General features: G+C 54.7%; 90 protein-coding genes, 1 other RNA gene and 3 pseudogenes. 31 read left to right on the top strand and 63 right to left on the bottom strand.

From position 1 onward, the window contains the following. From C8P63_RS12095 to C8P63_RS12075, 5 genes are all read right to left on the bottom strand, one after another. Nucleotides 1–230 (bottom strand): MerR family transcriptional regulator (locus C8P63_RS12095; RefSeq protein ID WP_245920869.1); only part of this gene is annotated, 230 nt, incomplete at its 3' end. A 203-nt stretch (nucleotides 231–433) separates the two neighbouring features. Beyond that, the gene (locus C8P63_RS12090) at nucleotides 434–1669 is read right to left on the bottom strand and encodes a glycerophosphodiester phosphodiesterase family protein (protein WP_108024524.1); all 1236 of its coding nucleotides are present in this window, start codon (nucleotides 1667–1669) and stop codon (nucleotides 434–436) included. A gap of 427 nt (nucleotides 1670–2096) precedes the next feature. Then, nucleotides 2097–3596, bottom strand: coding sequence for a sodium:solute symporter family protein (locus tag C8P63_RS12085; protein WP_108024522.1), 1500 nt, complete (start codon nucleotides 3594–3596; stop codon nucleotides 2097–2099). After that, the gene (locus tag C8P63_RS12080) at nucleotides 3593–3853 is read right to left on the bottom strand and encodes a hypothetical protein (protein WP_108024520.1); all 261 of its coding nucleotides are present in this window, start codon (nucleotides 3851–3853) and stop codon (nucleotides 3593–3595) included. The genes C8P63_RS12085 and C8P63_RS12080 overlap by 4 nt, the downstream gene beginning before the upstream one ends. Nucleotides 3854–3912: 59 nt before the next feature. Beyond that, nucleotides 3913–5124 (bottom strand): CaiB/BaiF CoA transferase family protein, encoded by a 1212-nt coding sequence (locus tag C8P63_RS12075; RefSeq protein WP_108024518.1) that lies wholly within the window; start codon nucleotides 5122–5124, stop codon nucleotides 3913–3915. Between the two features lie 172 nt (nucleotides 5125–5296). On the opposite strand from C8P63_RS12075, the gene C8P63_RS12070 reads away from it, so the two are divergent. Beyond that, nucleotides 5297–5968, top strand: coding sequence for a GntR family transcriptional regulator (locus tag C8P63_RS12070; RefSeq protein ID WP_108024516.1), 672 nt, complete (start codon nucleotides 5297–5299; stop codon nucleotides 5966–5968). Then, entirely contained in the window at nucleotides 5961–6860 is a 900-nt protein-coding gene (locus C8P63_RS12065; protein WP_108024514.1) for a hydroxymethylglutaryl-CoA lyase, read from the top strand. Before C8P63_RS12070 ends, C8P63_RS12065 begins: the two co-directional genes overlap by 8 nt. A 149-nt stretch (nucleotides 6861–7009) precedes the next feature. On the opposite strand, the gene C8P63_RS12060 is transcribed toward C8P63_RS12065, so the two are convergent. From C8P63_RS12060 to C8P63_RS12020, 9 genes and pseudogenes are all read right to left on the bottom strand, one after another. Then, the gene (locus C8P63_RS12060) at nucleotides 7010–7408 is read right to left on the bottom strand and encodes a carbohydrate kinase family protein (RefSeq protein WP_108024512.1); all 399 of its coding nucleotides are present in this window, start codon (nucleotides 7406–7408) and stop codon (nucleotides 7010–7012) included. Beyond that, entirely contained in the window at nucleotides 7401–8051 is a 651-nt protein-coding gene (locus C8P63_RS12055) for a bifunctional 2-keto-4-hydroxyglutarate aldolase/2-keto-3-deoxy-6-phosphogluconate aldolase (RefSeq protein WP_108024510.1), read from the bottom strand. The genes C8P63_RS12060 and C8P63_RS12055 overlap by 8 nt, the downstream gene beginning before the upstream one ends. Nucleotides 8052–8068: 17 nt before the next feature. Next, a pseudogene (locus C8P63_RS12050) lies at nucleotides 8069–8365 on the bottom strand (SDR family NAD(P)-dependent oxidoreductase); the annotation flags it as partial. Between the two features lie 28 nt (nucleotides 8366–8393). Then, nucleotides 8394–9125 (bottom strand): SIS domain-containing protein, encoded by a 732-nt coding sequence (locus tag C8P63_RS12045; RefSeq protein ID WP_108024508.1) that lies wholly within the window; start codon nucleotides 9123–9125, stop codon nucleotides 8394–8396. 58 nt (nucleotides 9126–9183) lie between these two features. After that, on the bottom strand, nucleotides 9184–9924 hold the full coding sequence (locus C8P63_RS12040; protein ID WP_108024506.1) for a creatininase family protein: 741 nt from the start codon (nucleotides 9922–9924) through the stop codon (nucleotides 9184–9186). A gap of 14 nt (nucleotides 9925–9938) precedes the next feature. Then, nucleotides 9939–10931, bottom strand: a complete 993-nt coding sequence (locus C8P63_RS12035; RefSeq protein ID WP_108024504.1) for a phosphotriesterase family protein — start codon at nucleotides 10929–10931, stop codon at nucleotides 9939–9941. 36 nt (nucleotides 10932–10967) lie between these two features. Continuing rightward, nucleotides 10968–11951 (bottom strand): annotated as a pseudogene (locus tag C8P63_RS12030) (PTS ascorbate transporter subunit IIC); the annotation flags it as partial. Between the two features lie 23 nt (nucleotides 11952–11974). Beyond that, entirely contained in the window at nucleotides 11975–12241 is a 267-nt protein-coding gene (locus tag C8P63_RS12025) for a PTS sugar transporter subunit IIB (RefSeq protein ID WP_108024500.1), read from the bottom strand. Beyond that, entirely contained in the window at nucleotides 12238–12681 is a 444-nt protein-coding gene (locus tag C8P63_RS12020) for a PTS sugar transporter subunit IIA (protein WP_108024498.1), read from the bottom strand. Before C8P63_RS12020 ends, C8P63_RS12025 begins: the two co-directional genes overlap by 4 nt. Before the next feature lie 123 nt (nucleotides 12682–12804). Between C8P63_RS12020 and nagA the strand changes: the two genes are divergently transcribed. Genes nagA through C8P63_RS12005 form a run of 3 tightly spaced genes read left to right on the top strand, consistent with a single transcriptional unit; the run spans nucleotide 12805 to nucleotide 15450 of the window. Continuing rightward, on the top strand, nucleotides 12805–13977 hold the full coding sequence (gene nagA / locus C8P63_RS12015; RefSeq protein WP_108024496.1) for an N-acetylglucosamine-6-phosphate deacetylase: 1173 nt from the start codon (nucleotides 12805–12807) through the stop codon (nucleotides 13975–13977). Between the two features lie 2 nt (nucleotides 13978–13979). After that, on the top strand, nucleotides 13980–14735 hold the full coding sequence (nagB, locus tag C8P63_RS12010) for a glucosamine-6-phosphate deaminase (RefSeq protein WP_108024494.1): 756 nt from the start codon (nucleotides 13980–13982) through the stop codon (nucleotides 14733–14735). After that, nucleotides 14725–15450: a GntR family transcriptional regulator gene (locus C8P63_RS12005; RefSeq protein ID WP_108024492.1), complete on the top strand. Its 726-nt coding sequence runs from the start codon at nucleotides 14725–14727 to the stop codon at nucleotides 15448–15450. Before nagB ends, C8P63_RS12005 begins: the two co-directional genes overlap by 11 nt. A gap of 656 nt (nucleotides 15451–16106) precedes the next feature. Here C8P63_RS12005 and C8P63_RS11995 read toward each other — a convergent pair. The 9 genes from C8P63_RS11995 to C8P63_RS11955 form a co-directional block, all read right to left on the bottom strand. Beyond that, nucleotides 16107–17375: a Gfo/Idh/MocA family oxidoreductase gene (locus C8P63_RS11995; RefSeq protein WP_108024488.1), complete on the bottom strand. Its 1269-nt coding sequence runs from the start codon at nucleotides 17373–17375 to the stop codon at nucleotides 16107–16109. Continuing rightward, nucleotides 17338–17874: an ROK family protein gene (locus C8P63_RS19805; protein ID WP_108024486.1), complete on the bottom strand. Its 537-nt coding sequence runs from the start codon at nucleotides 17872–17874 to the stop codon at nucleotides 17338–17340. The genes C8P63_RS11995 and C8P63_RS19805 overlap by 38 nt, the downstream gene beginning before the upstream one ends. Next, entirely contained in the window at nucleotides 17871–18275 is a 405-nt protein-coding gene (locus C8P63_RS19800; protein ID WP_108024484.1) for an ROK family protein, read from the bottom strand. The genes C8P63_RS19805 and C8P63_RS19800 overlap by 4 nt, the downstream gene beginning before the upstream one ends. A gap of 18 nt (nucleotides 18276–18293) precedes the next feature. Next, the gene (locus tag C8P63_RS19150; protein WP_245920864.1) at nucleotides 18294–18587 is read right to left on the bottom strand and encodes an ABC transporter permease family protein; all 294 of its coding nucleotides are present in this window, start codon (nucleotides 18585–18587) and stop codon (nucleotides 18294–18296) included. Then, nucleotides 18584–19108 (bottom strand): carbohydrate ABC transporter permease, encoded by a 525-nt coding sequence (locus C8P63_RS19145; RefSeq protein WP_170109628.1) that lies wholly within the window; start codon nucleotides 19106–19108, stop codon nucleotides 18584–18586. Before C8P63_RS19145 ends, C8P63_RS19150 begins: the two co-directional genes overlap by 4 nt. A 16-nt stretch (nucleotides 19109–19124) precedes the next feature. Then, a complete protein-coding gene (locus C8P63_RS11975; RefSeq protein WP_170109627.1) occupies nucleotides 19125–20024 on the bottom strand; it encodes a carbohydrate ABC transporter permease in 900 nt (299 codons plus the stop codon). Nucleotides 20025–20073: 49 nt separating this feature from the next. After that, nucleotides 20074–20874: an ABC transporter substrate-binding protein gene (locus C8P63_RS11970; protein WP_108024478.1), complete on the bottom strand. Its 801-nt coding sequence runs from the start codon at nucleotides 20872–20874 to the stop codon at nucleotides 20074–20076. A 52-nt stretch (nucleotides 20875–20926) separates the two neighbouring features. After that, nucleotides 20927–22126, bottom strand: coding sequence for an ROK family transcriptional regulator (locus C8P63_RS11965; protein WP_108024476.1), 1200 nt, complete (start codon nucleotides 22124–22126; stop codon nucleotides 20927–20929). Between the two features lie 635 nt (nucleotides 22127–22761). Then, the gene (locus tag C8P63_RS11955) at nucleotides 22762–23592 is read right to left on the bottom strand and encodes a hypothetical protein (protein WP_108024475.1); all 831 of its coding nucleotides are present in this window, start codon (nucleotides 23590–23592) and stop codon (nucleotides 22762–22764) included. 383 nt (nucleotides 23593–23975) lie between these two features. Here C8P63_RS11955 and C8P63_RS11950 point away from each other — a divergent pair, with 383 nt between their 5' ends. The 3 genes from C8P63_RS11950 to C8P63_RS11940 are packed head-to-tail and all read left to right on the top strand — an operon-like array spanning nucleotide 23976 to nucleotide 25285. Further along, nucleotides 23976–24185: a hypothetical protein gene (locus tag C8P63_RS11950; RefSeq protein WP_108024473.1), complete on the top strand. Its 210-nt coding sequence runs from the start codon at nucleotides 23976–23978 to the stop codon at nucleotides 24183–24185. Beyond that, entirely contained in the window at nucleotides 24182–24388 is a 207-nt protein-coding gene (locus C8P63_RS11945) for a DUF1657 domain-containing protein (RefSeq protein WP_108024471.1), read from the top strand. Before C8P63_RS11950 ends, C8P63_RS11945 begins: the two co-directional genes overlap by 4 nt. 39 nt (nucleotides 24389–24427) lie before the next feature. Beyond that, entirely contained in the window at nucleotides 24428–25285 is an 858-nt protein-coding gene (locus tag C8P63_RS11940; protein ID WP_108024469.1) for a DUF421 domain-containing protein, read from the top strand. Between the two features lie 141 nt (nucleotides 25286–25426). Here C8P63_RS11940 and C8P63_RS11935 read toward each other — a convergent pair whose 3' ends face one another. Both C8P63_RS11935 and C8P63_RS11930 read right to left on the bottom strand, forming a co-directional pair. Continuing rightward, complete coding sequence (locus tag C8P63_RS11935; protein WP_108024467.1) at nucleotides 25427–25969, bottom strand: DUF6612 family protein; 543 nt, start codon at nucleotides 25967–25969, stop codon at nucleotides 25427–25429. A 2-nt stretch (nucleotides 25970–25971) separates the two neighbouring features. Then, nucleotides 25972–26205: a hypothetical protein gene (locus C8P63_RS11930; RefSeq protein ID WP_108024465.1), complete on the bottom strand. Its 234-nt coding sequence runs from the start codon at nucleotides 26203–26205 to the stop codon at nucleotides 25972–25974. Between the two features lie 82 nt (nucleotides 26206–26287). Between C8P63_RS11930 and C8P63_RS11925 the strand changes: the two genes are divergently transcribed. From C8P63_RS11925 to C8P63_RS11910, 4 genes are all read left to right on the top strand, one after another. Further along, complete coding sequence (locus tag C8P63_RS11925; protein ID WP_108024463.1) at nucleotides 26288–27481, top strand: aminotransferase class I/II-fold pyridoxal phosphate-dependent enzyme; 1194 nt, start codon at nucleotides 26288–26290, stop codon at nucleotides 27479–27481. A 264-nt stretch (nucleotides 27482–27745) separates the two neighbouring features. Further along, nucleotides 27746–28078: a hypothetical protein gene (locus C8P63_RS11920; RefSeq protein WP_108024461.1), complete on the top strand. Its 333-nt coding sequence runs from the start codon at nucleotides 27746–27748 to the stop codon at nucleotides 28076–28078. A 242-nt stretch (nucleotides 28079–28320) separates the two neighbouring features. After that, nucleotides 28321–29148: an alpha/beta fold hydrolase gene (locus C8P63_RS11915; protein ID WP_170109626.1), complete on the top strand. Its 828-nt coding sequence runs from the start codon at nucleotides 28321–28323 to the stop codon at nucleotides 29146–29148. Nucleotides 29149–29333: 185 nt separating this feature from the next. After that, a complete protein-coding gene (locus tag C8P63_RS11910; RefSeq protein WP_108024457.1) occupies nucleotides 29334–30785 on the top strand; it encodes a UDP-N-acetylmuramoyl-L-alanyl-D-glutamate--2,6-diaminopimelate ligase in 1452 nt (483 codons plus the stop codon). Nucleotides 30786–31292: 507 nt separating this feature from the next. Here C8P63_RS11910 and C8P63_RS11905 read toward each other — a convergent pair. From C8P63_RS11905 to C8P63_RS11845, 13 genes are all read right to left on the bottom strand, one after another. Next, a complete protein-coding gene (locus C8P63_RS11905) occupies nucleotides 31293–32243 on the bottom strand; it encodes a S66 peptidase family protein (RefSeq protein WP_108024455.1) in 951 nt (316 codons plus the stop codon). A 307-nt stretch (nucleotides 32244–32550) separates the two neighbouring features. Next, on the bottom strand, nucleotides 32551–32736 hold the full coding sequence (locus C8P63_RS11900) for a hypothetical protein (protein ID WP_108024453.1): 186 nt from the start codon (nucleotides 32734–32736) through the stop codon (nucleotides 32551–32553). A 132-nt stretch (nucleotides 32737–32868) separates the two neighbouring features. Continuing rightward, nucleotides 32869–34656: a CocE/NonD family hydrolase gene (locus C8P63_RS11895; protein ID WP_108024451.1), complete on the bottom strand. Its 1788-nt coding sequence runs from the start codon at nucleotides 34654–34656 to the stop codon at nucleotides 32869–32871. Between the two features lie 158 nt (nucleotides 34657–34814). After that, nucleotides 34815–35651, bottom strand: a complete 837-nt coding sequence (gene ehuA / locus C8P63_RS11890) for an ectoine/hydroxyectoine ABC transporter ATP-binding protein EhuA (RefSeq protein WP_108024449.1) — start codon at nucleotides 35649–35651, stop codon at nucleotides 34815–34817. A 19-nt stretch (nucleotides 35652–35670) separates the two neighbouring features. Next, nucleotides 35671–36336 (bottom strand): ectoine/hydroxyectoine ABC transporter permease subunit EhuD, encoded by a 666-nt coding sequence (gene ehuD, locus C8P63_RS11885; RefSeq protein ID WP_108024447.1) that lies wholly within the window; start codon nucleotides 36334–36336, stop codon nucleotides 35671–35673. A gap of 3 nt (nucleotides 36337–36339) precedes the next feature. Beyond that, nucleotides 36340–37074 (bottom strand): ectoine/hydroxyectoine ABC transporter permease subunit EhuC, encoded by a 735-nt coding sequence (gene ehuC / locus C8P63_RS11880; protein ID WP_108024445.1) that lies wholly within the window; start codon nucleotides 37072–37074, stop codon nucleotides 36340–36342. Nucleotides 37075–37083: 9 nt separating this feature from the next. After that, nucleotides 37084–37962 carry an ectoine/hydroxyectoine ABC transporter substrate-binding protein EhuB gene (gene ehuB / locus C8P63_RS11875; protein ID WP_245920862.1) on the bottom strand — a complete coding sequence of 293 codons (879 nt, stop codon included), beginning with the start codon at nucleotides 37960–37962 and terminating at the stop codon, nucleotides 37084–37086. Between the two features lie 25 nt (nucleotides 37963–37987). Beyond that, nucleotides 37988–39424, bottom strand: coding sequence for an aldehyde dehydrogenase family protein (locus tag C8P63_RS11870; RefSeq protein WP_108024443.1), 1437 nt, complete (start codon nucleotides 39422–39424; stop codon nucleotides 37988–37990). 251 nt (nucleotides 39425–39675) lie between these two features. Beyond that, nucleotides 39676–40716: a homoserine dehydrogenase gene (locus C8P63_RS11865; RefSeq protein ID WP_108024441.1), complete on the bottom strand. Its 1041-nt coding sequence runs from the start codon at nucleotides 40714–40716 to the stop codon at nucleotides 39676–39678. A gap of 6 nt (nucleotides 40717–40722) precedes the next feature. Further along, entirely contained in the window at nucleotides 40723–41931 is a 1209-nt protein-coding gene (locus C8P63_RS11860) for a M20 metallopeptidase family protein (RefSeq protein WP_108024439.1), read from the bottom strand. A gap of 65 nt (nucleotides 41932–41996) precedes the next feature. Beyond that, a complete protein-coding gene (locus C8P63_RS11855; RefSeq protein WP_108024437.1) occupies nucleotides 41997–43217 on the bottom strand; it encodes a cystathionine gamma-synthase family protein in 1221 nt (406 codons plus the stop codon). Nucleotides 43218–43242: 25 nt separating this feature from the next. Beyond that, complete coding sequence (locus tag C8P63_RS11850) at nucleotides 43243–44220, bottom strand: cyclodeaminase (RefSeq protein WP_108024435.1); 978 nt, start codon at nucleotides 44218–44220, stop codon at nucleotides 43243–43245. Nucleotides 44221–44223: 3 nt separating this feature from the next. Beyond that, the gene (locus tag C8P63_RS11845; protein ID WP_108024533.1) at nucleotides 44224–45435 is read right to left on the bottom strand and encodes a M24 family metallopeptidase; all 1212 of its coding nucleotides are present in this window, start codon (nucleotides 45433–45435) and stop codon (nucleotides 44224–44226) included. Nucleotides 45436–45625: 190 nt separating this feature from the next. On the opposite strand from C8P63_RS11845, the gene C8P63_RS11840 reads away from it, so the two are divergent. The 6 genes from C8P63_RS11840 to thpD all read left to right on the top strand — a co-directional run bounded on the left by C8P63_RS11840 (nucleotide 45626) and on the right by thpD (nucleotide 52229). Continuing rightward, nucleotides 45626–46630: a threonine/serine dehydratase gene (locus tag C8P63_RS11840; protein ID WP_108024433.1), complete on the top strand. Its 1005-nt coding sequence runs from the start codon at nucleotides 45626–45628 to the stop codon at nucleotides 46628–46630. Nucleotides 46631–46642: 12 nt separating this feature from the next. Further along, nucleotides 46643–48310 (top strand): PucR family transcriptional regulator, encoded by a 1668-nt coding sequence (locus tag C8P63_RS11835; protein ID WP_108024431.1) that lies wholly within the window; start codon nucleotides 46643–46645, stop codon nucleotides 48308–48310. 663 nt (nucleotides 48311–48973) lie between these two features. Further along, nucleotides 48974–49486 carry a diaminobutyrate acetyltransferase gene (gene ectA, locus C8P63_RS11830; protein WP_108024530.1) on the top strand — a complete coding sequence of 171 codons (513 nt, stop codon included), beginning with the start codon at nucleotides 48974–48976 and terminating at the stop codon, nucleotides 49484–49486. 31 nt (nucleotides 49487–49517) lie between these two features. Next, nucleotides 49518–50759 carry a diaminobutyrate--2-oxoglutarate transaminase gene (gene ectB / locus C8P63_RS11825; RefSeq protein WP_108024528.1) on the top strand — a complete coding sequence of 414 codons (1242 nt, stop codon included), beginning with the start codon at nucleotides 49518–49520 and terminating at the stop codon, nucleotides 50757–50759. A 64-nt stretch (nucleotides 50760–50823) separates the two neighbouring features. After that, nucleotides 50824–51207 carry an ectoine synthase gene (locus C8P63_RS11820; RefSeq protein WP_108024429.1) on the top strand — a complete coding sequence of 128 codons (384 nt, stop codon included), beginning with the start codon at nucleotides 50824–50826 and terminating at the stop codon, nucleotides 51205–51207. Between the two features lie 122 nt (nucleotides 51208–51329). Further along, entirely contained in the window at nucleotides 51330–52229 is a 900-nt protein-coding gene (gene thpD / locus C8P63_RS11815) for an ectoine hydroxylase (RefSeq protein ID WP_108024426.1), read from the top strand. 283 nt (nucleotides 52230–52512) lie between these two features. On the opposite strand, the gene C8P63_RS11810 is transcribed toward thpD, so the two are convergent. After that, entirely contained in the window at nucleotides 52513–54309 is a 1797-nt protein-coding gene (locus C8P63_RS11810) for a peptidoglycan D,D-transpeptidase FtsI family protein (RefSeq protein WP_108024424.1), read from the bottom strand. 159 nt (nucleotides 54310–54468) lie between these two features. On the opposite strand from C8P63_RS11810, the gene C8P63_RS11805 reads away from it, so the two are divergent. Beyond that, a complete protein-coding gene (locus C8P63_RS11805) occupies nucleotides 54469–55044 on the top strand; it encodes a YitT family protein (protein WP_108024422.1) in 576 nt (191 codons plus the stop codon). Nucleotides 55045–55253: 209 nt separating this feature from the next. On the opposite strand, the gene tatA is transcribed toward C8P63_RS11805, so the two are convergent. Both tatA and C8P63_RS11795 read right to left on the bottom strand, forming a co-directional pair. Further along, entirely contained in the window at nucleotides 55254–55520 is a 267-nt protein-coding gene (gene tatA / locus C8P63_RS11800) for a twin-arginine translocase TatA/TatE family subunit (RefSeq protein ID WP_108024420.1), read from the bottom strand. Then, complete coding sequence (locus tag C8P63_RS11795; RefSeq protein ID WP_108024526.1) at nucleotides 55520–57118, bottom strand: PhoX family protein; 1599 nt, start codon at nucleotides 57116–57118, stop codon at nucleotides 55520–55522. The genes tatA and C8P63_RS11795 overlap by 1 nt, the downstream gene beginning before the upstream one ends. Nucleotides 57119–57356: 238 nt before the next feature. On the opposite strand from C8P63_RS11795, the gene C8P63_RS11790 reads away from it, so the two are divergent. The 4 genes from C8P63_RS11790 to C8P63_RS11775 all read left to right on the top strand — a co-directional run bounded on the left by C8P63_RS11790 (nucleotide 57357) and on the right by C8P63_RS11775 (nucleotide 61227). Further along, a complete protein-coding gene (locus tag C8P63_RS11790; RefSeq protein WP_108024418.1) occupies nucleotides 57357–58151 on the top strand; it encodes a pyridoxamine 5'-phosphate oxidase family protein in 795 nt (264 codons plus the stop codon). Between the two features lie 75 nt (nucleotides 58152–58226). Beyond that, nucleotides 58227–58931, top strand: a complete 705-nt coding sequence (locus tag C8P63_RS11785; RefSeq protein ID WP_108024416.1) for a flavodoxin family protein — start codon at nucleotides 58227–58229, stop codon at nucleotides 58929–58931. A gap of 471 nt (nucleotides 58932–59402) precedes the next feature. After that, nucleotides 59403–60305 (top strand): ABC transporter permease subunit, encoded by a 903-nt coding sequence (locus tag C8P63_RS11780; RefSeq protein ID WP_170109625.1) that lies wholly within the window; start codon nucleotides 59403–59405, stop codon nucleotides 60303–60305. Continuing rightward, nucleotides 60298–61227, top strand: a complete 930-nt coding sequence (locus C8P63_RS11775; RefSeq protein WP_108024412.1) for an ABC transporter permease — start codon at nucleotides 60298–60300, stop codon at nucleotides 61225–61227. Before C8P63_RS11780 ends, C8P63_RS11775 begins: the two co-directional genes overlap by 8 nt. Before the next feature lie 163 nt (nucleotides 61228–61390). On the opposite strand, the gene mltG (C8P63_RS11770) is transcribed toward C8P63_RS11775, so the two are convergent. The 12 genes from mltG (C8P63_RS11770) to recD2 all read right to left on the bottom strand — a co-directional run bounded on the left by mltG (C8P63_RS11770) (nucleotide 61391) and on the right by recD2 (nucleotide 72610). Further along, a complete protein-coding gene (mltG, locus tag C8P63_RS11770; protein ID WP_108024410.1) occupies nucleotides 61391–62434 on the bottom strand; it encodes an endolytic transglycosylase MltG in 1044 nt (347 codons plus the stop codon). A gap of 138 nt (nucleotides 62435–62572) precedes the next feature. Then, on the bottom strand, nucleotides 62573–63616 hold the full coding sequence (mltG, locus tag C8P63_RS11765; RefSeq protein ID WP_108024408.1) for an endolytic transglycosylase MltG: 1044 nt from the start codon (nucleotides 63614–63616) through the stop codon (nucleotides 62573–62575). An 89-nt stretch (nucleotides 63617–63705) separates the two neighbouring features. Further along, nucleotides 63706–64011, bottom strand: a complete 306-nt coding sequence (locus C8P63_RS11760; protein ID WP_170109624.1) for a DUF1292 domain-containing protein — start codon at nucleotides 64009–64011, stop codon at nucleotides 63706–63708. A 2-nt stretch (nucleotides 64012–64013) separates the two neighbouring features. Then, nucleotides 64014–64334 carry a DUF1292 domain-containing protein gene (locus C8P63_RS11755; RefSeq protein WP_108024404.1) on the bottom strand — a complete coding sequence of 107 codons (321 nt, stop codon included), beginning with the start codon at nucleotides 64332–64334 and terminating at the stop codon, nucleotides 64014–64016. Continuing rightward, the gene (ruvX, locus tag C8P63_RS11750) at nucleotides 64327–64752 is read right to left on the bottom strand and encodes a Holliday junction resolvase RuvX (protein WP_108024402.1); all 426 of its coding nucleotides are present in this window, start codon (nucleotides 64750–64752) and stop codon (nucleotides 64327–64329) included. The genes C8P63_RS11755 and ruvX overlap by 8 nt, the downstream gene beginning before the upstream one ends. Before the next feature lie 40 nt (nucleotides 64753–64792). Next, on the bottom strand, nucleotides 64793–65047 hold the full coding sequence (locus C8P63_RS11745; protein ID WP_108024399.1) for an IreB family regulatory phosphoprotein: 255 nt from the start codon (nucleotides 65045–65047) through the stop codon (nucleotides 64793–64795). 108 nt (nucleotides 65048–65155) lie between these two features. Then, the gene (gene alaS, locus C8P63_RS11740; protein ID WP_108024397.1) at nucleotides 65156–67780 is read right to left on the bottom strand and encodes an alanine--tRNA ligase; all 2625 of its coding nucleotides are present in this window, start codon (nucleotides 67778–67780) and stop codon (nucleotides 65156–65158) included. A gap of 332 nt (nucleotides 67781–68112) precedes the next feature. Further along, complete coding sequence (locus C8P63_RS11735; RefSeq protein WP_108024395.1) at nucleotides 68113–69183, bottom strand: AI-2E family transporter; 1071 nt, start codon at nucleotides 69181–69183, stop codon at nucleotides 68113–68115. A gap of 174 nt (nucleotides 69184–69357) precedes the next feature. Then, complete coding sequence (locus C8P63_RS11730) at nucleotides 69358–69555, bottom strand: hypothetical protein (protein ID WP_108024393.1); 198 nt, start codon at nucleotides 69553–69555, stop codon at nucleotides 69358–69360. An 18-nt stretch (nucleotides 69556–69573) separates the two neighbouring features. Further along, nucleotides 69574–69771, bottom strand: coding sequence for a hypothetical protein (locus C8P63_RS11725; protein ID WP_108024391.1), 198 nt, complete (start codon nucleotides 69769–69771; stop codon nucleotides 69574–69576). Between the two features lie 18 nt (nucleotides 69772–69789). Continuing rightward, nucleotides 69790–70287 carry a PRC-barrel domain-containing protein gene (locus C8P63_RS11720; protein ID WP_108024389.1) on the bottom strand — a complete coding sequence of 166 codons (498 nt, stop codon included), beginning with the start codon at nucleotides 70285–70287 and terminating at the stop codon, nucleotides 69790–69792. A gap of 64 nt (nucleotides 70288–70351) precedes the next feature. Then, entirely contained in the window at nucleotides 70352–72610 is a 2259-nt protein-coding gene (recD2, locus tag C8P63_RS11715; protein ID WP_108024387.1) for an SF1B family DNA helicase RecD2, read from the bottom strand. Nucleotides 72611–72775: 165 nt separating this feature from the next. On the opposite strand from recD2, the gene C8P63_RS11710 reads away from it, so the two are divergent. The 4 genes and pseudogenes from C8P63_RS11710 (at nucleotide 72776) to C8P63_RS20060 (ending at nucleotide 74440) form a co-directional block, all read left to right on the top strand. Continuing rightward, nucleotides 72776–73372 (top strand): ArsR/SmtB family transcription factor, encoded by a 597-nt coding sequence (locus tag C8P63_RS11710; protein WP_108024384.1) that lies wholly within the window; start codon nucleotides 72776–72778, stop codon nucleotides 73370–73372. Then, nucleotides 73365–73589, top strand: coding sequence for a hypothetical protein (locus tag C8P63_RS11705; protein ID WP_108024382.1), 225 nt, complete (start codon nucleotides 73365–73367; stop codon nucleotides 73587–73589). The genes C8P63_RS11710 and C8P63_RS11705 overlap by 8 nt, the downstream gene beginning before the upstream one ends. A gap of 145 nt (nucleotides 73590–73734) precedes the next feature. Next, nucleotides 73735–74167: pseudogene (locus C8P63_RS11700) on the top strand (ATP-dependent Clp protease proteolytic subunit). A 21-nt stretch (nucleotides 74168–74188) separates the two neighbouring features. Next, entirely contained in the window at nucleotides 74189–74440 is a 252-nt protein-coding gene (locus C8P63_RS20060; protein WP_211308279.1) for a hypothetical protein, read from the top strand. 70 nt (nucleotides 74441–74510) lie between these two features. On the opposite strand, the gene C8P63_RS11690 is transcribed toward C8P63_RS20060, so the two are convergent. The 3 genes from C8P63_RS11690 to C8P63_RS11680 are packed head-to-tail and all read right to left on the bottom strand — an operon-like array spanning nucleotide 74511 to nucleotide 76757. Beyond that, entirely contained in the window at nucleotides 74511–75653 is a 1143-nt protein-coding gene (locus tag C8P63_RS11690; protein WP_108024380.1) for a cysteine desulfurase family protein, read from the bottom strand. A gap of 17 nt (nucleotides 75654–75670) precedes the next feature. Beyond that, nucleotides 75671–76090 carry a cysteine metabolism transcriptional regulator CymR gene (cymR, locus tag C8P63_RS11685; RefSeq protein WP_108024378.1) on the bottom strand — a complete coding sequence of 140 codons (420 nt, stop codon included), beginning with the start codon at nucleotides 76088–76090 and terminating at the stop codon, nucleotides 75671–75673. Next, nucleotides 76020–76757 (bottom strand): YczE/YyaS/YitT family protein, encoded by a 738-nt coding sequence (locus tag C8P63_RS11680; protein WP_108024376.1) that lies wholly within the window; start codon nucleotides 76755–76757, stop codon nucleotides 76020–76022. The genes cymR and C8P63_RS11680 overlap by 71 nt, the downstream gene beginning before the upstream one ends. 871 nt (nucleotides 76758–77628) lie before the next feature. Between C8P63_RS11680 and chrA the strand changes: the two genes are divergently transcribed. The 3 genes from chrA (at nucleotide 77629) to C8P63_RS11660 (ending at nucleotide 80761) form a co-directional block, all read left to right on the top strand. Next, a complete protein-coding gene (gene chrA / locus C8P63_RS11670) occupies nucleotides 77629–78846 on the top strand; it encodes a chromate efflux transporter (protein ID WP_108024372.1) in 1218 nt (405 codons plus the stop codon). A gap of 113 nt (nucleotides 78847–78959) precedes the next feature. After that, nucleotides 78960–79436, top strand: coding sequence for a hypothetical protein (locus C8P63_RS19570; protein ID WP_245920858.1), 477 nt, complete (start codon nucleotides 78960–78962; stop codon nucleotides 79434–79436). Continuing rightward, the gene (locus tag C8P63_RS11660; RefSeq protein ID WP_108024368.1) at nucleotides 79433–80761 is read left to right on the top strand and encodes an AAA family ATPase; all 1329 of its coding nucleotides are present in this window, start codon (nucleotides 79433–79435) and stop codon (nucleotides 80759–80761) included. Before C8P63_RS19570 ends, C8P63_RS11660 begins: the two co-directional genes overlap by 4 nt. A gap of 119 nt (nucleotides 80762–80880) precedes the next feature. On the opposite strand, the gene C8P63_RS11655 is transcribed toward C8P63_RS11660, so the two are convergent. From C8P63_RS11655 to hisS, 4 genes are all read right to left on the bottom strand, one after another. Further along, the gene (locus C8P63_RS11655; protein WP_170109623.1) at nucleotides 80881–81471 is read right to left on the bottom strand and encodes a 5' nucleotidase, NT5C type; all 591 of its coding nucleotides are present in this window, start codon (nucleotides 81469–81471) and stop codon (nucleotides 80881–80883) included. A gap of 212 nt (nucleotides 81472–81683) precedes the next feature. Beyond that, nucleotides 81684–81861: non-coding RNA, 6S RNA (gene ssrS, locus C8P63_RS11650), on the bottom strand. Nucleotides 81862–81939: 78 nt separating this feature from the next. Then, a complete protein-coding gene (gene aspS / locus C8P63_RS11645) occupies nucleotides 81940–83718 on the bottom strand; it encodes an aspartate--tRNA ligase (RefSeq protein ID WP_108024364.1) in 1779 nt (592 codons plus the stop codon). A 20-nt stretch (nucleotides 83719–83738) separates the two neighbouring features. After that, entirely contained in the window at nucleotides 83739–85001 is a 1263-nt protein-coding gene (gene hisS, locus C8P63_RS11640; protein WP_108024363.1) for a histidine--tRNA ligase, read from the bottom strand. Nucleotides 85002–85582: 581 nt separating this feature from the next. On the opposite strand from hisS, the gene C8P63_RS19795 reads away from it, so the two are divergent. Continuing rightward, nucleotides 85583–85714, top strand: a complete 132-nt coding sequence (locus C8P63_RS19795; protein ID WP_281258712.1) for a hypothetical protein — start codon at nucleotides 85583–85585, stop codon at nucleotides 85712–85714. Between the two features lie 134 nt (nucleotides 85715–85848). On the opposite strand, the gene C8P63_RS11635 is transcribed toward C8P63_RS19795, so the two are convergent. The 3 genes from C8P63_RS11635 to C8P63_RS11625 all read right to left on the bottom strand — a co-directional run bounded on the left by C8P63_RS11635 (nucleotide 85849) and on the right by C8P63_RS11625 (nucleotide 89261). After that, complete coding sequence (locus tag C8P63_RS11635) at nucleotides 85849–86949, bottom strand: nitric oxide synthase oxygenase (RefSeq protein ID WP_108024361.1); 1101 nt, start codon at nucleotides 86947–86949, stop codon at nucleotides 85849–85851. Between the two features lie 291 nt (nucleotides 86950–87240). Beyond that, the gene (locus C8P63_RS11630) at nucleotides 87241–88482 is read right to left on the bottom strand and encodes a threonine synthase (RefSeq protein ID WP_108024360.1); all 1242 of its coding nucleotides are present in this window, start codon (nucleotides 88480–88482) and stop codon (nucleotides 87241–87243) included. 32 nt (nucleotides 88483–88514) lie between these two features. After that, nucleotides 88515–89261 (bottom strand): YheC/YheD family protein, encoded by a 747-nt coding sequence (locus C8P63_RS11625; RefSeq protein WP_245920865.1) that lies wholly within the window; start codon nucleotides 89259–89261, stop codon nucleotides 88515–88517. Nucleotides 89262–89677 lie beyond the last annotated feature (416 nt).

Below are 89677 nucleotides of genomic sequence, written 5' to 3'. Positions count from 1 at the left end.
TTGTAAGCATAACGGATCCCCTCTTCATACTGACGCTTCCGGGAGGGGTCGATCTCGTAAAGCCGGAGTAAAGAAGCCGCCTCCTGAAGGGAAAATCCCAATAATTTCCCTCGCAGAATAATTTTGATTCGGGCCCGGTCGCGATGGGAATAAATCCGATGATTCCCCGCCGTCCGCCTCGGGTGGATCAACCCCAGTTCTTCATAATATCGAATCGTTCGCGGACTGATTTGAAACTCCTGTACCAGAAATGAATAAAGGAACCGCCGATTGCGGCGGGGTCCTCACAAAACAAAAAACGAAAAAGCCCGTTTTACCGGGCCTTTTTTCCTGATCTTTTCTTCTAAAATGTCGTCGATAACGCTGTTGATTTCCGTCTTTCGACAAAGACGTTGAGTGTTCGTTAACTTCTTCCTTCATTTGCTGGATGTCTTCAAGTGTGATGTGATGTTTTTTCATCATTGCTTCCACGCGCTCTTTCGAGGGAGCCAGCTTGAGTACTCACTGCCCCGCTCAGGGTCTGCCTGCGGTCTCTCGTAGAAGCGGACTCCTCGGGAGCCGGGTAGCGCTTCGGCAGCTCGAGACCACGCTGCTCCATGACCTCACGCAACCGGTCCGGGTAGTCGGTGATGAGCCCGTCGACGCCGTCGTCAATGAGTTTGTGCATGGTGGGCGCGTCGTTGACCGTCCACGGGATGATCTTCATCCCGGCCTTGTGGGCGTCTCGCACCATGCGCTTTGTCACGTAGGGCTCATAGTTCTCGTCGGTGACTTTGCCGTTCTGCGGGAAACCGTGCACGGGGGAGATGGCGTCCGCGCCGAATGAGGCGGCGGCGGCGACGGGGTCACCGTCGAAGTCGTCGATGTCGATTCCGCCCAACCAGGGGGAGGCCCCCGGCTGGCCGGGTTCCAGGAACTGTGGACCGTTGGTGAGCGCCACGATGGGCAGGCGGGGCTCGACCTCGCGCATCCGCATCAGGGCGCCCCAATCGAAGCTCTGGATCGACACCCGGTCGAGCATGTCCGCCTCCCGTACCTCTCTGGCGACGACCTGTACGAACTCCTCACGTGGCGCGGTCTCCTCGGGTGCCCCCGCCTCGACCTTGGTCTCGATGTTCATCCAGACCTTGTCGGCGTCATAACGCTTGACGAGATCGAACACCTCGCTCAGCAACGGCATCCGCGCACCGGGGCTCGGGCTCTGCTCCGGGAACTGCGGCAAGGTCTGTGAGCCGCAGTCGAGCGTGCGGATCTGGGCGAGGGTGAGGTTCTTGACGTAGTCACCGACGTATGGGTACTCGGGGTCACCGGCAAACGCCGGGCCCGTGTCCTGGCATTTGGCGCCCGAGACCTTGCGGTCGTGCGTGACGACAGCCTGGTGGTCCTCGGTGATCTGCACGTCGAGCTCGAGTGTGCTCACACCGACTTCGAGGGCGCGGGAGAACGACGCGATCGTGGACTCGACGGTGAGCCCGATTCCGCCGCGGTGCGCCTGCAGGTCGAACCCTTCGGGACCGTAGCCCCAGTCGTCTGACCGGGACCGGTCCTCAGCGGCCCAGGCGGGTTGTGCTGACTCTTGGCTGGCAGGTGTACCGGAATTTGCATAGGTGGCAGTGGGCATGCCAGCCACAACCAGCAAAGCCAGCAACGCGCTTAACCATCGGGACATCAAATCATCTCCTTGTTTCAAAAACTATGAATTTTAACCGAAAGACCATTGGTATTGTAATTCAGTACTTTTAAGGATCATTTAACCTAACGTTAATTGGGCATGTCTTCTTCTCTTCGAAGCACCGATTCATTCACCCGGTCCCTCCTCCCTCCGCCGCGGAGGCATCCGCCCCGCCTCAGGCCACGATCCTCATCCTCTGATCCCCTGCAGAACGGCGCAACAAAAAGCCCCCCGTAAATCCAGGGAGCAAGTCTTACAAATCCCAGAGACGAATTTTAACCACGTTATGCAGAGGAAACAGTTCTAAAAGAAAAAACTTGTCTGTATCATTCGAGGGAAAGCGGTGAACCTTCCCTACCTTCGCCGACCGTCTGTCGTCGAAATGGAAAAGGATTTTCCCATAAGCAATAACCCGGGGGTATATTTATATTTCCATAGATAACTTTTCATCCATTTGTCTTCGACTTTGAGTGGACACCGATGTCATATAGGAACCGACTACGCAAATCAATACGTTTATGAAGAGACCGATCACCCCTCCATGGACGCCCAGAACGGTATCGTTTCCCGTCAGGGTCATAAACCCGGAGAAGACCGCCCCCACCAGCATCCCCCAGAACACCGGCTTTGCCGATAACCGTGTCCAGTATAAACCGAGGAAGAAGGCGGGAGCCACTTGGACGAGCAATTCAAATTTCAAGACAAAGATCTCATACAAGGTTGCCGGCGGGTTCCAGGCAATCCACAGCAAGATCGCCACCGCGATGATGCCGCCGATCTTTCCGAATCTCACCTTTCGCTCTTCGCTCGCATGGGGATTGATATATTTTCCGTACACATCATTGGACAACATCGACGAAAAACTTAAGAGTACGGAGTCGGCCGTGGAAATGATCGCCGCTACAATCGCTCCGAAGAACAACACCATCACCCAATAAAAGACCAGGTTGATCGAAGCCACTTGATTGGCCATCATCCCCACCAACTGTTCCGATCCCTGTTCATCCAAACCGGGAAACAACATGATCCCAATAATCCCAACCAAGAAGACCAATCCCGTCGTCACCGGCGGCATCCAGGCCATCCGGGCAAAGGACCGCTTCAACGTCCGTTCGCTTTCCGCAGAATAAATCCGCTGGACCGCATGGGGATAAATCGCCGCACCGAAGCCCACCAAGATCAACATGCTCATCCAGTTGACGGAGGTTTCCAAATCCGGTGCCGCCGCTTTGGCCGGTTCCCTTTCCGCGATGTATCGGGTGACATCGGTGAAGTCACATTCCACCAAATACAGGGCACCCGCCAGCAACACCACCACCCCGACCATCAGGACCAGTCCCTGCATGACATCGGTAAAGGCGACGGCTTTCATGCCCCCGAGCCACTCATAGGTGAGCATCACAAAGACGAATGCGATCACCGCCCATTCGTAGGGAATGGTTCCTCCTGTCATCCCCGCCACCGCATGACCGATCGCCACCAGCTGCTCCAGCAAATAGTTGCCCAAGCCCCAGAGCATCAGAAAAATCGCCAGCAGGGTTACCGCTTTCGATTGAAAGCGATAGGTAATCCAATCCGTCGGGGTTACAAAGTTTTGCCGCTTGGAGATCACGTAAAGGCGGGGGGCGAACATCAGATACATCGCGATAATAATGGTCATGAACGGAATCGACTGAAGCCAGGAAAAGCCATCCCGATAGGCGGTCGGCGCATAACCCACAATCGTGTTCCCGCTGTATTGGGTCGCGTACAGAGTGAAAAACAGAGCGATGATGCCAAGGTTTTTCCCCGCCAGATAGTATCCGGACAAGCTTTTATGCAACCCTTTTTGACCGCGGCCCGCGAGATAACCGATCAACAGCATGACAACCGCGTAAAGAGTCAGGATAATGATCCCGTCGGGGCCCGAGAAAGCGAGGTTCATCGAAGTTCTCCCTCCCCTTTGCGCTCTTCTTCCTCCACCTCTTCAACCAGGTTCCACTGGTTCAGACACAGCCAGCTGAGAAAGCCGCATAAGAGCAGGGCGAAAACCACTGAAACAAAAGCCCAGGAAGGAAAACCGAAAATAATCGGTTCAATGATCCCCTTCGGCCAGTACCACGGTACATTTCCGAGCAAAATCAACGCCAGTACCACCCAGATCCATTTTTTTCGGATCGGTTCTTTGACTTTCCCGTCCATGTTCCGACCCCCTATTTTTAATTTTGAAAACATTTTGTTTAAAAAAATTCCCGGCAATCCTAAATCACTTTTTGATTTTTTAAAGTCTCAAGTTTCTCCCGGTTGTAATGAAGAAGATCCCGGTAAATTTCATCGTTGTGTTCTCCGATTTGATCAGCACCGACAAACTGGACTTTTCCGGGGGTCCGGCTCAGCTTAGGCACGATGCCCGGCATCGGAAATTCTCCCAGTCGGGGGTGTTCGGTATGGATAATCATGTCACGTGCTTGATAGTGCGGATCTTCGACAATGTCTTTGGCCGAATAAATCAACCCGGACGGGACGCCTTTCTCCTCCAATACCGAAAGCACTTTCTCGGCATCCAGGGTTTGAGTCCATTGTTCGATCCGATCGTCCAGCTCCTTTTGGTGTTGACCGCGGGCCGAATGGGTGGCGAATTTCGGATCATCGGCAAGTTCCGGTTTTCCCATCGCCTCACACAATCTTCGGAACACGCCATCCGCATTGGCGCCGATGACGATATACGTTTCGTCCTTGGTCAAATAGATATTCGAAGGAGCCACCCCCGGCAAAATGTTTCCCATTCGTTTCCGGATATAACCGGCCAACAGATAATCCGGAATCAGGCTTTCCATCACCCCGAACACGGATTCATAGATGGCGGTGTCCACGATCTGACCTTTGCCCGAGCGTTTTCTTTCATGCAGGGCGGTCAGGCAGCCGATGGTGGAAAACAACGCAGCCAGTGTGTCGCCGATGGAGATGCCGATCCGTGCCGGAGGACGATCGGGAAATCCGGTGACATAACGTAAGCCCCCCATCGCCTCCGCCACGCTGCCGAATCCGGCCCGGTGTTTGTAGGGACCCGTTTGACCAAAACCGGAGGTTCGCGCCATGATCAGCCCGGGGTTGATTTTGGATAACTCGTCATAGGAGAGGTTCCATTTTTCCATGGTCCCGGGGCGAAAATTCTCGATCAAGATATCCGCTTCTTTCACCAGATCTTTCAATACCCGCTGGCCTTCTTTGACACGCAAATTGAGCGTGACCGATTTCTTGTTCCGGGATTGGATGGGCCACCACAGACCGACCCCGTCCTTTTCCTGCCCCCAATTTCGCATCGGATCGGGCTTGCCGGGAGGTTCCACTTTAATGACCTCCGCCCCGAAATCGGCGAGCAATCGTCCGGAAAAAGGCCCCGCCAAAAGGGTCCCCAATTCGATAACGCGAACCCCTTCCAATGGAAGACGTTCCTTTTGACCCTCTGTCATACTGGTATCACCCCGCTTGTTTTTTAAATATTAACACTTTGCATACAATAAATCAAACAAAGGCTCATGACGGCCCATGTTTACCCTGAACAAACCCTTCTATAGTAAGCAGTACGAAGGAGTGTTTGAAAGATCACACATTTTTTGTATACAATTAAATTGAGGTGACGATATGGATGCGTATCAGACCATAAAAGAATCCATTATTATCGGAAAATACAGACCGGGAATGCGCCTAACCGAAGAGTTCCTTGCCGGAGAATTAAACGTGAGTCGGACACCGATTCGGGAAGTGTTAAAACAATTGGAATCAGAAGGTCTGTTAACCCCGCTCCGACGCGGCATGATTGTAAGATCCTTTTCCAAAGAGGACATTCGTCAGATTTATGATTTGCGTACATTGCTGGAAGGATATGCAGCCGGCCAGGCGGCTTTATTCCGGACACCTACAGACCTCCAACAGATGCGGGAAGCCAACCGTTTATACGAACAGGTCATGGATCAGAAAGATCCGGAGGAGATTTCCAGTATATTGAAGATTGTCCGTGCAAACCAGCATTTTCATGAAGCGATCCATGTCGCTTCCCATAATGAACACCTTCGCTTTCACATATCAAAAGTGGTGGTTTTGCCCCTCGTTTTCCAATCTTTTTACTGGTATGACCGATTGGAACGGATCCGATCACTTGAATCCCACCAGACCATATTGGAAGCCATTGAAAACAGAGACAGTGAGCGGGCGAGGATTGCCATGCACGAGCACATCTACCAAGGCCGGGACAAGGTGTTGAAACATCTGGATGAGTTGAGCATGGAGGACCTGAAGGAGGGAAAAAATGATTGAGATTTGTGAGGTCGGACCTCGCGATGGTTTGCAAAATGAAAAAAAGATCCTGTCGACCGACACCAAAGTCGAATGGATCCACCGGTTGATTGATGCCGGTATCAAAAAGATCGAAGCGTTATCTTTTGTCAATCCGAAAGTCGTACCGCAAATGGCTGATGCCGAAGCGGTCATGGAACAGGTGGTCAAACGGGAGGATATTCAGTATGCCGGATTGGTTTTAAGCCGGTCGGGTCTGGAACGGGCTCTGACAACCGACGTGGATGTTTTCCATGTTGTCACGGCCACAAGCGATGCCTTCAATCAAAAAAACGCAAGACGAACCGTGGATCAAGCCCTTGATGAACTGATCCCCGTCATACGAGAATGCGTATCGGAGGGAAAAGACGTCGTCGGGGTTCTGGGTACGTCTTTCGGTTGCCCCTATGAAGGATGGATGCCTCTCTCGCGTGTCCTTCAGGTGGCCGAGTCGTTTCTTCAGGCCGGCTGTCATGAAATCACTCTGGCTGACACCACCGGCATGGCGAATCCCGCCCAGATCAAAGACGTCGTTCGCGCTTTTACCAAAGCTTTCGGGGATGACGTCAAGCTTGGTTTGCATTTTCACAACACCCGCGGACTTGGATTGGCAAATGTGTTGGCAGGTTTTGACGCCGGTGTCAGACGGTTCGATTCTTCCAACGCCGGACTCGGCGGCTGTCCCTTCGCACCCAAAGCCGTCGGTAATGTCTGCACGGAGGACCTGGTGAACATGTTCCACCAAATGGGAGAGGATACTGGGATCAACCTGCAAGCGTTGATCGACCTTGCCCACTGGATGGAATCGGTGATGGAACGGCCTTTGGATGGTATGCTGATGAAAGCCGGGCTGGCGTACGAATCCCCTCGTTAAGCCCATGGGCTAACTGGATCATCGCCCTGCTTTATTTATTGAAAACACCCCGCCTTGACGCTTGATTGCGTTGGCGGGGCTTGTTACGTCCGTCTTGTTAATCATTGTGGACGAAGCAGATCGTTTAAAACTGTCCGGTTTGGAACTATTCAGGGATCTTTATGATCGGAAACGGATTGAATCCTGATCGGTATGCCCGGTTTCCTCCGGTGTGGCTTCCGCCATGGCGGAATTCCTGCGGTTGTAATCACCCGGGCGGGACGAAGGGACTGTCCCGGTTCCATAAAATAGATCCCGAATCGCCGGCCGCCCCGAACCGTGCAGCGGGTATCCACTCCGTATCGACGGAAAGACTGAATCACCGCATCCCTCAAGGCATTTTCCCGGCAATCGGGGGACATAACGGACGGGATGACCGAAAAAAGACAGGGAGACGACGACGTTGGCTTCCGCTCGACGTCATTCTCCGCCTGGACGATTCTCTTTGCCCCCGGTGGAGACAACCGAAGCATGATCTCGCCCAATATCACGACGGCCCCCTCAGACATCTCCGACTTCCTCCCGATCCGTCTTCACTCTCGCCATCAGCTCCCGCGCCCTTCGCTCCACTTCCTCGAAATCCCCATTTTCGGCCGGGCGGATCAGTTCTCCCCCGATCCCGACCGCCACCGCTCCACTCTGTAACCAATCGGTGACGTTTTCGACGTTCACACCCCCGGTTGGCATAAATTCCGCTTGCGGTAACGGTCCCTTTAAGGATCTTAGGAATGCCGGACCGAAGGCGTTTCCGGGAAACAACTTCAGGATGGAGCAACCCCATTCCAACGCACCCACCATCTCCTTCACGGTCATGCATCCGGGGAGATAAGGCACTTGGTATCGATGACACATCCGGGCGAGGGTCTCCTCCGGATGGGGACTCACCACGAAAGAAGCCCCTGCGGAGATGGCCATCCGCGCCGTTTCGGCATCCAACACCGTCCCGGCCCCGATCAGGGCTTCGGGAAACCGCCGACGAAGGTTGCCGATGACCCGTTCCGCTTCCGGCACGGTGAAAGTCACTTCCAACGTCCGGATTCCCCCGCGATAACAGGCAGCTGCCGCGGCTTCCGCCTGTTCCGGGGTCTCTCCCCGAATGACGGCCACCACCCGCTCCTTGACCAGTTGACTGAGTACCCTCCATTGCTTCATGGGAATCCCTCCTGATTCTAGACCCCGGAGTATGCGGAGAATCCGCCGTCGACCGGAACCACGATCCCGTTGACAAATCCGGAGGCTTTTTCATCCACCATCCACAACAAGGTGCCGTAATCCCGCAGTAACAGCGGACGATTTTGTTCCGTCAAGAAAAAGCCGGGAGCGATGGCATTGACCCGAATCCCCGACCGGGAAAAATGGACGGCCAGCCACTGGGTGAAATTGCTAACCGCCGCCTTGGCCCCGCTGTATGCCGGGATTTTGGTCAAGGGGGTGTATGCGTTCATGGAAGAAATGTTGATGATCATCACCCGAGAAAGAAGGTCGGAAGTAGATTTAACGGAAGTTCGGAATTCTTTCTTTGTATTGCGATACCAAACGGCGGTTGTGTTCGTCCGCTCCTTCAATATTTCCACTTAACAAAACGGGAGGGGTAATCCCCTGTTCGGAGAGCATTTGAATGGCCTCCGCAAACATTCCCTGTAATATGGCGGCTCCTGTAATCGTGGAGGCCGAACCGAAAGGGACATTCACTTCCGGGTGTTCCAACAGGGCATCGCCTTTGGGCACGTGATTGTCGATCGCGAGATCGACGCATTGATAGAGGAGCTTTCCGCTTTGGTGTCTAGATGTTTCTTGCGCGTAAGCCGAGGAAGTAATCCCGATCACATACGCTCCCTGATCCTTGGCAATCTGTGCCACGTCGATGGGAACGGGATTTCTGCCGGAGGTGGAAATAACGATGACCACATCCTCCTTACGGATATCCTCATGCTTCATAAACCGCTCAGCATAATGGTTTTGGCGTTCCAACTCAGACGAGCGCAACGCACCTTCATGCAACATGAGGGGTTCATGGAGTATGGGATGTACCGGAACAAGGCCTCCCGCCCGGTAAAAAACTTCTTCGGTCAAAAGATGGGAATGACCGCAGCCGAACAGATGAATCAATCCGCCTTTCCGGATCGACCCGGCCACCCGCTCCGCCGCTTTCCGGATCAAATCTTTATCCGACTCCAGGGTTTCCCGAAGCAAGGATTCGATCTTCGCAAAAAAACGTTCAATCATGTACCACACCTGCCTGTATGACAATTTGGTTGCTCTGGAATGGGTGACGGGATTTTCCTTATACTTCGTCATTCAGGTCTGCTTTGGCCCTGACGACGATTTCCGTCATTCGATCCAAGGCGGCTTCAATTACCCGCTCCCCTTTCTCCCGGCTGGCCAAGGTCGCATACCCCAGTACAGCGGACCGGGTGAAGGTGCTCCAGGGGGTTGGGGTGAAATCGGATTCCTGTGGAATTTCCGGAACGTCATCGATGGCTTTGGACATATCCACTTTCTCTTCGGCAAGGTACAACATATAGGAGGTTTCCATTTCACACGCATGAAAGTAAGTGGGATGGACGGGGGGTCTTTCTCTCACTTCGGAGATGACCTTTTGCGTTCCGGGATAGAAGAAATAGAAAACCCGGAAACCCGGGTGACGTTCGTAGAGATTCCTTGCGGCTTCCTTCACTGCGACGGCGTTTCCGAGATGGGCATTGAGGATCACCCAAATCCGAAAACCTTGACGAACCAGGCTGTCCCCCAGGTCTGTCAGCAGATGAATAAGGGTTTCGTTGCGAACGGATAAACTTCCCGGGAAATCCGACAGACTCCATACCTGTCCGTAAGGCAGGATGGGCAGGACCCAGCCGTTCACCCGTTCAGCGAGCCTCTTGGAGAGTTCCTCCGCGAGAAAGTTGTCCGTACCCAAGGGTAAATGAGGCCCGTGGGCTTCCACCGCTCCCATGGGAAGGATGGCTATCGGGGAGGATTTTATGCTTTCCCGAATTCGCTCGGAAGTCTGTTCTTGAAATTGCATGCCGCCACCCCCTTTCAGTTTTTAAATGAAAAACATCGGGAGGGGTTTTTCACGAAAAACTTTTTGATTAACCGATCCCCGTCCAACCCTCTCCGATCTGCCTCGTCGATGAACCGTGGAACCCAACGGTTGATGATATATCCCAGTCCCAAACCATGGTCGTAATATTTGTAGTAGCTTTTCCGGGCCGTGTCTCCACTGATCAGAATTTGATCTTCATACCCTTTTTCCACCAGTTCCAGAATGCAATGAATCCGGGTGCTTTCCGGACCGTACTTGATTTTGGCGATTCCATCAAAGCAGAGAAACGCACCGGTTCGGGCGATCTGCTCATGATAATAGGAATCGGGATTCCGATCCATATGGCCAAAACTGACATGACCGGGATCCACATTTTCTTGACGGAGGATCTCCAGTTGCTCAAGGGCCATGGTTCCCGCTTCCGTATGGGAATGGATGGGGGCTCGGGTCACGTGGTGAGCCCGGGCAACGGCACGAATGGTTTTGACTTCCAAAGGAGTCATTCGATTATAACCGGTCCCGAATTTCACCTGTCCCGCACGATAAGGCGTGCCTTCCATGCCTTCTTCCACTTCCCGGACGACGAAGTCAGTTAAATCTTCCACCGTCGACTTTTCAATCCATTCCCCGTAAGTCGAGTAGTCTCCGATCAGCGGCTTTAAATCTTCCTTGAGGGGGGCCGTCCACAAAAAGCTTTTGTTAAAACCGGCTGTCCCCAGGATATGAAGTCCGGTTTCTTTTGCCAGTCGGACCACGGCCGGGACATCCCGGCCATAATCGACGGCTGTGGCATCCACGATGCTTTGTCCTCCGCCTTCACGGAACTCCAACAGATCGGATTTGGTTTTTTCAGGATCATCCAGAATCAGGTCGTCCTCGCCTTTTTCGAGCCAATAAGGCGGACGGCACACCAAGTGTTCATGGGAATAGGTGAATCCGAGCTGGTCCGGGTCGATATCCCCTGTCAGTGTTCGAATACGACTCATGAATCTTTCCCCCTTTAGAAGAAAAGCTCAGCCAACACCCAAGGTCACGGCATTGGGAGCATAGGGAAAGACCACGGGAACATCCAACGCCGGTTTCGCACCCGGCACAATTTTGGTGGCAATCCCTTTAAAGGCCGGAACCAGTTCACCGATAAACATGCGAACCCCCATTAACACAATGGCAATCCCCCCGGCAAACGTCAGGGACTGCACGACGGAATAAATGAGAAAATTTTGTTCCCCGGCTTTTTCCATCAGTTTCTGAGCTCCAGGGGTTCCCTTGGTGGAAACCATCAACGCTCCCACAAAAAACAGCACACCCATGGACAAGGCCGTAATGACATTAGAGTCGCGCAAAAATTCCAATCCGGATGGCAATTTAATCTTTTCGGTGTCGTTCTCCCGGTTGCCGAACAGTTTCCCCAGTCCGGCCCCCAACAATGCCACCGAAGCCGAGGTATGGCCGAGGGCAATCTGGTCATTCCCTGTGATCCGGCGCATCAACGGTTGAGTCAAAGCCGGCTGCAGTGTCCAATAAAGGCCCATGAACAGGGTCAAAAACAGGACCAATTTCCAGAAGGACATCCCGGTGCCGGCAGACTGGACAATGATGCCGGCGAAAATCGTCGTCGTCCAAAACATCATGTGCCCCGTTAAATAAATAAACTTAAAGCGGGTAAATCGGGCCAAGAGCACATTCAGAAGAAAGCCGAGCGCCATGGCCAGGGTCACGGCACTTCCAAACCGGTTATTGAAAGTTTCCTGCCCGATAAAGCCGGTAAACTCCTTCTCGGCGATGCCAAACACTTCTTTCCACATCGGTTCAAAAAGATTCAACGCGTTGGTGATGATTTGGGCTCCGGCTCCGATGATTAAAAAACCGATGGTGGCTTTAAATGTCCCACTGATGACTTGGCTGACATTCTTTTTTTGCAGAAGCAATCCGATCAAAACGATAAAGCCGAGCAAAATCGCGGGCGTCCCAAAAACGTTGGTTGCGATCCAAAAAATCACATCCATGACATCCACCACCCTGAAAAGGATTAAAGATGTTCTTGAAGGGCTGAACGAATTTCCTCCACATCGAAAAAGTTTTGGACGGTCACCACACGAGTCTCCTGATTTTGCAGGTTTTGAGCCAGTTCCCGGCTGGTCACAATCAAGTCTGCCGTCATACTGGAGGCTGCGGATACATCCACATGCTCAACCTCCGCTTGCACTCCCTGTTCATTTAAGACTTGCTCGATGTTCATCTTCAGAATCAGACTCGTTCCTTGACCCAGTCCACAGACCGCCAGTACTTTTTTCATATGGAGTCCCCTTTCAAAAGGTTTTGAATTTCCCCCAGTGTCGTCGCTTTTTTCAGCCGAATGATGTTCTCTTCTTTTCCCAGCAGCCGGGACAGTTTCTGAAGCAATTCCAGATGGTGTTGGTTGGAATCCGCCGCCAACGCAAAAATCAGATAAACGGGATCGTTGGCTTTACTTCCGAAACGAATTCCCTTTGTTATCTGAATCATGGAAACCGCTGGACGAATGACCCCGTCTTCAGGCCGGGCATGAGGAACGGCAATGCCGGGCGAGATAACAAAATAAGGTCCGTGCTGTTCATAGGCGGCCACCATGGCTTCCACATAGCGGGCTTCTACATAATTGCTTTCTCTCAGAAGGCGACCGGCTGATCGGATGGCTGCCTGAGGCTCCGATATTGTCTCCTTGAGTCGGATCAAGGAAGCGTCTAAAAATGCCATTCAACCCCTCCTGTCAGAGAATGAAAAGGCTTTCTTTGAGTTTTAGAATACCATCTAAACAGCTAGTTGTCTATACCACTTATTTGCTTTATAATGGAAGAAACTGCTGAAAGGATGTGGAATATGGATTCCGTTGTTTTCCGGGGAGCGACTGTGTACGGGCCGGATCAGACCATTCCGAATGGAGAACTTCGAATCCGTGGAGGTCGTATTGAATCTGTAGGACCCCAGAGGGATCGATCCGGTTCGAACAAAGTTGTCGAACTTCCCCCGACCTATTCCATCCTTCCCGGGATGATCGACATGCACATTCACGGAACCTCGGGGGCGGATACGATGGATGGGACTCCGGAAGCTCTTCAACGGATCACTTCCGCCCTTCCCCGTGAAGGGACAACGGCCTTTTTGGCCACCACCATCACCCAGTCCGAATCATCGATTGATGAAGCTTTGATCAATATTGCAAGGTGGAGGCAAGCACCGGAACAGGAAGGAGCAGAGATTTTGGGGGTTCACCTGGAAGGGCCGTTTTTATCTCATAAACGAGCGGGAGCACAGCCGTTGGATGCCATTCTTCCACCTTCGTTGGAGCGATTCCAACGTTGGCAGAACCTTTCAAACGATTCGATCCGGTTGGTAACCCTGGCTCCGGAGTTACCCGGTGCATTGGAACTGATCCAATATTTGAAAAAGACCGGAGTGGTGGCCTCCATCGGTCATTCGGATGCGACCTACGATGAAACGGTCCAAGGATTTCAAAGCGGAGTGACCCATGCCACGCATTTGTTTAATGGCATGCGTGGATTGCATCACCGTGAACCGGGTGTGGTCGGAGCTGTACTCCTTCACCCGGAAGTGTATGCGGAGTTGATTGTGGATGGCTTCCACTCCCGGCCGGAAATGATTCGTTTGGCCTTTCAATGCAAAAGCGAACGCCGCCTGGTTCTGATCACCGATGCCATGAGGGCCAAATGCATGCCGGAGGGCACCTATGAGTTGGGAGGTCAGGAGGTTCGGGTTCAAGACGGACAGGCTCTTCTTCCGAACGGAACCTTGGCTGGAAGCATCCTGCGGATGTGCGACGCCGTCCAAAACATGCTTCAGTACACCGATTGTACATTGAGACACATTATTGCCATGACAGCCGAAAATCCCTCCCGCGAGTTGGGTGTCGATCATCGAAAGGGTTCGCTTGCCCCCGGAAAAGATGCGGATTTTATCGTTCTGGATGAAAATTTGGAACTGGTCATGACGTATTGCCGCGGCAAACAAAGTTACCACAGGGAGGAGGGGTGAACATGAAAATCATCATGGCTCGGAACGAGCAGGAAATGAGCCGATGGGCCGCCGAACGGATCATCGAAACCGTCCGTACCCGGCCTTCTCTGGTTCTGGGTCTGGCTACCGGCAGCACTCCGGAGGGAATTTACCGCGAACTGGTGGAAGATCACCGCATAAACGGTACGTCTTATAAACACGTGGTCACCTTTAATCTGGACGAATACGTCGGGCTGAAACCCGATCATCCCAACAGCTACCATACCTATATGAAAACCCGTCTCTTCGACCACCTCGACTTTTTGCCCCAAAGGACTCACATTCCCGACGGAAATGCGGCAGACCTTGCGGAGGAGTGTCGTCAATACGAAAAGCACATTTCCCGTTTTGGGGGAATCGATCTTCAGCTCCTGGGGATCGGCCGTAACGGTCACATCGGATTCAACGAACCCGGCACTGCCTTTGACACTCGGACACATGTGGTCAGATTGACAGAATCCACACGAAAAGCCAATGCCCGCTTTTTCCATCGGAAGGAGGAGGTTCCCACCCATGCCATCACCATGGGGATCGCCTCCATTCTGAGCAGTCGTCAAATCTTGCTCCTGGCCACCGGCCGCGCCAAAGCGGAAGCCCTCCGCCGTTTAATTGAGGGGCCTGTGCATCCGGACTTTCCCGCCTCGGCGTTGAAACAACACCCCGATGTCACCGTATTGGCGGATGCATCTGCCTGTCGGTACCTCTCAAAGAAAGGGAAGATCTCTGATGTTGGATAAAAACTCGCCCATCCCGGTTTACTATCAGTTGGAAGAGCGGCTAAAAGAGTCCATTGAAAAAAAGGAATTGAAGGAAGGGGATATGATTCCCTCTGAACGCGTTTTATCGGAACAATACGGGATCAGCCGGATGACCGTTCGCCAGGCCATTAACAACCTCGTCCGTGACGGATACCTATACCGGGAAAAGGGGAAAGGTACGTTTGTCGCAAGCAATAAAATCGAACAACCCCTTCAGGGCCTGACCAGTTTTACGGAGGACATGCGTTCCCGCGGACTTAAACCGGAAGCCCGACTGTTGAACTTCTCCGTAGAACCGGCGCAAGGGAAACTGGTCCAGAAGTTGAGACTGACCGAAGGTGAATCCGTGAGCGTGATCAAACGGGTTCGGTTGGCGGATGACCTTCCCATGGCTTTGGAAACGACTTTTCTCCCGGTGAGATTGGTTCCCGGTTTGACGGAAACACAGGCCTATGGGTCGATTTATGAATACATCGAAAACCAGTTGGGCCTCAAAATCGAACACGCGACCCAAACCTTGGAAGCCTCGGTGGCCCGGGAGAGGGAAAGCGAAGTTTTACAGATTAAAAAAGGATCCCCGGTTCTGCTGATTGAACGAACGAGTTACCTTTCGGACCAACGCCCCTTGGAACTGGTCAAATCCGTATACCGGGGGGATCGATACAAATTCAACGTACAATTGCATCGGTCCTGATTGTTTTGAAAAGGGATCCTTGATGGGAACATCAAGGTATCCTATCGACTTCTTCCGGACACTCTAGCAATCCCCTACTAAAAACGTATTGTAATACTCTAGATCTTCACACACGGATGGGTAAGGAAACAGCAGTAAGACAGAGATGAACACCCCCTAACCGGAAACCGATGCTATTTCAGTTCCGGTTACAAATAAACCCAGTGAGACCAACCAAGGGTAAATCACTGGGTTTGTCATTAATTCTCAATGAAGAACTGCTATGGAGCTCTCGTCTGCTGGTAATGAACTTGCATCGTTCTGTGGGTTTCACTCGAACGGCCCTTAGAAAGGATAGGCTAGCGTACGGAAGCGAATATCAAAAGACCGGAACCCTTCGCTTATATGCCGAAACCGCCTCGGAATACCGAGTTTTGAAAGTAAACTCCCAACAGGGATTTCACAGACGGAAAGAGCATATTGGTTAGAATGGGATTAGGTAACCGTAAAGGACCGGGCCAGCCCTCTTAAGTCCCCTACACCGGTTCCATGTTATCTCCGAAACGGGAACGCCGACCACCAAATCAGGGGAAAGGGGCACTACCTTTTCGGAGTGGATCATCAAATCGAATGTGAGCACCTCAATATAAGTGGTAGGCTGGTTCATCAAATGCCCCTTAACCGGCCCCCCACATCACTCGGGTGTAATACTCCCCCAGTTCGATGGCTTGGCCCCGGTTGAGACGGGATTCTTCCGCGGCAAATGCCATCAAGTGGCTTTGTACGGAGGTCTTGGCGGAAGTGAGGCTCTCCTTCCCGCTGTAATGCCTGACTTCATACAGAAACTGTCGGATGACCCCAAAATCGCCCCCGCCGTGACTGTCTTTGGGGGCATGTACCCGGATTTCGTTTTGTTCCCGGTTGAGGAAATCATACACCGTAAAGCGGTTTTGGATCAGGTTCCCCCGAATCTCCCCCTTGGTTCCCATGATTTGTACGATCCGCGTAATATCGTGGGTGAACCCGCACATGCTGAGCATCGCCGTGGCTCCGTTGGCGAATTCCATGTTGACTACCTGATGGTCCACGACATCGTTGTCGCTGTGGTACACGCACCGGCCGTAGGGGCCCATGCGAAGTGCTTCCAGGATCCCTTCCTCCGTGAAATCGTCGGTGATTTTCCGAGCCCATTCCCGCCCCTCCCCGAGGTAAAAACGGGGGGCGTAGTAAGGGCAACGGGATTCGGCCGGGCAACCGTCCAGACAACGGTTGGGAGCTCCTTTGGGCGCATGTTCTTCCGTGAAATGAGTCAATGAGCCAAAGGAGCTGATTCGTTCACAGGGGACACCGATCACCCAGGCTAAGATGTCCAAATCATGACACGATTTAGCCAAAATCATAGGACTGGAAAGATCGCTTCGTCTCCAATTTCCCCGAACAAAACTGTGGGCGATGTGCTGATACCCGACGTTTTCGTTCAACTGGACCGAAACCACGTCCCCGATTCTCCCTTCATCAATCACCCGCTTGATGGCCGTCCAGAAGGGAGTGTAGCGTAAAACGTGGCAGATGGTGAGTAACTTTCCACTCTCGGTAGCTTTTTGTTCCATACGGATGCATTCCCGGGGATCGGGGGACATGGGTTTTTCTAGAAGAACATGATACCCTCTCTCCAACGCTTTCATGGTCGGGGCATAGTGTATGCGATCCTGGGTGGTGATGATCGCCACATCGGCGACTCTGGGCCTTTGAAGAAGGTCCTCCCAACGAGCATAACAGGCCCCATCCTCCAATCGATAGAGGTCGGCAAATTGCTTCCGCCGTTCTTCGTTGACATCCGCCACCCCGACGATTTTCAGTTCGTGCGGGAACTGAAGAGCATAAGGGGCGTAAGCGCGGGTCCCCCGGTCACCCGCTCCCAACACGATCGCCTTTACCTGTTTCACCGAATTCCCTCCTTTCGACAATTTCGTGCTTATCTAACCGTTCCCACATCAACATCCCGGCACCCACGCAACCCGACAAGCCGTCCGGTGATCCAAGAACCAAGCGTTCCAAAGCGACTTTTTGTTCCGTCAGTATATAGAGTTGCAGTCGTTCCTTTACTTTCTCCAACAAACCGGGATGATGCCGAATCACCCCGCCTCCCAATACGAGCCGTTGGGGATCGAGTAGGCAGATGATCGCATAAATCACGCGGGACCATTGATCCACCAGCCGTTCAACGGGGTTGTCGTCTCCCTGCAGATACTTTTGGATCAACGAATCCACATCGGTTTCCATCGATTCCGCCAACCGCCGGATTGCGGAACCCGAAGCCTCTTGTTCCAACCGATCCCCCTTTTCGGTAAAACGAGCCTGCCCGATTTCTCCGGAAAAACCCACACCCCGAATGATTTCTCCCCGATAGATCGTGCAACAGGCGATACCCGTGCTGAAGGTCATGTAAACGAATGTCTCCTCCGTACCCCCCTGCTGTGCACCCACTCTCCGTATGCCGCCGCAGCTACATCATGATCAAGTAATATCGGCCACGGGTAATACTCTTTTAACCGGGAGATCAGAGGAAAGTTGCGCCACGGCAGGTTCGCCTGCATTACGGCAATGCCCCGTTCCCGATCCACCTTTCCAGGGACCCCGATACCCAGTCCCCGGATCGAATGGGTGGGAGCGTTCCCTTTCTCCACTAGCCGATCGACACTGGCTTTAACTTGTTTGAACATCGCTTCTGAATCGTCCGGTAAGCTGGGTAACGTAACATCATGTAAACAGCGTCCTTGTTTGTCAATAAGACCAGCAGCGATTTTGGTACCTCCGATATCCAGCCCGATGGTGTATGAGTTCATCCCAAACCTTCTCCCTCCTCATTCTTTCACTGCTCCACTCATAAACCCCTGAATGAAAAAGCGTTGAACAAAGCTGAACAAAACCGCCACGGGCAATGTGGTGATTACGCTCGCCGCCATCATCTCGTGCCAGTACACCACATTTTGGCCTACGAAATCCGTCAGGGCCAGGCTGGCCGGTCTCAACCGGGACTCTGAAATGAAGATTAAGGGAATCAACAGCTCGTTCCACGCGAAAATGAAGGAGTAAATTCCGGCCATGGCCACCCCTGGCGCCGAAAGGGGCAAGATGATCCGGACAATTCCCGTCACCCGGGAACACCCGTCCACATAAGCTGCCTGTTCCAGGGCCAGCGGAACATTGGCAACCAGACCGCCATCGGAGCGGTTAAAGCGCAATTGGTGATGATGATGCCGATAAAGGTATTCAACAGATTGAGAGATTGGATGATCTGATACAACCCCACAATGAGGATGACGGGTGAAAACATCTGGGTCATCAACATAAGGAAAAGAAGGGACTTCCGACCGAAAAAGGCGAACCGGGTTAGTCCATAAGCCGCGGGAAACGCCAAAATCACCGTGATTAACGATGTGACCGTAGCGATGAACAAACTGTTGAAAAACGGACCGGAAAACTGGTAGGGACCGAACCAAACCTGAATGTAGTTGGCCCATTGGGGCGAATCCGGGATCCAGGTTGGCGGCCAAGTAAAAATTCCTTCAAATGTTTTGAGTGAGGTGGAGATCATCACGGCCACCGGAAAAAGCAGGGCCGTAAATATGGTGAGCAGCAGAACATGAATGAAAAGATGTTTCCAACGTTTTTTCACAAGGAGCCCCTCCCCATCAGATTTCCTCCCGGCTCATCAACGCGCGGTAATAAACGGTGGTGAAGATCAGCAGAATGAGAAAGATTACAATGGCGATTGCCGATCCCATTCCGATATCAAAGGCGCCGAAGGATCGCTGATAAGCTTCCACCACCAAGGTAGTGGTTGCATTCACCGGTCCTCCCTTCGTCAGCGGCCAGATTACCCCGAAGGAATTAAACGTCCAAATGGCGGATAAGGTCGTGGCCACCAAGATGACCGGTTTCATCAGGGGAAGGATGATGAAACGCAGCCGCTGGGAAGGAGAGGCTCCGTCGATGTCGGACGACTCCAGAATTTCTCGGGGAATCGATTGCAAACCCGCAAGAAAAAGCATTGCCATGAAGGGAATTCCCAACCACATGTCGGTAACAGCGGTGGCCACGAAGGCGGAAAACTTATGACCCAACCAAACATAGTGGTCCGAAAGGAGATGGACTTCGGTCAATACCCAATTCAACATCCCGAACTCCCCGTCATAGACCCAACGCCAGGCGATAGCGGCCACCACCATCGGTGTCACCCAAGGAATCAAGAGAAGGGCCATGTAGAACCTTTTGAAAGCAATCTCCTTCGCCAGTAGCCAAGCCAGCAAAAAGCCGATCAAGGTTTTCCCCAACACGGACAGCCCCGTCCACAGGGCAGTACGGGAAAAAGTGGCCCAGAACTCCGTGGATTTGAACAGAGTCACGTAGTTTTGCAGACCGACGAAGGTAACGCCCAGATCCGGACGGGTCAATATGTGCTGGGTGAAGGAAAAATACAGAACCCGGAGAATCGGGTAGGCCACCATCACGAACATGAAGAGGAGAACTGGAAGCAAATAAAAAAACGGAGATTTTTCCGGGGAAAGACTGATGGATTTATTCAATTTCATCTTCGTCCCCCTTATGTAAAGAATTGGGGAGCCGGAGGCTCCCCCGGGATTATTTCGGTTCCAGTTTTTCTTTCTTGATCTGAGCAACTGCATCATCCAGCACTTTTTGCGCATCTTCTCGGTTGTATTCCAAGGGATTAGGAACCACCTTGTGTTTCCGGTACAAATCGGCGTAAAACTCGAGAGCCTCCACCGCTTCCGGTGAATTAAGCTTAACATTGCCTTTTTCATCAAAGACCTCACCGCCGTTCTGGAAGACAAAGTTGAAAAATTGAGTGGTAGTGGAAACGTGTTTTGCCCCCGCAATGCCGAACCCGTAAATACCGTCATTCTCCTCCTGCACTTTCTTGGCAACATTCACGATGTCGTCCCAAGTCTTTGGAGGTTCCTTGATGAGGTCGGTTCGGTAGATCAGTGTTCGGGAAGAAAATCCCCGAGGAATTCCGTAGGATTTACCCTGAAACCGGGCAGCCTTCTGCAAGGGTTCAGGATAGAGAGAGAGCCGTTTCTCCCCCTCTGCATCCAAGGGTTGGATAGCCTTCATAGCAGCAAAGGAAGCAACCCAGCGGGATCCCCCATAAATCACGTCGGGGGATTCACCATCGTTAAATCCGGATACCAATTTTTGATACGACTGATCGCAGCCCACCGACTGGACCTCCACTTCGATATCCGGGTGTTTCTTCTCAAACTTCTTTACCAGCTGATCGATGCTTTCTCTCATTTCCGGTTGCTCCAGCCCTAGATGGAAGTACGTGATTTTAGCCGGCCCACCACCGTCTCCGGCTTGCGGCATGCACCCCGCAAGAACCAACACTGCCAATATTGACAGAATGATCAGTTTCTTCACGGTGAACTCCCTCCTTAAAATTGAAACTTTATCTTTCCATTGGATTAAGTAGCTAACCGGGAACCCGAAAGATTTCCTGTAGAATCACCGCGGCGGCTCCTGTTAGTGCATAATCCCCTTTCAAAGACGCCGGGAGAACCAAAATATCGTCTTTCGCCCCATGAATATTCTCCACCGCGATCTGCGCATTGACCTTCGTTAGCAACCGCTCGTTCCCTTGCGCCAGTTCCCCGCCAAGAATTACCGCATCTGGATCAAGAATATTCAGTATATTAGAAATTCCCACGGAAAGGGCTACAGCCATCTCTTCCAGCAATTCCTCTGCCAACTCGTCTCCCAGATTCAACGCGATGAGAAAATGATCCGGCGTGATGGCCATGGGGTCTCCTCCGGCCAGTTCCAACATCTGCGTGATCCTTCCCCTGTGAATGTAAGCGAGAATACGGGCATACAGTCCCAGCCAACCGGCATAATGCTCCAGACATCCCCGGTTTCCGCAGTTACACGGAATGCCGCTACGATCGATGCTAGTATGTCCGAACTCCCCTGCGCCCCCATTTCTCCCACGGTATAGGGAATCTCGAAGAATAATCCCGGCCCCGATCCCATCGTCAATCATGATGTACAACAGATTTTCGCAATCCTTATAGGAGCCGTAGTATTTCTCTGCCAGCACGATAGCGTTCGTGTCATTTTCTAGACACGTCTGCAATTGGGTTCGTTCTTCCATCAGCTTTTTAATCGGGACGTCCCTCAGCTTCAATCGCTCGTTGTAGCGAACGATGCCGTTTTCGGCATCCACGATGCCGGGAACGGTAATGGAGATGCCGGCGTAGCCATCGGATCGCAAAAACAACTCCACGGACTGAAGTAAATGGTCCACCAATTCTTCCCCAGTTCTGCCACCAACGGGGACCGTCCGTTTTTGCTTAACTCCCGCTTCCAGATTCATCTCCGCCATCGAAATGCTGGTGTGTCCGACAGCGATACAGATGACGGAAAGGCTGTCCGGCTGAAACTGCAGCAAAATCGGTTTTCTTCCCCCGCTGGACTTACCCACCCCGCTTTCTTTCACCAATCCCATCTCCATCAGATCATGAACGGCTGAAGTGACCGTAGTGGGACTTAAGCCCTGTTTTTTGGCAATCTCCATCCGAGAAATGGGTCCCGAATGCCGAATGGTGTTCAAAATGATGGAACGGTTCCATTCCTGGATGAATTTGAGATTCTTTGCTCTTTTGATAGCCACCATCTCCGATGCACTTTTTCCAATAGACAAAATAAGTGTTTGTTGGTTTGAATTATATGATAATTTTGTCTTTGGATCTTCTCGTTAACTCATAACCATGGATTAAATTTGCCACTTGTACATGTGGATCAATGGATGAGACAGCACAGGTTGTTGCAAAGAGCTGATAATTTTGCTTGGGGTTTGAACACACAGCTCCCCTTCTAAAGCGCTTTAGGACCCTGATTTTCATCCATTCGGAGAATAAATCCACTGGTGTTTTCGAATGCAAATGTGCACGACCCATCGGAGGTTATGTTCGATCAGGGCGTTTCGGGTCTTCCTGTCGCCCCTCGCCATCCGTTTGAGATATTCCGCCTCCTCTTTCTCATTCAGGGGCTGGGGAAAGGCGTTTTTTTGATGTACGCGACAAAGATCGGCACTTCGTGGATTGAGGTTCTACCCAAAGACCCCGGCGACCCTGTCGTCTTTTCCGTCCCAAACCGTAACAATCCGCCGCTTCCATCCAAAGCGGCCACCTCGGAGCCCCGCCTGCAACATCAGATGCACGATCCGTTACGGGCTCCGTTAAAAAGGCGTTTCTCACCTTGTCACTTGGTGCAAAGATACATCGTTTGCAGGCCACTCATTCCGATCGATCACTCCTGATCGGAAGAATCCGGGGGTGTTGCCGGTTTTGGGGACGGGCTTTGCTGTTGCTGGCTGCTCTTTATCATTTGCATCATCCGGGCTTTCATCTGTTGCTCCATCTTTTTCATCATGGGCTTTATCATTTTCTCCATCTCTTTTTTCATGGCGGGATCTTTCATCAACTGGATGAGCAGGGCGATCAGTTCGGGGCGCAATTCGGGATCTTCCGCGATGGCTTTCATCGTCTGAAGCTGACTTTTCATCAGGCGTTTTTTCTGACCGGGGTTTTTCAATGTCTTTTCCAGGACATCCATGTTGTAAGCGAGAACACCCGGAGTCAACTCGGGGGTGTTCAGGGTGAGGTAGTGTTCATCCAATCCGTGCTTCAGCAAAAGATGGCGCATCCGTTTCTCCCGGAGCGCTTTTTCCCGTGCTTGCTTCAATGTGATCAGAAGCTGATTCCGTTTTTCCGGATCCGCCGAGAGGCCCTTCATGATTTCCAGATTGGTATCGAGAAGGCGTTTTTTTGTCTCGGAGGAATGAAGGGTGCGATCCATGATATCCGCGTTCAAATGGAGGAATTGGGTGGCGACTCCTGAATCTTGCATCATTTCCCTTTGCTCCCGCAAATTTTGCTCCAACATTTTTTTCCTGGTGGTGGAATTGTGCTCCATGGTCTCTTTGCGACCCTCGACAAAAGCGTTCTGGATTGAGGGTTCAAAGGCGATGTTTCGGGTCAGTTTCTTCATCTGTTTTTCAGTGGCTCCGTTGTTCTGAGGACTGCACGCCGAAAGGGTGAGCAGGATGGCCAAGAAGGAGATCAGGTATCGTTTGTTCATCGATGGTCACCTCATCAGGATTTGTTCATAGTCATTGTTTTTCAAACGGGCTTTACTTATGACCACCGGTCACAAAAACAAAAGAACGCTTTTCACGGGGGCAAGGGACGGTGTCCATCAAGTCCTTAGAAGTATTGTTTGCTCATGGCTCTCACCACCTATCCCTCCGAGCTTTGAAGATAAAGAAAACCCAGTGGTACATTCCACTGGGTTTTCTCATGTATCATTGCACTTTAAGATGATGCAGGCGAAGCATCCAGCGTTAAACGGCGAGCGGGATGAATGATTAAAGCTCTTTTGGAAATAATTTATTTGGGGCTGATACCACATCCCACACAAAAGAACCCCTCACTTGGCCTCACCTCCGGAGGGGTTCTTTTGTTTTGATCCAATGGCGTTATTTTATGAATCCTTACAAAGCTACAACAAACGATGAGGAGATGAGCCGAAAAAACCCTTTTCACCATATGGTGACGCCGATGGTTCCATACCTGAAATCCATTCAGAACCCTTCCGGAGACTTTGATGGTGGTATAAAAACGGTTTTCAAGTGTCAAAATTTAAAAGCCTGTATTCAGGAGGGATTGGATTGACGGTCGGTTCAAAGGTGAAACAAACAGCTGCCAGTTTAAAAGGGGCTTACGCCACACTTGCGATGTACGCCCAAATCCTTGAACAAGAGAAAGATAAGCAAACATTTCATGAAGCCGCAGAACAGGTCGAACAGGTTCGCAATCAGCTCGAAGAACGAATCAAACAATTGGAATGGGAAGAACCTCAGTACAAAGGCATTTAATATTTAACCGGGCTTCATTTGAAAGGAGTTCAAACAAAAATGCCGGAGTGGATCATTGTTTCCCTGCGAACGTTACTTGCCGTTGTCGTGCTCTTTTTCATGACCAAGCTCCTTGGTAAACGGCAAGTTTCCGAGCTGTCTTTATTCGAATATATAACGGGGATCACCATCGGAAGTATTGCGGCTTCGATTTGTTTGGATTTGAATACGAGTTGGTATCTCGGAGTGTTGTCACTGGTCATTTGGAGTGGAATCACGATCGGGATTGAGTATTTGCAGTTGAAAAGCAAAAAAGCCCGGGATTTTATTGATCACCGAGGGACCGTTCTGATTCAAAATGGAAAGATATTAGAGGATAATTTAAAAAAAATCCGCATTACAAGTGATGAGTTATTAACGCGATTGCGGCAAAAAAACATGTTTAAGGTGGCCGACGTTGAATTCGCCATTATGGAACCGAATGGGGATATCAATGTATTTCCCACAAAAGAAAACCAACCCTTAACCCCCAAAGATCTCGGAATCCAGATCCCTCATGAAACGGTACCGCAAACGGTCATTATGGATGGAAAGATCCTGGATCACTCCCTTAACAACTTGGGTCTGAATCGGCGGTGGTTGCACACCGAGCTGGATAAAGCGGGGGTAACAGTCGAAAATGTCTTTCTTGGGCAAGTGGATGATATGGGGGAACTCTACCTCGACTTATTCGATGATACGATCCAGGTTCCAAAACCGAAGACACGTCAGCTGTTACTTGCCACCTTGCAAAAAGCATTGGCTGATGTAAAGGGCTTCGCATTGGATACCAACGATCCCAAGGCAAAAAAAATGTATCGAGCCTGTCAAGAGAAGTTGGAACAGGTCATCGCCAAGGTGAAACCACGACTCCAATAGTCCACATTCGTTGGTGTTGATGGGCCCCTCCGGCCCCGGATCACAGAAGGCCGCCTCAGCGATCATCCGCCAAGGCGGCCTTTGACCGGATTTGCCCACAAACATCAAGGTTGGACACCGTCAGGCAGCGTGATGGATCCTTCAAAGGAGTAATTTTTCTGTGTAATGGAATTCGCTCCTGAAGATGAAGGGATCCCTTCCGGGGAGACGGGTCTTGATCGCTTCATCGTATCGCTTCAGCAAAAAGCTTTTCCGATCGATGTGGAATGTTTGGGTGAATCCCGTGAACTGCATTCTGGTCGTGTCCGGGGCGATTCCCATCTTTTTCAGTTGCCGAAGATCCGCCTCCACAGCACGCAAGACCTGTTGGGTGAAAGCTTTTCGGTAGGAATCATGTTGGTAGAGGAATCCCCCCTGAACCTGGATGATATAGCTGTCTGGTTCTTTGCGCATGGTGATGGCTTGGCTGTCTTTTGTCTTTGGATCCTGCATCCGTTCACGAATTTCCATCAGAGCCATCGTCGGAATACTGAGACGGTCCGCTGCCGTCGATTGCCTGATCCGTTTTCCAGACAAGTCATAAACAGCCTTATCGGTCATATAGAGCCCGACCTTCACCTTTTTGCCCGAATTCGTCAGGGTGCCTGTCGAGTGGTAAATCAACGGATTTTGCGTAAAATCCACTTTCAGTTGTAGATTCGCCTGCCCGCCCCCGGCAGGTTGGTCCCCCACAGGACCAGCAATCGGATTTGCGAAAAAACAGCCTTTTTCGGCTGTTCGGTCGTTACCGCACCTCCTGTCCCGACACAAAGGGGATTCCGATCTCCTTCCACCCCGCGGGAAAACAGATCACTCGGAAGGGGCGGGGAATGGCGTGGGTGGTAACGGCGAAAACCGGCACATTCCCTGCCCTGATCCATTGGGAACCCCCTTTACGCCCTCCTGCAAAGGATGATAAATTGTTCTTAATTATTGAATTTATCATATGGGAGGATGGAAGGGATGGAGATCACCGCTTCCCGGAACATCCGGAAGCTGAAACTGGGTGTGTTCAATGAACTTCTGGAACGGAAGAGAAAATTAGCGGATAAAGGTCAGAATATGATCGACCTGAGTGTGGGAAGTCCCGATCTCCCCCCGCCCTCTTTTGTAAAGGAAGAAATTCAAACCCACGCCGCCGTCGACACCAACTACGGTTACACCATGGGGGCCATCCCCTCCTTTAACCGGACGGTGGCTGAATTTTACGAATCACGGTACGGGGTGAGACTGGAACCCGGTTCGGAAGTGTTGCAACTGATCGGCTCCCAGGACGGACTCGCCCATCTGGCGACAGCGCTGATCGATCCGGGAGAGGTCGTTTTGGTGCCGGATCCGGGATACCCGATCTTCGAAGTGGGCGTCCATATCGCCGGAGGAGTGCCCTACCCCATGCCGCTGTTGCAGGAAAACGGTTATCTCCCCCGCCTGGATCGGATCCCGCGGGAAGTGGCGGAAAAATCCCGTCTGATGGTGCTCAATTATCCGGCCAATCCAGTCGCCGCCACCGCCGATCGGTCCTTTTTCGAAGAAGCGGTCGCTTTCGCACGTCGATACGACATCCTGATCGTCCACGACTTCACCTATTCCGAACTGGTTTTCGACAGGGAAGCGGGCACCAGTCTCCTGTCGATTCCCGGGGCCAAGGAGGTGGCGGTGGAGTTCCATTCCCTGTCCAAAACCTTCAACATGGCAGGATGCCGGGTCGGTTTCATGACCGGAAATCCCCAGGTTCTCTCCATTATGGCCACAATGATATCCCACACCCAGTACGGAATTTTTCATCCGATTCAGAAAGCGGCCGAAGCCGCTTTGACCCGGGGACAAGAATTTATTCAACGGCAACGGGACATTTACCGCTCCCGCCGGGATGCACTGGTGGAGTCCCTGACCGCAAATGACTGGCAGGTGGCCAAACCTCCGGCCACCATGTATGTGTGGGCTCCCACCCCGGATAACCAATCTTCCACTGAATTTGTCTTTCGTCTGATGGAAGAGACCGGGGTCATCCTCACCCCGGGCCGGGCCTTCGGTCCCCAGGGAGAAGGCTGTGTGAGGATCACGCTCGTTCAACCGGAAGCCCGGTTGGAGGAAGCAGCGAAACGGATCGGCCGGTTCCTGGCTGCCGGCACCCGCCCCGCCGGATCCCCCGGCTGAGCGACACGCAAAACAGTCGGATCGGGTTAACGATACCCGCCGAAGGTTCTGGAAGCGTTGTGTTTCATGTTCGATGATACGGAGCGGACAGTGCAACCATCTCTGCAGGACAGCATAGCGAGACCGGGGAGCAAGCGACCCCGGCGAGACTTGTGCTCTGTGAGTACAGCCGGAGCGGCTTTGGGTAAATGCTGCCGCTCACTTTTTTTACAAACTTCCAGCGGTGATTTGATAGGATCGGAGTTAAAGAAGGGAGGCGGAACGTTGGATCGGCACGGAAACCTGCTGCATATCTTCACCGCGTTCGGAGTGGCCCTGTCCATCTTAGTCCTGTTCTGGCTGACATCCCGGAACAGCCCGGCACAGGCACTGCCCGACCTGTACCGATTTCTTCTCTGGTCCGCCGTGACCGGCAACATCGTCCTCTTAACCGGTATCTGTTTCCGGAAACGATGGGCGCTCTACGGGTATTTCAGCTTGGTTCTCCTGTTGATACCCAATGCCGTCATCGTGGTTGGTCCTTCCGTCCTGGCCGCCTTGGCCGGACCCCTGTTTTTGTGGTTGCTCGTCCGGAACCGGTGGCACCAGTTCCACTAGAAGCGTTGTAATTGAAATGTTCGTTTCGAGAAAGGGGGAAGCGTCTACCCGAAACAGCAACTTGCTTTCCTTTCCGGCATGGGCGACTGATTCCCGGATTTCCCGCACCACATGGAAATCTGCACCGGGCGGTAATGATCAGACACACCCTGGAAAAGACCCCTCGTCACGGGGTCTTTTTTGCGTGTATGGGGGATGGGGTTCTGGATAATCTATACACAATGCCGAACAGGAAGGAACGAATGGCGATGCCGACACTCCGCATCCACGATATTCCCCTCCACTACCGGACGGAAGGTCAAGGGTCTCCGATCCTGTTTCTGCACGGGATGGGGACCCGGGGAGACATGTGGGAACCGCAGATCCCCTTCTTCTCACGGGAGTTTCGGATGATCATGCCCGATCTGCGGGGGCACGGGCAATCCGGGCCGCTTCCGGACAACATCCCCCCGGACCTCTATGCCAGGGACCTGAAAGCCCTCCTGGACCATCTCCGGCTGGAAAAAACCCATGTGGTGGGCGTCTCCCTCGGGGCCGTTGCGGCGCTCACCCTGGCGATTTATTCCCCCTCTTCGGTGGACCGGCTGGTGCTCGCCGACGGATACGGCCGAACTCCTTCCCGTTTGATTTCTTTTTTATTTAAAATCTGTTATCCGTTGGTTATTCTCTGCCCCTGGAAATGGATCCAACACCGGGTTCTCGCCCTGTATAACGGATCAGGGCCGGGTCAAAAACGGACCCGCCGAATGTTAAAGCATACGTTTTCCATGAAGAAAGAGAACTTCCTTCGACTGAACCGGCAGAAACAGCCGGACTTCACCCCTCTTTTGCCCCGGATCCATCATCCCACCCTGGTCATGGCAGGCGATGTCAATCCACTGGAGTTGAAAGGTTCCCGGCTCCTTTTCAAAAGGATTCCCCATTCCCAACTGACGATTTTCCAAGGGGAATACGATCCCCTGAATACCATGGAGACAAACCGATTCAACGAGATGGTCCGGGATTTCCTGAAAGGGGAACCTCTGAAGGAAAAACCGGGCGTCCGAATTTTCCGGCATGATTTGACATAGATGGCCCTTTTGAGGCAGAATCTTTCATAACCGGCAGGGAGTTTCCCGCTCCCTATTGAAAAGAAAAGGAAGCAGAATCCCATGTAACTGAATCAGGCCGAACGCCGTTACTGGAGGTACAGACTTCTAAGTCGAGAATGTGAAAATGGATACCCAATGCTTCCGACATAGAAAGAGGAGTTCCCATGAAATTGAAGGATGTTTTTCATCCCCTTCCGGTTTCGGTTCCCGCCTCTGCGGGTGACCGATCCATTCGGGGAATTCATTTTCATTCCGCCAAAATCCAACCCGGAGATCTTTTTGTCGCGATCCGGGGCAATGAGGTGGACGGTCATGATTTCATCATGGACGCCGTCCGGGCCGGAGCCGTCGCCGTGGCGGGTGAGAAAGAGGTTCCCGACCTCCCCGTTCCCTATATCCGCGTCCCCGACGGCCGCAGGGCGCTTGCCCACTTGGCCGCCCGCTTTTATGGTCAGCCTTCCGACCGTCACACCGTCGTCGGAGTGACCGGAACCAACGGTAAAACCACCACTTCCCACATGCTCCACCATATCCTGCGGGAGAACGGAAGCAGCTGCACCCTGATCGGTACCATTCATCACCGGATCAACGGAGTGGAGATCCCCGCCGCCAACACCACCCCCGATGCCCTGTCTCTTCAAAAGTGGCTGGCTGAAAGCCGCGACCCCTGGGTGGTGATGGAAGTCTCTTCCCACGGCATTGTACAGCACCGAACCGACCGGATCGGTTTCGACTGTGCGGTCTTCACCAACCTGAGCCGGGAACACCTGGATTACCACGGGAATATGGAGGCTTACTTCCAGGCGAAGAAACGCCTTTTTTCCCAATTGAAACCTTCCGGAACGGCGGTTGTCTGCACCTTCACCGACTGGGGCCGAAAACTCGCCGGCCAATTGGTGTCGGAAGGTCTCTCCGTCCGGACCGTCGGGGAAACGCCCGAAGATGACATCCGGATCGAACCGACGGATCGAGGCCGTCTGGATTTGCGGGAAGGGGGAACGGTCCGGACGCTCTCTCTTCCCCTTCCCGGAAAATACAACGCCCGCAATGCGGCAGCGGCCTACTGCGCCGCCACATCCCTGGGCGTGGAAGCCGACCGGGCCGTCCGCGCACTGGAACAATTCCCCGGAATCCCTGGGAGATTTGAACGGTTTTCACACCCTTCCGGAGTGAATTTGGTGGTCGATTATGCCCATACTCCGGACGGGCTGTATGAATTCCTGAACACCATCCGGTCCCGTTGCAACGGGCAACTCTTTCACGTCTTCGGTTTCCGGGGAGACCGGGACCCTTCCAAACGGGGAGAATTGCTTTCCGTTTCTTCCCGGATCAGCGACCGGGTGATTCTCACCCGGGACAAGCTGGGAAAGACCCCGTGGAATGAGATGAAGGAAGAGATGAAACGGATCGCCCGTCGGTACGGCCGGGGAAAGGTGACCCTGGTCGAGGATCGGTCCCTCGCCATCCGGCAGGCATTGGAGGAAGCCCGTCCCGGGGACTGGATCACCATCACCGGCAAAGGACCCGAACCCTACGATGATCCCTGCACCCTCCCCGTCCACTCGGACTTGGAGGCTGTGCGATGGCTGATGAAAAGGGAACACCTGAAAGTTTAAAAGCGCCGCCATGGGGCGCTTTTTTATGTTGGCTAAGCAGGTTAACTGCAGTGCTGGTGCGAACCCGGAGGAAATCATTGTAACCGGTTCCACTGCGGGCGGCGCATTCACCCGAAGCCACTCCGGTTGTTCTCTCAGAGCACAAGTCGCGCCTGAGGTCGCTTCACTCCCGGTCGCGCTATGCTGTCCTGCAGAGATGGTTGCACGGTCCGCTCCGAATCTTCCTGCTGCGGGCAGGGGCAAACGCCTGCGGATGCAACACAGAGAAGCTTTTGCCCCTGAACGCCCTTGCCGGCTGATTCTCCGCTGGGCAGGACAGCAAAGTCGCAATTTCGGGTAAACGCTTCCCTTCTTCTGAACCTAACCATCAATCACAACGCTTTTAGAGTCTACACTAAACACGGCCATTGACTGTATTCAATCAAGAAGACGACCATACGATGGGTACAGAAGGTTCATCTGTCACTTATTTGAAAAAAGTGTTGGATCACCGATATTCATACACAATTATAAGAAAAAAGATCGCTTTGAAATATATGGGCTTACGGCCGGTTCCACAACCGTCAACGTATTTTCAAAGGTATTTAAATTCACATTTACACCAATGGGGATCGTTGTTTTATATTCCCCGTGGGCCGTTGCAACGTTTGTCATGAGCGGTTTGCCAAGAGGAACAAGGAAATCATTAATTAAATCTTCGTACGTTACTCCGAAAGACGGAATACAATCTGTGCATTCCCCTAAAATAATTCCGATACAATCATCAAATTTTCCGGCAAGCTTCAGATGATTCAAATATCTGTAAACCCTGGTCATGGGCTCATTCACCTCTTCCAAGAGGAGTATTTTTCCTCTCGTATCAATGTCAAACGGGGTTCCCAATGTACCTACAAAAGGAGTAAGATTCCCTCCTACAACCGGGCCTGTCACGTTTCCGGGAACCCTGCTTATTTGAGGTTTGTCAGGAGGATTTTCAATTCTTCTGAATGGATTGACCTGGGTTACCGCTTCAAAATATTGTTCGAAATTATAAGCAGGCTCTTCCTGATGGAAGTTAACAAGCATAAGACCGTGGAAAGTCACCAGATTGCTCAATTGATATAGAACGTTTAATAATACAGTAATATCACTGTATCCTGTTACAATTTTAGGATTGCGCCGAATCAAATTATAATCCAGGTAAGGTAGAATTCCGGCTACGCCCACGCCACCCCGGGTAGGCATGATCATATTCACTTGTTCATTTTCAAACATGCTCATTAAATCAAAGGCGCGTTGTTGGTCGGTACCAGCCAGAAAACCATTTTCAGCATATACATATTGACCTAATACGACATTAAATCCCATTCCTCTGAGGGTATCAATTCGATCATTAATCACATCTGCTTCTTCAGGACTCCCCGGAGTAACAATTCCAATCGTATCTCCAGGGCGAAGCATAGGTGGTTTTATGGCCATACATGACACTCCCTTTCCCCTTGTATTTAAATGCTCTGGACGTTTGTCCCGTGCATGTCCATTCATCGATTTCACAAAAAAAGACAAGGTGGAAGGGAGTTGAATAATTAGGAAACCACCAGTATTCAGTGCCATTATTTATTTTTTTACTATTTTTTCCTGTCTGTTTAAGTACGTTTGTTTCCGCTTTCACCGATTGAGGATTTGCATTGAATGCATCATCGATGAGCACGGACGTTCAGGTGATCCCTCCCCATGATTTCATTATCATACAAAAAAGCCCCGGAAAAGGGCTTTAAGCGGGCTCTTATTCCCCCGGGTTCAAGAGGGAGCGGACCACTTTTTTCGCGGTTTCCTTCACGGTCTCCACCGGCGGTTCTCCATCGGCCCCATGGGCATGGGCCGTATCGGCTTCCTGGTTCTGAATGAAAAAGAGCGTCAACGCGATCATCAAAGACAGCAGTTTCATCCGCTTTTTATACACGGAAGACACCTCTCCACTCCGGTCAAAGTCTCTTCATTAATTTTATTCGTAAAGGGGTCCGTTTTTGTGTCCACTCAGGGAGAAAAAATAACGGTTTTTTTATTGAAAAACGAAAAAGCCCTCCGCTGGAGAGCTCTTTCATCAAGGGGACGTCACGGGCAGAACCACACGGGAGGGATGGGACGGTCCGTGGTGCAGCGTCAGCACTCCTCCCGTCTGATCCGCCAGTTGAGGGAGCGGAGAGACCGCATGGGGGAAATCGCTCGGACCGATGGCGACCCGCAGGCGGTGTCCTTGTTTGATCACGGCGTTGGTCGGAAAAATTTCCACGTCCAGGGGCATGATTTCCCCCGGCGTCACGTTTTTCACGGATTCCCGGGTGAAGGGATGCCACGGTTGCAAATTTTCCCCTTGAATGGTTCGGCTTTTGGATTCATCCGTTTCCCGGAAGGAAGCAGCCAACCATCCCGCGGTCAGTTCGGTGGACGTGCCGTCCGGGGCCACGTCGGTGATCCTCACCGAGAGGACCGCTTCCCGGGCGGTGGTGGAAGCATAGATCTTGGCGGCGATCGGTCCGGAGAACTTCAGATCTTCCTTCAGGACCGGAGTGGTGTAAGTGATCTCGGTCTTTTCGGTCAGCCGGTTATCCTTTGTGCAGGGGATGGCCTGAACCAGTCCGGCGGTCCATTGGTTGGTGCTGCCCGAGCAGACGCCGTTGACCGGAATTTGCGGCATCGAATCCTTCCCTTCGGAAGAGGGCCTTTCCGGCTTCAGACTTCGATCTTCCCCCAGATAGAACCGTTCGGGCTCGATTCCCGGGTGGGGCCAGTCCGGCTGTACTTCAAAATGGCCTTTTCCAAGTACATATTGGGTCACATCGGGGATGTCCTCCACCTTGGTATCCATCCCCTTCAGATAATGGTCGAACCAGCGCAGCGCGATCCGGTCCAGGGTGGGAACGCCGTCCGCCGGCAGTCCGCTGCCGAAATCGCCGTGGGTCCAGTTTCCCATCAGCAATTTGGCGTTCACCCGTTCCTTCAGGTGTTCGTAAAGGAGGGGTTCCCCCCGTTGGAAAATATCATGGAGGCCGCCGGTGATAAAGGCGGGGACCTTCACCCGGTCCGCCGCCTCCACCGGAGAACGAAGGCGATAAAAGGGTCCGTCAAAGGCTTTGTCCCCACCCGTCAGGATGGAAGAAACGGTGTGGACCGGAAAGTTGAGGGTCGAACCGGCGTGCCCCGCAAGGGAAGTGCTCCCCCGGACCGGATCTTCCAGCGTGTAAGTCGGAGGCATCAGCCCTCCCGAGGTGACCAGTCCCATCCACAAAGGGATGAACCCGGTGTTGGCCTGCCCCCCGGACATCATGATGTCCCGGTAACTGTCCGCCATCGGCACGATCGGGAAGATCGCCTTCAAACCGGGCGGATGCCGGGCAGCGGTGAAAATCTGGTTGATGGCCATGTAGGATGCCCCCCACAGACCCACGTTCCCGTCACTCCAGGGCTGCTCCGCCACCCATTTCACCAGGTCATATCCGTCTTGTTGCTCCGACTCTCCGAACGCCTCCCAGCTCCCCTGGGAGCCGCCGGTTCCCCGGACATCAACCACCACATGAACATACCCTCTCCGGACAAAATACTCGTTGGCCTGTCCCAACGTCCCGTTCTTGTTGTAGGGGGTCTGGGTCAGGAGGACGGGAAACCGGCCCCTGGCAGCCGGCCGATAGATATCCGCCGTCAGAACGGTCCCGTCCCGAACGGTGATGGATCTATCTTTTTCCACTTTCACTTCATATTCAGCCGGACGGTCGTAATCGTCCCATGTCGCCCCCGAGGGGGGTCCGACCGCATGGGCACCGGGGACCCAAACCGCAGCCGGCAGGATCGCCGCCGCCAAAAGCAGAACCATCGCCCGGATCCGATTTTTCACGGCACACCTTCTCCCTTCTTCAAGATACTCAAGTCAGTACGATGTCGTATCGATATAATACTAAATTTTCAGTATTATGGCAATCCAAAATCAGGTATCCCTAAAAAAACAAAGCCGCCGGCTTATGCCGGCGGCTTGTCCGATCGATTCGATTCCCGTTATTGCGATTCCCCGTTTCCGTTCACGTTAAACCCTTTAAGAAATTCTCTCAACCGTTCGGTTTCCGGGTTGGTGAAGATTTCCGACGGGGGCCCCTGTTCCTGAATTTTCCCTTCGTCGAAGAAGCATACCCGGTCGGCCACTTCCCGGGCGAAACTCATCTCGTGGGTGATCAGCATCATCGACATATCCCCCTGTTTGGCGATGTCCTTGATCACGTTGAGCACCTCACCCACGGTTTCCGGATCCAGGGCGGAGGTCGGCTCGTCAAAGAGCATCACCTTGGGACGCATCACCAAGGCCCGGGCGATGGCCACCCGCTGCTGTTGGCCGCCGGAGAGACTGGCGGGATAATCCTTCGCCTTCTCCGACATCCCCACCTTTTCGAGCATCTCCTTGGCCCGCTCTTCTGCTTCTTTTTTGGGAAGGCCGAGCACCTTGACCGGAGCTTCCGTCAGGTTTCTCATGATGGTCATGTGCGGGAACAGATTGAAGTGCTGGAACACCATCCCGATATCCCCCCGCACCTCGTGAAGGTGCTTTTCGTCGGCGGGGACCAATTTCCCGTTCACTTCTTTGTGCCACAGATGGCGCCCGTCCACCTCAATCGTGCCGGCCGTCGGCGTTTCCAGCGTCATCAAAAGGCGTGCCATCGTCGTCTTTCCGGATCCGCTGGGACCGATGATGGCCACCCGTTCCCCGGGGTAGAGGTCAAAGTCGATCTCCTTCAGGACTTCGTTGTCTCCGAAGGATTTGCTGATTTTCCGGTATTTGACGATCGGCTCCTTGCCGTCGATGTCATAGGCGGTGAACCGTTTCTCCTGGGTGTCAGTCAAGTCTTCTTCACTTCCTTTCTTATCTGCGGTTCAGGTCCAGTTTCAATTCCATGCGTTTCACGAGCAGGGAGGCCGAATAGCTGAGGATCAGGAAGAGAATCCCCACAATGGTGAATGGCTCCGTGTAACGGAAGGTTTCCGCACCGATTCCTTTTGCCATTCCCACCAGTTCCATCAGTCCGATCGCCGACAGGAGCGGCGTTTCTTTAAACAACACGATCAGATAGTTCCCCATCACCGGCAGGATCGGCCGGATGGCTTGGGGAAGGATAACCGACTTCCACTTCTGCAAAGGAGAGAAGTTGAGCGCCGTGGCTGCTTCCCACTGTCCTTTGGGCACCGACTCGATCCCGGCCCGGTATACCTCGGACAGGTAGGTGCTGTAGTGAATCCCCAGGCCCAGGATCCCGGCCACCATCGGCGACAGCGTCAGTCCAAACAGGTGGGGGAACACAAAGAAGATGAAGAACAACTGCACCAGGGGCGGGGTTAAGCGGATAAACTCAATAAAGCCGTACGTGGGCCAGGAAATCCACTTGCGGTCGGACCGGCGCAACAGGGCAAGGACCAGACCAACCATCACCGCAAAGGCAAAAGCACCCAACGTGGCGTTAATCGTAACTTCGATGACTTCCAGCAGCCTCGGAATCACTTCATTAAAGGTGAAATCCCATTTCCAGACCATCGATCAAACCCTCCCCGCGCTGAATTTGCGCTCGAGCCAACGGAAAAGCATGGTAAGCGCAATTCCGATGATGAAGTAGGCCACCAGCAACATGCTGAAGAGTTGGGTATCGTGACCGATGGTGTTGCGGGCCTCTTTGATGTAATAGGTCATGTCGGGAATGGTGATGAGAGCGACAAGAGCCGTTCCCTTCATCAACTCGATCATCAGGTTTCCGAAGGAGGGCAACATGATCCGAAACGCCTGGGGCAGGATGATGCTCTTCATCCGCTGGAAAGGCGTCATGTTAAGGGCAATGGCCGCCTCCGTCTGTCCCTTGGGAATGGCCAGAATGGAGCTGCGCACAATCTCGGAGCCGTAGGATCCGTAGTTGAGCATCAATGCCACGATCCCGACCAACCCGGTGGGAAGGGTGACCCCCAGCAGGGGCAGGGCGTAATACAGCCAGAACAGTTGAACCAACAGGGAAGTGCCCCGGAAAAATTCGATGATGAATCCGGCAACCCACCGGACCGGAGCAAACCGGGACAGTCGGGCCAACCCTCCGACAAAGGACATCACAAATGAAAGGAAGCCTGCGAAGATCACCAGCTGAATCGTAACAACAAAGCCGTCCAGCAACAGAGGAAGCACCCGGGAATAAACGTCGATGGGTATCACGTCCTTTCGTTCAGTGCAGGGGAAATCACTGGTTGCTTTATTCCATAGAGCAGGGGGGATTCCCTCCCCCCCGGTCATGTTCCAATATTATCCTTTGCAGAGCTCTTCCTGGGTTTTGTCCCCGGGGAGATTTTCATCACCAAAGTTGAACTCTTTGAGGATCTTCAGAAGTTCGCCGGACTCCTCCATTTTGTTCAGCTCCTGGGTGAATTGGTCCCGGAACTCTTTGTCCTCGGGCCGGAAACCGGCGGCGCCGAAGCCGACGACGCTCTTGCCGTCGATCACCGGTTGCTCGAAGTCCTTCACCACATCAATGCCCTCTTGCCCCTGGGCTTTCAGGATCTCCGTGAGGGAGGGTCCGGTCATGGTGATGGCGTCCACCCGGCCGGATTTCAGGGCCTGCACCACCCCCGGCTGATCGGAGTACTGCTTGATCTGGCTTTTTTTCACACCCAGATCCTCCATGTACTGGATTTCGATGGCGCCTTGCATGACACCCACTTTGACATCTTCGTTTTTGACGACGTCTTCATAGCTGTGGAGGTCCTTGGGGTTCCCCTTCTTCACCGCCAGGGCTTCCCCGATCTGGTACTCGGGGTCGGCGAAGGCGACTTCCTTGCACCGTTCCGGGGTGATGTACATCCCGGCGGTGATCACGTCGAAGCGCTTGGCCTTCAAACCGGGAATCAGCTGGCCGAATTCAGTCAGCACGGGTTCCACTTCCTTGATCCCCATTTTCTTAAAGATCGCCTTGGAGATCTCCACCGCTTCCCCGGTCACTTTTCCGTTGGCATCCCGGTAGGCGTAAGGCTTCTCGTTGGCGAAACCGACTTTGATCTTCCCTTCTTCCTTCGCCTTCTCCAGGGTGGAAGCTGCGCCGCTGCCTCCGACGTCGAGGTTTCCGCACCCCATGAGGGAAATCACCAGTACCAACGCGAGGCCGATTTTCACCATGTTATTTTTCAAGGCGTCTCCTCCTCATCTTTTTCTTTCAACTTCCCAACCGGAAACAGACCACTTTGGTCTCGGTCATCTCCCCGATGGCGAAGCGGACGCCTTCCCGGCCGAGGCCGGACTGCTTGACGCCGCCGAAGGGCATGGCGTCAATCCGGTAATCGCTGCTGTCGTTGACCATCACCCCCCCGACTTCCAGACGGCGGATCAATCCGAATGCCTGGTCGAGGTTCTTGGTGAAGACTCCGGCCTGCAGCCCGAAATCGGACCGGTTGGCCCGCTTGACCGCTTCCTCCGCACTTCGAACCGGATAGAGACCGACGACGGGACCGAACACTTCTTCCCGCTCCAGACAGCTTCCTTCCGGGAGGTCGGTGAGGACCGTCGGGGAGTAATATGCTCCGTCACGCTCCCCGCCGCAGCACAGCGTCGCCCCCTGGTCCAGTGCTTCCCTTACCCAACGGTCCACCCTCTCCGCCTCCCGGCGGTGGATGAGCGGTCCCATGTCCGTTTCCTCGGACAACTTGTCTCCGATCCGGTACTGGCGGGTTCGGGAGACGAACCGTTCCAAAAAATCGGCATAGATGGAATCTTCGATATACACACGCTGCACTTTGAGACAATTCTGCCCCGCCGCCCAAAACGCCCCGGATACGCAGGATTCGACGGCGGCAGGGAGGTCCGCGTCGCCCAGAACGATCGCCGGGCAGTTTGACCCCAATTCCATACTTAATTTTTTGATTCCGGCTTTCCGGGCGATCTCCCTTCCCGCATCCACTCCTCCCGTGAAGGAGACCATACGGACATCGGGATGGCTGACCAAGACGTCTCCCACTTCGCCCCCGCGGCCGGGAACCACCGAAAAGACCGGGGAAGGCAGCCCCGCTTCCTGCATGACCTCCCACAACTTGAGGGCGCTCAAGGGTGTGAAGCTGGCGGGTTTGACGATCACGGCATTGCCGGATGCCACGGCGGGACCCACCTTGTGTGCCACCAGGTTGAGGGGGTCGTTGAACGGGGTGATGGCGCCGACGAGACCGATCGGGAAGCGGTACCAGCCTCCCGCCCGGTTCTCGCTCCCAGGCATTTGGTCAAATGAAAGGGTTTCTCCCTGGATCCTCCGGGCCTCTTCCGCACTGATCCGGAGCGTCTCCACAGCGCGGTCGACTTCCTTTCGGGCCTCGCGGATCGTTTTGCTCCCTTCCCGGGAGATCAGGGTGGCGAACTCCTCCCGGCGGGAAGCCACCAGATCGGCGGAACGGTGCAAAACGGAAACCCTCTGGTGAACGGGCATTTCGGCGGCAATCTTGGCACCTTCTCCCCCGCGCTTCACTGCCTTTTCCATCCCTTCGGCGGTGACGGCGGGCACGGTTGCGATCAGGGAATCATCCTGCGGATCGCGAACCTCTATCCTGTTTTTACATTTCACCGAATGACCGGGGCTAAACCCCATTTTGTCATGAATCGTCCACATTTTCAAATCGACCCCCTTCAGAAATAGGAAGGACCACACTCCCTGAAAGTATTGTGAAAAAATGACGGGCGGCATTTACCCGAAGCCGCTCCGAATCTTCCTGCTGCGGGCAGGGGCCAACGCCCGGGGATGCAACACAGAGAAGCTTTTGCCCCTGAACATCCTTGCCGGCTGACTCTCCGCCGGGCAGGACCGCAAAGCCGCTGTTAAATCTTCCCTCCTCCTGAGCCTGACCACCCATCACAACGCTTCTAAGGGTATTGACGCCGGATGTTGATCAAATCCGCCAACAGGGCGAAGCCCGTCTCCGAACGTCCCGCTCCGGCTCCGACCAGGGTGACCGGCCCCAACAAGTCACACTCGTAAGTCAAGGCGTTGAGGGCACCCCTCACTCCGGCGAGCGGATCGGTCTCCGGGATGGGGACGGGTTTGACCGAAGCGATGACCCGCCCTCCTTCTTCCCGGAGTCGGCCCAAAACTTTCCACCTCTTTCCCTCTTCTTTCGCCCCTCGGATATCCTCAGCCGACAACTGTGCGATGCCGACCCGTTCCACCTCGTTCCGGTCCAGGGGAACCCCCAGCACCACTTCGGAAAGGATCATCACTTTATACAGCGCGTCGAAACCTTCCAGGTCACTGGTGGGGTCCGCCTCGGCATACCCCTTGGACCGGGCTTCCGAAAGGGCCTCTTCCAGACTTTTTCCTTCCTCCATGCGGGTGAGAATATAATTGGAGGTTCCGTTCAGAATCCCCCGGATTTCCCGGATCCGGTCCCCTGCCAAGGCGGTCCGGGGCATCCGGAGAGCGGGGGTGCCGCTCATCACGGTCCCTTCAAACCCCCATCCAACCCCGTTCTCCGCGGCCAGCGAGGACAATTCCCGGTACGCCAGCGCCACCGGTCCCTTGTTGGTGGTGACCACGTTCTTCCCCGCTTCAAAAGCGGCCCGGCAGTGGTCGATCGCCGGTTGTCCCGTATCCACGTTGGTGAACGTAACCTCCACCACGGTGTCGGCGTTCGTCTCCCGGATGGTTTTCAAGCTGTCCCAATCCCTCTTTAAACCGACGGTATCCGGATAGGCATCCAACGTCCCCGCCTCTTCCAATGATCGGAAGACGCTGGAGAGATCCAGTCCGTCAGGATGGTACAGCGCGCCTTTCACGGTGTCGGAAATGGCGGTGATCCGCGCCGAGTACCCCTCTTTCCGCTTCAGCTCTTCCCCTCGTTCGAGTAAAATCCGTGCCAGTGCCTGGCCCACCGTCCCAAACCCGATCATCGCCAACCGTTGCTCCATCGAGGTTCACCTCTTCCCATCCTTTTTTAACAACCGGAGGGCCGCCTCCGCCAAGATCGCCGCCCCGACGGGAAGACAGCCTTCGTCGATATCGAAAATCGGGGTGTGCAGATCCCGGTGAACCCCGTCCGGGATTGCGCAACCCAGAAAAAACATCGCCCCCGGCACCGCCTCCGTCATGTAACTGAAATCCTCCGCTCCCATTCCGAAGGGACCGCTGTGCACCTTCATCTCCGGGAAAAGATCCCGGATCGCCTCCCGAATCACCCCGTTCACCCCGGGATTGTTATAGAGACCCGGCTCCCCCCGTTCCACCTGAAAGTGGCAGTTCCCTCCCAGAGCGGTTGCCAGAGAGAAGGCTTTTTCCAACTCCTCTGCCATCCTCTCGCGGGTCTCCGGGGTATAAGTCCGGATGGTCCCCTGGATGAAGACTTCCGATGGAATCACGTTGCTGGCCGTCCCGGCGTGGATCTGACCCACGCTGACGACGGCGGGCTCCAGAGGGGAAATCCGTCGGGCAACAATCCCGTGGAGGGCCTGCAGCACCGGCAACAACATCCAGGTGGGGTCCGTCCCGAGATGAGGATAGGCCCCGTGTCCCCCGGTGCCGTACAGGGTCCCCTGAAACGTGTCGACGCTGGCCATGGTGTACCCGTCGTTCATCTGAACTTCTCCGACGGGCCGTTCGGGATTCATATGAAGGGCGATCACCTCTTCCACCCCGTCCAGCACTCCGTCCTCCATCATGCGGGGGGCCCCGGTCGACCCGGCGGCTCCCGTATGTTCCTCCGCCGGTTGAAACAAAAGCTTCACCGTCCCCCCAACGTCTTCCCTCCGGAACACTTGCCCCAGCAGGCGGGCCGCTCCCAGCAAGATGGCCGTATGGGCATCATGTCCGCAGGCGTGCATCACCCCGGGATTTTGGGAACGGTAAGGACGTTCCCCCGCTTCCATGATCGGGAGGGCATCCATATCCGCCCGGAGGGCAACGGTTTTCCCGGTTCCGCGGGTGAGCGTTCCGACCACTCCGGTCACCCCCACCTCCGTTTCCACTTTCATACCTTCGATCTTTCGAAGTTCCTCCGCCACCAGGCGGGAGGTTTCAAATTCACGGAAGCTCAACTCCGGGTTGGAATGGATCCGCCGCCGCCATTCCACCAGCTGTTCCCGCAGTTTTTCCGCTTCTTCCCCCATATTTTTCACCGTCACGCCCATCCCCCCAGACGAAGCGCAACCCCTTTGTTTATGCGGGTTGCGCTTCCATTTTTTCTTACTGTCCCTTACGAGGGGATCCGTATACGCTCCGGCAGACGGTCCAGGGCCTGCCTCAGGTCTGTGATCAGGTCCTCCGTCTCCTCGATCCCGACAGAGTAACGAACCAGCCCCTCGGGAATTCCCATCGCTTGCCGTTCCTCTTCGGTGCACTCCACGTGACTGCTGGTCCGCGGCGGACCGGCCACGGTTTCCACCGAACCCAGGTTGGCCGCCAGGTGGGCATACCGGAGACCGGGAAGGAAGGCACGCACCGCCTCGATTCCGCCTGTCAGAGAGAAGCTCAGCACCCCTCCGTAACCGCGCATCTGCTTGTGGGCAATCTCATGGTGGGGGTGGCTCGGGAGCCCGGGATAGTAGACCCCTTCCACGGAGGAATGGTTCTCCAGCCAACGGGCGATGGTCAGAGCGCTCTCATTCTGTTGCCGGATCCGGAGATGGAGGGTCTTCATTCCCCGAAGCAAAAGATAGGCTGCCATCGGGTGAAGAGTGGCCCCTTGGATTTCCCGGTATTGGTACACCTTTTTCACCAATTCCTCCGGCCCGCAGATCACCCCCCCCAGTGCGTCAGCATGACCCCCCAGGAATTTGGTGGCACTGTGGATCACCAGGTCGGCCCCCAGATCCAACGGGTTCTGGTTGATGGGAGTGGCAAAGGTGTTGTCAACGAAAACCAGCGCCCCTTTCCGGCGGGCGGCCCGGACCAAACGCTCCAGGTCCAGCACCTTCAGCGTCGGATTGGTCGGCGTTTCCAAGTAGAGAACGTTGCAGCCCTTCCCGATCTCTTCTTCAATGGCGTCGAAATCGTGGGTGTCACACATCTTGACATCCACCTGAAAACGGGGAAGATGTTCGAGGAAGATTTTGCTGGTCCCCCCGTAGGTATCCTTGATCGTCACCACCCGGTCGCCGGGAGAGAGGAAGGTGAAAAGGGCATTGGAGATGGCCGCCATACCGGTGGCAAAGGAAACCGCCGCCTCGGCCCCTTCCAAGAGGCGCACCTTCTCTTCAAACACCTGGACCGTGGGATTGCTGTTCCTCCCGTAAATATGGCCTTCCTTCCGGCCCAGGGCCACTTCGTGCCAGTGGTCGATGTCCCGGTATCCGAAGGAAACGCTGTGCACCACCGGCACCTGGGTGGCTCCCTGGAGCAGATACTCCTCTTCCCCCGCCCAGACGGAACGGGTTCCCCTGGAAACCTCTTCACCGCAAAAACGCTGTTGAGTCACAACCGATCACTCCTCATCCGATGGTTTAAAATCGGGTTCCGTCACCCCGGTTCCGGAGACGCCGGTAGGCCAAGATCGCAATCACGGTGTCTTGAACCCCCGTCCCGGTCAAGTCGCAAAGGGTGATTTCCTTTTCCGACGTACGTCCCGGCAAACGCCCGGAGGTGATCGCCCCCAGTTCGGTCACTTTTTCTTCCTTTCCGATCCATCCTTCCGCCACGGCCGACCGCAATTCCCCCAGTCGCAGGGACTGTTCCCGGCTGTCGCAGACAAACCGGTCCGCCCGGGGAATGGCCGCCCCTTCGATCTCCTGTTTATGCTCGGCATCGGAGCCCATCAGGGTGACATGCAGCCCGGGGTGCAGCCACTCTTTCCGGATGAGAGGCCGGCTGGAGGGGGTGGAAGTCACGACCACCTGGGCCTTACGAACCACCGATTCCGGATCGGAAACCGCCACCGCTTCCACTCCCGTTTCCCTTTCCAGGTCACGTACGCAGGTTTCCGCCCGCTCCCGGTTCCGGGACCAGACGAGAATCCGCCTGAACCGGCGCACCAGGGTGAGTGCCCGGATTTGGTGACGGGCCTGTGCCCCGGCCCCGATCACCCCCGCCGTGTCAAACTCAGCCGGGGCCAGGTGCCGGGCGGCCACCGCACCCGCTGCCGCCGTACGGACATCCGTCAGGTATCCATTGTCCAGGAGGACGGCCTCCGGGATTCCCGTCTCCACGTCCAGAAGGACCATCATGCCGCTGCCGCTGGGCAACCCCCGCTCCGGATTGTGAAAAAAGCCCGAAGACATCTTGATCGCAAAATACGGTTCACCCTTCACCACTGCCGTCTTCACATCCACCTCCCCGCGATGCTCCGGAACATCCACCCGCAGGATGGGAGGCATCCGGACGCCTCCTTCCGCCAGGGAGGAAAAGCCTTTTTCCACCGCACGGACCGCTTCCGGATCCAACCGGACCGCGTTTTGGATCTCCTTATGGCTGAACACCCACATCGATTACGCCCCGCTTTCTTCCACTGAGATGGCGGCCAGCGGCGGTTCGCAAATTTCAAACAGCTCTCTCGGGAAATTGGCCAGCACTTCGCAACCCGTTTCCGTCACCCGGAAGGTTTCCGACAGTTCCACTCCGTAATGGTCCATCCAGATCCCGGGAATCAGGTGAAAGGTCATGTTGGGTTGCAACACCGTTTGGTCACCCAGACGGAGGCTGGCCGTGTGCTCTCCCCAGTCCGGGGGATAATTGAGGCCGACGGAATAACCCAGCCGTGAATCTTTGAAGTACCCCCGTCGTTCAATCACCTTTCTCCAGGCCCTTTCCACTTCCTCACAGGTCATCCCCGGCCGGATCGCTTCCAGGGTGACATTCAACCCCTCAATCACCACTTCGGCCAGATCTTTCAACTTGGGAGAAGCGGATCCGATCACCGCCGTCCGGGCCATTGGGGAATGATATCGTTTGTGGCAACCGGCCAACTCCAGGATGACCGCATCCCCTTTTCGGTACCGGCTGTCGGACCAGGTCAGATGGGGGGTGCACGTCTTGATGCCGGAGGGGAGCAGGGGGACGATGGACGGGTAATCGCCGCCGTAGTCGGGTGTCCCCTTCACCTGGGCGTAACTGATGTTGGCCGCCACGTCACACTCGCGAACCCCCGCACCGATGGAACGGATTCCCTCCCGCATCGCCCCTTCCACGATCCTCGCCGCGCGGCGCATAAATTCGATTTCCTGGTCGGACTTGACCATCCGGACCCGGTTGACAAGCAGAGTCGCGTCGATAAACCGGGTGTTCGGCATCTTTATTTTCAACTGTTCGTAAGAACGGGCGGAGAAATAATAGGCATCCAATTCCACTCCGATCCGCCGGTTCGACTGTCCGATTTGTGTTAAAATATCGGAAACAAAATCCATGGGATGCCGACCAGCAGACTGCACATATTCATCGGGATAGGGAATGATCTGGTCGGGGTGAAACCAAGTCGTCAATTTCGCCCCGTTTGCATCCTGTTTCCTTCCGATCCAGATGGGTTGCTCTTCGTCCGCGATCACCACGAGCATCTGCGGCACGTAAAAAGACCACCCGTCATACCCGGAAAGATAATTCATGTTGGCGGGGTCGCTGACCAGCAGGACTTCGATCCCGGCCTCTTCCATCAGACGCTTGGTATTGTTTAACCTTTCCGTAAATTCAGACACAGGGAAGGGCAATATCCCGCGCACAGCCCGTTACCCCCTTTGTTTGTGTGTTTCTTCTATCTTACGCGGGTGGCATGATCTTCGACAATCACCATAGTGTATGAAATAAACGTCTTCCTTTTCGTCAAAATAGCAAATGAATTCCGTCGATCGCACAGAACCCGCAGCCACCCGACACCATGTACGGGAGGTTTTGGAAGCCATGGACCGCCAACCGATCGATATCCGGCACATATGGGAAGCCCGGAGGAGAATCCGGCCTCTCGTCGGCAAGACTCCGCTGGTGGAATCGGAGGAACTCTCCCGCCTTGCCGGCGGACCCGTTTTCCTCAAGATGGAAACCCATCATGAGATCCACGCATTCAAGATCCGGGGAGCTGCCAACAAGATCCTGCGACTGGCCCCCGAAGACCGGAAGCGGGGGGTGACGACCTTCTCCACCGGTAACCACGGGATGGCTGTCGCCTCCATCGCCCGCCGTCTGGATATTCCGGCAGTCATCTGCGTCTCCCGGAACGTCCCCGCCGCCAAGACGGAAGCGATCCGCCGGTTGGGTGCGAAGCTCCACGTGCACGGAGAGAGTCAGGACGAAGCGGAATCCGCCTGTTACCGCCTCCAACGGGAGGAAGGACTGAGTGTGATCCCCCCTTTCGACGATCCGGACATCATCGCCGGCCAGGGCACCATCGGTCTGGAACTGATGGAAGATCTGCCGGAACTCCAAACGGCGGTCATCCCCCTTTCCGGCGGCGGCCTTCTGGCCGGCATCGGAATGGCGGTAAAAACCAACCAGCCGGACAGCCGGGTCATCGGGGTCACCATGGAAGGCCCCGCAGTGATGCATTACAGCCTGAAAGAGGGAAAACCCCTGGTCATGCGGGAAACCGCCACGCTGGCGGACAGCCTTTTGGGCGGCATCGGCACCCGCAACCGGTACACCTTCGATATGGTGCGTCATTACGCCGATGACAGTGTCCTCGTGAGTGAGAATCAAATCGTGGAGGGAATCGCCTTTCTGTTAAATCACCACCGCACCCTGGCGGAGGGGGCGGCCGCGACCACCGTTGCCGCCGTCCTGTCGCGGAAGTTTTCCTTTGACGGAAAACCGGCGGTATTGATTATCAGCGGAGCCAACATCGATTCTTCCACCCTATTTGAAACCCTGGAAAAAGCCTCCCGTTCTTCTTATCCAAATTCGACCGGGTGAGGTGAGTTCGGAATGCTGACCGTCAAGGATGTCATCGACATGGACGTGATGGAAGGAGCCAAAGTGCGGACAGCCGAAACCTGGCTGCCCCTCCGACGGGTCGACTGGGTTTCGGTGATCGAGGTGCCCGTGGACAACTTTATCCGGGAAAACGAACTGATTCTCAGTTCGGCCATCGGCTGCAGCCAGGACACCGGCCAGTTCTGCCGATTCGTTCGCGATGTCATCCGTTCGGGGGCTTCCGCTCTCGCCGTGGCCACCGGACACTACCTGTCCCGCATTCCGGAGGAAGCGATTCAGTTGGCGGAAAACAAAAAAATGCCCCTCATCGAAATTCCGTGGGAGATTCGTTTCTCCGATATCGTCCAACGAGTCGCAAAAGAACTGGACCGCAAACAAGATCGGATCGCCCGTCTGTCCAAAGATGTACAGCAACACCTCCTCCAGCTCCTCCTCGGCGGGGCCAACCTCTCCGGCATCGCCACGGCCACGGAAGAGCGTTGGGGACAACCCGCCATTATCGTCGGGGAAAGCGGAGAAATCCTGGGCCAGAGTCCCCGCTCCAAACTCCTTTCCCGGCTGTGGGCCGAATATCTGGAAAAAAGCCGCCCCGTCCTCGTCCATCAACTGACGGCCTCCCGGAATCCGATTCATTCCGAGTGGCGCTGGTTTCAGCTGGACGAACAAACCTGTCTGGAAATGCCCATCCGGTCTGCCCGTAAACTGCAGGGATACCTTCTATCCCTTCTTCCCGACGGAAAAGGAGCGGAAGAGTTCGCCAAAACGGAGGGTCTGATGATCCTGGAACACGCCGCCACCACCGCCGCCCTGTGGTTTCTTCAAAATCAGGCGGTGCGGGAAACCGAGCTTCGTTTCCGCCATGATTACATCTGGAGTCTCGCCAAAGGGGAGTTCCATTCACAGGAAGTGGCCCGTTCACGGGCCCGGACATTGGGGTTTGACATCGGACGTTCCTACGTCTGCCTCGCCGGCCGTCTGGAGGAGAGCGGCCCCCGCCGTCCCGAGCCGGAAGTGCCGGAACAACTGATAAACCGGTTGGAGAGTGAAATCCAGCGGGCGGGGCGGAGAATGAACCGTCGCCTGCTCGTCGCTTCCCAAGGGGTGGAGTGGGTGGTCTATCTGGAATCCTCACCGGAACAGGCGACGGAAACCGCTCACGAATTTCTGGACCGGCTGGAAGGCACTTTTCTGCAGGAAGCCTCCGGCTGGCGGATTTCCTGGGGAGTCGCGGAAAACCGCGCCGGTCTTTTCACCTTCGAAAACGGCTATCAGGATGCCCGGACCGCCCTGGAGATCGGAAGAAAACAAAAGGGGCCCGGCCACCGAAGTTTTTTCAAGGAAACCGGCCTTTACCGGGCTCTCCGGCACCTGGGCAACCATACAGAAATGCGTGAGATCACCTGGAAAACCATGGAGCAGCTGTTCCGCTACAGCCGACAGCGGGGCATCGATCTCATTCAGACATTGAAGGTATACATCCGTCACCAGTGCAATGTCAGCCAAACCGCAAGGGAATTGAACCTTCACCGTCAATCCCTCCTTTACCGGCTGCGCAAAATCGAATTTCTGACCGGTCTCACCCTGTTAAACCCCGACGACTTGTTTCTGCTCCATCTGAGCCTCAAGATCTGGGAAAACGAAATGAACGAACGCCCCTGAGGCTATGAAACCGATAAGCGTTGTGATTGATGGTCAGGCTCAGAAGAAGAGAAGCGTTTACCCGAAATAGCGACTTTGCTGTCCTGCAAGGGCGTTCAGGGGCAAAAGCTTCTCTGTGTTGCATCCGAAGGCGTTTGCCCCTGCCCGCAGCAGGAAGATTCGTAGCGGACAATGCCTGCATCTCTGCAGGACAGCATAGCGAGACCGGGGAGTGAAGCGACCCCAGGCGAGACTTGTGCTCTGTGAGTGCAGCCGGAGCGGCTTCGGGTAAATGCCGCCGCTCACTTTTTCACCATACTTCTATGGACAGGATCGTTTAAAAAGCGGCCTGTCCATATCTTTTTTGTATGAAATCATTTTTTCTTTAAACGTCTTCCGGCAAATCCGAAGCATCTGACACCATGCGGAAGGATTTTTAAAGAATCCCGTTCTGACTTCCCGGCTTTGTGGATCAGGATGTTTAACCTTTTCCTGAGCGGGTATAGCACTTTAGACCTTATGGTCCAGGTCACGTTAGTATATGGTAGGCAGTTGAATGGTTGGTTTCTTGATGATAACAAAATTAATTTTTAAGGTGGGTGAGTCTCCATTAACGGTAGTCAGACCGTCCGCAAAGTGGAACGGCAAACAAAACCCTCGAACATTCGGATCCAAAACCCGTCCATGGGCGTGATTTTCCGCAAGCCCGAGGAAGAAGACGGCTCGGATGTGTGGAAACTGATCAAACGGGCCGGAGTGTTGGATCTCAACTCCTCGTACAGCTACCTCATGCTGTGCAAGTTTTTCCCCGAAACCTGTGTCATCGCCGAAGACAACGACGGAAAGATCGTGGGGTTTGTCTCTGCATTCCGACCCCAGAACGCCAAGGATACCGTTTTTGTTTGGCAGGTGGCCGTTGATCCGTCGCAACGGGGCAAAGGATTGGGCAAAGCGCTGTTGAAGTCCCTGCTCTCCCGGGATGCCTGCTCAGAAGTCCGGTACCTGGAAGCGACCGTCTCTCCCTCCAACCTTCCTTCCCAATCGCTTTTCAAAGGATTGGCGAAGGATATGAAAGCCCAATGTACCATTTCCGAATGTTTCTCCGAGAACATGTTCCCCGACCAGGGACACGAGTCTGAATGGACTTACCGAATCGGTCCTTTCGAGTCGAAGGAAATCACCGAGGAGGTTCAATAATACATTGTTACCGACATCCGATAAAACGGACATGAGCGTGTTTGAAAAAGTCGAATCCGAAGTACGAAGCTATTGCCGCAGTTTTCCCACTGTGTTTGAAAAGGCCAGAGGCTATAAACTGTGGGATCAGGAAGGTCGGGAGTTCATCGACTTCTTTGCCGGTGCGGGTGCCCTGAACTACGGACACAATGACCCCGGCATGAAGGAAAAGTTGATCGAGTACCTCTCCTCCGACGGGATCGTCCACAGCCTGGATATGGCCACCACGGCAAAAGCGGACTTTCTGAAGAAATTCAAGGAGATCATCCTGGAACCCCGGGGATTGGATTACAAAGTGATGTTCCCCGGACCGACCGGTACCAACACCGTGGAGTCCGCCCTCAAACTGGCCCGCAAAGTGACCGGCCGGGATACGGTGATCAGCTTCACCCGTGCCTTCCACGGGATGACGCTGGGGTCGCTCTCGGTCACCGGAAATGCCTTTAAACGGAAAGGCGCCGGGATCCCGCTCACCAACGCCGTATCCCTTCCCTACGACCAATATGACGGCAAGGTCGATTCGCTGACCCTGCTTGAACGGTACCTGGAAGACAAGGGTAGCGGCGTCGATCTCCCCGCGGCAGTTATCCTGGAAACCGTCCAGGGCGAGGGAGGGATCAACGTCGCCAGCTCCGAGTGGTTGAAGCAGGTTGAGCAAATCTGCCGCCGTCAGGGTGTCCTCCTGATTGTCGACGACGTGCAGGCAGGTTGCGGACGGACCGGCACCTTTTTCAGCTTCGAACCCGCCGGTCTCCAACCGGACATCGTCTGTCTGTCCAAATCCCTCGGCGGCTACGGTGTTCCCTTTGCCATCACCCTGATCCGTCCGGATTTGGATACATGGGCTCCCGGGGAGCACAACGGGACCTTCCGCGGCCACAACCTGGCTTTCGTCGCGGCCACCGAGGCGCTCCGTTACTGGGAGACGGATGAGTTCGCCCAAGAAATTCGGCGCAAAGGGGAAAAAACCCGGACCGCCCTCGAGGACATCACCGCAAAATTTCCCGACCTGAAGGGAGAAGTCCGCGGCCGGGGGCTGATGCTGGGAATCGAATTCCCGGAAGAAGGTTTCGCCGAAAAAGTGTGCGAAGAGGCTTTCAAACGAGGTCTGATCATGGAAACGTCCGGACCCGACAGTGAAGTGGCCAAACTCCTTCCACCGCTGATTATTGACGATGAAGGACTGGATAAAGGACTGGCCATTCTGGAAAAAAGCATCGAAGCTGCCGCCTGAGAAACTCCATTTATACCCGACCCATTTTTCGATCCCAGCAAACAACCGGGAAAGGATGAACACAGTGATCGTTAAGCACTTGGAAGACCTCATTGGAACAGCAGCCGTTGTCAAGGGTGAAACCTGGGAAAGCCGCCGGCTTCTCCTGAAGAAAGACGGCGTCGGCTTCTCGCTCCACGACACCATCATCAAAGCAGGCACCGTCTCCGAGTTCTGGTACAAACATCACATTGAGGCGGTGTACTGCATTGAAGGTGAAGGGGAGCTGAAGGACCTGGAAGACGGCACCGTCTACGAACTGAAGCCGGGCACCCTCTACACTCTGGACGGTCATGAAAAGCACAGGGTGACCGCCAAAAAAGATCTGCGGATGGTCTGCGTCTTCAATCCTCCGTGCACCGGCAACGAAACTCACGATGAAGAAGGAGCCTACCCGCTGTTGGACTGACCCGGTGGAAGACCTCAGTGACAGAAACCGGATCCCGGTTTTCCATTCCAGAGGTCGGCTGAGTCACGACACAACTGAAGGAAACCCATCCCATCCAAATACCATTTACGGGAGTGAATGTGATGGAAGATCTGTATCCTTCCCGAGTCTATGACAAGCCGAAAATTCTTGAACGGAAAGATCCGGTGCTGTACGGGAGCCCCGGGGAACTGAAAGAAGGGCCCCTGAACAAACAGCAGCTGGATTTCTACGAAACCAACGGTTTCCTGTTACTGGATAACTTCTTCTCCCCTGAAGAAGTGAAAGAGATGCGCAAGCATCTGGACCTCTTGTGGGAGGAGAACCGAGACAATGATTCCCCGGAAGTGATCCGGGAGCCGGAAAGCAATGAAATCCGCTCGATTTTCGACGCCCACCGGAAAAACGAAATGTTCAACCGGCTCTCCCGTGACCCCCGGGTGACGGACATCATCCGGCAAATTCTGGGGAGCGACATCTACGTCCACCAGTTCCGCATCAACTTCAAACCCGGTTTCAAAGGAAAAGAGTTCTATTGGCACTCCGACTTTGAAACTTGGCACGTGGAGGACGGCATGCCCCGCATGCGGGCCATCAGCTGTTCCATCCTGTTGACCGACAACCATTCCTACAATGGTCCGCTGATGCTGATTCCGGGCTCCCACAAGAAATACGTCTCCTGCGTGGGGGAAACGCCGGAGGACAACTATAAATTCTCTCTGAAGAAGCAGGAGTTGGGCGTTCCGGATAACGAAAGCCTGACCCGGATGGTGAAAGAAGGCGGCATCACCACCGCCGCCGCGCCCGCCGGTTCCCTTCTCCTCTTCGAATGCAACACCATGCACGGATCCAATGGCAACATCACACCGCTTCCCCGGAGTAACGTCTTCTTCGTCTTCAACAGCGTAAAAAACAAACTGGTTGAACCCTTCTCCGGGCTGAAACCCCGTCCGGAATACATCGCCAACCGGACGATCCAAACTCCGGTGCTGCAAAACTCCTGAGAGGGGCCCATATCAAGCCGCGCTTAACAGCGCGGCTGTTTATTTGGCCGGAACCCGGGCACCGCCTGCGCGGGTGCCGGTTTTTCTTTTTGCTTCAGACGGACCCTGATGAAGAATACGGGATTTCCTCCCTTTGCGGCGGACGATCTAGCCGCGGCCCCTTTTTCCCGCGGCTGAAGGAGATCACGATCTTTCCGCCGGACTGAAACCTTCATTTCCCATCGAGTGATCACAAAACCGGAAGCCGACCCTTGAGGGATCGGCTTTCTTGTTTTCGGGTCCCTTACCCTTTTTTCTCCCCCTTCAACTCTTTTTCAAGCCCTTCCATCACTTTGCGGAACACTTCATGGGCGCGCATATCTCCACTGTCTCTGACCGAACGGATCACCACCGCCGCGGCAAAGCGAGGCTTTTCATAGGGGCCGTATCCCACCATCCACTTGTTGTAGGTGTCTTTGTCCGGTCCGACCTGGGCCGTCCCCGTTTTGGCGCCCAGCGCAAGGGAGGCCCCCTGCAGGGATCGGGCTGTTCCGTCGGTCACCGCCAGCCGCATCATGTGCCTCACCCGTTCGAGGGCAAAGCTCGCGATTTTTTTCTCCGTCTTGAGTGCATGAGGGGGAAAGCGGTAAAGCACCTCCCCGTCCGGACGCTGGATTTCCCGGGCAATTCGGGGGTTCAATGTTTTCCCTTCCTGAAAAAGGGTCGTCACCATATTCACCGCCTGAAGCGGCGTCACTTTCACATCCCGTTGCCCGATGCCCGTCTGGGCCACCGCCCCCGAATCCTCAAGCGAAGTCTCTTTGGAAAAGATCAACCCGGTCTGTTCCTGGGGGAGCTGACGGAAATCCTTCTCTTTAAACACCGGACCGGACCACAGGATCCGCTCTCCAACCCCCATGCGATGGGCGTAATCCTTCAACGTTTTCCCTCCCACCCGTTCAGCGACCCGGGCGAAGACAACGTTGCAGGAATTGGCGTAGGCCTCTTCCAGGCTCTGCCGCCCGTGGCCGCCGGGCTTGGAGTCTTTCATCCCGTAACGTCCCAAGTGGCCGTTGCAATCAAAGGTTTCCCCCGGCTTCACTTTTCCCGTGTCCAGCGCCGCCACGGCCGTCACCGTCTTGAAGATGGAACCAGGGGTCATCTCCATCAAAGCCCGGTTGTTCCAGGGATTTTGGTTTTTTCCCGCGGATTCGAGGCTTGGGCGGCTTGCCATGGCCAGAATATCTCCGGAAGCCAAGTCCTGCACCACCACGGCACCTTCGGTGACCCCGGCTTCTTCCAGGTTTTTTTCCGCCACTCGCTGAGCCCTCTGATCCAACGTGCTGACGACGCGATAGGGGATGGCCCCTCCACTTTCCCTGGTCGCCATATGGAGTCCGTTCAAAGGACGTCCCCCTCCGTCAGTGATATAGGTGAGCAAATGCTGCCGCCCACCCCGGAGGAAGGGTTCAAAAGCAGCTTCCAGCCCGGTCACTCCGATCCGGGAATGGGCCTGATACCTTCCGTTGGTCCATTCATCCGGATACCGCTCACGGATAAGAAACGGATTCCGTTCCACCCGGCCGATCACTTGCCGGGCAAGCCGGTCCGGATCCTGCCGGTAGTCGGTCTTCAGGGCGTAGACCCCCGGCACTTCCAACTCCTGAATCGCTTCCGCCTGCTTCTCCGACAGGGCTTCCTCTTTGCCTTTCCGGTCGTGGAGAACCTGGGGACGGCGCAAGGCTTTAACGGTTTCCCTGAACTCCCGGGGGGAGAGCCCGATGATTCTCGCCACCCGGTTCAGCTTGTCCGTATCGACCCTCCACTGACTTTCGGACAAGGGAAAGACGATCAACCGCCAATCTCTCTCCCCTGTCAAGGAAATTCCGTTCCGGTCCAGGATTTGCCCCCTCCCGCTGTCCACCATAAACACACCGCTCTGTTGCTCCTCCGCTTCCGTGATCAGATCGGCTTCCTCCCGGGAGAAGGAATGGACTGCAATCATTTGGATCCAGTACAACCGAAACAAAATACCGCAAAAAGCGGCGACCAACAACACCGGAACCAGTCTCCTTTTCCAAACTCCGGTTTCCGTTTGCATATCGATCCGCCCTTTCAGCTTCCAGCTTGGGCAACCGGGGAACGCTGTATACCGGATGGCATGTTCTTCACAAAATGGACACCTTCCGATGACTCATCTCATAACACGGGTTGGACAAACATAATGTTTATGAACAGCGGTCAGGAAGGAGGAGCGGGTATGCTTTGCCGTCATTCCGTGATCCTCGCCGGTGGTTTGCTGATCAGCCTCGGAATCAACCTGTTTCTGACTCCCCACCGGCTGCTGGACGGGGGGATGATCGGTCTGGCCCTGATCCTCCGCTACCTGTGGGGAATGAAGACGGGTTTTTCCATGATCATGCTCAGTCTCCCCATCTTTTTGGCTGTATGGATGATGGATCGGCGGATGTTCCTCAACAGTTTTTACGGAATGCTGGTCTCCGCATGGTTGATCGACTGGCTGTCTCCCCTCAGGGGAACGATTCACTGGCCGATCCTGTTCAGCGCGCTCTCCGGCGGATTGCTGGTGGGGACCGGCGTCGGCCTGATGCTCCGGTTTAAAACCTGCACCGGCGGAACGGACCTGCTTGCGCAACTGATCGCCGACCGGTACCAATGGAATCCCGGCATCCTGATTTTCCTGATCGATGCCGTCATTATCGGAATCGGCAGCTTCATACTGACTCCCGTCCAACTTTTCCACACCTTTTTGACCATCAGCGCCGTCGGCCTGGCCACTTCGATCTGTGTCAAAAAACCCCAAGCAGCGTTGTAAATGATGGTCAGGCTCAGAAGAAGGGAAGCGTTTACCCGAAACAGCGACTTTGCTGCCTGCCCGCAGCAGGGAGATTCAGAGCGGCTTCGGGGAAATGCCGCCGCTCACTTTTTTCACAACGCTCAAGGTGGTCACCTGAAATCAGGGGGATTGATTCAAGGTGTTCGAAAATAGATCAACCCCCGGCCGATGCCGGGGGTTTGGGTCGGTTACAGGGCAGTCTTTTCCTTGTCGGGTTTCTGAACCTTCTCTTTCGCTTCCGAAGCCGATGTTCCTCCGGCAGCAGGGGCGGCGGGTTCCGACGGTTTGTTCTCCTTTTCTCCGTCATCCCCCAACAGCCCGGCGGTGGAATCCTTAAACTCCTTGATCGTACGGCCGAAGGCCCGTCCGATCTGGGGAAGGCGGCTGGGGCCGAAGAGAATCAACGCCAGCACCAGGATCAGGATGACTCCGGGAATCCCGATGTTCGCCAGCATCAGCCTTTAAACCCCCGGACGGCGACCACGGAAGCGCGGGGGATGTCCCCCCGGGGCCAGCGGCTGGTCGGGTTGTCAGGATCGGTGGACTCTTCCCCCGGATGCTGGACGGCGACAAACAGTGTCTTTTCATCGGGGGTGAACCAGGGACCGGTCATCTCGCTCTGTACCGGACCGGAGGCAAACTGGTACGCAACCCCTTTGTTCCGGCCGGAAGTGGGGATGAAGAAGCCCCCGTTGTTTTTGAAAGATTCATAGGCTCCTTCCTGGTTCAGCTTGCTGGATGAAATGTCGCAGAAAACCCACAAGTTCCCGTCGCGGTCGAAATGAAGGTTGTCCGGACAAGCAAAGCCGCTCTGCGGACCGCCGACGGCGAAGACTTCGAAATCGAAGGATTCGGCGGCCGCATCGTCCTCCTCCTCCATAAAGCGGAAGATTTGGCCGTAATAGTTGCCGTGATCGGTGTTGTTGGTAAGAGCCAAGTAAGCGGAGCCGTCCACCGGGCTTACTTCCACGTCCTCCGGCCGGTCCAGCGGGGTGGCTCCGAGCAGTTTGGCCGCATCGCGGGCGTTGACCAGCACTTCCCCCTGAGTGCTGTATTTCTCCTTCAGTTCCGGAGATTTCTCCAGGTCGAGGGGGAGCCATTTTCCTTTAGCCAGATCCGCCACATAGAGGGTTCCTTTTTCCAGCAATTTGCTGTTTCCGTGACCGGCACTTTCGGAGTATTTTCCTTCGCTGACGAATTTATAGAAATGCTCATTGTTGGCGTCATCCCCCATGTAGACGACCAGCCGACCGTCTTTGGACAGGGTCATGGCCGCATTTTCATGGGAGAAACGTCCCAGAGCGGTATGTTTCTTCGGTTTGGATTGGGGATTGAAAGGATCCACCTCAACCACCCAGCCGTAGTGGGTCTGGTTCCGTCCCCAGCGCTTGGCATCCTCCTGGAAGTTCTCCTCACAGCTTAGAACCGTGTTCCACAACGTGCGGCCGCCACTGCAATTGGCAAACGTCCCTTCCACTTCGTTCACTCCGCCGACCGCCCCGTCCCCTTTCGCCGGACCGGTCAGATCGATCATGGTATTGGCGGTGATCCGGCGCGCATATTTGCTCTCTTTCACCAGTTGCCATTTACCGTCCGCTTTTTGGATCTCAATGATGCTTCCACCCAGGTTGTATTGTTCGATCCGGTGTTTCTCCGCCTCCGGGGTGTTTTCGGGATACAGAAAGATTTTCCCGTCTCCGATATATTCGTGGTTGACCCAGAGCAACCCGTGTTCGGAGGAATCATTGATGGGGAAATAAACGGTCAGGTCGCAATTGTAGCCGAACTTCTCCCCGTTCCCGATCTCATCCCCCCAGGACGCGATCACATCGTAGGAAAACCCCGCAGGGAGAACGAGATCGTCTTTGTCGCTGGGTTCGATCGGCGAAAAGGGAACGGACACCATTTTGTTCTTGCCTGCCTCTGCGGCGGCCTTCGTTTTATCCGCCGCCTTCACCACATGGTTGACACCGGTGGCAGAACCGACCAGCGCAGCCGTTCCGACACCCAGATATGTCATAAACTGCCGCCGATTGATTTTTTCCACGCCCATCTCTCCTTTTCCCAATCTTTATTTCTTCCAACGTACAGATTAGCTCCGCCAGGTTGATTCTCCTTTAAGATTTGTTAAAATCCGTATAAATTCGGCGGTTCATGTCGAAGCCGGATTGACAATCCGGCAGGATTCGAAAGATAATGATAGAATAAGTTGAGGCCGAATCATTGAAAAGAACGGTCGGGGTCATGATTTGTTCGATTCGATACATTTCCTTTCAAGTGGGTGATGGAAAATGCTGAGCAGTGTCTATCAAGGATTGGCCAGGAGGTTGAAAGGTCTGAAAGACCCTTTCCGCCGATCCTCTTCCGATTCCGAAACCCGGAACCGGTACCACACGGGAGGTTCTTCCCCATCCGCCCCGTCTCCGATTCATCCCCGACGCCCCTCTCCTCCCTTACCCGGTTCCCGTGGAGAGCATTTCCTGCAGAAAGAATACGGAACGGAAAAGCGGGCCCTCGCTTTTTACAACAATCAGATGTTGGATCACTTGAACCAGACGATGATGGACTTTATTGCCGAACAGGAGATGGCCTTCATTGCCACCGCCGATGGAAACGGGGAATGCGACAACTCCTTCCGGGCCGGTCCTCCGGGCTTTGTCCGGATCTTGGACGAATATCACCTCGCCTATCCCGAGTACCGGGGCAACGGGGTGATGGCAAGCTTGGGCAATATTCTGGAAAATCCCCACATCGGGATTTTGTTCGTGGATTTTTTCCGAACCGCCGTCGGGTTGCATGTCAATGGCAAAGCCAAAATCGTGGAGAATCAAGAGTTGCTTTCCCAACCCGATTTACCGAAGGCCATCCGCTCCGACATTCTTACCGAGGATGGAAAAAAGCCGGAACGTTGGGTGCTCGTTCAGGTGGAAGAGGCCTATATCCACTGTTCCAAGCACATTCCACTCCTGAAAAAACTGGACAAAGATATCGACTGGGGGACGGACGATATACAGAAAAAGGGCGGGGATTACTTCAGAGCCAAAAATGAACCTCGGCCCTGGGACCCCGTCCCTTCCGGAAAATAAAAGGAGTCGCACCCTGTTGATAACGACCGCGTTCAGGCGGCTTCGTTTACCCTATAAGTTTGGAGCGTAACAAGCATGCGTATCTTTGCCTTGTATGGTAGCACGAGAGGAAAAGGGAACTCGGATCTGTTGACGGACATGATCACCGATGGTCTTGATTGTACCCGTGTTCACCTGAAGGACTACAATATCCTTCCGATCCGGGACCAGCGGTACGATCCCGGGGGGTTCCAGCCGATTGACGATGATCACCCCCAACTGGTGAAGCAGATGCTCAACCACGACCTGCTCCTCTTCGCCACGCCTCTTTACTGGTATGGAATGCCAGGGAGCGTGAAAAATTTTATCGACCGGTGGACCATGTATTTTGACGACAACACGTTCAAGGAGCGGATGGCGGAAAAGGAAGCACTTGTGGTGATTACCGGAGGTGATAATCCTCGGTTGAAAGGTATGGGAGTCCTTCAGCAGCTTTACTGGATCTTCGACTTCCTGGGCATCACATTCATTGATTACGTGATCGGTCAGGGTAACATCCAGGGCGAAGTCCGCCAGGATTTCGAGGCAATGTCCAAGGCGGAGCATCTCAATCACATCCTGCGAACGAAATCACGTACCATCACTCAACCTGCCTCTATTCCTCCGATGGTTAGCAAGCATACGCCAGAGTACATAACCACCAAAGAGAAAACGGAGGATGCTGTAAATGTCGGAAGGGAAGAGAAGAGAAATCGTGTTCGCGAACTCCTTAAACGGAGAATAAATGGAAAAAGAAGTTAACTGCCCGCTACACTTGTTATAAAATGCCGGCGGGACCCCATAGGACCATTAACCCAATGGACGTGCTGATAAGCTGAAGGAAAAATGTCGCCGCCCGCTCCTTGACCCAACTGGAAACCCCTCCTCTATCAATAGCCCCCTTATTTTTATGGGGGGCTTTTATTTAGGGACAACCCTGTATACCACTTGCATCGGTACCTTACAACCCCCCCAGGCGCTCCCTTTCGTCGCTCTCACAGCCGCTCGGCGGGGATGAACAAATTAAAAAACCCGCCAGAGGCGGGTACGCGCTGAAACGGTGGTCCATTCAACCCTGGAAGCGTTGTGAAAAAGTGAGCGGCGAAGCCGGGAGGGAAGTGGAGAAGGTGAAAATTGTGTTCATTGGCGGTGCCGATTTTAAACGGTAATGGAAATAATAGACTATCGAATGGTCTTACGGTAGAATCTTTTCAGGGACTTCACAAGGGGGCGTTGAACATCCGCAAAGTCGGCGTCTATTTCTCCGGTCTCGCCGTCGTTTTCATTGCCTGCAGCCTTCTCGCGTTCCTCCCACGGTTGTGGAACCCGGGCTCACCGGACATCTGGAATCCATCCGTTCTGTCGGACTACGTCGAACAGCTCCGGTCTTATTTATACGGGATCGGAACCGGAGAGAGTTTCCTGTATTATTCAGGGGTGAAAGAGAGAGATTTTTCCGAAGATATCGGTTCTTATTTTTCTCTCTCTTTTCTGTATGGAGCCGGCGCCGGGTTGGCGGCCTTGCTCCTGGCGGTCGTTTTGGGGCCTTGGCTGGTCTACAAACGGAAAGGCTGGGTGGCGGAAACCATGCAATTCCTCGGGTTTATTCCCGATTTCCTCCTGATCATGCTGCTCCAGACCGGAGCGGTGTTTTTGTACCACGCCACGGGCAGCCAGGCGATCAAGGTGGCCGCTTTGGCCGACGGGGACCCGCCCGTCCTGCTTCCGATGATCAGTTTCGGACTGATTCCCGCCGTCCACCTCGTCCGAAACCTGTATGAGAGAACATCCATGGAGCTGGAACGGGAATATATTCTGACCGCCCGTTCCAAGGGCGTTCCCACTCCATGGATTTATATCCTTCACATTTACCGGAACGTCCTGCCGTATCTGAAAGCGGACCTGTCCAAGACCGCCGCCCTGATCACGGGCAATCTGTTCATCATCGAGTATTTGTACAACCTGCCCGGAATCACGCGGTTGATCCTGTTCCACGGAGGACCGAAGGCGAAAGAACCCTTTGCATTTCCACTGCTTTTCAATTCATTCCTGACACTGCTGCTGTTGTACGCCCTCCTGTATCTCTGCCTGCGAATCTTGACCGCTCTGCTGGAATGGGGGGTTGCCCATGACTGATCAGCGCCGCAACCGGAAACTTTGGACCGGGCTCTTTCTCCTTTCATTTCTTGTGTCCGCAGCGATTGCAGGACCTTATCTTTCCCCTCATGACCGGAATGACGAGATGGAGATGACTTACATCCCCGAAACCGGGGAGCTGATCTCCCCTCCTCTGCCTCCGTCGGAAAAATACTGGCTGGGAACCGACCGGCAGGGACGGGACCTTCTGACCCTTCTCCTTTACGGGGCACGCTACACCCTGGTTGCCGCCCTGGGAATCGCTTTTTTGCGGTTGCTTTTGGGGGCGATCGGCGGAATGCTGGCCGGACTCCGCAAAAAGAAACCCGGGCGGGCCATCCTGCCGAAGGGGCTAATCGGGGGGATTCCGCCATTCCTGATCGTTTATTTCTTTATGTTTCCGATCAACTTCAGCTCGGCTTTATTTCAGAGCCCCTTCTCCGGCTGGGAACTGACCCTGATCCAGTCGGCCCTGATGACAGTGATCGGAATCCCGGCTCTCTTTCTCGTGACCAGGGACAAAACCCGCATCTTGAAACAAAAAGACTATATCACGGCTGCCCAAACCATGGGAGCGGGAAAACGTCACATCTTGATGAAACATATCCTGCCGGGTTTAAGGGAGGATTTATCTCTTCTTTATCTGCATGAAGTGGTGACCGTGATCAACCTGATCGGTCAGTTGGCCATCCTGAAAGTGTTTCTGGGCGGCACGTTTTTCAACATGGACAGTGGCACCTTCAACAGCCTCACTTTCGAGTGGGCCGGACTGATCGGAAAAGAACAGATGATGCTGGAACATATGCCCCGTTTTCTCCTCGCACCCTTAGGCGCCTACCTTCTCCTGATCACTTCCCTTTACCTGATCCTTCGAGGGCTGGAAGAGCGAACCGGCCGCAACCGACCGACTCCGAGGATGTGATCTCCCACATAAACCCTCTGCAGAGGCAGAGGGTTTTTTCATGGATCTGAAGAACATGTGGCCGGCAAATAAACGCCCCCCCGGTAGAATGATCCCCTGAAGAGCCGGCAGGGGACTTCTGAGTACATGAGAAGATGATCCGCTGAGCCGGATCCTGCCGTTCTCAGGATCTGTTCGGCTTTTGGACGGATTCTTTTTTGCTTTTTTCGATGTTTTTTTGGTGTTCGGCTTCGGTTTTGGCGAAATAATGGCGTCCGCTCCCGTCTTTTCGCGTGACATAGTACAAATAATCATGTTTCTCCGGTTCAAGGGCCGCTTTAAGCGCTCGTTTGCCCGGATTGGAAATGGGGCCCGGGGGCAGTCCCTGAATCCGATACGTGTTGTAGGGATGGTTGATTTTCAAATCTTTGTAAAGGAGACGGGCTTTCTGCTCACCGAGAGCATATTGGACGGTGGCGTCCACTTGAAGCTTTTTCCCCATTTTCAGTCGGTTGTGGAGAACACCCGAGATGCGGGGGAATTCTTCCTTCACCTTCGCTTCCCGTTCGATGATGGAAGCAAGTGTCACCCATTGATCGAGGGTTAAATTCCGCTCCTGAAGCTTCTGTTCCACCCTTTCGCGTTCCATGTACTTTCCAAACTGGTCCAGCATTTTTTCCACCAAATGATGAGGATCCGTGTCCTTGGGAAGGTTGTATGTCATCGGAAAGAGGTAACCCTCCAGAAGATAGCGACGCTTTTGGTCTTCCGGAATCCGACGGACGAAGGGCTGAGAGTGGTTTTTCCGGTCCGCCGCCTTCAGAAATGCGGAGCCGTCCACCCCTTTTTCATCCAGTTTCCGGGCGATTTGTTCCGCCGTGTAACCCTCCGGCACGGTCAGCCGCATCACACTTCGAGAGCCGTCGGTGAATATCTTCAGTATTTCATTCGCTCCCGCACCCGGAGGGATTTCGTACACTCCCGCTTTCATTGCCTTTGCCTTGCCCTTCAGATAGGCGTAAGCGGCGAAGAACAGATCATCTTTGACCAGGCGCTTCTCCTCCAGTATTTTCCCCACTTCCAGCAAGGAAGCCCCGGAGGGTACTTCCACCTCCACCGGCCGGTCGAAGGCAGTGGGGGACAGACTGTAATCGACATAAAAATAACCGGCAACCGTCACAACGGTCAAAATCAAGAAAGCAACCAATAATCGCAAGATCCATTTCATCGGGACTGCTTCCTCTCCTGTTGTTTTCGTTTACGCAAGGTCTCACCCATATGGATTGTACACGGAGGCCACGGGACGAGCAACCGTCGGGGGCCTGCAAAAAAGGAAAGGGCCGCGACTGCACGCGGGCCCCCAGTCCTACCTTCCACTGCTTTGGGTCTGTGTCTTGTTGCTTTTTTCCTTAAACATTCGGTGCTCTTTGAATGTCTCGGCAAAATAGTGTTCTCCTGTGCCGTCTTTTTTGGTGACGTAGTACAAGTAAGGATGTTTGTCCGGATTCAAAGCGGCTAACAGGGCCTCTTCCCCCGGGTTGGAGATGGCACCCGGCGGCAGGCCGTCGTTCTTGTAAGTGTTATAGGCACTCTCCACCTCCAAGTCATCATAGGAAAGCCGGGACTTTTGGGCTCCTCTTGCGTATTGAACGGTGGCGTCCACTTGAAGGCGCATGTTCTTGTTGAGACGGTTGTAGATCACGCCCGCAATCTTGGGGAATTCTTTATCCACTTTCCCTTCCCGTTCCACGATGGAAGCGACAATCACCCAGGTGTCCAATGTCAGGTTTTTCTGTCTCAGGTCGGAAAGCACCTTGTGCTCCTTCAGCTTCCGCTCAAACTGTCCCAACATCATGTTGACGACATCCTTGGCTTCCGCTCCTTTTGGAATATTGTAGGTGCTGGGGAAAAGGTAGCCTTCCAGACGGTGTCGCCGCTTCGGTTCTTCGGGAAGGTTCTGAAGGAAACGGTAATCATAATTCCCTTGGTCAACGGCTTTTATAAATTCATCCCGGGTGATTCGCGTTTTATTTTCCAGACGGGCTCCGATCTGTTCCACCGTGTATCCCTCCGGAATGGTGACGGCAACGGTGTTTTGGCGTCCCCGGGTGATCGTTTCCAGAATACCGTTCACATCCATCTCCGGCGGAATTTCATACACTCCCGCCTTCAATCCTCTGGAATTCCCGGTAATCCAGGCATATGTACTGAAGAACCAATCATTTCGGATAAGGTTTTCTTCTTTCAGCATCCGGCCGATTTCAGCGGTGGAAACTCCACTCTTAATCTCCACTTGCACAGGCTCGGTTCGCTTCGGCGAACCGAGGGAATAATCCACATAAAGATAAACCAGTACAGACCAGGCAGCAAAAAGGATCAATGTATAAAAAATGCGCATCAGCCACTTCATCCACCGTGCTCCTTCACTCCCGGTTTTTCCTCCCCTATGTTAACACATGTCCAAAAAAAAATAACGAGGATTCTCCCCGTTATACGACATCATTCGTCAAAATAGAGCATTTCGTCTAGAGCATCGGCCACATTGTCCCATTCGTTGTCATCTTCCACATGCTCCAGGCGCCAGTCGCCGTCCAGGTCATTTACCCGGAAAAGAAAGGCGTCGTCATCCTCTCGATCCGGGTCACCCAAAACGGCATAATGACGTCCACCCACTTCGAGTTCCCTTAAAATCCGGTAACGGGAGTCCCGGTCCACCCCCTCTTCATCCGCCAGAACCAGTTCTCTTCCCAGTTCGTTCTCGAGGATATTCAGCTTTTTGGCCAACCGTTCCTCCCGTGAATCCACATTTATCCCTCATTGTCTTCGTCGTCGTTCCATTCGCTTTCCAGCGTATGAAGCACTTCCTCGATCATATCCCATTCGCTGTCATCCTCGATGGGAATCAGGTTGATGTTTTCCCCGTCGCCCTCATACCGGAAAGCGTACACTTCCTGTTCCACCGTTTCGTCATCCGCCGCCTCTTCCTCATCGACGGGTGTCAGCAGGATATATTGATGACCGTTGTCCCGCTCGAAACGGTACAGGACCTCAAAGGTCTCCTGTTCGCCTTCCTCGTTGCTGATGATCACGGTTTCCTGTTGATGTTCATGGTTTGCATCGTCAGGCATTTCTATTCCTCCCTCGGGCATCCAGGTACCCTTGCAATATCCAGGACGCCGCCATCTGATCCACCACTTTTTTCCGTTTGCGACGGCTCATGTCCGCATCGATCAAGGTCCGTTCGACGGCAACCGTGGACAGTCGCTCGTCCCACAATTCCACCGGAAGCTGAAAACGGTTTTCCAACTCGCGGGATAGTTCTTTGCACGTTTCTCCTTTTTTCCCGATGGATCCGTCCATATTCCGGGGAAGTCCCACGACCAGGGAACCTACTTCATACTGATCGATCAACTCCCCGAGGCGATCCAGCCAATCAGACCGGTCCCTTCGGATCACTTCGACTCCCTGGGCTGTCCACCCCATGGGGTCACTGACGGCGATTCCCACCCGTTTTTCTCCCACATCCAGTCCCATAATCCGCTTCAAAGGTTTTCACCGCTTCCTGAATTTGCTGTTCCGGTTGCTGTCAGTTCTTGTGGGCCTTCAGGAAGGTTTTCACGAGTTCTTCCAGTAATTCGTCCCGTTCCAGTTTGCGGATCAGAGCGCGGGCATTGTTATGCCGCGGGATGTAGGCGGGATCTCCGGAGAGGAGATAGCCCACCAGCTGGTTGATCGGATTGTAGCCTTTTTCTTTCAGGGCCGCATAAACCGTCAACATGACCTCGCGCGGATCCGCCTCCTGCTCCTCCCCATGGAAATCGAATTTCATGGTTTTATCCATAGACACTCTCAACCCCTCTTTCTATCTATTGACCGGCTTTGGATATTCCATTCGCTTCCTTTGGTCTGATTTCCTTTTTCCCCATGGTTGTTCGAAGAAACAGATCGGTCAACTCCGGTTTTGGAGAACTTCCTTCACCGAAGCCAGGGCTTCTCCCAACTTTTCGGGCTTCTTTCCGCCGGCCTGGGCCATGTCCGGACGTCCGCCGCCTCCGCCTCCGCAGCGGGAAGCCGCCTCTTTCACCAGTTTCCCTGCATGGAAACCCGCTTTGACATATTCAGGGGAGACACTGGCGACCAGTTGGACTTTTCCCCCGTTGACCGATCCCAGGACGATGATCCCCTGGGGGATGCGTTGTTTCAGGTCATCCACCATGCTTCTTAAGCTGTCCATGTCAGGGGCGTCCACTTGGGCGGTCAACACCGGGACCCCGGCCACCTCTTCCACCTTCTCCGCAAGGTTCTGACCTTCCATTTGGTTCAGCTTGGAACGGAGGGAGTCATTCTCACGGGACAGTTCCTTGATCCGGGATTGGAGGGTGTCCACCCGGTCCGCCACCTCGGCGGGTTGAGCCTTGAGGAGACGGGCGGCACGTTCCAGCACCTCCAGCTTCTTCTCCAGGAACCGGTAAGCGTGACGGCCCGTGACGGCCTCCACCCGGCGAACGCCGGAACCGATGCCACCTTCGCTGACCAATTTGAAAAGGCCGATCTCGCCGGTCTGACGAACATGAGTGCCGCCGCAAAGCTCCAGGGAATAGTCTCCCACCTGCACCACCCGGACGATCTCCCCATATTTCTCCCCGAACAAAGCCATCGCTCCCATCGCTTTGGCTTCTTCCAGGGGTTTTTCAAAGGTCTCCACCGGTGTGTTGGCCCAGATTTGCCGGTTGACCCGTTCTTCCACTTCCCGCTTCTGTTCTTCGGTGAGCGGTTCGATGTGGGTGAAGTCAAACCGCAGCCGGTCCGGGGCCACAAGGGAGCCGGCCTGATTGACGTGGTCCCCCACCACTTCCTTGAGGGCCTTGTGCAGGAGGTGGGTGGCCGTGTGATTTTTGACCACATCGTCCCGGAACCGGTTCTTCACTTGGGCTCTGGCTTTGTCCCCTTTGCGGAGCTTGCCCTCTTCGACCCGGACCCGGTGGATGTGCTCCCCTTTGGGGCCTTTTTGCACGTCTTCCACCACCAACCGGGCCCGAGAGGTGGTGATTTCACCGCGATCCGCCACCTGACCGCCGCTTTCCGCGTAAAAAGGGGTCTCTTCCAAGATGACGAGACAGGTTTCCCCTTCCCCCACCACATCGACGGTTTGATTGTTGTGGATGATGGCAGCCACTTTGGTGTCTGCACTCAACGAAGTATAGCCGACAAACGTTGTGGCCACATCCAGGTCGGCCAGCGCGCCGCCTTGCACCTGCATGCCGCCTTCTTCCCGACGGGCTTCCCGGGCGCGTTCCCGCTGTTCGGCCATCGCCTGTTCAAACCCTTCCGTATCCACGGTCAAACCGTTCTCCCGTGCGAAATCCTCGGTCAGATCCAGCGGAAAACCGTAGGTGTCATACAGCGTAAAGGCATCTTTTCCGCTGATTTCGGTTTTCCCTTCCTTCTTGAGCCGGGACACCATGTCTTCCAGAATGTGAAGCCCTTCGGACAGCGTTTCCAGAAATCGCTCTTCTTCCCCTTTGATTACCTGGCGGATGAAATCTTTTTTCTCCGCCGGCTCGGGATAAAATTCTTTCATGATCTCCGACGTGACATCCGTCAACTGGTACAGAAAGGCCTGCCGGATTCCCAAGGTGCGGGCAAACCGCACCGCCCGCCTGAGCAGGCGCCGGAGAACGTAACCCCTGCCTTCGTTGGAAGGGATGACCCCGTCTCCGATGGCGAAAACGAGAGTGCGGATATGATCGGCGATCACTTTGAGCGCGGTATCCACTTCCCGGCTCTCCCCGTAACGAACCCCCGCTTCCCGGCAGGTGGCCTGGATGATCGGCTGAAACAGATCAGTGTCGAAATTGGTCGGCACATTCTGCATGACGGACGCCATCCGTTCCAATCCCATTCCGGTATCGATGTTTTTCTTGGGCAATGGGGTATAGCTCCCGTCCGGGTTATGATTGAATTGGGAAAAGACCAGATTCCAGATCTCCAGGAACCGTTCGTTTTCCCCGCCGGGATAACACTCCGGATCGGATAGATCGCCGAATTCGTCCCCGCGGTCGTAAAAGATCTCGGTGTTGGGTCCGCTCGGACCCTCCCCGATATCCCAGAAGTTTTCCTTCAGTTTCACGATCCGCTCTTCGGGAAGCCCCACCTGTTCGTTCCAGATCCGGTATGCTTCGTCATCCTCCGGGTGGATGGTCACGGAGAGCCGCTCCGGATCCATCCCCATCCATTTTGGATCGGTCAGGAATTCCCATGCCCACAGGATCGCTTCTTCCTTGAAATAATCCCCGATGGAGAAATTGCCCAGCATTTCAAAGAAGGTCTGGTGCCGGGCCGTGTAACCCACGTTTTCAATATCATTGGTCCGGATCGATTTTTGCGCGTTCACAATCCGGGGGTTTTCCGGTTTCACCCGTCCGTCGAAGTATTTCTTCAGCGTGGCCACTCCGCTGTTGATCCACAGAAGGGACGGATCGTCCACCGGAACCAGAGAAGCGCTGGGTTCCACCCGGTGTCCCTTTTCCTTGAAGAAGTCGAGAAACTTTTGTCGAATTTCATTGCCTTTCATCCCTGTTGCACCCCTTTTTTTGAGTAAATAAAAAAACCCTTCCATCCCTTCAGGGACGAGAAAGGTTCCCGCGGTGCCACCCCGATTACCTCCGAACGGCGGAGGTCCCTTGCGAAATAACGGCGCAGGGCGCCGGCGGGCTTGCGATTTTCACCCGCGCTCCGGAACTGGCCTTCAACCCTCCGCTTCGCAGGAAGCCTTTCAGCCTGGGGCTTCCCTCTCTGACCGGCGGGGCCGGGTTTACTTCGGTTCCGTCATCGCATTGACGTTTCAAAGGTTTGTACATTCTTCATTATACAACGATAAGGCGTCATTTTAAACCCGCTGACCCCTCATGTCGGCTTTTTCGTATAATGATCCACCACGTGTTCCACAATCACTTTTCCCACGGCAAATAAAGGAACGGCAAGGATCAGGCCGAGAATGCCCCCCAATTCCCCACCGACCAGAAGGGCGAAAATGATGAAGAGGGGATGCATATGCAGCGTCCTTCCCACAATTTGCGGCGAGAGGACATTCCCCTCCAACACCTGCACGACCAGGTTGACCAGAATCACCGCAATCACCATTTCCTTGGAAATGGACAACGCCACCAACAAAGCCGGAACCGCACCGAAAAAAGGACCCAGATAAGGAATTACGTTGAAGACCCCCACCAACAGGGCAAGGATCAGGGGATAAGGCAACCCGATGATCAGGTAACCGATATAGGCCAGGATCCCGACCGCCAGACAGACCAGGAGCTGACCGCGGACGTAATTTCCCAGGGCCTCATCCACATCCCGAAACAGGCGAATCACATCTTTGCGGCGGCGGACGGGCAGGAGTGTGATCAGCGCCTTTTCGATCACATTCACGTCTTTTAACATGTAAAAAGCCAGAAAGGGCACAATCACCGCAATCAACAGCTGGTTGATGGTCGTTCCCAGGGAGCTCATCAGGTTGCCGACCCCGTCGGTGACGGATTCCTCCAGCCGGTTCAGCGATTTTTCAACCCCCAGACGGACGGATTCGGGAAGGGCGTCTTTACTGTGATTGTACTGGTCAATCCAGGATTGGAGCCGCATGTTCCACTCCGGGAGGTGTTCCGACAGTTCTTTCAACTGCAGGTTGAACAGGGGCACCAGATTGGTCAAGACAATGGCGATCGCGCCGATGAAAAGGGAATAGATGAACAACACGGCCAGGGAGCGGGGGACCAAACGATTGGCCAACAGATTGACAACGGGGTTCAGGAGGTAGGAGATGATAACGGCCACCAGAAACGGTCCCAGTACCGCTTTGAGAAAGGAAAAAAACGTCCGGAGCAAGGGTTCGATCTGAACGAGCAGAAAAAGGATGCCCAGTAAAACCAGAATCAAGAGAGCCGTCCCCAATCCCCGGCTCTCTCTCAACCGATCCATGAAATCCCACCTCCCCCATACCTCTACTCGTCAGTATATGTCCAACCCCGGGTCTTTACCCATAAAATCACCCCCCGGATGTTCCCGGGGGGTGATCGTCATCGGCTTAAATATCCAGCAAAACAAGCGTCGCGAATCAGGGATTCCATCCGACCGATCTCGCCCGGAATTCTGTCAGCGGCCGAAACGGCGCATGAGATTACGGCCAAAAACCCGGGAAGCGATTCCGGCAAAGGCCATATTCCCCATTTTGCGCATCCAACGGGGGCGGCGGCCCATCATCCTCTTCAGCAACTTTTGACCGCGGTGGGAGCGGCCAAACAGCCACGCGGCAGAACCGATCATCAGGGCGGAAAGGATCGATCGTTTCATGGGAATCCCCCTTCCTGACTACATGGATAAAGAATCCTGGTTCCTATCCAAAAAAAGATCGTTAAGGGAACTCAACGTTCCGTCTTCCTCCACCTGATAGATGGATTCGATTTTCCCGTCCATCACCGACAGCTCAATAAAACATCCCCAACAGTAATACTGGTTGGAGCCGACTTTTCCCAGGTCATGGGTATTGCAATTGGGACAGCGAAGCATCGGAACTCCCCACTTTCTTCAGACGTCCTGAGCGGATGTTCCGTCCATGGACGCGATCAGCACATCTTCCCCCCAAGTCAGGGGAATCTCGGGACGAAACACCTTCCGCCCTTCCGTGAGATCGCTGATGAATCCCTCAGACAACTCGTACCCCATCAGCGTTCCCACATCTTCCAGAAAATAGACGTCTTCCACCATCCCAAGATCACGACCGTTGGTCATCACGATCGAACGGCCTTTCAATTTCCGTCCGGTGAGGAAACCGTAACAACCCCTTTGCCCATCCTCCAGAGGCCGGATGTCCTCTTCGCTGTCCACAATCACGGCGTCGGCTCCCAGAGAGCCGATCCGTTCGAAAGGGATGTAGCGTCCCTTTCGGACCCACCCCCCGTTTTCCAACAACACCCCGATCATCCGCTGTTCCCGGTCGAACAAAAGGTCCCGGACCGTCCCCAAACGTTTGCCTGTTTTGACATGGATAACCGGTAGACCGATGACATCCTGAGATCTGCGCAAGGAACCTCACTCCTTCCGCTGACCTTAGTATGGTTCGGCCTTCGGTCTCCATGCTGGGGGATGGTTACCATTCCCGGTTCAACAGCTCCGTAAGCTGGCTGTTCCGTTGTTCTCTTTCTCTCCGTGTCACCCCGTACTCAAGCGCCTCCCTTTCGCCGCACAGAATCAGGTAAGATTTGCTCCGGGTGATTCCGGTGTAAATCAGGTTGCGTTGCAGCATGCGCCGGTAGGCCCGCAGGATGGGAAAGATGACGATGGCGAATTCCGAGCCTTGGGCCTTGTGGATCGAACATGCGTAAGCGAGGGAGATCTGGTTGAGTTGACTCCGTTTGTAGGGTACTTCCTGACTGTCGAACTGAACCCAGAGAACCGGATCCTCTTTCCCCGCCTTTTCGTCGATGGCGGTAATAATACCCATATCCCCGTTATAAACGGGGTGATCGGAATGGTTCACCAGCTGGAGTACTTTGTCCCCGTGCCGCAGAACCGACTCTCCCCAATTCAATTCCTTGCAGCCAGGGCGGGGAGGATTGATGGCCTGCTGGATTTTTTCGTTGATCCGGTTCACACCGGCGGGGCCCTTATACATCGGAGCGAGAACCTGTACGTCAAACAGGGTGTACCCGCGGTTCAGAGCCTGTTCAACCGTCTTGAGAACGACATCCACGGCCTGATCCCGACCGCAAGCAAAGAAACGCCGGTCCGCCTTGGGGTCGGTCAGATCCCCGGGCACTTGCCCGTTTTTCAGGCAGTGGGCCAACTCGATGATGGAAGACCCCTCTTCCTGTCGGTAGATCTCTTTCAGCTCCACCCGGGGGATCGCTTTCACTTGCAAGAGATCCTGGAGGACACGCCCGGGCCCCACGGAGGGCAGTTGATCATCGTCCCCCACCAGAACCACCTTCATCCCCCGGGGAACCGCCCGGAACAGCTGGTTGGCCAGCCAGATATCGAGCATCGAGACTTCGTCCACAATCAGCAGCGAACCTTCGATGGGATGGTCCGCGTCCCGCTCGAAGAAATCCCCCTTCCATCCGAGCATTCGGTGGATGGTCATGGCCGGAAGACCGGTGGCTTCCGACATTCGTTTGGCCGCCCGGCCCGTGGGGGCGGCCAAACGGACGGGATAGGGTTTCTCCGAAGCCTCGTAATCCGCGGGGTCCAAGGAGCATTCGTTCAGTTTGGCGAAAAGGTGGCAGATCCCCTTGATCACGGTGGTTTTCCCGGTTCCCGGCCCCCCGGTCAGGATCATGACCGGTGAATCCATGGCACGCATGATGGCTTCCCGCTGCCGCTCCGCGTAGGAAACATTCAGTTCCTCCTCCACTTCCCCCACCGCCTTGTACAGCTCGTGGGCGGGTGCGGGCTCCAGATGCTGATTCAGCCAGTCCCGGACACGGACGGCCACCCCGTGTTCGGCGTAATAAAGAGAGGGAAGATAATACTTCCCGTGATCTTCGATGATTCGTTCCTCATCCACCATCTGTTCCAGGTGTTGATTTCTCTCCGCCGGCGGGAAGAGCTCTTCCGCCCGGGGATTCAACAGACGGTTGATATACCGGTGAAGCTCCTCTTCTGTCACGTAAATGTGGCCCAGGGAAAGGGAAGACTCCCGAAGGGCGAAGAGGGCGGCCGCCTGAAACCGCTCCGGAGCGTCCAGGGCCAATCCACCCTTCCTGGCGATCTCATCAGCCCGACGAAACCCGATTCCGTCCACTTCTTCGATCAGGCGGTACGGATTTTCGCGGATGATTTCCATCGTCCGCTCTTTGTAGGTTTGGACCACCTTAAGGGCGATGGCGGGGCCGAGACCGAACTGGTACAGATAGACAAGGGCCTGTTCCAGGGCATGGTGTTCCCGGAGGTTGTCGGCGATTGTCTTCGCCCGCGCCTCTGTCACCCCGGGTACCCGGGTCAGAACCGCCGGATCGGCTGCGGCTTTTTCCAACGCATCCGGCCCGATATGATCGACAATCTTCTCCGCCGTTTTCTTCCCCACACCGGGAAACAGCCCGCTGGATAAGTATTTTGCCACTGCTTCGCGGGATTTGGGCAGCTCTTTTTTCATGTGGCGGATCTGGTATTGCCGACCGTACCTCGGATGCTCTTTCCATTCCCCGAACACCACCACCGTTTCATCGGGATGGGGCAGGACCATATTCCCGACCACCACCACCTCATCGGTGTCCAGTGAATCGGACGCCTCCTCCACCCGCATCAGGAAAACACCATATTGGTTCTCTTCATTATAAAAGATTTCCTGGGTGAGGGATCCCTTCAGATACCCCTCCTCCCCGAAAAAGTCGAGACCCGGTTGTTCCATCTGACAACACCCCTGACCGATCGGATGTTCTCACCACCAGTATAGAGGGAAATCCCGTCCAATTCCATTACTCGATTCCGGTAAGAAGGGAAGAAATACTTTGACAATAATTTATTTACGTAATAATATATTTTTACGGAAAACAAATCGTTTGAGAGGTGTACCATGGAAGACATCAAAACCACCCATCGGGTGGAAGATCCGGAACAGGCCGCCGCTCTCCTCCATCCTTTGCGGGGGGACATTCTGTATCACCTTCGCGAGCCGGCATCCGCTTCACAGGTGGCCCGTGAAATCGGGGAAACGCCTCAACGGGTGAATTATCACTTAAAGGCCCTGGAAAAGGCGAACCTTGTCCGAAGGGCGGGCACCCGACAAGTGAAAAACCTGGTGGAGGTCCTTTACCAAGCCATCGCCCGATCCTTTCTGTTGGCGGACACTCTGGGCTTCAGTCCCGGGACGGTACAGAAACTGAAGGACCAGAGCGCCCTGGCCCACCTGATCCAAACCGCCGACCGCATCCGCGCCGATGCCGTCGATCTGATGGAGCGCTCCGATGAGGCGGAGACCCTTCCCAGCGCCACCTTGGAGACGAACATCATCCTGGCGAGTGAATCGGAACGGGAAGCCTTCGTGGAGGATTATGTCCGTCTGGTGGAAGAACTGGCCAGCCGCTATCAGGCATGTACCTCCCACGGGCGACCGTATCAGTTGATGCTGGCCGTTTATCCACGAACAGCGAAGGAGGGGTTCGATGAGTAAAAAAGAGGAAGTCATCAGCTGGGAAAAAGAAGGACCACCGGCGGACGGGGAAAGGGCAGGGAACATGGTTCCCCTGCGACGTTCCCCGAAACCGGAATCCACCGTCACGGTTTGGACAGCAGGTCCGGAAAGCAGCGGTCCCCTCCGGATCCGCCAGGTTTCCTCCGGCTTTAACGCCCCCCGTTCAACTCTTTCCCCGCGTTCCATGGCCGCCTGAAAAAGGAGGGACACCCCATGCATCCGCCACCCACCGTCATCGAACAGACCCATCAGGGGAACGTTCTTGCGACATCTACTCCCGCCTGTTGAGACCGAATCGTGTTTTTGGGAGGCTCCATCGATGACCCGCTGCCCATTCGATCGTGGCGCAGCTACTGTTTCTCGCTTCAGAGGATCCGGTTAAAGACATCCACCTCTATATTCACTCCCCCGGCGGGTCCACCACTGCGGGTTGGGCTGTTTACGATACCATGCAACACATCCAGCCCGATGTTTCCACCGTCTGCATCGGAATGGCCGCTTCCATCTGCTTGCCACCGGTGCACCGGGCAAACGGATGGCTCTCGCCAACGCTGAAGTGATGGTCCACAGCCCTGGGGAGGCACAAAAGGGCAGGCTTCCGATATCGAGAACCGAGCCCGCTGGATGCTTCGGACCAAGGATCGGATCAACCGCCTTCTGGCCGAACGCACGGGTCAACCTTTGAAACGGGTGGAAAAGGATACCGACCGCGATTATTTCCTGACTGTGACGGAAGCCAAGAAGTACGGCCTGATCGACCGAATCATTTCCTGACGGGGAGAAAGGCGGGCTCATATGGAACTGTTGATTCTCGGCGGCACCTCTTTTGTCGGCCGCCATATGGTGGAAGTGGCTCTTTCCCGGGGACACGGGCTGACCCTTTTCAACCGGGGCTTGAATCAGGGTCTCACCTTCCGCCCCCTGGGAGAGACGGCCCGGGACACTCTCGCCTGGGACCGGACCCGCCCGGACCTTCCCCGGAAGGCGGGGATATCCCGGGAACGGGAGGCGTCTCTCCTGGATCGGTGGCACCGGCGTCACGGATAGTCAAAAAACCGGCCCTTTTTTTTCGGGGGCCGGTTTTTTGGTTGAAGAGCGGGGAACGAAGAAATCCGCATTACCGTTTCGTCAGGCGGTTCACCACTTCCGCCACGGTCCGGGCGGCTTCCCGGACGTTTTCTTCGTCGTTCCCCAATCCGAAACTGAACCGGACAGCGGAACGGAGAAGCTCATCCGGCAGCTTCATCGCTTTCAGGACGTGGGAAACTTCCAGGGTTCCCGAGGTGCAGGCGGAACCGCTGGCGCAGGCGATCCCTTCCATGTCCAGATTCATCAACAACACTTCCGTGTCTGCACCGGGGAAGCTGAGGTTGAGGATGTGGGGGAGATGGTGTTCCGGATGGCCGTTGACCGTATACCGGATTTCGGCCCGGTCCAGTTCCTCCAACATCGTCCGACGACATGCCAACGCTTTTTCCCGGTGGCGGCCCTGTTCGGCGACAGCGATTTCCGCCGCCCGGCCGAAGCCGACGATGCCGGGCACGTTTTCCGTTCCCGGCCGCCGCCGGCGTTCCTGCTGACCGCCGTGGAGAAGGGGGTTTAGGGGCACTTCCCGGCCCACCCACAGGGCTCCCACCCCTTTGGGTCCGTTAATCTTGTGGCTGGAGACCGATAACAGATCCACCGGCAGGGATTTCACATCCAAAGGCTCCATCCCGAAAGCCTGGACCGCATCGGTGTGAAAGAAAACCCCCCGTTCCCGGGCCAACGCGCCGATCTCCTCCACCGGCTGCAGCGTTCCCACTTCATTGTTGCCGTACATGATACTGACGAGCGCCGTACGATCATCCAGCGCCCGTTCCAGCTCGTCCATGCGGATTCTTCCCGTGGAATCGACGGAAAGGTACGTCACGGAGAAGCCGAGGTGTTCCAGGTATTCACAGGTATCCAACACCGCATGATGCTCGACGCTTGCTGTGATGACACGATCCTTTCCCTTCTCCCTGAGTGCCGTGGCCACCCCGGTCACTGCCAGGTTGTCCGCTTCCGTTCCGCCACTGGTGAAGATCAGCTGCCCGGACTCGGCATGAAGCGCTTCGGCGACCTGGTCCCGGGCGCGGTCCACGGCATTCCGAATCTCCCTTCCGAAAGCGTGGATGCTGGAAGGGTTTCCAAACTGTTGTTCCAAAAACGGCAACATGGCGTCCACCACCCGGGGATGAACCGGAGTGGTCGCCGCGTGATCGAGATAAATGGCCATTTTTTCACCTTCACCCGTCAGATATAAAACATGTAGGAATCCTGATCCCCTTCGGAAGAATGGTTGTTGAGATCGGCCAGGGTGGTGTGGTCCAGGACATCTGCGATCGCGTCGCGGATTTTCTTCCACAGTTCCCTGCGGCCCGGATCTTCCTCCTCCGTGAATTCCACGGGGCTGATGGGACCTTCCAATACCCGGATGACATCCCCGGCAGTGATTTCCTCCGGAGGACGGGACAATTTATATCCGCCGTACGCGCCCCGCACGCTTTTGACCAGCCCGGCATTTCTTAAGGGTGCCACCAATTGTTCCAGATAATGCTCCGATAGGTTGTGCCTCTCCGCCACGCTTTTCAACGACGTCGGCTTATCCCCGTACCTTGCCGCCAAATCCATCATGATGATGAGACCGTAACGTCCTTTGGTGGATACCTTCAACCGTAACACCTCTTCCCGTCCACATTTCTATCATTTTCCCCCAAAATTGTATCGAAACCTGCATCATCGGTCCAATCGTCAGGGAAAAAAGGAGCGTTCCGAAATAAACCGGCCCGCCGAGAAGCCATCCGACGACCAGCACACTCACTTCCAGAATCAGCCGGATGCGGCTGATGGAAATCCCCAGTTTTTCAGACAGCACGATCACCAGAGCGTCCCGAGGTCCTGCCCCGAGCCGGGGCGCGATATAAAGCCCATTGCCCAATCCGATCAGGGCCAAGCCGCATAAGAGCATTCCCCATTGGGAAACCGGAGCCCCCGGCGTCTTAAGCCAGGCCGACGCCAGCAACCGGTCCACGAACAGGCCGACCAGGAACATGTTGAGCACCGCCCCGGGACCCGGTAACCGGCGTGCGAGTACGGAGGCCCCTGTCAACACCGCCAGACCCACGAGCTGCAGCCACGTCCCCACGGTCAGCGGCGTCACCATAGCCAGCCCCATATGGAAAACGTCCCAGGGGGCCAATCCCAATCCGGCCTTGATCATCAGTGCGATTCCCAGAGCCATGATCCACAGCCCCGCCAAGAACGCCCCCCAACGGATCAGAAAAGGGCGCCACCCGTTCTGGAGCTGTTCTCCCCTGTGTTTCAACGATTCTGCCGTCATTCGTTAAAACCCTTCTTTTCACTTCAGTGGTTCCTTCCCTGCAACAATTGCTAGTTTACCACAGGAGTCGTCCGCAGCAACAGAGCGGGAGCACCCTTCGCAACTCCTCTTCACCTGTACGGAAAGGAGCAGAAAACGATGATTGTCCAAGTATGGCCGCCTGGACTTAGGTAAATACCCAAACCAAGGTGTGTATTCGATCCTATCATGGAGTTGAAATGCCCTTTGCCTCCCCCGAATGACAAACCCTGATTTGCAGAAAGATCTGACCCGATATAAAGAGGTTCTCCTGTATAAAACCCTGCCTTTTCCAAGTATCGATCCTTTTCCCGGTTCTCGAGGGATCCCCCTTCTTCAACTCATTTCACCCCGTTCCTTTCGTACACCCTACTGGTGCTGTTTTTAAGGAGGGGCTTTCGGCGGCTTTCTTCCCATAATCCCAACTGCAGGTATTCATCCAACCGAATTTGGGCTGTGATTTTTAATTGGTGATTTCCGGTGATCATCGGTAAAAGAGATTCATCCTGATGATGAAGGGCTTGGCTACGGGTTTTGGGTAAAACGGTGAAAAGGGTTTTCGATAACCGTCGTTTTGCACAATAAATGTCATGGTCGCTTCATAATCATACTTATTCTTCTGATGATGGTCAGCCTCCATTTCAGCACGGACTGAATAGTAACCCTGCCTCACCCGTTGTCCAGGATACTTTTCCATCTTTATCTGTTTGCATACGGATATCCGATGAATCATCCCGACGAATAACAGCATCTGAATCAGCAACAATTTCTTCGGCCTTACCAAAACAATTGTCACTTCAACTTAACAAACCTCGGGTAACATACACGTAAAGAAAAAATAAGGAGGAGTCCTATGGATAAACACAACCAAAACACAACCTCCAACCAACACTCTCCCTCCCGCGGTTCGGTTTGGGAAGTCCTCGGGGTTGCGACGCGCCTCGGGCTAACTTCCTTCGGGGGACCGATTGCCCACTTGGGTTACTTTCGCGACGAGTACGTTCAGAGGCGTCGCTGGTTGGATGAGAAAACCTATGCTGATCTGGTCGGGTTGTGTCAATTCCTGCCCGGACCTGCCAGCAGCCAGGTGGGAATTTCCATCGGTCTTCTTCGAGCCGGCCTTCCAGGAGCGATTGCCTCCTGGTTCGGTTTCACGATGCCTTCGGTCCTGCTTCTTGTGTTGTTCTCTTGGTTCTTTGCCGGCACGGACATTGAAAAAGCCGGTTGGCTGCATGGCTTAATGGTGGTGGCTGTAGCCATCGTGGCTCAGGCTGTCTGGGGAATGGCGAAAAGTTTGGCTCCGGATCCTCCCCGAGGCACCGTGGCATTATTGGCCGCCATTGCCGCCCTTGCTTTTCCGACAGCGGGAACTCAAGTCGCCATTATCATCCTGGCGGGTCTGATCGGTTGGCGGCTTCTCCCCCGGAAGGAACCGGAGGATACGATCCCGATCACTCTATCGGTCAGTCGCCGGAGCGCGGTTCTTTCCCTGGTCCTTTTCGCCGTTTTGTTATTGGGGCTTCCCCTTTTGGCTCAAGTAACAAAATCCCAATGGATAGCCATTGCCGACGGCTTTTATCGAACGGGAGCGTTGGTTTTCGGAGGAGGTCATGTGGTCCTTCCGCTTCTTCAGTCGGTGGTGGTTCCTCACGGGTGGGTGAGCGGTGAATCCTTTCTCGCCGGTTACGGGGCTGCTCAAGCGGTCCCCGGTCCCTTATTCACTTTTGCCTCCTATCTCGGGACGGCTGCAGCAGGGCTAAGCGGGGCTGCTCTTGCAACCCTTGCCATCTTTTTGCCATCGTTTTTTCTGGTCATTGGCGCCCTTCCCTTTTGGCAGTACATCCGTCGCCGTACAGCTTTCCAAGCCGCTTTTGCTGGCGTTAACGCGGCTGTGGTCGGTATTTTGCTCGCCGCCTTGTATGATCCGGTTTTCACCAAAGCCATCAAAGGCCCCTTCGACTTTGCTTTGGCCCTGATTGCCTTTGGGCTCCTCATGGTGTGGAAAATGCCACCTTGGATTGTGGTGGCGGTAACCGCCTTGGGAGGTTGGGTTTTAGAGGTTTTCAGTTAATCTGAAAAGATACAAAAACAGCCTGTTGATCTCAGGGCTGTTTTTGTATTCGAAACAAACCACGCATTTTCCCCAATCATAAGCCCCTGGTAAGGAGGGGGCTGGTTCGATCCTTGTCAGACAGGGTTTCGTTGTCCCTGTTGCTGGGTAATCAACTGAGCAAACTGTTGCTGATGGTTTTGAATGGTTTGGACGTGTTGCAGGAGTTGCTGTCTCAACTGTTCACTCCCGCAATCAGCTGCCAGTCGCTCGAACGTAGCCGCAGTCGTTTTTTCAAATTCGGCCGCATCAAACAGCATATCTGCGTCGGCAATTGTCAACACGTTATCCGTGCAATTCACCGCTTGGGTCGCCTTGCTCAAATCCCGGAGGACACGTTCGGGACATCGGCCCAAATTCGTTCAACTTCGGTTGTCTCTCTCATTGGTTTCCTCTTTCTCGCGATTCTGCGGCTACCCATGCCCCGGCGGCCCGCAGTGCATAAAGCCGGTCTCCCAGACAGATTGCAACTGACACAGATTCATGTAAAATACACCCCAGGATGGCCCATGCCGGACATGGAGATTCGACAGGAAGAAGGGTGCACATGAACCTTTTTGATTACGGACAGGAACAGGAAAAAGAAAAAAACGCTCCCTTGGCGGCGCGGATGCGGCCCCGAACGCTGGATGAAATCGTTGGACAATCCCACATCCTCGCCCCTGGAAAGCTCTTGCGCCGATCCATTGAAGCAGACCAGCTCTCCTCGATTATCCTCCACGGTCCCCCGGGAACGGGGAAAACCACTCTGGCCAAGGTGATTGCCAACACCACCGAGGCCCATTTCGACCAGCTGAACGCGGTGACCGCAGGGGTGGGGGACATCCGCCGTCTGACCCAGGAAGCCAAGGAACGGCTGGGGATGTATGGAAGGCGAACCCTGCTTTTTATCGATGAGATCCATCGTTTTAACAAATCGCAGCAGGACGCTCTGCTCCCGTATGTGGAGGACGGAACCCTCATCCTGATCGGGGCGACCACGGAAAACCCCTCCTTTGAAGTGAATTCCGCTCTCCTCTCCCGGTCCCGGATCTTCCAGCTTCACTTGCTGAGTGAAGCTGATCTGAGAAAACTGGCTCACCGGGCGCTCACCGACGAAGAACGGGGGCTCGGCCATTACCGCGTGCAGGTGGAGGAGGAAGCCCTGGAGCACCTGGTCCGGATGGCCGGCGGCGATGCCCGCAACCTCCTCAACGCCCTGGAGCTGGCCGTCACCACCACCCCTCCCGGCGAAGACGGGATCCGACATCTCACTCCCGAGGTGGCGGAAGAATCGATCCAGAAGAAGCAGATCCGTTATGACAAAGGCGGAGACAACCATTACGACACCATTTCCGCCTTCATCAAAAGCATGCGCGGTTCCGACCCCGACGCCGCCCTCTATTACCTGGCCAAAATGATCCACGCCGGCGAAGATCCCCGGTTCATCGCCCGGCGGGTCTTTGTTCATGCAGCCGAAGACGTGGGCATGGCCGATCCCCGGGCCCTCCTGATCGCCTCGGCGGCGGCACAGGCCGTGGAACACATTGGCCTGCCCGAAGCTCAGATCCCTCTGGCGGAAGCGGTCATCTACATCGCCACCGCTCCCAAGAGCAACGCCGTTGTCCGCGGGATTCATGAGGCAATGGAAGCGGTGAAGAAGGAATCCCGGGGGGAAGTCCCGGCTCACCTCCGTGATGCCCACTTCAAAGGAGCCAAAGGACAGGGGCGGGGAGTCGGCTACCGGTACCCCCATCACTTTCCCAAAGGCTACGTGGAACAACAATACCTCCCCGATGAACACTTGGGCAAAACGTTCTATCATCCCACCGACATCGGGTACGAAAAGAAACTGAAGGATTTCATCCGTTGGATGAAACAAACCCCTTCGGATTAAACAGTCAAAACAACCCCGCCACCGGGAGTGGCGGGGTTGTTATACCCCCCTTCCGGGCGGCATCTGCACCCGCCCGCCATGCATTTAAGCGGGTTTTCCCCGCAATCGATCTCCACCGTTCACGGACCCCTGGATTTTTCCGCCGGTTCCTTTTCCCGACGTTCCACCCATTCATACGCTTCTTCCCAGCGGGTGATCCGGGGCAGGCCTTCGTAGTGCCGGTTGTAGACCGCATCCATCACCACGGTGGGCACCCCTGCTTCCATCAACCGGTCCAGGTGCTGGGGAGCGTCTTCGAAAAACAGCTCCACCCCGAGCTTTTTGGCCACCTTTGCCTTGTCGCGGGAATTCATGAAGAGGTTTTCCCCGTCATAGGGAAAGCCGTGTTTAACCAGCCAGTCCTTTGTAACCCGGACGACCCGTGGGATCCCCGGACGGGCGGTAATGAAAAAGATTTGATGTCCTTTGTCTTTCAGGTCCCGCAGGACCGGTGCGGCGTTTTCCAGAGGAACGGCCAGGGAGTAGATCCGGGCCTCCAGCTTCCGCCACAGTTTCCGACCTTCCTGCCGGGTCAACCCGAAGGCCCGGTCCAGGTGGAAATCGGACACGTCTTCACATCGAACCGTCCGGTCGAGTTCTTCATTAAAACAGCGAACCGCCGCCTCCTGGGTGTTTTTGATCGTTCCGTCGATATCCACGCCGATTTTCATGCCGTTCATCTCCTGCCGTCCGGTCTCAAGTCTGTCGATTCACCCGAGTTTATATTCCCGCGTCCGGGATTCTCCCTCCACCCGGATCCTGTCAAGGTGTTGTTCTTGTATTATTCACAGTACTCGAGGGTTTATGGGGTGCCCGTTCTCGCCACCAAAAAATGAAAAATTAACATTCATCATAATCATTCATCATAAAATCACAAAAAAATAAGAGCCCCATTATGCCGTGGCTCCCTAAGTTTTGAACCTGCTCTCGGCAGGTGGGTGCCCTGCACCTGTGTTAACGAGTCCTTTTTCAGGCATTCGCGCTCACAGGTGACCACCAGGCTCCCTTTGTGATGGTGTTGGCTCAAAACTGTCGGTATTTCACGCACATCTCAGGGCTCTTTTTGTGATTTTATGTTACCACATGCTTCGATGGATGATCAAGCGGAAGTTTGTGTCTGAACCCCTTTTTTCTTACTTTTATGACGAATTCCCTTTCCTTCTGGAAATGTGGAGCTCCTCCAGCTGCCGATCCGAAACGGGGGAGGGGGCGCCGGTCATCAGGCAGGCGGCACTGGCGGTTTTGGGGAAAGCGATGGTATCCCGCAGGTTGTTCCGCCCCGCCAACAGCATCACGATCCGGTCAAATCCAAAGGCCACTCCTCCATGGGGAGGCGCCCCATACTCGAAGGCTTCCAACATAAAACCGAATTGCTCCCTGGCTTCCTCCATGGAGAAACCGAGGGCTTCAAACATCGCTTCCTGCACTTCCCGTCGGTGGATGCGCCGACTTCCCCCGCCGATTTCATAACCGTTGAGCACCATATCGTAGGCCTGGGCCCGGACCCGGGAAGGATCGGTTTTCAACAGGGGAATGTCTTCCTCCACCGGGCTGGTGAAGGGATGGTGCTCCGCATAATACCGCCCCTCTTCCTCGTCATAGGAGAGAAGGGGAAACTCGGTCACCCAGGCAAACCGGTACACTCCTTCGGGGATCCGCCCCAGTTCTTTGGCCAGCCGGACGCGCAATTCACCCAGCACCTCCGCTGCCACCCGGGGTTGATCGGCGATGAAGAAGAGGAGATCTCCGGTTTCCGCCTCCGTGGCTTTCATGATGTCATGCCATTCCTGTTCGGAGAGAAATTTGGCAACGGGACCTGCCGTCCCTTCTTCCCTGACAGCCAACCAGGCCAATCCTTTGGCCCCCAGCTCCCGGGCTGTCTCATTCCAGCCGTCGATCACTTTACGGCTCCACCCGGCCTGGCCTTTGACGTTGATCGCTTTCACCCGGCCGCCGGCTTCCAACGCGGACGTAAATACCCGGAAGGAGCTTTCCCTAAGGATTTCCGAAAGGTCCACCAATTCCATCCCAAACCGGAGATCCGGTTTGTCGGATCCGAAACGTTCCATCGCCTCCCGGTACGGAATGCGGGGAAAGGGCCGTTCCACCTCCACCCCGATGGTTTCCCTGAACAGGGTGGCCACCATTTCCTCCATCATCGTAAGCAGCGCTTCCGTATCCAGGAAGGAAGTTTCAATGTCGATTTGGGTGAATTCCGGTTGGCGGTCCGCCCGGAGGTCCTCATCCCGGAAACAGCGGACGATTTGGAAATACCGTTCCATTCCGGCCACCATCAACAACTGTTTGAAGATCTGGGGGGATTGGGGCAGGGCGTAGAACTCCCCTTCATGGACCCGGCTCGGCACCAGATAATCCCGGGCGCCCTCCGGCGTGCTCTTGGTGAGCATCGGGGTCTCCACCTCAATAAATCCCCGTTCATCGAGAAAACGACGCACCGACTGCATGGCCCGATGCCGAAGCTTCAGGGTGTTCTGCATGACCGGCCTTCTGAGGTCCAAATATCGGTATTTTAAACGGGTGTTTTCCTCCACGTCAGTATCATCTGTCAACATGAAGGGCGGGGTCTTGGACGGATTCAGAATTTCCACATGGAAAGCCTGAACCTCGATCTCCCCCGTTTTCATCTTCGGGTTGACGGTTTCCGGGGCCCGGGCCACCACTTCCCCCTCCACGGCCAGGACATACTGACCCCGGACCTGATCCGCGGATTCGGCGGCGGCGGGGGAGACTTCGGGATTACAGACAACCTGCACCGTCCCGGAGCGGTCCCTGAGATCCAGGAAAATCAATCCGCCGAGATCCCTCCGTCTCTGGACCCAGCCGTTCAGTACAACCTTTTCCCCCACCTGCGCTTGGGTCAGCTCGCCGCAGAAATGACTTCGATGGTTTGATTCCATGCCGATCCTCTTCCTTTCTGTCAGCTTTTTCTCGCTTCCCGGATATAGTCCACCAGTTTGTCCAGACAGATGGTCTCCTGATGACCGGTGGCCATGTTTTTGACCCCGATCCGGTTTTCCTTTAATTCATTTTCACCCAAGATGGCCACAAAAGAGGCTTTGAGGCGGTCCGCTGCCTTCATCTGCCCCTTCATCTTCCGGTCCATGGTATCCCGCTCCGCTGAAAGCCCCGCGTCACGCAGTTTTCTCAACAGGGTGACCCCCTGCTTTTTTGCTTCCGCTCCCAGGGTGATAAGGAAACAGTCCACTCCCTGTTGAAGCGGAAGTTCCACTCCCTTTTCGTCCAGGGCCAGGATGACCCGTTCCAGTCCCACGGCAAACCCGACTCCGGGCATATCAGGCCCTCCCACTTCTTCCACGAGGCCGTTATACCGGCCGCCGCCGCCGAGGGAACCTCCTCCTTTCCCCTTCAGGACATATTCAAAGGCGGTCTGGGTGTAGTAATCCAGTCCCCGCACCATCCGGGTGTCGATCCGGAAGGGGACCTCCAAGAGCTTCAGGTTTTCCTGCACCGCTTCAAAGTGGGGGCCGCAATCGTGACAGAGATAGTCGATCATTTTCGGTGCCTCTTCTGTCAACCGGCGGCAACTTTCATTCTTGCAATCCAGGATCCGCATCGGGTTTCGGTCCAGACGGGAAAGACAATCCTTGCAAAGCTCTTCCTTGCGGGGCGTCAGGTAATCCACCAGCGCCGCCCGGTGTTCCGGACGGCATTGCGGGCATCCGACACTGTTCAGTTCCACCTGGACGTCGGTCAGACCCACAGAGGTGTAAAAACGGTAACCCAGGTCGATGATCTCGGCATCCACGCTGGGTTCAAGAGTCCCGAACACTTCCACCCCGTACTGGTGAAACTGCCGCTGACGGCCCGCCTGGGGCCGTTCATAGCGGAACATGGGACCGATGTAGTACAGCTTGGTTGGCTGCGGTTCGGCGTACATTTTGTTTTCGACGAAGGAGCGAACCACGGAGGCCGTCCCCTCCGGCCGAAGGGTCAGTTTGCGTCCCCCCCGGTCTTCGAAGGTGTACATCTCTTTCTCCACAATATCCGTGGTCTCTCCCACCCCGCGTTGAAAGAGCTCCGTCTGTTCGAACAGGGGGGTGCGAACTTCGGAGAAATGGTAACGACGGCACAGCTCCCTCGCTTTCTCCTCCACGTACTGCCACTTTTCCACCTGGCCGGGCAAAAGATCCGCTGTCCCCCGGGGAATGCGAAATTTCACGATTCCCGCCTCCTTATGGTCCGTAATATAAAAAATCTCCCGCCACTGACCCGGTTGTCAGGGACGAGAGATTGGTTCGCTTCACATCTTCCCGCGGTGCCACCCTTGCTTGAAAGCGGATCGATCCGCTTCCCGCTCGCACCGGGTATCGTCCGGTTGCCGTCCGAATCTACTGTCCCGAAACGGGAGTTCGGTCCGGAACCTCCGGGTGTCGTTCGCCGATCCGCGGCAGAGAAGCGCTCGCAGCCATCGGCACTTCCTCTCTGGCTGCCCGGTTTCCGGTTACTGTTCCCATCATCGGTTGAAGTATGGCGAAAAGTTATTGTTGACTCAGAATTCTATTGCATGATCCGACAAATGTCAAGGGCGGATTGTGAAAAGGCAATCAATCGGTTTTTGAATCTTTCCATTCTCTGTCCCCTGATGCGATCGGGTTGTGAAGGATTCCACAACCCCAACGGTTGTTGTAATACAAAAAACGGAAAAGAGAAGCCCATTTTTTGATGTTGTTGTAACACAGGGGTTTACTTTTCATAATCTGTTATAGTATAATGTGATCAACCTGTTCGGGAGGGATACCGATGCACACCCAAACTCACAACCGGGAGCAATGTCCCGTTTGCGGGAACGACATGGAAGATCGGGACGCCATGCTGAACGAATGCTGCTCCAGCCACTGGATCAAGCGGCAAATCGACAACTCGTACGCTTAAATGTCCCTCATTTTCAGTCCACTCACTCCTTTTCCATCATTCATACTCTTCTTTCGCCTCCGCCGGAGGCTCTTTTTGTTTTATAACAGGACAACACCCGAAACCTCTTCCCTGTCGGTTCCGGGTGTTTCAGCTTAATACGGCTTTTTTTGATAAAAATAATTGGGGGTGACGATCCGGTTTTCATATGGTTTGTGAAAAATATGAGTGGTCGCCGGAGAGACGGGGGGAATCAGCCAAGTCCAGTCACCCGTCACCGCCCGCTCCTGTTCTTTCTCTTTCCTCTCGAAATGTTTGAATTGCTGGGCGGCGGTATGGTGATCAACGATACTCACCCCCGCTTTTTTAAATGAATGCAGAACGGCGATGTTCAGCTCGATCAGCGCTTTGTCTTTCCACAGAGTGGAATGGCTGTTGGTATCAAGGCCCATATAGGAAGCAACGATCGGCAGAAGGTTGTATCGATAAGTATCCGCCAAATTGCGAGCCCCGATTTCCGTTTCCATATACCACCCGTTGAAGGGAGCCGCGAGGTAGTCAATCCCGCCGATTTCCAGCCGCATATCGGATATGATCGGCACCGCGTACCACACCACGTTCAACTCATCAAACCACTCAAATTCCGGATGCCGGATCGGAACCTCCATGACGATTTCCTTCGGGATTTCAAACCACTTGGGGGGCCGGTCGTTCACTTGAATCACGAGGGGCAACAGGTCAAAGTCGGTCCTTTCCCCCGTCCACCCCAAGGCCTCACACACTTGGGTGAAACGGATGGAGTCGGGATCCCCGATGACATCATTCTCCGTTTCGTAGCCGGCGTAACGGATTAATTGGTGGTTCCAGATCCGCACCTGCCGGCCCTCGCCGGTTTTCGGCTTGAATACCGTAATGGTCGGCCGGATCCTGCCCTGGTTGGTCGCATATTCAATATGATGGCACAGGGAATGGAAGATCTCTTCCTCGCTTTCAAGATTTCTGGCATCAAACACCTTCAGAGAATTCCAAAACAGACGACCGATGCATCGGTTGCTGTTTCTCCAAGCCATTTTTGCCCCGTGCTCCAGTTCTTCGAAGGTATGTCGATAGGTTCCCGTCTCTTCGATTTCTTTTCTGATCTCCCATAACCGGTCATCCGCTTCCTCCTTGGCTCTCCCCAATTCGTCGTAACAAGTATGGATAAAGTCCCGAGCCTCTTGAAACAGGTCCACTTCCGGGCAATATACGTTTCCCATTCAAGGCCTCCTGAGGTATTCATACCAACAATGATTTCTTCTCGGATATTTTACAACAAGATGCTCTATCTTCCCAAATCCGTATTTTTCATTTTCATATGGTTCCGAAAGAAATCCAGGTTGGTTTCCGATAAAGCCTTGAAAAGAAACGCTTCATCATGAGCACGGGAAGTGACCCAACTCCTCCTGGATCGGGGGGATCACCATGGATCTTTATGAAGCGGCGGTAGTGGGGAGACGTCACCTTTTTTAATGGAAAAAAGTTGTTTTCGGAAGCCCGAAGAATCCCCCTTAGGAGGATTCTTCTGGCTTCGCGTGATCCACGTCTCTCAACGCACGGTATTCATCATAAGACCGGATTTCCGGAATGGTGGCGGCCGCTTTCCAGGGCAGGTACTTGAGAGAGTGAGCGGTGTTGAACAGGGCGACCCGTTCCCCTGTTCCAATCTCCCCCGACTCAACCAGACGGAGAAGGCCGGCCCAGACAGCGGAACCTTCCGGAGAAGCCGAGATTCCTTCTTGCCCGAGCATTTTCCCCGACTCGGCGATTTCCTCGGCGGTCACGGCCACCGCCGTTCCTCCGGTATTCCGGATGATCGACAGGATGAGTTCACCGGCGGGCGGACGGGGGACGCGGACCCCGGTCGGGCGGGAGGTGGTGGCCCCGTAGGGACGGATTTTCTCCGCACCGGAACGGATCGAATCCACAATGGGTGTGCAACCCACCTCCTGCACGGTGATAAAACGGGGGAGGTCGCCGCTCACACATCCCAATTCTTTCAACTCGGTGAAGGCTTTCCAGATTCCGATCAACCCGGAACCGCCTCCGGTGGGATAAATCACCGCATCCGGCATTTCCCAACCCAGCTGCTCCGCCAGTTCCAGCCCCATGGTCTTTTTCCCTTCCACTCTGCCCGGTTCCTTGGCTGTGCCGACATTCACCCATCCCATTTCTTCTTTTCCGTCCTCAACCACCTTGCCGGCGTCGTGAATCAAACCGTCCACGAGACAGGCACGGGCCCCGTATTGCACCAGCTCTTCCAGGATCATGCCGGGACAATCCCGGGGAACGAAAACATAGGCTTCCATCCCGGCACGGGCGGCATAGGCAGCCATGGCCGAAGCAGCGTTGCCGTTGGAATTGACAGCAACCTGTGTCTCCCCGCGCTCACGCAGGAGGGAAAGGGCTGCGGAAAACCCCCGGGCTTTGAAACTGCCGGTGGGATTCTGTTCCTCCCTCTTCAACCAAACGCGGTCCAAATCCAGTTTTTTCTCCCATCTCTCCAGCCGGATCAACGGCGTTCCACCTTCGCCCAGGGAGATGATGTGTTCCGTCCCGGCAACGGGCAACAGTTCGTGGTACCTCCACATCGTGGCGGGCCGTTCTCTCCAGCTCTCCCGGATTCGGCTGTGCTTGATCTCTTCGAGGTCGTATTGAACCAAAAGAACCCCTCCACACACGCAAATCCCCCCGTCATAGCGGAAGGGAAACGTGCGGGAACAACCGTCACAAATCATCCAGCGTTTCTTCACCCTCGAACCTCCTCGCTTCCGTCCTCTGCGATCTAAACGCTGTTCTTCTGCCTCCGAAGCCGGCGGTTTCGGAGAATCCCGCGGTAAGGTCGTTGATCCTTCAAGGCGGCAAACACGGCGATCCCCGGAGTGATGTTGGCTTCAAACACCCAGAGAGTTCCATTCGGTTTCATTCCGATATCAATCCCGTATTCCGGCCACCCGCGATAACCCTGATTCATGGCCTTGGCGGTTTCGCGTGCAAGGTGTTTCAGCCGGTTTCGGACCCGTCTGCCTTCCCTTCCTGTCAACCCCAAGTGGTTTGCAAAAAGTTCATTCAGCGATACGGGGCGTCCACCCCGGTGGCGGTTGGTGACAAACCCGGAGGCGGACCCCAATTTACCGACCATCCCTCCGATCACCCATTCTCCCCCCAATCTTTGGACATGCACCCGGATGTCAAAGGAACACCCCCGGGGAGTCACACTGCGTATCCCCTGTTGGATTATATGGTTGCGGTATTGTACGGAAGACCACAGGGTTCGGTGCACGTCCTCCAGGTTCTTACAATGGATCCTCTTACGTGCACCTTCGATTCTGTATCCCTTACCGGACACCCGGGTGACCCTGAAAATCCCTCTGCCCTGACCCCCGCTGTCCGGCTTGATGTAGATCGCGGGATGCCGATTCAAAAAGGACTTCAAGTTGGCTTTGCTGTAGGGGGCCGTCTCGGGGAAACATTTGGCGGTCTCCCGTCTCTTCCGCAGCAATCGGGCTTGTTTCCATTTGCTCTTTTTCACCAATTATTCCCACTCCTGCCTCGCCATGTTGATAGTTTAAAATACGTTGTCCCACACGGGGGGGTGTGGGTTCTTCGGATGGAGGTTCATGCAATAAAGTTCTATTTACTTTTTAATCAGAAAAGCCCAAAAACGTTGTGATTTATAGTCAGGCTCAGAAGAAGGGAAGCGTTTACCCGAAATAGGCTGTCCTGCCCAGCGGAGAATCAGCCTGCAAGGGCGTTCAGGGGCAAAATCTTCTCTGTGTTGCATCCGCAGGAATTTGCCCCTGCCCGCAGCAGGATGATTCGGAGCGGACAGTGCCACCATCTCTGCAGGACAGCATAGCGAGACCGGGAGTGAAGCGACCCCAGGCGAGACTTGTGCTCTGTGAGTGCATAGCGAGACCGGGAGTGAAGCGACCCCAGGCGAGACTT

The organism is Melghirimyces profundicolus (assembly GCF_003054245.1).
Classification (GTDB): Bacteria; Bacillota; Bacilli; order Thermoactinomycetales; family DSM-45169; genus Melghirimyces; species Melghirimyces profundicolus.
The sequence above is the reverse complement of the archived record's forward strand: the minus strand, read 5'-3'. Positions and strand labels throughout refer to the sequence as shown.

Coding starts and splice junctions, on each gene's coding strand:
- C8P63_RS12090 (WP_108024524.1), bottom strand. CDS start 1,669: ATGTCCCGATGGTTAAGCGCGTTGCTGGCTTTGCTGGTTGTGGCTGGC.
- C8P63_RS12085 (WP_108024522.1), bottom strand. CDS start 3,596: ATGAACCTCGCTTTCTCGGGCCCCGACGGGATCATTATCCTGACTCTT.
- C8P63_RS12080 (WP_108024520.1), bottom strand. CDS start 3,853: ATGGACGGGAAAGTCAAAGAACCGATCCGAAAAAAATGGATCTGGGTG.
- C8P63_RS12075 (WP_108024518.1), bottom strand. CDS start 5,124: ATGACAGAGGGTCAAAAGGAACGTCTTCCATTGGAAGGGGTTCGCGTT.
- C8P63_RS12070 (WP_108024516.1), top strand. CDS start 5,297: ATGGATGCGTATCAGACCATAAAAGAATCCATTATTATCGGAAAATAC.
- C8P63_RS12065 (WP_108024514.1), top strand. CDS start 5,961: ATGATTGAGATTTGTGAGGTCGGACCTCGCGATGGTTTGCAAAATGAA.
- C8P63_RS12060 (WP_108024512.1), bottom strand. CDS start 7,408: ATGTCTGAGGGGGCCGTCGTGATATTGGGCGAGATCATGCTTCGGTTG.
- C8P63_RS12055 (WP_108024510.1), bottom strand. CDS start 8,051: ATGAAGCAATGGAGGGTACTCAGTCAACTGGTCAAGGAGCGGGTGGTG.
- C8P63_RS12045 (WP_108024508.1), bottom strand. CDS start 9,125: ATGATTGAACGTTTTTTTGCGAAGATCGAATCCTTGCTTCGGGAAACC.
- C8P63_RS12040 (WP_108024506.1), bottom strand. CDS start 9,924: ATGCAATTTCAAGAACAGACTTCCGAGCGAATTCGGGAAAGCATAAAA.
- C8P63_RS12035 (WP_108024504.1), bottom strand. CDS start 10,931: ATGAGTCGTATTCGAACACTGACAGGGGATATCGACCCGGACCAGCTC.
- C8P63_RS12025 (WP_108024500.1), bottom strand. CDS start 12,241: ATGAAAAAAGTACTGGCGGTCTGTGGACTGGGTCAAGGAACGAGTCTG.
- C8P63_RS12020 (WP_108024498.1), bottom strand. CDS start 12,681: ATGGCATTTTTAGACGCTTCCTTGATCCGACTCAAGGAGACAATATCG.
- nagA (WP_108024496.1), top strand. CDS start 12,805: ATGGATTCCGTTGTTTTCCGGGGAGCGACTGTGTACGGGCCGGATCAG.
- nagB (WP_108024494.1), top strand. CDS start 13,980: ATGAAAATCATCATGGCTCGGAACGAGCAGGAAATGAGCCGATGGGCC.
- C8P63_RS12005 (WP_108024492.1), top strand. CDS start 14,725: ATGTTGGATAAAAACTCGCCCATCCCGGTTTACTATCAGTTGGAAGAG.
- C8P63_RS19805 (WP_108024486.1), bottom strand. CDS start 17,874: ATGACCTTCAGCACGGGTATCGCCTGTTGCACGATCTATCGGGGAGAA.
- C8P63_RS19800 (WP_108024484.1), bottom strand. CDS start 18,275: ATGAACTCATACACCATCGGGCTGGATATCGGAGGTACCAAAATCGCT.
- C8P63_RS11975 (WP_170109627.1), bottom strand. CDS start 20,024: ATGAAATTGAATAAATCCATCAGTCTTTCCCCGGAAAAATCTCCGTTT.
- C8P63_RS11965 (WP_108024476.1), bottom strand. CDS start 22,126: ATGGTGGCTATCAAAAGAGCAAAGAATCTCAAATTCATCCAGGAATGG.
- C8P63_RS11955 (WP_108024475.1), bottom strand. CDS start 23,592: ATGAACAAACGATACCTGATCTCCTTCTTGGCCATCCTGCTCACCCTT.
- C8P63_RS11940 (WP_108024469.1), top strand. CDS start 24,428: ATGCCGGAGTGGATCATTGTTTCCCTGCGAACGTTACTTGCCGTTGTC.
- C8P63_RS11930 (WP_108024465.1), bottom strand. CDS start 26,205: ATGGATCAGGGCAGGGAATGTGCCGGTTTTCGCCGTTACCACCCACGC.
- C8P63_RS11925 (WP_108024463.1), top strand. CDS start 26,288: ATGGAGATCACCGCTTCCCGGAACATCCGGAAGCTGAAACTGGGTGTG.
- C8P63_RS11915 (WP_170109626.1), top strand. CDS start 28,321: ATGGCGATGCCGACACTCCGCATCCACGATATTCCCCTCCACTACCGG.
- C8P63_RS11910 (WP_108024457.1), top strand. CDS start 29,334: ATGAAATTGAAGGATGTTTTTCATCCCCTTCCGGTTTCGGTTCCCGCC.
- C8P63_RS11905 (WP_108024455.1), bottom strand. CDS start 32,243: ATGGCCATAAAACCACCTATGCTTCGCCCTGGAGATACGATTGGAATT.
- ehuD (WP_108024447.1), bottom strand. CDS start 36,336: ATGGTCTGGAAATGGGATTTCACCTTTAATGAAGTGATTCCGAGGCTG.
- ehuC (WP_108024445.1), bottom strand. CDS start 37,074: ATGACCGGGGGGGAGGGAATCCCCCCTGCTCTATGGAATAAAGCAACC.
- C8P63_RS11870 (WP_108024443.1), bottom strand. CDS start 39,424: ATGTGGACGATTCATGACAAAATGGGGTTTAGCCCCGGTCATTCGGTG.
- C8P63_RS11865 (WP_108024441.1), bottom strand. CDS start 40,716: ATGGAGCAACGGTTGGCGATGATCGGGTTTGGGACGGTGGGCCAGGCA.
- C8P63_RS11860 (WP_108024439.1), bottom strand. CDS start 41,931: ATGGGCGTGACGGTGAAAAATATGGGGGAAGAAGCGGAAAAACTGCGG.
- C8P63_RS11850 (WP_108024435.1), bottom strand. CDS start 44,220: ATGTGGGTGTTCAGCCATAAGGAGATCCAAAACGCGGTCCGGTTGGAT.
- C8P63_RS11840 (WP_108024433.1), top strand. CDS start 45,626: ATGGACCGCCAACCGATCGATATCCGGCACATATGGGAAGCCCGGAGG.
- C8P63_RS11835 (WP_108024431.1), top strand. CDS start 46,643: ATGCTGACCGTCAAGGATGTCATCGACATGGACGTGATGGAAGGAGCC.
- ectA (WP_108024530.1), top strand. CDS start 48,974: ATGGGCGTGATTTTCCGCAAGCCCGAGGAAGAAGACGGCTCGGATGTG.
- ectB (WP_108024528.1), top strand. CDS start 49,518: ATGAGCGTGTTTGAAAAAGTCGAATCCGAAGTACGAAGCTATTGCCGC.
- thpD (WP_108024426.1), top strand. CDS start 51,330: ATGGAAGATCTGTATCCTTCCCGAGTCTATGACAAGCCGAAAATTCTT.
- C8P63_RS11810 (WP_108024424.1), bottom strand. CDS start 54,309: ATGCAAACGGAAACCGGAGTTTGGAAAAGGAGACTGGTTCCGGTGTTG.
- C8P63_RS11805 (WP_108024422.1), top strand. CDS start 54,469: ATGCTTTGCCGTCATTCCGTGATCCTCGCCGGTGGTTTGCTGATCAGC.
- tatA (WP_108024420.1), bottom strand. CDS start 55,520: ATGCTGGCGAACATCGGGATTCCCGGAGTCATCCTGATCCTGGTGCTG.
- C8P63_RS11795 (WP_108024526.1), bottom strand. CDS start 57,118: ATGGGCGTGGAAAAAATCAATCGGCGGCAGTTTATGACATATCTGGGT.
- C8P63_RS11790 (WP_108024418.1), top strand. CDS start 57,357: ATGCTGAGCAGTGTCTATCAAGGATTGGCCAGGAGGTTGAAAGGTCTG.
- C8P63_RS11785 (WP_108024416.1), top strand. CDS start 58,227: ATGCGTATCTTTGCCTTGTATGGTAGCACGAGAGGAAAAGGGAACTCG.
- C8P63_RS11775 (WP_108024412.1), top strand. CDS start 60,298: ATGACTGATCAGCGCCGCAACCGGAAACTTTGGACCGGGCTCTTTCTC.
- mltG (WP_108024410.1), bottom strand. CDS start 62,434: ATGAAATGGATCTTGCGATTATTGGTTGCTTTCTTGATTTTGACCGTT.
- mltG (WP_108024408.1), bottom strand. CDS start 63,616: ATGAAGTGGCTGATGCGCATTTTTTATACATTGATCCTTTTTGCTGCC.
- C8P63_RS11755 (WP_108024404.1), bottom strand. CDS start 64,334: ATGCCTGACGATGCAAACCATGAACATCAACAGGAAACCGTGATCATC.
- C8P63_RS11745 (WP_108024399.1), bottom strand. CDS start 65,047: ATGGATAAAACCATGAAATTCGATTTCCATGGGGAGGAGCAGGAGGCG.
- alaS (WP_108024397.1), bottom strand. CDS start 67,780: ATGAAAGGCAATGAAATTCGACAAAAGTTTCTCGACTTCTTCAAGGAA.
- C8P63_RS11735 (WP_108024395.1), bottom strand. CDS start 69,183: ATGGATCGGTTGAGAGAGAGCCGGGGATTGGGGACGGCTCTCTTGATT.
- C8P63_RS11730 (WP_108024393.1), bottom strand. CDS start 69,555: ATGAAACGATCGATCCTTTCCGCCCTGATGATCGGTTCTGCCGCGTGG.
- C8P63_RS11725 (WP_108024391.1), bottom strand. CDS start 69,771: ATGCTTCGCTGTCCCAATTGCAATACCCATGACCTGGGAAAAGTCGGC.
- recD2 (WP_108024387.1), bottom strand. CDS start 72,610: ATGGAACAACCGGGTCTCGACTTTTTCGGGGAGGAGGGGTATCTGAAG.
- C8P63_RS11710 (WP_108024384.1), top strand. CDS start 72,776: ATGGAAGACATCAAAACCACCCATCGGGTGGAAGATCCGGAACAGGCC.
- C8P63_RS11705 (WP_108024382.1), top strand. CDS start 73,365: ATGAGTAAAAAAGAGGAAGTCATCAGCTGGGAAAAAGAAGGACCACCG.
- C8P63_RS20060 (WP_211308279.1), top strand. CDS start 74,189: ATGGAACTGTTGATTCTCGGCGGCACCTCTTTTGTCGGCCGCCATATG.
- C8P63_RS11690 (WP_108024380.1), bottom strand. CDS start 75,653: ATGGCCATTTATCTCGATCACGCGGCGACCACTCCGGTTCATCCCCGG.
- C8P63_RS11680 (WP_108024376.1), bottom strand. CDS start 76,757: ATGACGGCAGAATCGTTGAAACACAGGGGAGAACAGCTCCAGAACGGG.
- chrA (WP_108024372.1), top strand. CDS start 77,629: ATGGATAAACACAACCAAAACACAACCTCCAACCAACACTCTCCCTCC.
- C8P63_RS11660 (WP_108024368.1), top strand. CDS start 79,433: ATGAACCTTTTTGATTACGGACAGGAACAGGAAAAAGAAAAAAACGCT.
- C8P63_RS11655 (WP_170109623.1), bottom strand. CDS start 81,471: ATGAAAATCGGCGTGGATATCGACGGAACGATCAAAAACACCCAGGAG.
- aspS (WP_108024364.1), bottom strand. CDS start 83,718: ATGGAATCAAACCATCGAAGTCATTTCTGCGGCGAGCTGACCCAAGCG.
- C8P63_RS19795 (WP_281258712.1), top strand. CDS start 85,583: ATGCACACCCAAACTCACAACCGGGAGCAATGTCCCGTTTGCGGGAAC.
- C8P63_RS11635 (WP_108024361.1), bottom strand. CDS start 86,949: ATGGGAAACGTATATTGCCCGGAAGTGGACCTGTTTCAAGAGGCTCGG.